This is a genomic window from Streptomyces sp. NPDC088157 (assembly GCF_044741545.1).
GTDB lineage: Bacteria > Actinomycetota > Actinomycetes > Streptomycetales > Streptomycetaceae > Streptomyces.
Genome location: NZ_JBIUSU010000001.1, coordinates 779151 through 894493, shown reverse-complemented (window position 1 = coordinate 894493; position 115343 = coordinate 779151). Strand labels below are relative to the sequence as shown.

General features: G+C 71.3%; 93 protein-coding genes (1 of these 93 only partly in view). 54 read left to right on the top strand and 39 right to left on the bottom strand.

Annotated features, from left to right (window positions below; all coding sequences use genetic code 11):
* Positions 1-350 carry the 5' portion of a MerR family transcriptional regulator gene (locus ACIPFH_RS03745; RefSeq protein ID WP_356247637.1) on the bottom strand. It extends 145 nt beyond the left edge of the window, so only the first 350 of its 495 coding nucleotides appear in the window; its start codon is at positions 348-350; the stop codon falls past the left edge of the window.
* Positions 351-447: 97 nt separating this feature from the next.
* Between ACIPFH_RS03745 and ACIPFH_RS03740 the strand changes: the two genes are divergently transcribed.
* Together ACIPFH_RS03740 and ACIPFH_RS03735 are read left to right on the top strand one after the other, a co-directional pair.
* Complete coding sequence (locus ACIPFH_RS03740) at positions 448-918, top strand: GNAT family N-acetyltransferase (RefSeq protein WP_401822723.1); 471 nt, start codon at positions 448-450, stop codon at positions 916-918.
* Positions 919-937: 19 nt separating this feature from the next.
* Entirely contained in the window at positions 938-1780 is an 843-nt protein-coding gene (locus tag ACIPFH_RS03735) for a serine hydrolase domain-containing protein (RefSeq protein WP_401822722.1), read from the top strand.
* On the opposite strand, the gene ACIPFH_RS03730 is transcribed toward ACIPFH_RS03735, so the two are convergent.
* Positions 1725-2423, bottom strand: a complete 699-nt coding sequence (locus ACIPFH_RS03730) for a pirin family protein (RefSeq protein WP_401823737.1) — start codon at positions 2421-2423, stop codon at positions 1725-1727. The two genes, ACIPFH_RS03735 and ACIPFH_RS03730, sit on opposite strands and share 56 nt — an antisense overlap.
* A 116-nt stretch (positions 2424-2539) precedes the next feature.
* Here ACIPFH_RS03730 and ACIPFH_RS03725 point away from each other — a divergent pair, with 116 nt between their 5' ends.
* The 5 genes from ACIPFH_RS03725 to ACIPFH_RS03705 all read left to right on the top strand — a co-directional run bounded on the left by ACIPFH_RS03725 (position 2540) and on the right by ACIPFH_RS03705 (position 7507).
* Positions 2540-3745 (top strand): PucR family transcriptional regulator, encoded by a 1206-nt coding sequence (locus tag ACIPFH_RS03725; protein WP_385272188.1) that lies wholly within the window; start codon positions 2540-2542, stop codon positions 3743-3745.
* 89 nt (positions 3746-3834) lie between these two features.
* Complete coding sequence (locus ACIPFH_RS03720) at positions 3835-4752, top strand: ACP S-malonyltransferase (RefSeq protein ID WP_401822720.1); 918 nt, start codon at positions 3835-3837, stop codon at positions 4750-4752.
* Between the two features lie 9 nt (positions 4753-4761).
* Positions 4762-5793, top strand: coding sequence for a ketoacyl-ACP synthase III (locus ACIPFH_RS03715; RefSeq protein WP_401822718.1), 1032 nt, complete (start codon positions 4762-4764; stop codon positions 5791-5793).
* Between the two features lie 81 nt (positions 5794-5874).
* Positions 5875-6123, top strand: coding sequence for an acyl carrier protein (locus tag ACIPFH_RS03710; protein WP_020126931.1), 249 nt, complete (start codon positions 5875-5877; stop codon positions 6121-6123).
* Positions 6124-6202: 79 nt separating this feature from the next.
* Positions 6203-7507 carry a beta-ketoacyl-[acyl-carrier-protein] synthase family protein gene (locus ACIPFH_RS03705; protein ID WP_401822716.1) on the top strand — a complete coding sequence of 435 codons (1305 nt, stop codon included), beginning with the start codon at positions 6203-6205 and terminating at the stop codon, positions 7505-7507.
* Between the two features lie 83 nt (positions 7508-7590).
* On the opposite strand, the gene ACIPFH_RS03700 is transcribed toward ACIPFH_RS03705, so the two are convergent.
* A complete protein-coding gene (locus ACIPFH_RS03700) occupies positions 7591-8085 on the bottom strand; it encodes a DUF3145 domain-containing protein (RefSeq protein WP_054238125.1) in 495 nt (164 codons plus the stop codon).
* 263 nt (positions 8086-8348) lie between these two features.
* On the opposite strand from ACIPFH_RS03700, the gene ACIPFH_RS03695 reads away from it, so the two are divergent.
* A complete protein-coding gene (locus ACIPFH_RS03695) occupies positions 8349-9251 on the top strand; it encodes an SGNH/GDSL hydrolase family protein (RefSeq protein ID WP_401822714.1) in 903 nt (300 codons plus the stop codon).
* Positions 9252-9266: 15 nt separating this feature from the next.
* Positions 9267-10244 (top strand): aldose epimerase family protein, encoded by a 978-nt coding sequence (locus ACIPFH_RS03690; protein ID WP_401822713.1) that lies wholly within the window; start codon positions 9267-9269, stop codon positions 10242-10244.
* 90 nt (positions 10245-10334) lie between these two features.
* Here the strand turns inward: ACIPFH_RS03690 and ACIPFH_RS03685 are convergent, their stop codons facing one another.
* On the bottom strand, positions 10335-12782 hold the full coding sequence (locus tag ACIPFH_RS03685; protein ID WP_401822711.1) for a beta-glucosidase H: 2448 nt from the start codon (positions 12780-12782) through the stop codon (positions 10335-10337).
* 103 nt (positions 12783-12885) lie between these two features.
* Between ACIPFH_RS03685 and ACIPFH_RS03680 the strand changes: the two genes are divergently transcribed.
* Positions 12886-13479, top strand: coding sequence for a TetR/AcrR family transcriptional regulator (locus tag ACIPFH_RS03680; protein WP_401822709.1), 594 nt, complete (start codon positions 12886-12888; stop codon positions 13477-13479).
* A gap of 136 nt (positions 13480-13615) precedes the next feature.
* A complete protein-coding gene (locus ACIPFH_RS03675; protein WP_401822707.1) occupies positions 13616-14878 on the top strand; it encodes a pyroglutamyl peptidase in 1263 nt (420 codons plus the stop codon).
* A 101-nt stretch (positions 14879-14979) separates the two neighbouring features.
* Here ACIPFH_RS03675 and ACIPFH_RS03670 read toward each other — a convergent pair whose 3' ends face one another.
* On the bottom strand, positions 14980-15822 hold the full coding sequence (locus ACIPFH_RS03670; protein WP_401822706.1) for an EI24 domain-containing protein: 843 nt from the start codon (positions 15820-15822) through the stop codon (positions 14980-14982).
* Positions 15823-16121: 299 nt separating this feature from the next.
* On the opposite strand from ACIPFH_RS03670, the gene ACIPFH_RS03665 reads away from it, so the two are divergent.
* Positions 16122-17279, top strand: coding sequence for a serine hydrolase domain-containing protein (locus ACIPFH_RS03665; RefSeq protein ID WP_401823735.1), 1158 nt, complete (start codon positions 16122-16124; stop codon positions 17277-17279).
* A gap of 111 nt (positions 17280-17390) precedes the next feature.
* Here the strand turns inward: ACIPFH_RS03665 and ACIPFH_RS03660 are convergent, their stop codons facing one another.
* Complete coding sequence (locus ACIPFH_RS03660) at positions 17391-18410, bottom strand: NADP-dependent oxidoreductase (RefSeq protein WP_401822704.1); 1020 nt, start codon at positions 18408-18410, stop codon at positions 17391-17393.
* 98 nt (positions 18411-18508) lie between these two features.
* Between ACIPFH_RS03660 and ACIPFH_RS03655 the strand changes: the two genes are divergently transcribed.
* On the top strand, positions 18509-18961 hold the full coding sequence (locus ACIPFH_RS03655) for a MarR family winged helix-turn-helix transcriptional regulator (RefSeq protein WP_401822702.1): 453 nt from the start codon (positions 18509-18511) through the stop codon (positions 18959-18961).
* A gap of 108 nt (positions 18962-19069) precedes the next feature.
* On the opposite strand, the gene ACIPFH_RS03650 is transcribed toward ACIPFH_RS03655, so the two are convergent.
* From ACIPFH_RS03650 to ACIPFH_RS03640, 3 genes are read right to left on the bottom strand one after another with little or no spacing between them, the layout of a single operon-like run.
* The gene (locus ACIPFH_RS03650) at positions 19070-19258 is read right to left on the bottom strand and encodes a hypothetical protein (RefSeq protein ID WP_401822701.1); all 189 of its coding nucleotides are present in this window, start codon (positions 19256-19258) and stop codon (positions 19070-19072) included.
* Positions 19255-20049, bottom strand: coding sequence for a GntR family transcriptional regulator (locus tag ACIPFH_RS03645; protein WP_401822700.1), 795 nt, complete (start codon positions 20047-20049; stop codon positions 19255-19257). Before ACIPFH_RS03645 ends, ACIPFH_RS03650 begins: the two co-directional genes overlap by 4 nt.
* Entirely contained in the window at positions 20046-20588 is a 543-nt protein-coding gene (locus ACIPFH_RS03640) for a UTRA domain-containing protein (RefSeq protein ID WP_401822697.1), read from the bottom strand. The genes ACIPFH_RS03645 and ACIPFH_RS03640 overlap by 4 nt, the downstream gene beginning before the upstream one ends.
* A 181-nt stretch (positions 20589-20769) precedes the next feature.
* On the opposite strand from ACIPFH_RS03640, the gene ACIPFH_RS03635 reads away from it, so the two are divergent.
* Positions 20770-21171 carry an ATP-binding protein gene (locus ACIPFH_RS03635; RefSeq protein ID WP_401822695.1) on the top strand — a complete coding sequence of 134 codons (402 nt, stop codon included), beginning with the start codon at positions 20770-20772 and terminating at the stop codon, positions 21169-21171.
* A 105-nt stretch (positions 21172-21276) separates the two neighbouring features.
* Here ACIPFH_RS03635 and yjfF read toward each other — a convergent pair whose 3' ends face one another.
* The 6 genes from yjfF to ACIPFH_RS03605 all read right to left on the bottom strand — a co-directional run bounded on the left by yjfF (position 21277) and on the right by ACIPFH_RS03605 (position 28203).
* Positions 21277-22299, bottom strand: coding sequence for a galactofuranose ABC transporter, permease protein YjfF (gene yjfF / locus ACIPFH_RS03630; protein WP_356247677.1), 1023 nt, complete (start codon positions 22297-22299; stop codon positions 21277-21279).
* Positions 22299-23408: an ABC transporter permease gene (locus ACIPFH_RS03625; protein ID WP_401822693.1), complete on the bottom strand. Its 1110-nt coding sequence runs from the start codon at positions 23406-23408 to the stop codon at positions 22299-22301. The genes yjfF and ACIPFH_RS03625 overlap by 1 nt, the downstream gene beginning before the upstream one ends.
* Complete coding sequence (locus tag ACIPFH_RS03620; protein WP_401822691.1) at positions 23405-24943, bottom strand: sugar ABC transporter ATP-binding protein; 1539 nt, start codon at positions 24941-24943, stop codon at positions 23405-23407. The genes ACIPFH_RS03625 and ACIPFH_RS03620 overlap by 4 nt, the downstream gene beginning before the upstream one ends.
* A 95-nt stretch (positions 24944-25038) precedes the next feature.
* Positions 25039-26046: an ABC transporter substrate-binding protein gene (locus tag ACIPFH_RS03615; RefSeq protein WP_356247683.1), complete on the bottom strand. Its 1008-nt coding sequence runs from the start codon at positions 26044-26046 to the stop codon at positions 25039-25041.
* 134 nt (positions 26047-26180) lie between these two features.
* On the bottom strand, positions 26181-27227 hold the full coding sequence (locus ACIPFH_RS03610) for a LacI family DNA-binding transcriptional regulator (RefSeq protein ID WP_401822689.1): 1047 nt from the start codon (positions 27225-27227) through the stop codon (positions 26181-26183).
* 523 nt (positions 27228-27750) lie between these two features.
* Positions 27751-28203: a hypothetical protein gene (locus ACIPFH_RS03605; protein WP_401822687.1), complete on the bottom strand. Its 453-nt coding sequence runs from the start codon at positions 28201-28203 to the stop codon at positions 27751-27753.
* A gap of 168 nt (positions 28204-28371) precedes the next feature.
* Here ACIPFH_RS03605 and ACIPFH_RS03600 point away from each other — a divergent pair, with 168 nt between their 5' ends.
* From ACIPFH_RS03600 to ACIPFH_RS03560, 9 genes are all read left to right on the top strand, one after another.
* Complete coding sequence (locus tag ACIPFH_RS03600; RefSeq protein ID WP_401822686.1) at positions 28372-28611, top strand: hypothetical protein; 240 nt, start codon at positions 28372-28374, stop codon at positions 28609-28611.
* A 334-nt stretch (positions 28612-28945) separates the two neighbouring features.
* Complete coding sequence (locus ACIPFH_RS03595) at positions 28946-30106, top strand: mandelate racemase/muconate lactonizing enzyme family protein (protein ID WP_401822685.1); 1161 nt, start codon at positions 28946-28948, stop codon at positions 30104-30106.
* A complete protein-coding gene (locus ACIPFH_RS03590; RefSeq protein WP_401822683.1) occupies positions 30103-31107 on the top strand; it encodes a zinc-binding dehydrogenase in 1005 nt (334 codons plus the stop codon). Before ACIPFH_RS03595 ends, ACIPFH_RS03590 begins: the two co-directional genes overlap by 4 nt.
* A gap of 183 nt (positions 31108-31290) precedes the next feature.
* The gene (locus ACIPFH_RS03585; protein ID WP_401822682.1) at positions 31291-32262 is read left to right on the top strand and encodes a hypothetical protein; all 972 of its coding nucleotides are present in this window, start codon (positions 31291-31293) and stop codon (positions 32260-32262) included.
* Between the two features lie 143 nt (positions 32263-32405).
* On the top strand, positions 32406-33512 hold the full coding sequence (gene chvE / locus ACIPFH_RS03580; RefSeq protein WP_401822680.1) for a multiple monosaccharide ABC transporter substrate-binding protein: 1107 nt from the start codon (positions 32406-32408) through the stop codon (positions 33510-33512).
* A gap of 32 nt (positions 33513-33544) precedes the next feature.
* Positions 33545-35098 carry a multiple monosaccharide ABC transporter ATP-binding protein gene (mmsA, locus tag ACIPFH_RS03575; protein WP_401822677.1) on the top strand — a complete coding sequence of 518 codons (1554 nt, stop codon included), beginning with the start codon at positions 33545-33547 and terminating at the stop codon, positions 35096-35098.
* Positions 35095-36342, top strand: a complete 1248-nt coding sequence (gene mmsB / locus ACIPFH_RS03570; protein WP_401822675.1) for a multiple monosaccharide ABC transporter permease — start codon at positions 35095-35097, stop codon at positions 36340-36342. Before mmsA ends, mmsB begins: the two co-directional genes overlap by 4 nt.
* A gap of 100 nt (positions 36343-36442) precedes the next feature.
* Complete coding sequence (locus ACIPFH_RS03565) at positions 36443-37489, top strand: aldose epimerase family protein (protein ID WP_401823733.1); 1047 nt, start codon at positions 36443-36445, stop codon at positions 37487-37489.
* Positions 37490-37672: 183 nt separating this feature from the next.
* Complete coding sequence (locus ACIPFH_RS03560; RefSeq protein ID WP_401822673.1) at positions 37673-39430, top strand: pyridoxal phosphate-dependent aminotransferase; 1758 nt, start codon at positions 37673-37675, stop codon at positions 39428-39430.
* A 60-nt stretch (positions 39431-39490) separates the two neighbouring features.
* Here ACIPFH_RS03560 and ACIPFH_RS03555 read toward each other — a convergent pair whose 3' ends face one another.
* The gene (locus ACIPFH_RS03555) at positions 39491-39907 is read right to left on the bottom strand and encodes a hypothetical protein (RefSeq protein WP_401822671.1); all 417 of its coding nucleotides are present in this window, start codon (positions 39905-39907) and stop codon (positions 39491-39493) included.
* A 306-nt stretch (positions 39908-40213) separates the two neighbouring features.
* Positions 40214-41122 carry an arabinan endo-1,5-alpha-L-arabinosidase gene (locus ACIPFH_RS03550; RefSeq protein ID WP_401823730.1) on the bottom strand — a complete coding sequence of 303 codons (909 nt, stop codon included), beginning with the start codon at positions 41120-41122 and terminating at the stop codon, positions 40214-40216.
* A 390-nt stretch (positions 41123-41512) separates the two neighbouring features.
* On the opposite strand from ACIPFH_RS03550, the gene ACIPFH_RS03545 reads away from it, so the two are divergent.
* Together ACIPFH_RS03545 and ACIPFH_RS03540 are read left to right on the top strand one after the other, a co-directional pair.
* A complete protein-coding gene (locus ACIPFH_RS03545; protein ID WP_401822669.1) occupies positions 41513-42271 on the top strand; it encodes an intradiol ring-cleavage dioxygenase in 759 nt (252 codons plus the stop codon).
* A gap of 218 nt (positions 42272-42489) precedes the next feature.
* Positions 42490-43257, top strand: coding sequence for an intradiol ring-cleavage dioxygenase (locus tag ACIPFH_RS03540; protein ID WP_401822667.1), 768 nt, complete (start codon positions 42490-42492; stop codon positions 43255-43257).
* A gap of 155 nt (positions 43258-43412) precedes the next feature.
* On the opposite strand, the gene ACIPFH_RS03535 is transcribed toward ACIPFH_RS03540, so the two are convergent.
* Entirely contained in the window at positions 43413-44063 is a 651-nt protein-coding gene (locus tag ACIPFH_RS03535; RefSeq protein WP_356258099.1) for a DUF4360 domain-containing protein, read from the bottom strand.
* A gap of 188 nt (positions 44064-44251) precedes the next feature.
* Positions 44252-45883, bottom strand: a complete 1632-nt coding sequence (locus ACIPFH_RS03530; protein ID WP_401822664.1) for an ADP-ribosyltransferase domain-containing protein — start codon at positions 45881-45883, stop codon at positions 44252-44254.
* 115 nt (positions 45884-45998) lie between these two features.
* Here ACIPFH_RS03530 and ACIPFH_RS03525 point away from each other — a divergent pair, with 115 nt between their 5' ends.
* Positions 45999-46676 (top strand): macro domain-containing protein, encoded by a 678-nt coding sequence (locus tag ACIPFH_RS03525; protein ID WP_401822661.1) that lies wholly within the window; start codon positions 45999-46001, stop codon positions 46674-46676.
* 137 nt (positions 46677-46813) lie between these two features.
* Here the strand turns inward: ACIPFH_RS03525 and ACIPFH_RS03520 are convergent, their stop codons facing one another.
* From ACIPFH_RS03520 to ACIPFH_RS03505, 4 genes are all read right to left on the bottom strand, one after another.
* Positions 46814-47272 carry an Rrf2 family transcriptional regulator gene (locus ACIPFH_RS03520; RefSeq protein ID WP_062649276.1) on the bottom strand — a complete coding sequence of 153 codons (459 nt, stop codon included), beginning with the start codon at positions 47270-47272 and terminating at the stop codon, positions 46814-46816.
* Positions 47273-47433: 161 nt separating this feature from the next.
* Positions 47434-48219: an ABC transporter permease gene (locus ACIPFH_RS03515; protein WP_356258089.1), complete on the bottom strand. Its 786-nt coding sequence runs from the start codon at positions 48217-48219 to the stop codon at positions 47434-47436.
* Entirely contained in the window at positions 48216-49190 is a 975-nt protein-coding gene (locus ACIPFH_RS03510; protein ID WP_401822658.1) for an ATP-binding cassette domain-containing protein, read from the bottom strand. Before ACIPFH_RS03510 ends, ACIPFH_RS03515 begins: the two co-directional genes overlap by 4 nt.
* A 34-nt stretch (positions 49191-49224) precedes the next feature.
* The gene (locus tag ACIPFH_RS03505; RefSeq protein ID WP_401822655.1) at positions 49225-49893 is read right to left on the bottom strand and encodes a DUF4097 family beta strand repeat-containing protein; all 669 of its coding nucleotides are present in this window, start codon (positions 49891-49893) and stop codon (positions 49225-49227) included.
* A gap of 220 nt (positions 49894-50113) precedes the next feature.
* Here ACIPFH_RS03505 and ACIPFH_RS03500 point away from each other — a divergent pair, with 220 nt between their 5' ends.
* On the top strand, positions 50114-50881 hold the full coding sequence (locus ACIPFH_RS03500) for a helix-turn-helix domain-containing protein (protein ID WP_401822652.1): 768 nt from the start codon (positions 50114-50116) through the stop codon (positions 50879-50881).
* A gap of 102 nt (positions 50882-50983) precedes the next feature.
* Here ACIPFH_RS03500 and ACIPFH_RS03495 read toward each other — a convergent pair whose 3' ends face one another.
* From ACIPFH_RS03495 to ACIPFH_RS03480, 4 genes are all read right to left on the bottom strand, one after another.
* Entirely contained in the window at positions 50984-52498 is a 1515-nt protein-coding gene (locus tag ACIPFH_RS03495) for an alpha-N-arabinofuranosidase (RefSeq protein WP_401822650.1), read from the bottom strand.
* Positions 52499-52611: 113 nt separating this feature from the next.
* On the bottom strand, positions 52612-53490 hold the full coding sequence (locus ACIPFH_RS03490; protein WP_401822648.1) for a carbohydrate ABC transporter permease: 879 nt from the start codon (positions 53488-53490) through the stop codon (positions 52612-52614).
* Positions 53487-54428 carry a carbohydrate ABC transporter permease gene (locus ACIPFH_RS03485; protein WP_401822646.1) on the bottom strand — a complete coding sequence of 314 codons (942 nt, stop codon included), beginning with the start codon at positions 54426-54428 and terminating at the stop codon, positions 53487-53489. Before ACIPFH_RS03485 ends, ACIPFH_RS03490 begins: the two co-directional genes overlap by 4 nt.
* A complete protein-coding gene (locus tag ACIPFH_RS03480) occupies positions 54425-55783 on the bottom strand; it encodes an extracellular solute-binding protein (protein ID WP_401822643.1) in 1359 nt (452 codons plus the stop codon). The genes ACIPFH_RS03485 and ACIPFH_RS03480 overlap by 4 nt, the downstream gene beginning before the upstream one ends.
* 217 nt (positions 55784-56000) lie before the next feature.
* On the opposite strand from ACIPFH_RS03480, the gene ACIPFH_RS03475 reads away from it, so the two are divergent.
* From ACIPFH_RS03475 to ACIPFH_RS03465, 3 genes are read left to right on the top strand one after another with little or no spacing between them, the layout of a single operon-like run.
* Entirely contained in the window at positions 56001-56633 is a 633-nt protein-coding gene (locus tag ACIPFH_RS03475; RefSeq protein ID WP_401822641.1) for a toxin-antitoxin system, toxin component family protein, read from the top strand.
* Entirely contained in the window at positions 56630-57910 is a 1281-nt protein-coding gene (locus ACIPFH_RS03470; protein ID WP_401822639.1) for an MAB_1171c family putative transporter, read from the top strand. Before ACIPFH_RS03475 ends, ACIPFH_RS03470 begins: the two co-directional genes overlap by 4 nt.
* Before the next feature lie 52 nt (positions 57911-57962).
* Positions 57963-59630, top strand: coding sequence for a pyridine nucleotide-disulfide oxidoreductase (locus ACIPFH_RS03465; RefSeq protein WP_401822637.1), 1668 nt, complete (start codon positions 57963-57965; stop codon positions 59628-59630).
* A 79-nt stretch (positions 59631-59709) separates the two neighbouring features.
* Here ACIPFH_RS03465 and ACIPFH_RS03460 read toward each other — a convergent pair whose 3' ends face one another.
* Positions 59710-60570: an SMP-30/gluconolactonase/LRE family protein gene (locus ACIPFH_RS03460; RefSeq protein ID WP_401822634.1), complete on the bottom strand. Its 861-nt coding sequence runs from the start codon at positions 60568-60570 to the stop codon at positions 59710-59712.
* The gene (locus ACIPFH_RS03455; RefSeq protein ID WP_401822632.1) at positions 60567-61340 is read right to left on the bottom strand and encodes an IclR family transcriptional regulator; all 774 of its coding nucleotides are present in this window, start codon (positions 61338-61340) and stop codon (positions 60567-60569) included. Before ACIPFH_RS03455 ends, ACIPFH_RS03460 begins: the two co-directional genes overlap by 4 nt.
* Positions 61341-61501: 161 nt before the next feature.
* Here ACIPFH_RS03455 and ACIPFH_RS03450 point away from each other — a divergent pair, with 161 nt between their 5' ends.
* Positions 61502-62092: a hypothetical protein gene (locus tag ACIPFH_RS03450; RefSeq protein ID WP_401822630.1), complete on the top strand. Its 591-nt coding sequence runs from the start codon at positions 61502-61504 to the stop codon at positions 62090-62092.
* A gap of 62 nt (positions 62093-62154) precedes the next feature.
* Here ACIPFH_RS03450 and ACIPFH_RS03445 read toward each other — a convergent pair whose 3' ends face one another.
* On the bottom strand, positions 62155-63039 hold the full coding sequence (locus tag ACIPFH_RS03445) for a RimK family alpha-L-glutamate ligase (RefSeq protein ID WP_401822628.1): 885 nt from the start codon (positions 63037-63039) through the stop codon (positions 62155-62157).
* Positions 63040-63307: 268 nt separating this feature from the next.
* Here ACIPFH_RS03445 and ACIPFH_RS03440 point away from each other — a divergent pair, with 268 nt between their 5' ends.
* The 9 genes from ACIPFH_RS03440 (at position 63308) to ACIPFH_RS03400 (ending at position 77867) form a co-directional block, all read left to right on the top strand.
* The gene (locus ACIPFH_RS03440) at positions 63308-64372 is read left to right on the top strand and encodes a MerR family transcriptional regulator (RefSeq protein WP_401823727.1); all 1065 of its coding nucleotides are present in this window, start codon (positions 63308-63310) and stop codon (positions 64370-64372) included.
* A 71-nt stretch (positions 64373-64443) separates the two neighbouring features.
* A complete protein-coding gene (locus tag ACIPFH_RS03435; protein WP_401822626.1) occupies positions 64444-65943 on the top strand; it encodes an acyl-CoA synthetase in 1500 nt (499 codons plus the stop codon).
* Entirely contained in the window at positions 65940-67718 is a 1779-nt protein-coding gene (locus tag ACIPFH_RS03430; RefSeq protein ID WP_401822623.1) for a carboxyl transferase domain-containing protein, read from the top strand. Before ACIPFH_RS03435 ends, ACIPFH_RS03430 begins: the two co-directional genes overlap by 4 nt.
* A 99-nt stretch (positions 67719-67817) precedes the next feature.
* Positions 67818-68144: a CU044_2847 family protein gene (locus ACIPFH_RS03425; RefSeq protein ID WP_356261752.1), complete on the top strand. Its 327-nt coding sequence runs from the start codon at positions 67818-67820 to the stop codon at positions 68142-68144.
* On the top strand, positions 68141-69856 hold the full coding sequence (locus ACIPFH_RS03420) for a trypsin-like peptidase domain-containing protein (RefSeq protein WP_401822620.1): 1716 nt from the start codon (positions 68141-68143) through the stop codon (positions 69854-69856). Before ACIPFH_RS03425 ends, ACIPFH_RS03420 begins: the two co-directional genes overlap by 4 nt.
* Before the next feature lie 84 nt (positions 69857-69940).
* Positions 69941-70969, top strand: a complete 1029-nt coding sequence (locus ACIPFH_RS03415) for an AAA family ATPase (protein ID WP_401822618.1) — start codon at positions 69941-69943, stop codon at positions 70967-70969.
* 43 nt (positions 70970-71012) lie between these two features.
* The gene (locus tag ACIPFH_RS03410) at positions 71013-74600 is read left to right on the top strand and encodes an SAV_2336 N-terminal domain-related protein (RefSeq protein WP_401822617.1); all 3588 of its coding nucleotides are present in this window, start codon (positions 71013-71015) and stop codon (positions 74598-74600) included.
* Positions 74601-75212: 612 nt separating this feature from the next.
* Positions 75213-76250 (top strand): rod shape-determining protein, encoded by a 1038-nt coding sequence (locus tag ACIPFH_RS03405; protein WP_356261764.1) that lies wholly within the window; start codon positions 75213-75215, stop codon positions 76248-76250.
* Positions 76251-76799: 549 nt separating this feature from the next.
* On the top strand, positions 76800-77867 hold the full coding sequence (locus ACIPFH_RS03400) for a glycoside hydrolase family 5 protein (RefSeq protein WP_401822614.1): 1068 nt from the start codon (positions 76800-76802) through the stop codon (positions 77865-77867).
* 387 nt (positions 77868-78254) lie between these two features.
* Here ACIPFH_RS03400 and ligA read toward each other — a convergent pair whose 3' ends face one another.
* Positions 78255-80378, bottom strand: coding sequence for an NAD-dependent DNA ligase LigA (gene ligA, locus ACIPFH_RS03395; RefSeq protein WP_401822612.1), 2124 nt, complete (start codon positions 80376-80378; stop codon positions 78255-78257).
* A 128-nt stretch (positions 80379-80506) separates the two neighbouring features.
* Between ligA and ACIPFH_RS03390 the strand changes: the two genes are divergently transcribed.
* Both ACIPFH_RS03390 and ACIPFH_RS03385 read left to right on the top strand, forming a co-directional pair.
* Complete coding sequence (locus tag ACIPFH_RS03390) at positions 80507-81388, top strand: LLM class flavin-dependent oxidoreductase (RefSeq protein WP_401822609.1); 882 nt, start codon at positions 80507-80509, stop codon at positions 81386-81388.
* 130 nt (positions 81389-81518) lie between these two features.
* Positions 81519-82679 (top strand): FAD-dependent oxidoreductase, encoded by a 1161-nt coding sequence (locus tag ACIPFH_RS03385; protein WP_401822607.1) that lies wholly within the window; start codon positions 81519-81521, stop codon positions 82677-82679.
* 5 nt (positions 82680-82684) lie between these two features.
* Here ACIPFH_RS03385 and ACIPFH_RS03380 read toward each other — a convergent pair whose 3' ends face one another.
* The 3 genes from ACIPFH_RS03380 to ACIPFH_RS03370 are packed head-to-tail and all read right to left on the bottom strand — an operon-like array spanning position 82685 to position 91900.
* Positions 82685-82888 (bottom strand): hypothetical protein, encoded by a 204-nt coding sequence (locus ACIPFH_RS03380; RefSeq protein ID WP_401822605.1) that lies wholly within the window; start codon positions 82886-82888, stop codon positions 82685-82687.
* A gap of 4 nt (positions 82889-82892) precedes the next feature.
* Positions 82893-83300 (bottom strand): hypothetical protein, encoded by a 408-nt coding sequence (locus ACIPFH_RS03375; RefSeq protein ID WP_401822603.1) that lies wholly within the window; start codon positions 83298-83300, stop codon positions 82893-82895.
* 5 nt (positions 83301-83305) lie between these two features.
* Positions 83306-91900: a polymorphic toxin-type HINT domain-containing protein gene (locus ACIPFH_RS03370; protein WP_401822600.1), complete on the bottom strand. Its 8595-nt coding sequence runs from the start codon at positions 91898-91900 to the stop codon at positions 83306-83308.
* A 339-nt stretch (positions 91901-92239) separates the two neighbouring features.
* Here ACIPFH_RS03370 and ACIPFH_RS03365 point away from each other — a divergent pair, with 339 nt between their 5' ends.
* The 5 genes from ACIPFH_RS03365 (at position 92240) to ACIPFH_RS03345 (ending at position 100629) form a co-directional block, all read left to right on the top strand.
* Positions 92240-96160 carry a LamG domain-containing protein gene (locus ACIPFH_RS03365; RefSeq protein ID WP_401822597.1) on the top strand — a complete coding sequence of 1307 codons (3921 nt, stop codon included), beginning with the start codon at positions 92240-92242 and terminating at the stop codon, positions 96158-96160.
* 142 nt (positions 96161-96302) lie between these two features.
* A complete protein-coding gene (locus tag ACIPFH_RS03360) occupies positions 96303-97076 on the top strand; it encodes a response regulator transcription factor (RefSeq protein ID WP_401823725.1) in 774 nt (257 codons plus the stop codon).
* 109 nt (positions 97077-97185) lie between these two features.
* Entirely contained in the window at positions 97186-99153 is a 1968-nt protein-coding gene (locus ACIPFH_RS03355) for an ATP-binding protein (RefSeq protein WP_401822594.1), read from the top strand.
* Between the two features lie 186 nt (positions 99154-99339).
* The gene (locus tag ACIPFH_RS03350; RefSeq protein ID WP_401823724.1) at positions 99340-99723 is read left to right on the top strand and encodes a sortase-dependent protein; all 384 of its coding nucleotides are present in this window, start codon (positions 99340-99342) and stop codon (positions 99721-99723) included.
* Positions 99724-99939: 216 nt separating this feature from the next.
* Positions 99940-100629, top strand: a complete 690-nt coding sequence (locus ACIPFH_RS03345) for a class F sortase (RefSeq protein WP_401822592.1) — start codon at positions 99940-99942, stop codon at positions 100627-100629.
* A gap of 138 nt (positions 100630-100767) precedes the next feature.
* Here the strand turns inward: ACIPFH_RS03345 and ACIPFH_RS03340 are convergent, their stop codons facing one another.
* On the bottom strand, positions 100768-101838 hold the full coding sequence (locus tag ACIPFH_RS03340; protein ID WP_401822589.1) for a LacI family DNA-binding transcriptional regulator: 1071 nt from the start codon (positions 101836-101838) through the stop codon (positions 100768-100770).
* A gap of 457 nt (positions 101839-102295) precedes the next feature.
* On the opposite strand from ACIPFH_RS03340, the gene ACIPFH_RS03335 reads away from it, so the two are divergent.
* Both ACIPFH_RS03335 and ACIPFH_RS03330 read left to right on the top strand, forming a co-directional pair.
* The gene (locus ACIPFH_RS03335; protein WP_401822587.1) at positions 102296-102829 is read left to right on the top strand and encodes a hypothetical protein; all 534 of its coding nucleotides are present in this window, start codon (positions 102296-102298) and stop codon (positions 102827-102829) included.
* Entirely contained in the window at positions 102826-104964 is a 2139-nt protein-coding gene (locus ACIPFH_RS03330) for a M48 family metalloprotease (protein WP_401822585.1), read from the top strand. Before ACIPFH_RS03335 ends, ACIPFH_RS03330 begins: the two co-directional genes overlap by 4 nt.
* A gap of 105 nt (positions 104965-105069) precedes the next feature.
* Here ACIPFH_RS03330 and ACIPFH_RS03325 read toward each other — a convergent pair whose 3' ends face one another.
* Positions 105070-106626 (bottom strand): alpha-L-arabinofuranosidase B, encoded by a 1557-nt coding sequence (locus ACIPFH_RS03325; protein WP_401822582.1) that lies wholly within the window; start codon positions 106624-106626, stop codon positions 105070-105072.
* A gap of 551 nt (positions 106627-107177) precedes the next feature.
* Here ACIPFH_RS03325 and ACIPFH_RS03320 point away from each other — a divergent pair.
* Complete coding sequence (locus ACIPFH_RS03320; RefSeq protein ID WP_401822580.1) at positions 107178-107552, top strand: GNAT family N-acetyltransferase; 375 nt, start codon at positions 107178-107180, stop codon at positions 107550-107552.
* Between the two features lie 6 nt (positions 107553-107558).
* On the opposite strand, the gene ACIPFH_RS03315 is transcribed toward ACIPFH_RS03320, so the two are convergent.
* From ACIPFH_RS03315 to ACIPFH_RS03305, 3 genes are all read right to left on the bottom strand, one after another.
* Entirely contained in the window at positions 107559-108683 is a 1125-nt protein-coding gene (locus ACIPFH_RS03315) for an IS630 family transposase (RefSeq protein WP_401822577.1), read from the bottom strand.
* Positions 108684-108834: 151 nt separating this feature from the next.
* Positions 108835-109137, bottom strand: coding sequence for a putative quinol monooxygenase (locus ACIPFH_RS03310; protein ID WP_401823722.1), 303 nt, complete (start codon positions 109135-109137; stop codon positions 108835-108837).
* Positions 109138-109606: 469 nt separating this feature from the next.
* Positions 109607-110569: a carbohydrate kinase gene (locus tag ACIPFH_RS03305; RefSeq protein WP_401822574.1), complete on the bottom strand. Its 963-nt coding sequence runs from the start codon at positions 110567-110569 to the stop codon at positions 109607-109609.
* A gap of 287 nt (positions 110570-110856) precedes the next feature.
* Here ACIPFH_RS03305 and ACIPFH_RS03300 point away from each other — a divergent pair, with 287 nt between their 5' ends.
* From ACIPFH_RS03300 to ACIPFH_RS03285, 4 genes are all read left to right on the top strand, one after another.
* The gene (locus ACIPFH_RS03300) at positions 110857-111873 is read left to right on the top strand and encodes a sugar ABC transporter substrate-binding protein (protein WP_401822572.1); all 1017 of its coding nucleotides are present in this window, start codon (positions 110857-110859) and stop codon (positions 111871-111873) included.
* A 208-nt stretch (positions 111874-112081) separates the two neighbouring features.
* On the top strand, positions 112082-113077 hold the full coding sequence (locus ACIPFH_RS03295; protein WP_401822569.1) for an ABC transporter permease: 996 nt from the start codon (positions 112082-112084) through the stop codon (positions 113075-113077).
* Positions 113074-113910, top strand: coding sequence for an ATP-binding cassette domain-containing protein (locus ACIPFH_RS03290; RefSeq protein ID WP_385275447.1), 837 nt, complete (start codon positions 113074-113076; stop codon positions 113908-113910). Before ACIPFH_RS03295 ends, ACIPFH_RS03290 begins: the two co-directional genes overlap by 4 nt.
* Before the next feature lie 76 nt (positions 113911-113986).
* Positions 113987-115018, top strand: a complete 1032-nt coding sequence (locus ACIPFH_RS03285; RefSeq protein WP_401822567.1) for a LacI family DNA-binding transcriptional regulator — start codon at positions 113987-113989, stop codon at positions 115016-115018.
* The last annotated feature ends 325 nt before the right edge of the window (positions 115019-115343 follow it).

The following is a 115343-nucleotide window of genomic DNA, read 5'->3' as shown; positions in this document are numbered from 1 at the left end:
TACCGCTCGCCGAACGTGTTCTCGCCCTCCCGCACCAGCTCGGCGTACCGCACCATGTCGGCGACCGGCATCCCGGTCAGCCGCAGCTTCCCGACGAGGTCGAGCCAGTCCAGGTCCCGGTTGTTGTAGCGGCGCTGGCCGGTGTGCGAGCGGTCGATGTGGGGCATCAGCCCGATCCGCTCGTACCAGCGCAGGGTGTGTGCCGTGAGGCCGGTGAAGGCGACGACCTCGCTGATCGTGTAACTGTCCTGCCCGTCCGGACGGGGGTGCCGCGGGGGTGGCGCGGCGCAGACTTGCGAGGGGTTCTGGGTTTGCTCGATGGTCACGGGCGTGGTCTGCAACACCGTCATGGCCTCCACGCTATGGCCTTGGAGTGCGCTCCAAGCAAGCGGAATCGGTAAGAAAACCGGGGGACGCGGCTTGATCACGCTGGTTAGCGTGCGGGGCATGAGTCCTGTACGCCGTGCCCTGCCCGAGGATGCCGCCGAAGTGCTGCGGCTGCGCCAAGTGATGATCGACTCGATGTCGTCGGTGGACTCCTCCACCGGCTGGCACGCCGAGTCGCTGCCCACGCTGCGGGAGCGGCTGTCCGGGCCCGACGGGGACTTCGCGGCCTTCGTGGTGGACCACCCGGAGCGGCCGGGCGCGCTGGCCGCGCTGGTCGTCGGGACGATCGAGTACCGGATCGGGCGGGCCGGCAACCCGCGGGGGACCATCGGTTTCGTCTTCAGCGTCGCCACCGACCCGGACGCGCGCCGACGCGGGTACGCGCGCGCGTGCATGGACGCGCTGCTGGACTGGTTCCGGGCCCGGGGCGCCGTACAGATACAGCTCACCGCGTCCGCCGACGCCGCACCGCTCTACGCCGCCCTGGGTTTCAGGCCCAAGCCGGACCCCTTGATGGAGCTGCTGCTCTGAGCGGCATAGTCTCGACCGCATGTCGCTCAAGAGCCTCGCGTCGATCGAGAACTGGCCGGTTCCCTCCGCCTCGGCGGGTGTCGTACGGGCCGACGGTACGGTCCTGGGAACCCATGGCCCCGTCGGCCGGCGTTTCCCGCTGGCCTCGGTCACCAAGCCGCTGGCCGCCTACGCCGCCCTCGTCGCGTACGAGGAGGGGGCGATCGAGCTGGACGAGCCGGCCGGGCCGCCCGGGGCCACGGTCCGCCATCTCCTCGCCCACACGTCCGGGCTGGCCTTCGACGAGCACCGGGTGACGGCGCCTCCTGGAGAGCGGCGGCTGTACTCCAACGCCGGGTTCGAGCAGCTCGGCGACCACCTGGCGAAGGCGACGGAGATCCCGTTCGCGGAGTATCTGCGGCAGGCGGTGCTGGAGCCGCTGGGGATGACCGGCACCTCCCTGGAGGGCTCCCCGGCTAAGGACGGCGTCTCGACGGTCGAGGACCTGCTGCGGTTCGCGGCGGAGGTGCAGGCGCCACGGCTGCTGGATCCGCGGACGGTGGCGGCGGCGATGAGCGTCCAGTACCCGGGGACGAAGGGCGTGCTGCCGGGGTACGGGCACCAGAACCCCAACGACTGGGGGCTCGGCTTCGAGATCCGCGACTCCAAGTCGCCGCACTGGACGGGGAGTTCCTCCTCCCCGCGCACCTTCGGTCACTTCGGGCAGTCCGGTACGTTCCTGTGGGTCGATCCCGGGGCGGGCGTCGCCGGAGTCGCCCTGACGGACCGGGCGTTCGGGCCGTGGGCGGTCGAGGCGTGGCCCGCTTTCACGGACGCGGTGCTGGCCGAGGTGCGGGGCCGAGTTCCTCGCCCCCCGGGCTGAAGGCCCACATCAGCAGTTCCGTGTCCGTCACGCCCACCGCCTCCACGTCCTCCGCGTCCGTGATGCGCGCCGCGTCCCCGGCCGCCAGCTTCTCGCCGTCCAGGCGGGCTTCGCCGCGTACGACGTGGACGTAGACGTGGGGCGCGTCCGGCACCGCCGTCCGCTCCCCCGCGCCCAGTCGCCGGACGTGCAGCAGCGCGCCCGCCTCCGGGACGGCGTACGGGGTCGAGTCGGCGATACCGCGGACCAGCTCGTAGGACGGATCGCCGCCGGGGGCGAACGGGGACAGCCACATCTGGACGAAGGCCAGCGGCACATCGGCGTCGTTGCGTTCCACGTGCCGTACGCCGCCCGCCGAGCCGAGCCGCTGTACGTCCCCGGGGCGCACCAGCGTCTCGTGACCGGCCGAGTCACGGTGGGTGAGCTCGCCCTCGATCACCCACGTCACGATCTCGGTGTGGCTGTGGGGGTGCTCGTCGAAGCCGGCGCCGGGCGCGAGGCGCTCCTCGTTGCAGGCGATCAGCGGACCGAAGCGGAGGTTGCCGGGGTCGTAGTGCGGGCCGAAGGAGAAGGCGTGCCAGGTGTCGATCCCGGCCGCCGGGTCCCCGCCTCGGTAGCGCTCAGCGGTGCGCCGTACGTCCATCACTCGTCCACGGTAGACCCGCCGCCCTCCGTGCGATGACCGAGTGACGACCGCGCGCCGCCGTCGCCCGCGACCCGGCGGCGCACGCCCGCGTCCCGATAAGGCAGTCTTGTCCCGTGCCCGAACCCGAAACCACTCACCCCGATCCCGCGGCGCACGCCGTCCACCCCCACCCCGCGACGCTGAAGCGGCTGGAGAAGTCCTCCGGAAGTCTCGCCGCCCAGGCCATCGCGCGGATGGACGAGACACTGTCGTGGTACCGGGCGATGCCCCCGGAGAACCGTTCCTGGATCGGGCTGGTCGCCCAGGCGGGCATCGCGGCCTTCACCGAGTGGTTCCGGCATCCGGACGCCCCGCAGGCCATCTCCACGGATGTGTTCGGGACCGCGCCGCGCGAGCTGACCCGGGCCATCACGCTGCGGCAGACCGTCGAGATGGTGCGGACCACCATCGAGGTCATGGAGTCCGCGATCGACGAGGTCGCGGCCCCCGGTGACGAGAACGTGCTGCGCGAGGCGCTCCTGGTGTACGCCCGGGAGATCGCCTTCGCCACCGCCCAGGTCTACGCCCAGGCCGCCGAGGCACGCGGCGCCTGGGACGCCCGGCTGGAGTCGCTCGTCGTGAACGCCGTGCTGAGCGGCGAGGCCGACGAGGGAGCGGTGAGCCGGGCCGCCGCCCTGGGGTGGAACGCGCCCGAGCATGTCTGCGTGGTCCTCGGGACCGCGCCCGACGGGGACTCCGAGCTGACGGTCGAGGCGATCCGGCGCGCCGCGCGGCACGCCAAGCTCCAGGTGCTCACCGGGGTGCTCGGTTCCCGGTTGGTCGTGATCGCAGGTGGCAGCGACAACCCGCTCGCCGTCGCCAGGTCGCTGATCGGGCCGTTCGCCGCGGGATCCGTGGTGGCCGGGCCCGTCGTGCCCGACCTGCTCGCCGCGACCCGGTCGGCACAGGCCGCCGCGGCCGGGCTCAAGGCAGGTTCCGCCTGGCAGGACGCACCGCGGCCGGTGCTGGCGGACGATCTGCTGCCGGAGCGCGCGATCGCCGGTGATCCCGGCGCGCGCGAGCAGTTGGTGGAGGAGATCTACAGACCGCTCGAGGAGGCCGGCTCCGCGCTCCTGGAGACGCTCGCCGTCTACCTCGAACAGGCGTCCAGTCTCGAAGGGGCCGCCCGGATGCTCTTCGTTCATCCGAACACCGTGCGCTACCGGCTTCGACGTGTGACTGACGTCACCGGTTGGTCGCCTTCGGATGTACGCTCCGCGTTCACGCTCCGGATCGCACTGATCCTGGGGCGTCTGGTCGACGGCGATCCCCAGACCTAGGCTTTTGTCGGGGCTCCACAAAACCCCCTGCCGTTCTTCGTCCCTGTCCCCACGGGCGGCTTCGGCCGTCCACAAGAGAGAGTGTGAGAGTGCTCGTACTCGTCGCTCCCGGCCAGGGCGCCCAGACGCCCGGCTTCCTGACCCCCTGGCTCGAACTCCCCGGTGCCGCAGCCCGCGTCGCCGCGTGGTCGGACGCCATCGGCCTGGACCTCGCCCACTACGGCACCCAGGCCGACGCGGACGAGATCCGTGACACCGCGGTGGCCCAGCCGCTGCTGGTGGCCGCCGGAATCCTGTCCGCGACGGCACTCGGCGAGGTGGCCCCCGCCGCCGTCGCCGGCCACAGCGTCGGCGAGATCACCGCCGCCACCTTCGCCGGCGTCCTCGACGACACCGCCGCGCTGACCCTCGTGCGCAGGCGCGGCCTGGCCATGGCCGAGGCCGCCGCGATCACCGAGACCGGTATGTCCGCGCTGCTCGGCGGTGACCCCGAGGTCTCCGTCGCGCACCTGGAGAAGCTGGGTCTGACCCCGGCCAACATCAACGGCGCGGGCCAGATCGTCGCCGCGGGCACGCTGGAGCAGCTCGCCGCGCTGAACGAGGACAAGCCCGAGGGCGTCCGCAAGGTCGTCCCGCTGAAGGTCGCCGGCGCCTTCCACACGCGCCACATGGCCCCCGCCGTCGAGGCGCTCGCCAAGGCCGCCGTGGAGCTCACGCCGGCCGACCCGAAGATCCGTTACGTCTCCAACCGCGACGGGCAGTCCGTCGCCACCGGCGCCGAGATCCTGGAGCGGCTGGTCGGCCAGGTCGCCAACCCGGTGCGCTGGGACCTGTGCATGGAGACCTTCAAGGAGCTCGGCGTGACCGCGCTCGTCGAGGTCTCCCCCGGCGGCACCCTGGTCGGCCTCGCCAAGCGTGCCCTGCCCGGTGTGAAGACGCTGGCGCTGAAGACCCCCGACGATCTCGACGCCGCTCGCGAGCTCATCGCCGAGCACGGCGTCGCCTGAGGAGCCCTGATGGCGAAGATCAAGCCCAGCAAGGGCTCCCCGTACGCGCGCATCCTGGGGGTCGGTGGCTACCGGCCCGTCCGGGTCGTCCCCAACGAGGTGATCCTCGAGACAATCGACTCGTCCGACGAGTGGATCCGCTCGCGTTCCGGCATCGAGACCCGGCACTGGGCGAACGACGAGGAGACCGTCGCCGCCATGTCGGTCGAGGCGTCCGGCAAGGCCATCGCCGACGCCGGGATCAGCGCCGGGCAGATCGGCGCGGTGGTCGTCTCGACCGTCTCGCACTTCAAGCAGACGCCGGCCGTCGCCACCGAGATCGCCGACAAGCTCGGCACGAACAAGGCCGCCGCCTTCGACATCTCGGCCGGCTGCGCGGGCTTCGGCTACGGCCTGACCCTCGCCAAGGGCATGGTGGTGGAAGGTTCCGCCGAGTACGTGCTCGTGATCGGCGTCGAGCGGCTGTCCGACCTGACCGACCTGGAGGACCGCGGGACGGCCTTCCTGTTCGGCGACGGCGCGGGCGCGGTCGTGGTCGGCCCCTCCGACGAGCCGCACATCGGCCCGACGGTGTGGGGCTCGGAGGGCGACAAGTCCGAGACGATCAAGCAGACCGTGTCGTGGCACGAATATCACATCGGCGACGTCACCAACCTCCCGCTCGACAGCGAGGGCAACGTCAAGTTCCCCGCGATCACGCAGCAGGGCCAGGCGGTCTTCCGCTGGGCCGTCTTCGAGATGGCGAAGGTCGCCAAGGAGGCGCTCGACGCCGCCGGCATCACCGCCGACGAACTCGACGTCTTCATCCCGCACCAGGCCAACGAGCGGATCATCGACTCGATGGTGAAGACTCTCAAGCTGCCGGAGTCCGTCACGGTCGCCCGTGACGTACGCACCACCGGCAACACCTCGGCCGCCTCGATCCCGCTCGCGATGGAGCGGCTCCTGGCGACCGGCGAGGCGAAGAGCGGCGACACCGCGCTCGTCATCGGATTCGGGGCGGGTCTCGTCTACGCCGCCACTGTCGTTACCCTCCCCTAGGCACTCCGTGCCGGATCATCCGGTCCGGTGCGGGAGAAACCCCATGCCACACCCTCTGGAATATCAAAGAAGGAGCGCCAAATGGCCGCCACTCAGGAAGAGATCGTCGCCGGTCTCGCCGACATCGTGAACGAGATCGCCGGCATCCCGGTTGAGGACGTCCAGCTGGACAAGTCCTTCACCGACGACCTGGACGTCGACTCGCTGTCCATGGTCGAGGTCGTCGTCGCCGCCGAAGAGCGCTTCGAGGTCAAGATCCCGGACGAGGACGTCAAGAACCTCAAGACCGTCGGCGACGCGACGAACTACATCCTCAAGAACCAGGCCTGATCAACCGGTCCCTGGGCTGAACTGCCCCGCCACCCGGCGGTGGCGCCGCTGAATCCTCGTAACGTTGGAGAAAGAATCCGTGAGCCCGACCAATCGCACCGTGGTCGTCACCGGTATCGGCGCAACCACACCGCTGGGTGGCGACGCAGCCTCTACCTGGGAGGGTCTGGTCGCCGGTAAGTCCGGTGTCAAGGTCCTGGACCAGGAGTGGGCGGCCGACCAGGCCGTCCGTATCGCGGCCCCGGTCGCGGTGGAACCCCTCGAGGTCATCCCGCGGCCGCAGGCCCGCAAGCTGGACCGCTCGGCGCAGTTCGCGCTGATCGCGGCCCAGGAAGCCTGGAAGGACGCCGGCTTCTCCGGCAAGGCCGGCACCACGCCGTCGGACGCCGGCGCGTCGGACGGCAGCCAGGGCCATGTCGACCCCGACCGGCTCGGCGCGGTCATCGCCTCCGGCATCGGCGGCGTGACCACCCTGCTCGACCAGTACGACGTGCTCAAGGAGAAGGGCGTCCGCCGCGTCTCCCCGCACACCGTGCCGATGCTGATGCCCAACAGCCCCTCCGCCAACGTGGGTCTGCTCGTGGGCGCCCGCGCGGGCGTGCACACGCCGGTCTCGGCGTGCGCGTCGGGCGCGGAGGCCATCGGCTACGCCATCGAGATGATCCGCACGGGCCGTGCCGACGTCGTCGTCGCCGGTGGTACGGAGGCGGCGATCCACCCGCTGCCCATCGCCGCGTTCGGCAACATGATGGCGATGTCCAAGAACAACGACGACCCGCAGGGCGCCTCGCGTCCCTACGACGTCGCCCGCGACGGTTTCGTCATGGGCGAGGGGGCCGGCGTGATCGTCCTGGAGTCCGCCGAGCACGCCGCCCGGCGCGGCGCCCGGGTGTACGCCGAGGCGGTCGGCCAGGGCATCTCCTCCGACGCCCACGACATCGTGCAGCCGGAGCCCGAGGGCCGCGGCATCGCGCACGCCCTGCAGAACCTGCTGGACAACACCGACCTGAACCCGGCCGAGATCGTGCACGTCAACGCGCACGCCACCTCGACGCCGGCCGGTGACGTGGCCGAACTGAAGGCGCTGCGCAAGGTCTTCGGCGACGACGCGGACCACTTCGCGGTCTCCGCGACCAAGTCGATGACCGGTCACCTGCTGGGCGGCGCGGGCGGCGTGGAGTCCGTCGCGACGATCCTGGCGCTGTACAACCGGGTCGCTCCGCCGACCATCAACGTCGAGAACCTCGACCCCGAGGCCGAGGCCAACGCGGACATCGTGCGGGGCGAGGCGCGCAAGCTGCCCGTCGAGGGCCGTATCGCCGCCCTGAACGACTCGTTCGGGTTCGGTGGGCACAACGTCGTCCTGGCGTTCCGGACGGTCTGAGAAGCACCCGTACTCAGCCGCCTGTAGAGCACGTGAAGGGCCCCACCTCGGGAGGTGGGGCCCTTCACGTCGTTCCGGTGATCTCACACCACCTGGTGCAGCCAGCGCACCGGAGCTCCCTCGCCCGCGTATCTGAACGGTTCCAGCTCGTCGTCCCACGGTTTCCCCAGGAGCTTGGAGAGTTCGGCCTCCAGGTCCGTCTCGCCGCGCTGGCTGCGCAGCAGGGCCGCGCGCAGCCGGTCCTCGGGGATGAGGATGTCGCCGTGGATGCCGGTGACGGCGTGGAAGATGCCGAGGTCGGGGGTGCAGCTGTAGCGCTCGCCCTCGGCGGTGGCGCAGGGCTCGGCGGTGACCTCGAAGCGCAGCAGGTGCCAGCCTCGCAGTGCGGAGGCCAGCTTGGACGCCGTGCCGGCCTCGCCCTTCCAGGAGAACTCCGAGCGCCAGGTGCCGGGCGCGGCGGGCTGCCGGATCCAGTCGAGGTTGACGCGCGTGCCGAGCACCCCGGCGACGGCCCACTCGACGTGCGGGCACAGCGCGCGCGGCGCGGAGTGCACGTACAGAACTCCACGTGTCGTCACCGGGACCTCCGGGCAGAGCGGGACAGTCTTGCAGGCTGGCATGGCGGCGGTGGCAGGCAGCCGTGTTGATGGCGAGGCTACCGTGCGGCGGCGCAAGGAGTGTGACGTACCGTCGGTCCCAGTGCCCTGAAACCTCCGCCATTCACCCGGCAGGACGCCTGTGCGGGCGTGCGGCGTTCCATCTTGTGGGTGTGCTTCGCCGGGAACTCCCGCGCGTTGTCATAGGGGGGCGTTGTTTCGAGGAGCGAGGGGAACACCAGCGGATGCGGAAACGGAACCGGCACGCGCGGGCCGTGCTCGCGGGCACGACGGCGGCCGTCCTGGGCCTGGCCGGCTGTGACTCGCTGGGGGGCGGCGACGGCGAGGGGTCCTCGGGCACACAGACCCGGCAGGCGAAGCCGTCGCCGTCGCCGGCCCCGTTGTGGGACTCCAGTCCCTCCTCGGTGGCGGCGGTGGGCGACTCGATCACGCGCGGCTTCGACGCGTGTACGGTGCTCGCGGACTGCCCGGAGGTGTCCTGGGCGACCGGCGGCAGTGCCGAGGTGAACAGCCTCGCCGTCCGGCTGCTGGGCCCGGCGAAGGCGGTGACGCACAGCTGGAACTACGCGGCGACCGGCGCGCGGATGGCGGACCTGCCGGCCCAGATGACCCAGGCGGCGGCCGAGAAACCGCAGTTGGTGACGGTGATGGCGGGCGCGAACGACGCCTGCCGGGACTCGACGGCGGCGATGACGTCGGTGGCCGACTTCCGCGCGGAGTTCCAGGACGCGCTGAGCACGCTGCGCCGGGCGCTGCCGAAGACGCAGGTGTATGTGACGAGCGTGCCGAACCTGAAGCGGCTGTGGTCGCAGGGGCGGACGAACGCGCTGGGCAAGCAGGTGTGGAAGCTGGGCCTGTGCCCGTCGATGCTGGGCGACGCGGACGCCCTGGACTCGGCGGCGACGCTGCGCCGGGACACCGTGCAGAAGCGGGTGGAGGCCTACAACTCGGTGCTGGCGGAAGTCTGCGCGAAGGACGTGCGGTGCCGGTTCGACGGCGGCGCGGTGTACGAGTTCAGGTTCGGCACCGACCAGTTGAGTCACTGGGACTGGTTCCACCCGAGCAAGGACGGACAGGCGCGGCTCGCGGAGATGGCCTATCGAGGAGTCACCGCGAAGACCTCGTGACTTAGGGTTTCGCTCATGAGCGAACACTTCGGAACACTTTCCGACGGCACCGCGGTGCACCGCTGGACCCTGGAGCGGGCGGGCACACGGGTGCGGGTCCTCTCGTACGGCGGGATCGTGCAGTCCGTCGAGGTGCCGGACAGTGACGGGCACGCGGCGAACGTGGTGTTGGGGTTCGCCGGTCTGGAGGGCTATGTCGCGCACCCGGAGCCCTATCTCGGTGCGCTGGTCGGGCGGTACGCCAACCGGATCGGGCACGCCCGCTTCCCGCTGGACGGGCTGACCTACGCGCTCGCGCCGAACGACGAGCCGGGCTCCCTGCACGGCGGCGAGCGCGGCTTCGACAAGCGGGTGTGGGACGCCGAGCCGGTCGAGCACGGGCTGCGGCTCAGCCGGGTCTCCCCGCACGGCGAGGAGGGCTTCCCGGGCCGCCTGGAGGTCACGGCGACGTACACGCTGGACGCGGCGGGGGCGCTGCGGTTCGTGTACGAGGCGGTCACGGACGCGCCGACGGTGGTGAACCTGACCAACCACAGCTACTTCAACCTGGGCGGGCCCGGGAGCGGCAGCGCCGTCGGCCACGAACTGCGGCTGGCCGCCTCCCGGTACACGCCGGTCGACGCGCACCGGATTCCGACGGGTGAGCTCGCGCAGGTGGCGGACAGCCGCTTCGACTTCCGTGCGGCCCGCAAGGTCGGCTCCGGCCTCGACCAGAACTTCGTGCTCGACAAGGGCGTCACGGACACGCCGGTCGAGGTGGCCGAGCTGCACGATCCGGCGTCCGGGCGGGTGCTGACGGTGGCCACCACCGAGCCGGGTCTCCAGCTGTACACCGCCGACCATCTGGGCGAGCCCTTCGAGCCCGGCGAGGGCGTCGCGCTGGAGACCCAGCACTTCCCGGACTCGCCGAACCGGCCGGAGTTCCCGAGCACGGTGCTGCGGCCGGGGGCCCGGTACCGGTCGGAGACGGTGTACGGCTTCTCGGTCCGGTAGGGCCCGCGGAACGGAGCCGGAGAAAGATGTTGCCCCGGTCCAGGGGTCAGGTCCCGGACCGGGGCTGTCAGCGGGGCGACGAACGCCGGTTCACACGTTAATCGTCGCGGTGATCCTGCGGTCCGCGATCGAACGGCCCACCTGGATTTCGTACGAACCCTTCACAAGGGACCACCGGTGCTCCGCCTCGTCCCAAACCTCGAAGGCGCGGGTGGGGATCTCCACGGTCACCTCGGCGCTCTCCCCCGGGCCCGCCTCGACGCCGGCGAAGCCGGCCAGCCAGCGGACCGGGCGCTCGGGTACCGGGCTTCCGGTCGCCGGGGCCGTCCCGGTGGGGGCGAGGTAGACCTGCACGACCTCGCGGCCCGGCCGCTCGCCGGTGTTGCGGATCCGCACGGTGATCGTGGAGCCCGTGATGTCGGCCGACTCGTACGTCCAGTCGGTGTAGCCGAGGCCGTGGCCGAAGGGGAAGGCCGGGGTGCGGCCCTCCTTCTCCCAGGCCCGGTAGCCGATGAGGACGCCCTCGGAGTAGCGGAGTTCGCCCTCGGTGGGGGTGACCTCGGTGACCGGGGCGTCGGTGAGGGAGCCCCAGGTGGTGGGGAGCCGGCCGCCGGGTTCGTGGGCGCCCGTCAGGACGTCCGCCAGCGCGGCCCCGCCCTCCTGGCCGGGGAACCAGCTGAGCAGGACGGCCGCGACGTCCTCGCGCCACGGCAGCTCCACCGGGGAGCCGGTGTTGACGACCACGACGGTGTTCGGGTTGGCGGCGGCGACGGCACGGACCAGGTCGTCCTGTCGGCCGGGCAGGCGCAGATCCTTGCGGTCGAAGCCCTCGGACTCGACGCGTTCGGTGGTGGCGACCACGACGACGGCCGTGTCGGCGGCCCGCGCCGCCTCGACCGCCTCGGCGATCAGGTCGTCGGGGTCGCGCTGCGGTTCCTGGTGGGCCAGGGCGAAGGCGATGGCCTTGAAGGGGATGTCCTCGGGGAGCGCGAAGACATGGGTGAGGGAGACCTCGACCGGCTCGCCGGCGGTCAGTTCGGCCTGCGCGCGAGGCTCCGGGGAGCCGAAGAACGCCTCGAAGGGGTCGCTGTCGTCGGCGGGGAGCTGGACGTCGTCGTAGTACGTCGTCCCGGCGACGGTGAGGGTGAAGGCGCCCGTGCCCTTGGTGCCGAAGGTGTGCGGGCCGCTCTCGCGCGGGGTGAAGGTGCCGGTCAGCTCGATCGTGTGGAGGGTGTCGTGGGTGACGCCCTCGGGGAGGTCCGAGCCCATCCACTGGATCTGGCCGTTCGGGGCGGAGCCGGTGCCGATGACGGTTCCGGCGGCGTCGCGGCAGACCGCCCGCAGCTCGAAGCCCTTGTCGGCGACGGCGAGTTCGGTGGTGGGGTCGGCGCCGACGGCGTAACCGAGGGCGCCCTCGGGGAGCGCGGCGGTGAGACCTTCGAGCGGGGAGACCGTGCGGAGCGGGAAGACGGTCGCGGAGCCGCCGCCGAGGACGCGGGCGTCACGGGCGGCCGCGCCGATGAGGGCGACGGTGCCGGGCCTGAGCGGCAGCGCGCCGTCCTCGTTGCGGACCAGGACGAACGAGCGGCGGGCCAGTTCACGGGCCAGGGCCTCGCCGTCGACCGGGGCGGGCGGCTCGGTGACGGCCGGTTCGACGTCCGCGAGGGCGCCGACACGGGCGGCCAGGCGCAGGACGCGGCGGACGGCCTCGTCGACCTCGGACTCGTCGAGCCGGCCGTCGCGTACCGCCTCGGCGAGGGCCTCGCCGTAGACGGTCTGCGGCCCCGGCATGGCGACGTCGAGGCCGCCCCTCAGGGCGCCCACGGTGTCGCGGGCGGCCATCCAGTCGGAGACGTTGAACCCGTCGAAGCCCCATTCGCCGCGCAGGATCTCGTTGACCAGGTGGTGGTGCTCGGTCATCGTGGCCCCGTTGACCGTGTTGTAGGCGGTCATGACGCCCCAGGGGTGGGCGTTCTCGACGATGGCCTCGAAGGGGGCCAGGTACAGCTCGCGCAGGGCGCGTTCGCCGACGAGGTTGTTCACGGTGAAGCGGTCGGTCTCGGCGTCGTTGGCGACGAAGTGCTTGACGGTGGTGCCGACGCCGCCGGACTGGACGCCGTTCACATAGCCCGCGCCGATCACGCCCGTCAGGTACGGGTCCTCGCTGTAGGCCTCGAAGTGGCGGCCGCCGAGCGGGGAGCGGTGCAGGTTGACCGTGGGGGCGAGCAGGACGTGGACGCCCTTGCGGCGGGCCTCCTGGGCGAGCAGGACGCCTGCGCGGTGGGCGAGTTCCGGGTCCCAGCCGGCCGCCAGGGCGGTCGGGGAGGGCAGGGCGACGGACGGGTCGTCGGCGGTCCAGCGCACCCCCCGGACACCCACGGGGCCGTCGGACATGACAAGGGACTTCAGTCCGATCTCGGGGAGTTCGGGCAGCGACCACATGTCCTGGCCCGCCAGGAGCCGGGTCTTGGCGTCCAGGTCGAGCTTGCCGAGGGCCGTCTCGACGGCCGCTTCCGTTCCCGCCTCGGTTCCCGCCATGGCGGTGCCTCCTCGTTGAGTGCCGGTGCAACGCCTCCATCGTGCACGGTTTACCTGTAGAGCGGTAGGTTTCGTTATGTGGCCGTTATATTCAAGCGTCCGAATGCCGTACCGTGACGGCATGAGCGCCAGAACCAGGAGCGAGGAGCGGCGGGCCGAGATCGTGCGGGCGGCGCTGGGGGTGATCGCCGAACGCGGTTACCGGGGCGCGAGTCTGGCCGCGGTCGCCGAGCGGGTCGGGCTGACCCAGCAGGGGCTGTTGCACCACTTCCCGACGAAGGAGGCGCTGCTGGTGGCGGTGCTCCAGGAGCGCGACCAGTGGGACGCCGTACCGGACACCCGGTGGCGGATGGATCTGTTGGCCTCGCTCGTCGAGTACAACGCGATGCGGCCGGGCATCATCCAGACCTTCTCGGCGTTGCTCGGCGAGAGCGTCACGGAGGGGCATCCGGCGCGGGCGTACTTCACCGAGCGGTACACCCAGGTGAGGGAGAGCATGACGGCGGTCCTGCGCACCGAGTACGGCGACCGCCTCCCGAACGGCCTCACCCCGGAGCGCGCGGCCCCGCTGCTGGTGGCGGTGATGGACGGGCTGCAGTACCAGTGGCTGCTGGACCCCGACTCGGTGGACATGCCCGGGGCGTTCCGCGACTTCCTGCGGCTGCTGGGCGAGGACGACCCCGGCCCGTCGGCCTGAAGCGCGGCCTCTCCGTCACGCGGCCCTGCGGGCGGGCCGTGGGCGGCGGCATGGCGTGGACCACTTCCGTCACGGGATACTTCCGCCGTCCCACCTCCACGCTCTCCCCCACAGCGACGGAAGGACCTCATCCCCCGTGCATCCCATACGAGTTCGCGTCGGCGTCCTTGGTCTGGCCCTGCTGGCCGGGCTCTCCTCCCCCACGGCCGCCACCGCCACCGCGGCCGGGACCGTGCCCACGCCCACGCTCACGCCGACCGTCGAGGAACAGCGGCTGACCCAGGCCGTTCCTCAGGAGATCCTCGGCCGGTCCGGGTTCGACGCGGTGGCTCCGCGGCTCGCCCGGCTGCTGGAGGCCTCGCACTCCTACGCGCAGGCCCGTCGGGTCGTCACCCGTGAGGGCGCGGCCCTGTGGCGGCGGGCGGTGGACCGGGCCCAGGGGCGCGGGCCCGCCGGCGGGGACCTCAGCCGGGACGACGACCGGCCGCTGTACTGGGCACGCCTCGGCTTGACGGCCGAAGTGCGCGCCTGGGAGCCCGCCTTCACGGTCACCGACAGTCAACGGGGAGCCCTGCTGGACGAGTTGGAGCGCACCTCACGCGGGCTGACCGACATTCGATACCCGCGGCACGACAAGGGGCTCAAGCGTGTTCTGGTCACCGGCTTCGACCCGTTCACCCTGGACCGGGACATCCGGATCTCCAACCCCTCCGGGGCGACCGCGCTCGCTCTCGACGGCACGGTGATCCGGACCGCGGACGGCCCGGCACGGGTGGAGACCGCCGTGTTCCCGGTGCGCTGGCGGGACTTCGCGGACGGGTCGGTGGAACGCGCCCTGCGGCCGTATCTGCCGCACGTCGACCTGTTCACCACCGTCAGCCAGGGCCGTGTCGGCCGCTTCGACGTGGAGCGCGTCAACGGGGCCTGGCGCGGCGGCTTCCCCGACAACGAGAACATCGGCCGGACGGAGACGGTCCCGGTCGCCGACCCCGCCTCGCAGCCGCAGTGGACGACCACGACCCTGCCGTACGCCGCGATCGTGGCGGCGGACACGGGCCGGTTCCCGGTCTACGACAACACGAGCGTCACCGAGATCCCGGCTGGAGGCACCGAACCCGTCGTACGGCCGGACGGGCCGACGGCCGGGTCGACCGCACGGGCCGGGGGCGGCGGGAACTACCTGTCCAACGAGATCGCCTACCGGGCCACCCTGCTGCGCGACCGGCTGGGTCTGCACGACAGCCTGCCGGGCGGGCATGTGCACACGCCGGTCCTCCAGTTCGGGACCGGCAACACCGATCCCGCCACCGGCACGGTCAGCGATCCGGAGTTCGTGCGCAACCGGCTGGACATCGTCGCCCAGGTCCGCGCGATCCTGGGTGTGGCGGCGGGGAAGTAGCCCCGCGCGGGCGGTGAAGAGGAGGAGCGGGGGCGAGGAGGAGCGGAGGCGGGCGCGGAGACGGGAGCCGGAGCGAGGAGGAGCGGGGGTGGGCAGCCCGGTCAGGGCGTGGCGTTCTGTCCCTCGGGCGCGCGGGCCCCGCCGGGGCCGTCTCCCTCGTCTCCGCCCTCGCCGTCGTCGCCCTCGTCGCCCTCGGAGATCTCCTCGCCGAGCAGGTCACGGGCGAGCATCGTGGCGCCCGCGACCGCGCCCGGCATCAGGAACACCGCGACGACGGGCACCAGGAAGGCCAGACCCAGGGGGGTGCCGAAACCCCAGATCAGGGTCTTGCGGGAGCGGAACAGGGCGAGGCGGGCACGCAGGTCGACGTCCCGGCGCTGGAGGGCGACGGCGGCGAGTTCCTCGGTGAGGAAGAAGCCGGTGACGAAGAACCCGATCACCGGGACCACCGTCTGCCCGACGACCGGGATGAACCCGAGGGCGAACAGCAGCACGGCCCACAGCAGCGCGCGGCAGAGGATACGGAGGCTGTCGCGGGCGGAGATCCACAGTTCGCGCCAGAGCGGCAGTCCGGACTCGGGTGCCGTGCCGTCGGGCGAGACGTCCCGGTCGACCTTCTCGGAGAGGCTCTCGTAGAAGGGCTGCCCGATGAGCAGGGTGACCGCGGTGAAGGTGAGGACGGCGAGCAGCAGGCCGAGGGCGAACAGCACGGCGACGAGGAAGCCCCGGAACAGACCGCGCCAGGTGCCCGACCAGTGGTCGGCGAACGGCGTCGACCATCCCACGAAGTCCTCGCCCCACACGGCGAGCGCCACCAGGGCCGCCGCGTAGAGGACGAGCGTGATCAGGCCGGGAACCAGCCCGAACCCGTACTGCTTGCCGTGCCGGGCCACCCACCGCTGGCCCTTCAGGAGGTACGTGAACCCCAGCCCAAGATCGCGCATGGCCGAACTCTATCGGTCGTGCACATTTCACGGCCCGGGGCCGCGGACCCCGCCGCGGAGCTCTTCCGACGACCCTCATAGGCCATCCGGGGTATCGGTGACACCAACACCTCCTCGCCGCAGTTGAGTCGAACGGGTACACCTCGCCGTACCGATCTACGGAAGCAACGATCCGGGCAGACCCGGGGGAGGCGCTTCGGCGTGAGGGCGTGGTACGGGGTGAGGCCGAGCGTGAGGGACTTGTCGGCACGCGCAAGCAGTGGGCTGGTTGAGGAGAGCGGATGACTCGATTGACTCGGATGACGAGGGAGATCCACGGCACCGTAGCCGACGGATACGAAGCGGTTCGTGAGGAGTTCGCCGCGTTCGTGGCGGAGGAAGAGTTCGACTACGAAGGCCAGTTGTGTGCGCATGTGCACGGCCGGCGGGTCGTCGACCTGTGGGTGTCCGGCGACGACGCCGGACCCGGCTCCCTCTACGGCGTCTACTCCTCGACCAAGGGCGCCGCCCACCTGGTGGTCGCCCTCCTCGTCCAGGAGGGCACCCTGGAACTGGACCGCAAGGTCACCTACTACTGGCCGGAGTTCGCGGCCGAGGGCAAGGGCGCGCTGACCCTGCGCGAACTGCTCGCGCACCGGGCCGGGGTGATCGGCACGGACAGCGGGTTCTCACCGCAGGAGCTGGCCGACGACCGGCAGATCGCCGAACGCCTCGCCGACCAGCGGCCGTTCTGGCGTCCCGGCACCGCCTTCGGCTACCACGCGCTCGTCATCGGGGCGCTCACCGGCGAGGTCGTGCGGCGGGCCACCGGCCGTACGCTGCAGGAGGTGTACGAGGAACGGGCGCGCGTCCCGTACGGGCTGGACTTCTTCCTGGGACTGCCGGCGGCGCACGAGCCGCGCTTCCGCACCGCGCAGCCGATGGCGCCGACCGCCGAGCAGCGGGCGCTGCTGGACTCCCTGCCCAGCGGGCCGCACACGCTCGCCGCCGTCGCCTTCAACCGGCACGCCACCGAGCCGACCGACCTGGAACTCCTGCCGAACGACCCGCTGATCCGCGCCAGGGGGCCGGCCTCGGTGGGCGGGGTGGCCTCGGCGCGCGGGCTGGCCGGTCTGTACGCGGCGGCGATCAGCGAGGTCGGCGGGAAGGCGCCGCTGCTGAAGGAGGACACGGCCGCGGAGTTCGGACAGCTGCAGTCCGTGGGGTACGACGTGGTGGCCCGCTCGCACAAGTCGTACGGACTGGGCTTCCAGGCGACCGCGGACACCTGGCACCCGTTCCTGGGCGCCGGGGCGTTCGGGCACAGCGGAGCAAGCGGCTGCCAGGCGTTCGCGGATCCGCGCAGCGGGCTCGCCTACGGCTACACCCGGCGCCGGTTCGCCTTCCCGGGCGGGTCCGCGCCGGAGAACGACCGGCTGGCGGGCGCGGTGCACCGCGCGGCACTGACTGCCGGCTGACGAGACCGCCGAAGAGCCGGCCGACGAGGCAGCGAAGGCCGCACCCCGCGTCCAGGGGTGCGGCCTCGTCGTGGACGGCGACCTGTTCAGGGCGGCGTCACGGACCGGATGTCAGAGCTTGACGATCATCTTTCCGGTGTTGTCGCCGCGCAGGACCCCGAGGAACGCCTCCAGGTTGTTCTCGATGCCCTCGACGACCGTCTCGCGGTACTTCAGCTCGCCGGAGCGGACCCAGGCGCCGACCTCCTGGACGAACTCCTGCTGGAGGTCGTAGTGGTCGCCGACCAGGAAGCCCTCGATGCGGCCGCGGGTCTGGATGAGGCGGGCGAGGTTCTTCGGGCCGGGGGCCGGCTCGGTGTTGTTGTAGACGGAGATCATGCCGCAGATCACGATGCGGCCCTTCTCGTTGAGCGAGCCGATGGCCGCCTCGAGGTGGTCGCCGCCGACGTTGTCGAAGTAGACGTCGACACCGTCGGGGGCGGCCTCGCGGAGCTGCGCGGCCACGGGCCCGTTCTTGTAGTTGAAGGCGGCGTCGAAGCCGTACTCCTCGACGAGGAGCTTGACCTTCTCGTCGGAGCCGGCCGAGCCGATGACCCGGGAGGCGCCCTTGAGCCGGGCGATCTGGCCCACCTGGCTGCCGACGGCGCCGGCCGCGCCGGACACGAAGACGGAGTCGCCCTCCTTGAAGGAGCCGGTGCGCAGCAGGCCGGCGTAGGCGGTCAGGCCGGTCATCCCGAGGACGCCGAGGTAGGTGGAGAGGGGCGCGGCCTCGGGGTCGACCTTGACGGCCTGCTTGGCGTCGAAGGTGGCGTACTCGCGCCAGCCGCCGAAGTGCAGGACGTGATCGCCGACGGAGATGCCCTCGGCGCCGGAGGCGACGACCTCGCCGACGGCCCCGCCCTGCATGGCCTTGCCCAGCTCGAAGGGGGCCACGTACGACTTGGCGGCGCTCATCCGGCCGCGCATGTAGGGGTCGACGGAGACATACGCGTTGCGCACCAGCACCTCACCCGGGCCGGGCTGCCGGATCTCCGCCTCGGCCAGCTCGAAGTCCTCGGGCTTCGGCCAGCCGACGGGACGGCTGAGCAGACGCCATTCGCGGCTGGTGGTGGGGAGGGCCGAGTCGGTCATGGGGAGACTGCCTTTCAACGCTCGCAAATGCTTCACTACCTGAAACAACCATGCTCCTGAATATTTCAGGATGTCAAGTAACGGGGTACCCTGCATCCATGCCCACCTCACATCCGGCTCCTCTCCCCGATGCCCTGACCCTGGAGGTCGTCGGTCTGATCGGCGAGGTCGTGGCCCGCTACTACGAGGACTACGAGGAAGCCGCCGCAGGTCACGCCCTCACCGGCGCGCAGGCCCGGCTGCTGAGCCTGCTCTCGCTGGAGCCGCTGCCGATGCGGAAGCTGGCACAGAAGCTGAAGTGCGAGCCGTCCAACGTGACCGGCATCGTCGACCGACTGGAGTCCCGCGGTCTGGTCGAGCGGCGTCCCGACCCGGCCGACCGACGGGTGAAGCTGGCGGCGGCCACGGTCGAGGGCCGGCGGATCGCCAAGGGGCTGCGCGAGTCGCTGCGGTTCGCGCGGGAGCCGCTGGCGGGGCTGGCGGAGGAGGAGCGGATGGTGCTGCGGGGGCTGCTGCAGCGGATGCTGGGCACGGGGGAACTCGGAACCTGACCCCGCCGGGCCCGACCACGCCCGCCTCCGCCCGACCACGCCTGCCCCCGCCCGGCACGAGTCCGACGCGCCCGGCCCCGCTCGGGGCTGCTCGTGCGCCCCTGCGGCTCAGTCGTCCGAACCGGACTTGCCGCCCGTGCGGTCCGTGCGGTTCGCCGCCCGGACCAGTTCGCCCGCCGCGAGGGTCACGACGGCCACGGCGCGTGCCCAGCGCGGGCCGCCTCGCGCCGCCCACCAGACACAGGCACAGCCGCCGAGGACGAGCACCAGGAGCCCCGTCAGGGCGAGCACGATCATGCTCCTCCCGCCTCTTCGCCCGCGAACTCGTACTGCAGCTCGTAGAGATGGCCCGCCTTCACCATCACGGTCACCTCGACGGGACGGCCGCCGTCGCCGTGGATCACGCGCAGGGTGCGCAGGACCGGCAGGCCGCTGGTGAGGTGCAGGGCCTGATACTGGGCCTGGGTGGGGACCCGGGCGGAGACCCGGTCCGTGCTGCGGCGCGGCGGGTGGCCCAGTTCGGTCAGCAGGGCGGCGGCCCCGCCCCTGATCCTGCGGCGCTCGGCCAGGGCCGTGCCCCGGGCGATGTCCAGCGGGTAGTAGGCCTCGACCAGTTCGGCGGGTTCGTCGTCGACGAGGAGGATCTGGGCGCGCAGCAGCGCAGTGCCGTCCGCCGGGAGACCCAGGACGGCACGGACGTCGGCGGGCGGCCGGCTCTCCGTCACGTCGAGCAGCCGGGTACGGGCGTGCGTGCCGTGTTTGGCCGCCTCGGTGAGCCACCGGTAGGGCGATCCGGGGCTGCCCGGCACCATCAGCGCGGCCGGCCGGACGGTGCGCTGGCGGTGCTCGCGGACCGTGACGGCGGCGCCTGCCCTGCCGACCACCAGACACTCGTCCTTGAGCAGCCGCAGGGCCTTCTGGACCGTGGCGCTCGACGCCTCGAAGCGGTCCTTGAGCTGGGCGGTGGTGGGCAGGTTGGCGCCGGGGGCGAGCTCTCCGCTCATGATGTCGTCGCGCAGATCGGCCGCGATGCGCTCATGGAGGGAGCGGCGGTCGACGGCTTCCGGGTCTGCCTTGGGCACGGTCATCCGATCCTGATCTGGTAGCGCAGCCTCTGCCGTAGGGCAGGCATCACCATACGGTCGACCTGGATCGGCCGGTCGTCGTGGTCCAGCGTGAGCCGGACGAGCCGCAGGACCGGTTCCTCGGGGGCGGTCCGCAGGGCCTGGCGCTCCTGCTCGTCGGGCATCCCGGCCGTCACGTCCTCGCGCACGAGGACGCCGACGTGGCCGAGTTCGGCGAGCAGGGTGAGGGCTCCGCCGGGGATCTTGGCGGTCCCGGCGAGACGGGTGCCCCCGGCTATGGCGGTCGGGTAGTACGTGTCGGTCAGCTCGCTGGGCTCGTCGTCGAGGAGGATCAGGCGCCGGCGCACGACGACCGGCTCGCCTTCGGGGACGCCGAGCAGCGCCGCCACGTCGGCGGGGGCGGGCACCTCACCGGCGTGCACGATGCGCTGGGTGCCGCGCCGCCCCTGTGCCGCGGCCTCGGCGGCCCAGGCGTCGCCCTGCCCGGTCCCCCGTGGCGTCAGATACGGCAACGATGTGCTGACCCATCCGCTCGCACCCACGACTCCTCCTGTACGGCCGACCGTTCCTTCGACCCTGCCGCCCTACACGGTAGGCGACTTGACCCATCGGCCAACCGCCACCCTCAGCCACCCTCAGCCACCCTTCCCTGCCTTGTTACCTTTCGCGAATAACAGTAAGGTTCCGCAGCAGGACGCCCCAGAACCACCGGAGGTGGCCCCCGTGCCCTTGTCACGGCAACGTCGTTTCCCCCGCTCGCGCGCCTCCGTACGGGCCGCCCGCGTCTTCGTCCGCCAGGTGCTGAACGACTGGGGCTGCGTGGACCGGCTGGACGACATAGCGCTGTGCGTGTCGGAACTCGCCACGAACGCCCTGCTGCACGGAGTGCCCCCCGGCAGGCAGTACTGCGTGAGCCTCACCCTGGACGGCCCCGTGCTCCGCCTCGCCGTGCGCGACACCGGTGACCGTCCGGTGCCAGCGGGCCCCTCGACCCCCGACGCCTGCTCGGGGCGGGGCCTCCATCTGGCGCGCCACGTGGCCGACGACTTCGGCATCACGGAACACGTCGTCGGCAAGACGGTCTGGACCGTCTTCAAGACGGACTGCCCGCCCGGGACGCCCTGACGACGGCGTCCCGGAACGGCCTCGGCGCATCCCGGAACGGCCTCGGCCCCGCCGGGAACGGCCTGCCGACGCCACCCGGCTCCGGCCGGGCGCGTCGCCTGCGGCTCAGGTCTTCTTGCGGGTCGTCATGAAGCGCTGGACCAGGATGAACGTGCACAGCAGCACACCCGTGGCGATCTTCGTCCACCAGGAGCTGAGCGTGCCCTCGAACTGGATGATGCTCTTGATCAGGCCCAGCACGAGCACGCCGAACAGCGTGCCCAGCACATACCCGGAGCCACCCGTCAGCAGCGTGCCGCCGATGACGACCGCGGCGATCGCGTCGAGTTCCATACCGGTCGCGTGAAGCGGGTCACCGGACTGGATGTACAGGGTGAAGAGCAGTCCGGCCAGCGCCGAGCAGAACCCGCTCACGGTGTACACGGCGATCTTCGTGCCGCCCTGCGGGAGACCCATCAGCATGGCCGACTGCTCGTTGCCGCCGATGGCGTACACCCGGCGTCCGAAGCGGGTGTAGTGCAGGACGTAGAACGCCACGGCGAGGACGACCAGCGAGACGATCGCGCCGATCGACAGGAAACCCGCCCCCAGCGACACCTGCGCCTGGGCCATGCTGCTCACCGAGGAGTCGCTGATGGAGATCGACTCCTTGCTGATGACCAGGCACAGACCGCGGAAGAGGAACAGGCCGGCGAGAGTCACGATGAAGGGCTGGATCTCGAAGTTGTGGATCACATAGCCCATCAGGAAGCCGCCGAAGGCGCCCACGGCCAGCGCCATCGGGATCACCACCAGGATCGGCAGCCCCTGGCGCTCCACCAGCCAGGCCGTGAACATCGTCGTGAAGCCGATCATCGAACCGACGGACAGGTCGATCCCGCCGGACAGGATGACGAAGGTGACACCGACGGCGGCGACCAGCAGATAGCCGTTGTCGATGAACAGGTTCAGGAAGACCTGCGGTTCGCCGAACCCGTAGTTCTGGTACCGGCTCAGACCCACGAGGTACATCACGAGGAAGAGCAGGGCCGTCACCACGACGGGCAGCCGCCGGTCGCCGAGCAGCCGCGCGGCCTTGGACGGGGTACGGCTTTTGGAGGCCGTGGGGCTCTGGGTGGTCGCGCTCATCACGACACCTCCATCTTGGGTGCGGCCTCGGTCGCCGCGGCGGGGTCGGCCGGGGTCGCGCCCGGCTTGGCGCTTCCCTTCGCGGCGAACCCGGCGGCGAATTTGGCACCGAACACCTTGGCGCGGAACTTCGGGGACTGGAGCAGGCAGACGACGATGACGACGGCGGCCTTGAAGACCAGGTTGGTCTGGGTCGGTACGCCGATGGTGTAGATCGTGGTGGTCAGGGTCTGGATGACGAGGGCGCCGACCACCGTGCCGCCGACGGAGAACCGTCCGCCCAGGAGCGAGGTGCCGCCGATCACCACGGCGAGGATCGCGTCGAGTTCGATCCACAGGCCCGCGTTGTTGCCGTCCGCGGCCGAGGTGTTGGAGCTGATCATCAGGCCGGCGATGCCCGCGCACAGCGCGCAGAACGCGTAGACCATGATCTTGATGCGCCGGGACCTGATGCCCACCAGGCGGCTGGCCTCCGCGTTGCCGCCGACCGCCTCGACCAGCAGGCCGAGAGCCGTGCGGCGGGTCAGCACCACCGTGACGGCCACGACCGCGGCCACCACGAAGATGGAGAACGGCAGGGTCAGCCAGTAGCCGCCGCCGATCAGCTTGTACGGCTCGCTGTTGATGGTGATGATCTGGCCGTCGGTGATCAGCTGGGCGACACCGCGTCCGGCGACCATGATGATCAGGGTGGCGATGATCGGCTGGATGCCCATCCTGGCGACCAGGAAGCCGTTCCACAGGCCGCAGACGACCGCGGCGACCAGGCCCAGGCCCATGGCGAGCAGCACCCCGGACAGGGCGCCCTGGTCGGCCTGGTCACTGATGTACGAGCAGGCCAGCGCCCCGGTGATGGCGACCACGGCGCCGACGGAGAGGTCGATGCCGCCGGTCGCGATGACCAGGGTCATGCCGACCGCCACCAGGATGAGGGGCGATCCGAACAGCACGATCGAGACGAGGCTGCCGTAGAGGTGGCCGTCCGCCATCCGGATGGAGAAGAAGTCGGGGGTGAAGGGAACGTTGACGAGCAGCAGGAGGACCAGGACCGCTACCGGCCAGAACAGGTGGTGGTGGGTCAGCGCTCGCCATCGGGAAGAGGTGGTCACTGGTGCTCTCCGCTCGCGATGGTCTCCAGGATCCGGGTCGTGGTGATCTCGGGTCCGTTGGTGATCTGCGCCACCAGCCGGCGGTCGCGCAGTACTCCGATGGTGTGGCTGAGCCGGAGTACCTCCTCCAGCTCGGCCGCGATGTACAGCACGGACATGCCGTCCTCGGAGAGTGAGACGACGAGTTTCTGGATCTCCGCCTTCGCGCCGATGTCGATGCCGCGCGTCGGCTCGTCCAGGATCAGCAGCTTCGGCTGGGTGATCAGCCAGCGGGCCAGCAGCACCTTCTGCTGGTTGCCGCCGCTGAGCTGGCCCACCCTGGCCTCGGGGTTCGCGGGGCGGATGTCCAGCGCCTTGATGTACTTGGCGACGAGTTCGTCGCGCTGGGCGGCCGGAATGGGCCGGGTCCAGCCGCGCGAGGCCTGCAGGGCAAGGATGATGTTCTCGCGCACCGTCAGATCGGGCACCAGGCCCTCGCTCTTGCGGTTCTCGGAGCAGAAGGCGACACCGGCGCCGATCGCGTCGTTCGGGGCGCTCATCGAGACCTGCCTGCCGCCGATGGACACCTTGCCGGTGTCCGGCTGGTCGGCGCCGAAGAGCAGCCGGGCGAGTTCGGTGCGGCCCGATCCGAGCAGGCCGGCGAGCCCGATCACCTCGCCCTTCTTGATCTTGAGGTCGAACGGGGCGATGCCGCCGGTCCTGCCGAGGCCGTCCGCCTCGAGCAGCGTCTCGCCCGCGTCGGAGTGCAGCTGGTGCTCGTGGAGCTCGTCCAGCTGGCCCATGGCCTTGCCGAGCATGAGCTGGACGAGGCCGACCTGGTCGAGGTCGCTCACCATGTGCTCACCGACGAGGGCGCCGTTGCGCAGTACGGTCATCCGGTCGCAGACCTCGTAGATCTGGTCCAGGAAGTGCGAGACGAACAAGATCGCGACGCCCTCGTCCTTCAACCGCCGCATCAGGGCGAAGAGTTGGAGGACCTCGTCCCGGTCGAGGCTGGAGGTCGGCTCGTCGAGGATCAGCACCTTGGCGGCCGGTCCTTCGCCCTCGCTGCCGCCGGTGCCCAACGACCGCACGATCGCGACCAGTTGCTGCACGGCCAGTGGGTACGAGGACAGGGGGGCGGTGACGTCGATGTCGAGTCCGAGCCGGTCCACCAGCTCCGCCGCCTCCCGCCGCAGCTGCTTCCACTGGATGCGGCCCATGCGGGTCGGTTCACGCCCGATGAAGATGTTCTCCGCCACCGACAGGTTGGGGCAGAGGTTGACCTCCTGGTAGACGGTGCTGATGCCGGCCTGCTGTGCCTGCAACGGGCTGGCGATGCGCACGGATTCGCCGTCCAGCGTGACCGTGCCGCCGTCCAGGGTGTGCACCCCCGTGAGCACCTTGATGAGGGTGGACTTGCCCGCGCCGTTCTCGCCCATCAGGGCGTGGATCTCCCCGGGGAAGAGCCGGAAGTCGACATCCGACAGAGCCCGTACCCCCGGAAACTCCTTGACTATGCCCGTCATTTCCAGGACGGGCCGTGGCTCTGCCATGGCAGCGCTCCTCATTGAGATTCGTTCAGGCCCGCAGGGAGCCCCGGGACCGATGGCTCGGTCGGCCGGAGGCTCCCTGCCGGTGGGTGCGTCGGTCAGTACTTGCGGCTCGGGAGCGCGGCCGCGGCCTGGTCCTGCATGAAGTCGCCCTCCTTGGTCTTGATCCAGCGCTCGACCGTCTCGCCGTTCTTGACCTTCTTCACGACGTCCATCAGCTGGGGGCCGAGCAGCGGGTTGCACTCGACGATGGCGTTGATCTTGCCCTCGGACATGGCCACGAAGCCGTCCTTCACGCCGTCGATCGAGACGATCAGGATGTCCTTGCCGGGCTTCTTGCCCGCCGCCTCGATGGACTGGATGGCGCCGATGGCCATGTCGTCGTTGTGCGCGAAGAGGACGTTGATGTCCGGGTTGGACTGCAGGAAGGCCGCCATGACCTGCTTGCCTCCGGCGCGGGTGAAGTCACCGGTCTGGCTGACGACGACCTTCCAGTCGGCCGCGTGCTTGGCGTCCATGACCTCCTTGAAGCCCTTGGCGCGCTCGATCGCCGGGGCGGCGCCGGTGGTGCCCTCCAGCTGGGCGATCTTCACCGCGCCCTTGTGGCCGGCCTTCGCCAGGACCTTCTCGAGGATGGCGGCCGCGCGGCGGCCCTCGTCGGTGAAGTCGGAGCCGACCAGCGTGACGTACAGGGACTCGTCGGAGGTCTCGACGGAGCGGTCGGTGAGGACCACCGGGATCTTCTTGGCCTTGGCCTCCTTCAGCACCGCGTCCCAGCCGGTGACGACCACCGGGGAGAAGGCGATGACGTCCACTCCCTGGGTGATGTAGCTGCGGATCGCGGAGATCTGGTTCTCCTGCTTCTGCTGGGCGTCGGAGAACTTGAGGGTGTAGCCCGCCTCCTTGGCGGCCGCCTTCACCGAGTCCGTGTTGGCGCTGCGCCAGCCGCTCTCCGAGCCGACCTGGGAGAAGCCGAGCGTGAGCGCCTTGCCGCCGTCCCCGGAGGAGCTGCCGGCCGCGTTGTCGTCCTCCTTGGCGCAGGCCGCCAGGCCGCCCGCCGCCGCCACGCCGACCGCCGCGGTGAGGAAGTTTCTTCTGCTGAGCATGTTCTTCTCCTTTGAAGAGCCGGCCCGGGGATGGACCTGCTGGTACTCGATGGGACCGGCCGCGCTGCGTCCAGCCTGTCGATCACTGTTCGGCATTTCGGCCACACTGCCGGTCAAGGCGTCCGACCGGTCCGTCAGAGGGGCACGCCCTCCGGTTGAGCGGCGGAGGGGAAAGTACTTGCGCGTACGACGAGTTGGGGTTCGACGGCGATCCGGGGCGGGGCGGCGGGTGGCCGGCCCTCGATCATTTCCAGGAGCAGAGCGATGCCCCGCTTGCCCACCGTCGCGAAGTCCTGCCGCACGGTGGTGAGCGGCGGGGCGAAGAACTCCGACTCGGGGATGTCGTCGAAGCCGACCACCGCCACGTCCTGGGGAGTCCGGACGCCCGCCTCGCGCAGGGCCCGCAACACCCCCAGCGCCATCTGGTCGTTGGCGACGAAGACGGCGGTCAGCCCCCGGCCCACCCAGCCGGCCAGTTCCTGGCCCGCACGGTAGCCCGACAGCGGACTCCAGTCCCCGCGCAGCAGCATGGGCGGCTCGACGCCCGCCGCCTCGAGGGTCGCCCGCCAGCCGGCGGCCCGGTCGGCCGCCTCCTGCCAGTCCTCGGGCCCGGCGAGGTGCCAGACGTTGCGGTGGCCGGCGGCCAGCAGGTGACCGGTCGCGAGCCGCGCCCCCAGGTGCTGGTCCACACCGACACCGGGGATGTCCATGCCCGACCCGCCGCCGGCGACCACCACCGGGAACGGATGGCGGAGTTCGGCGAGAGCGTCCACCGCCGAGCGCTGCGGGGCGATGGCGACCACTCCCTCCACCCCGCCCTCACTGAGGTGGTCCAGGGCCTCGGAGAGCTTGTCCATGGTCAGTTCGCGCAGGCTGACCGTCGAGACGAGATAGCCCTCGGCACGCGCCGCCTCCTCCAGCGCGAACAGCGTGCTGGCCGGTCCGTAGAGGGTCGTGTCGGAGGCGACGACACCCAGTGTCCGGGTGCGCCGGGTCGCCAGGGCCCGTGCGGAGAAGTTGCGGCGATAACCCATCTCCTCGATCGCACGCAGGACCCTGGCCCGGGTCGCGTCCCGCACGTTGGGGTGATCCCCCAGCACGCGGGACACGGTCTGGTGCGAGACGCCGGCCAGGCGGGCCACGTCGGCCATGGTGGGCGGCCGGAGCTGAGTGTGTGTCACGTCCGCACCTCCCTGGCGCTGGTCTGCGGATAAGTCGTGTGATGTGGGCGGTCGGCTTCTCGCCGCCGGCTTCACTCCGGAATCCCGGCAGGCTCAACGGCACTGACGGAAAGGGCTAATTGGGACACAACGGGCACGACGCTCGAATCTCCCCCGTGCTGACGTCGGTCACTGACTGGTGAATGCGGAGGTCATTGTGAGCGCTAACAATTCATGGCGGTCAAGAGGGTTGCACGGGAAGCTCGTCACGATTGCATTACGCGCTTGGTCACGGTGACGCATCGCCCCTGGTCAGGGGCTTGAAGGCGGGCCCGGGGCACCTCACCGCGCGGCGGCCCGTCGACGGCCTCCGCGGCGGGGGCACGCCGAATCCGGGCCGGCGCCGGGCGGCATGCGCGATCGCGGGACGTTCGACACATCTCCCTGGACGGACCGTCCAGCCGGGCCGGCGCCCTTCCGACGGCTCACCCGGTGTCCGCGCGCCCGGCCTCTCGGACGGTGCGTGCGGGCCCTCCCCGGAGCGCTACGAGCACCACCACAGGAAGCGCTCGCACGTCTCCGACGGAGACGGGGCCGGGGATGCCCCCGTCGGCGTCGGGTCGGCGGTCGGCGTGGAGCCCGAGCCCGACGGGGTCGATCCGGAGGCAGGCCCCGAGGAGCCGGGGAGGGGGGCCGACTGGGCTTCCTTGTCCGGGGCGGGCGTGGCCGTCCCGTCCGTCGGGGACTCCGACGGCGACGCCGACGGAGAGGCCGAGGGGCTCGGGGAGGACGAGGCCTTGTCCCCACCCGTGCCCGTCCGGTCGTCCAGCGGCTGCGCGGACGCGCTCGGCTCCGCTGCCGACCCGTCGACCTCGGACGACTCTCCCCCGGCCGCCGCCGGGTTGCGCGGGGAGCCGAACCCCGGCGCGTCCACGCCGAGTTCGGCCAGGCTCAGGCCGGCCGCCGCCAGGGCGAAGCCGACGGAGATCAGCACCACACGCTTGCGGCGCCTGCGGTGGACGGAGGCCTTGCGGTCGCGACGGCTCGCGTCCGGTGCGGAGGCCGCGCCCTTGGGACCCCGCCGATCGCCCCGGCCCTGCTCTCGGCGGCGTGCGGCCCGCCCCTGCGGCTCGACGCTCCCGCCTTCGCGATCATCGTGGCCCTCATGATCATCGTCATCGCCGTGATCATCGTGAGCGCCGCGGCCGCCCTGATCGCCGTGAGCGCCGCGGTCGCCGTAATCACCGTAATGGGCGTAATCGTCGCGATCGTCGCGCTCATCGCCACCGCCGTGGCCCGCGTTGTCGGGCGTCTCGTGCGCCGACGCGTACGGCTCCGGCTCCGGCTCGTACGGCTCCGGCGGGTACGCCTCCGGCTCGTACGTCGCGGGCGGATACGCGCGTAGCTGCGGGGCAGGCGCGCCGCACCCCGGGCAGGCGAGGGCGCCGTTGAGGTGCCGTCGGCACGGGTGGCAGTAGTCCATGACGCGGGAAGACTAAGTTCCAGGACGGTCACACACCCGGGTTCACCTGTGAAAGTTGTGTGGGAAACCGGCCATACCGGCGCGGTAACTTAAGTGACCTGGCCCACACCGCCGCTGCCCAAGTTTCGAAAGGAGCATCGAAACCGTCGAAACCGTTACCTGTTCGACCCATTGACACTCCCCTCGCCCGGTCTTTACTGTCTGCCCAGCATTTCGAACATGTGACGAAATCTCGAACAGCCGAAGGGTAACTTCCGTGCGCATCACCGGAATCAGCACACACGTGGTCGGGACGCCGTGGCGCAACCTGACCTACGTCCTGGTGCACACCGACGAGGGCATCACGGGTGTCGGAGAGACCCGCATGCTGGGGCACACCGACGCGCTGATCGGCTACCTGAAGGAGGCCGAGGCCAACCACATTCTCGGCTCCGACCCGTTCGCTGTCGAGGACCTCGTGCGCCGCATGAAGTACGGCGACTACGGGCGGGCCGGCGAGATCGTGATGTCGGGCATCGCCGTGGTCGAGATGGCCTGCTGGGACATCAAGGGCAAGGCTCTGGGCGTGCCCGTCTGGCAGCTCCTCGGCGGCAAGGTCACCGACAAGGTCAAGGCCTACGCAAACGGCTGGTACACCACCGAGCGGACCCCGGAGGCCTACCACAAGGCCGCCAAGGGAGTCATGGAGCGCGGCTACAAGGCGCTCAAGATCGACCCCTTCGGCACCGGGCACTTCGAGCTGGACCACCAGCAGACCCTGTACGCCGTCTCCCTCATCGAGGCCGTGCGCGACGCCATCGGGCCGGACTCCGAGCTGATGCTGGAGATGCACGGCCGCTTCTCCCCCGCCACGGCCATCCGGCTCGCGAACGAGCTCGCGCCCTTCAAGCCCGCGTGGCTGGAGGAGCCGTGCCCGCCGGAAAACCTGAAGGCCCTGGAGAAGGTCGCCGCCAAGGTCGACATCCCGGTCGCCACCGGTGAGCGCATCCACGACCGCATCGAGTTCCGCGAGCTCTTCGAGAGCCAGGCCGTGGACATCATCCAGCCGGACGTCGGCCACATCGGCGGCATCTGGGAGACCCGGAAGCTGGCCGCCACCGCCGAGGCGCACTACGTGCTCGTCGCCCCGCACAACGTCGGTGGCCCGGTCCTCACCGCCGCCTCCCTCCAGGTCGGGTTCACCTCCCCGAACTTCAAGATCCTCGAGCACTTCAACGACTTCGCGGACGCGGATATCAAGAAGGTCGTCAAGGGCGCGCCGGAGGTGATCGACGGCTACTTCCACCTCTCCGACAAGCCCGGTCTCGGTGTCGAGCTCGACGTCGACGCCGCCGCCGAGTTCCCGCAGCAGCAGGCCCGCTTCGACCTCTGGGCCGAGGGCTGGGAGCAGCGCAAGCCGAAGGGCAGCGACAAGTGAGCACGGCGGTCGTCGTCGAGGCGCCGGGCGAGCACCGGCTCGTCCCGCACGAGCCGCGGCGGCCGGAACCCGGCGAGGCGCTGGTCCGGGTGCACGCCACCGGCATCTGCGGCAGCGACCGCGAGGTGTACCAGGGCAACCGGCCCGAGGGCTACGTCCGCTACCCCCTGACCCCCGGCCACGAGTGGTCCGGGACGGTCGAGGCGGTCGGCGCCGGGGTCCCCTCGTCGCTCGTCGGCCGCAAGGTCGTCGGTGAGGGCTTCCGCAACTGCCAGGTCTGCGACCGCTGCCACGCGGGCGAGACCACGCTGTGCACGGACGGGTACGAGGAGACCGGCTTCACCCAGCCGGGGGCCATGGCCGCCACCCTCACCCTCCCGGCCCGGCTGCTGCACGTCCTGGCCGACGACGCCGACCTCACGGCGGCGGCCCTGCTCGAACCGGCCGCCTGCATCGCGGCCGCCGCGATCAAGGCGCGGGCGCTGCCCGGTGAGAAGGTGGCCGTCGTCGGCACCGGCACCCTGGGCATGTTCGCAGTCCAGTTCCTCAAGGCGGGCTCCCCGGCCGAGCTGCTGGTCGTGGGCACGCGCCGCGACCGGGAGGGGCTCTCCAGGCAGTTCGGCGCCTCCGACTTCCGGACCCGGGACGAAGAGCTGCCGGACGACTTCGACGTCGTCATCGAGACCGCGGGATCGGCGTCCGCCGCACGTACCGCCGCCTCGCTGCTCAGGCGCGGTGGACGGCTGGTGCTGACGGGGATCCCGGCGGCCGGCGCCGAGGGGCTCGACCCGACGGACCTCGTCGTACGGCAGCTGGAGGTGCACACCGTCTTCGGCGCGCCGCCGGACGCCTGGTCGCACACCGTCCGGGTGTTCGGCGCCGGGCTGCTGGATCCGCTGCCGCTGGTGACGCACGAGCTGCCGCTCGCCGAGTTCTCCGAGGCGATCGAGCTGGTCGGATCCGGCGACCCGAAGGTGGGCAAGGTGCTGCTCAAGCCATAGGCCGTGTCCGAGAAGCACCGCCCGGCCTCCGGGCAGGCGGCGCTGCCTCGCGGACACGGCACGGCCCCGACAAGCCGTACGCCGGTGCGGAGCGACCTGACCGCCCCGCACCGGCGTACACCCAAACCCCGCACGACCTGAGCCGCGAACCTTGACCGACATATCGAACACGAAGGACGAGATGTGACCACCGACGCTTCCGCCACGGCGGCCCGCCGACCCGGTGAGCAGGCGCTCACCGCGCTCGGTCTGGGCGCGCCCGCCCTCGACCCCGCCGACGCCTCCTCCCACTCCTTCCCGGGCGGCGGCCGCTGGCGCACCGAGGTCCCTTCGTGCGAGGGTCCCGAAGCGCTGGCCGTCATCCTCAAGGAGGCCTCGCGCCTCGACGTGCCGATCCACCGGATCAGCCAGGGCAGCGGCGTGTGGATGCTGACGGACGCCGAGATCACCGAGATGGTCGACGCCACCGGCGAGCGTGACATCGAGCTCTGCCTGTTCACCGGGCCGCGCGGCACCTGGGACATCGGCGCCTCGACCCGTACCGACTCCAGAGGCGGCGGGCTGCGCGCCCGCGGTCACGACGCCGTGGCCGGATGCGTCGAAGACGCCGTCCGGGCAACGGAGTTGGGCGTCAAGTGCCTGCTCGTCGCCGACGAGGGCGTGCTGTGGACGCTGCACCGGGCGCGGCTGGCCGGCCTCATCCCGGCCGACACGACACTGAAGGTGTCGGCGCTCATCGGCCCCGTCAACCCGGCGGCGTACGCGGTGTACGAGCGGCTCGGCGCGGACTCCGTCAACGTGCCCAGCGATCTGACGCTGGATCATCTCACCGAGATCCGCCGGGTGTCGGGCGCTCCCATGGACATGTACATCGAGGCTCCCGACGATCTCGGCGGCTACATCCGGATGTACGAGGTCGCCGAACTGATCCGGCGCGGCGCGCCGCTCTACCTCAAATTCGGCCTGTCGAAGACCCCGGGGATCTACCCCTACGGCCACCATCTGCGGGATCTGACCCTCTCCACGGCACGGGAGCGGGTGCGCCGCGGACGGCTCGCCCTCGACCTCCTCGCGCGCCACGGAGCCGACGGCGACATGGCTCCTCTGGGCTCGCGCCTGCCGGGTGATCTGAACCGGTTCGACATTCAGTCATAACGTTCCGGAAACCCTGCTTCACAGAAGACGACACAGGCGCGCAGAATCCCACACATCTCCTCTCGGTCTTCACGGCGTCACTTCCGGGAGCGCCCCTCGCACCGCGAGACCGATCCCTGCCACACACATCAAGGATGATGAACATGCGTAACCGCAGAGCCGCCCTCGCCGCCATAGCCGGAGCCGCCTCCCTCGCCCTGACCCTGAGCGCCTGCGGGCAGTCCGGTGACGGCGGCAGCAAGGCAGACTCGGGCGACTCCAAGGGCGGGACGATCGGCATCGCGATGCCGACCAAGTCCTCCGAGCGTTGGATCACCGACGGCGCCAACGTCGAGAAGGACCTCAAGGCCAAGGGCTACAAGACCAAGCTGGTCTTCGGCGAGGACGACCCCGACCAGCAGGTCTCGCAGATCGAGAACCTGATCACCCAGGGTGTCAAGGCGCTGATCGTGGCCGCCATCGACAACAAGTCCCTGAACAACGTCCTCCAGCAGGCCGCCGACGCCAAGATCCCGGTCATCTCCTACGACCGCCTGATCCTCGGCACGAAGAACGTCGACTACTACGCGTCCTTCGACAACGAGAAGGTCGGCAAGCTCCAGGCCGGCTACATCGTCGACAAGCTGGGCCTGGCGAGCGGCAAGGGTCCGTTCAACATCGAACTGTTCGCCGGTTCCAACGACGACAACAACACCAAGTACTTCTTCAACGGTGCGATGAGCGTGCTCCAGCCGTACATCGACAGCAAGAAGCTGGTGGTCAAGTCCGGCCAGACCAAGATCACCCAGGTCACCACCCTGCGCTGGGACGGCGCCACCGCCCAGAAGCGCATGGAGGACATCCTCACCTCGTCGTACAAGTCCGGCAAGGTCGACGCGGTGCTGTCGCCCTACGACGGCATCTCCATCGGCATCATCGCCGCGCTGAAGTCGGACGGCTACGGCGCCGCCAACAAGCCCCTGCCGGTCATCAGCGGCCAGGACGCCGAGCTGGCCTCCGTGAAGTCGATCATCGCCGGTCAGCAGTCGATGACCGTCTACAAGGACCTCCGCAAGCTCGCCCAGGTCGCCACGGACATGGTCGACGCCTCCCTCAACGGCAAGAAGCCCGAGATCAACGACACCAAGTCGTACGACAACGGCACCAAGGTCGTCCCGGCCTACCTGCTCCAGCCGGTGAGCGTCGACAAGACGAACTACGAGAAGGAGCTCGTCCAGGGCGGCTACTACACGGCGGACCAGCTCAAGTAAGCGTCGAACCTTACGGATTGGAAGGCACGACCATGGCGGGACCCGTCCTGGAAATGCGCTCGATCGTCAAGACCTTTCCCGGCGTCAAGGCACTGTCGGACGTCACACTGACTGTCCGTCAGGGCGAGGTCCATGCCATCTGCGGTGAGAACGGCGCCGGAAAGTCGACCTTGATGAAGGTGCTCTCCGGCGTCCATCCACACGGTACCTACGAGGGCGACATCCTCTTCGAGGGAGAGGTCGTCCAGTTCAAGGACATCCGGGCGAGCGAGCAGCACGGCATCGTCATCATCCACCAGGAGCTGGCGCTGTCGCCGTACCTCTCCCTGGCGGAGAACATCTTCCTCGGCAACGAACACGCCAAGGGCGGGTTCATCGACTGGCGGGAAACCCTGCGGCACGCCTCGGAGCTGCTGCGCCGGGTCGGTCTCGACGACCATCCGGAGACCCGCGTCGCCGACATCGGCGTGGGCAAGCAGCAGCTCGTGGAGATCGCGAAGGCGCTGTCGAAGAAGGTGAAGCTGCTCATCCTGGATGAGCCGACGGCGGCGCTGAACGACGAGGACAGCGGCAAACTCCTGGATCTCATGCTGGAGTTGAAGAAGCAGGGCATCACCTCGATCATCATCTCCCACAAGCTCAACGAGATCCGCAAGGTCGCGGACTCGGTGACGATCATCCGCGACGGGCACTCCATCGAGACGCTCGACGTGAAGTCGGCGGAGACGACCGAGGACCGGATCATCAGCGGCATGGTCGGCCGCGACCTCGACCACCGCTTCCCCGAGCGCACCCCGCACGAGGCGGCGGAGAAGAACGCGGCGCCGGCCCTGGAGATCCGCGACTGGACCGTGCACCACCCGATCGACCAGCAGCGCAAGGTGGTCGACGACGTGTCGATCCAGGTGCGCCGCGGGGAGATCGTCGGCATCGCCGGTCTCATGGGCGCCGGCCGCACCGAGCTCGCGATGAGCGTCTTCGGGCGCAGCTACGGCCGGCACGCGGGCGGCACGGTCCTCAAGGACGGCAAGGAGATCCGCACGAAGACGGTCGCCGAGGCGATCGGCCACGGGATCGCCTACGTCACCGAGGACCGCAAGCACTACGGCCTCAACCTCATCGACACGATCAACCGCAACATCTCGCTGACGGCCCTGAGCAAGGTCGCCAAGCGGGGTGTGGTCGACGAGCAGGAGGAGCGGCAGGTCTCCGAGGGCTACCGCAAGTCCATGAACATCAAGGCGCCGACCGTCTTCGAGCCGGTGGGCAAGCTGTCCGGCGGCAACCAGCAGAAGGTCGTCCTCAGCAAGTGGATCTTCGCGGGTCCCGACGTGCTGATTCTGGACGAGCCCACGCGCGGTATCGACGTCGGCGCCAAGTTCGAGATCTACACGGTCATCGACCAGCTGGCCGCCCAGGGCAAGGCGGTCGTCTTCATCTCCTCCGAGCTGCCGGAACTGCTCGGCATGTGCGACCGCATCTACACGATGGCCGCCGGACGGCTCACGGGCGAGTTCCCGCGGGCCGAGGCCACGCAGGAAGTGCTGATGCGTCAGATGACGAAGGACAAAGAGGTAACGCGATGAGCACGGACGTGACCGACAAGAGCCCGGCGGCCGCGCCGCCCGGGAAGAGCGGGGGCTCCGCCTCCGGCGGCGGGCTGCTGCAACTGGTGGTGGACGGCCTGCGGCGCAACATGCGGCAGTACGGCATGCTGATCGCGCTCGGCCTGCTCGTGGTCCTGTTCCAGGTGTGGACCGGCGGCGACCTGCTGCTGCCGCGCAACGTCTCCAACCTGGTCCTGCAGAACAGCTACATCCTGATCCTCGCGATCGGCATGATGCTGGTGATCATCGCGGGTCACATCGACCTTTCGGTCGGTTCGGTGACAGCGTTCGTGGGCTCCTTCGCGGCCGTCCTCACGGTGCAGCACGACGTGGCGTGGCCCGTCGCGCTGGTGCTGTGCCTGATCGTGGGCGCGGTGGCCGGCTCGGTGCAGGGCTTCCTGATCGCCTATCTCGGCATACCCTCCTTCATCGTCACCCTCGCGGGCATGCTGCTCTTCCGCGGTCTGACAGAGATCCTCCTGGAGGGCCAGACCCTCGGCCCGTTCCCCGACGGTCTGCAGAAGATGGGCAACGGCTTCCTGCCGGAGGTCGGCCCGAACACCAACTACCACAACCTCACGCTGCTGCTGGGCTTCGCCCTGCTGGCCTTCGTGGTCCTCCAGGAGATCCGCGACCGCAAGCGCCAGCAGGAGTTCTCGCTGGAGGTCGTGCCCAGGAACCTCTTCCTGCTCAAGCTCGTCGCCATCGCCGCCGCGGTCCTCACCGTCACCATGCTGCTCGCCAGCTACAAGGGCGCGCCGATCATCCTGATCATCCTCGGCGCGCTGGTCGTCGGGTACGGCTACGTCATGCGCAACGCCGTGTTCGGCCGTCACATCTACGCCATCGGCGGCAACCTGCCCGCGGCGAAGCTGTCCGGCGTCAGGGACAAGAAGGTCACCTTCCTGGTCTTCCTGAACATGGGCGTGCTCGCGGCCCTGGCGGGTCTGGTGGTCGCCGCCCGTCTGAACGCGGCCTCGCCGAAGGCGGGTCTGAGCTTCGAACTCGAGGCGATCGCCTCGTCGTTCATCGGCGGCGCCTCCATGAGCGGCGGTGTCGGCACCGTCCTCGGCGCCATCATCGGTGGTCTCGTCCTCGGTGTGCTGAACAACGGAATGAACCTCCTCAGCGTCGGCAGCGACTGGCAGCAGGTCATCAAGGGCCTCGCCCTGCTGATCGCGGTCGGGTTCGACGTCTGGAACAAGCGCAAGTCGGGTTCCTGAACCTGAACGGGCCCCGCCGGAAGGCGGGGCCCGTTCTGTTTCCGGAGCGGCAGCAGGCCGAAGACGGGCAGTCGTAGGCGGGAAGGGAAGGCAAGACGTGGTGAAGACGCTCTTCGGCAAGCTCGCCGACGGCACCGAGATCCACAGCTGGGCGCTGGAGAACGGCGGCACCCGGCTGAAGGTCCTCTCCTGGGGCGGCATCGTCCAGTCCCTGGAGATCCCCGACCGACACGGCCGGCACGCCAACGTCTGTCTCGGCTTCGACGACATCGAGGACTACGTCGCCAGGACGCCGTACTTCGGCGCGTTGATCGGCCGCTACGGCAACCGCATCGGCGACGGGCGGTTCACCCTGGACGGCGAGGCCCACCAGGTCGACGTCAACGACGGCGTGAACAGCCTGCACGGCGGCGCCACCGGCTTCGACAGGCAGGTGTGGGACGTCGAGCCGTTCACCGAGGGCTCCGACGTCGGCCTGCGTCTGCGCCGCACGAGCGCCGACGGGGAGATGGGCTACCCGGGCACGCTCGCCGTGCAGGTCACGTACACCCTCACCGAGCGCGGTGACTGGCGCGTCGACTACGAGGCCACCACCGACCGGGCCACCGTCGTCAACCTCACCAGCCACGTCTATTGGAACCTCGCCGGCGAGAGCGGCGGCACCGTCGAGGACCACGAACTCACGATCGCCGCCGCCCGCTACACCCCCACCGACGCGGGCCTGATCCCCACCGGCGAACTCGCCGAGGTCTCCGGCACGCCCTTCGACTTCCGCGAGACCAGGACGATCGGACGTGACCTGCGGGCCGGCCACGTCCAGCAGGTCCAGGCCCAGGGCTACGACCACAACTGGGTCCTCGACAAGGGCGTCACCGCCGAGCCGGTGCACGTGGCCACGCTGCGCGATCCGGGCTCCGGCCGCACCCTGGAGATCGCCACCGACCAGCCGGGGCTCCAGTTCTACTCCGGGAACTTCCTCGACGGCACCCTCGTCGGCACCGGCGGCCGCGCCTACCGCCAGGGCGACGCCCTCTGCCTGGAGACCCAGCACTTCCCGGATTCGCCGAACCAGCCGACGTTCCCCTCGACGGTACTGCGACCTGGGCAGACCTACCGGACGACGACGGTCCACTCGTTCGGCTCCTGACCCGCTTTCAGCGGCCGGTGACCTCCCTTCACAGCTAAACCACAATTTCTTACCGATTCCTCAGCGGTTGAACAGCGTCACCCGAACCTCCGTATGTAAGAGCGGTCCGCGCTCCCCCGCGCGGGCCACCCAATGACGACGGGCCCGGTCGTCCCCGCCGGGCCCGCCCCATACGGAGGTTCCATGGCCGACAACGTCTCCTCGTTGTTCCGCAACACCGCGGCGCACAGCCCGTCGATGGCGGCGCTGACACGGGAGGGCGGCGAGGGGGTCGGCCCGGTGGACTTCTGCATACCCTGCAACCCCTACTTCCCCACCCCGGCCATGATGGACACCATGGCCGCCCGGCTGCGGGACATCATCACGTTCTACCCGAGCGGCGCCGACACGATCACGGCCGAACTGTGCAACCTGCTTCAACTCCCGCCACAGGCCGTGGCGATGGGCAACGGTTCGACCGAGCTGATCACCTGGATCGACCATCTGCTGGTCCGTGAGTCCCTCGCCGTCCCCGTCCCCACCTTCGGCCGCTGGACCGACCAGCCCATGGAGACCGGCAAGCGGGTCGACATGTTCCCGCTCCAGGAGTCCAGCGGCTTCGCCCTGGACCTCGCGCAGTACGCCGAGTTCATCAGGACCCGCGGCACCAAGGTCGCCGTCATCTGCAACCCGAACAACCCCGACGGCGGCTTCCTGCACAAGCACGCGCTCGTGCAGTTCATGGACGCGATGGCCGACCTGGACCTGATCATCATCGACGAGTCGTTCCTGGAGTTCGCGGACGCGGAGCAGGAGCCGAGCGTCGTGCAGGAGGCGATGATCCGGCCGAACGTCATCGTGCTGCGCAGCCTCGGCAAGAACTTCGGTCTGCACGGCATCCGCTTCGGCTACATGGTCGCCAACCCGTCGCTCGCCGGCCGGGTCCGCTCGATGCTCCCGAAGTGGAACCTCAACGCCTTCGCCGAGTACGTGGTGTTCATGCTGAAGGAGCACGGCCCCGAGTACGCGCAGAGCCTGATGCAGGTGCGCCGGGACCGTCTCGACATGGCGAGCCAGCTCAGCGCGCTGCCCGGGCTGACCGTCTACCCCTCCCAGGGGAACTTCCTCTTCGTGCGCCTTCCCGTCGGCGCCGAGGGCACCGTGGTCCGCGACCGGCTGCTCGCCGAGCATCGCATCCTGGTCCGCGAGTGCGGCAACAAGATCGGTTCGTCGAGCCGCTTCCTGAGGCTCGTGGTACGCCCCCAGGTGGACGTCCGTCGCCTGGTGTCCGGCATGGAACAGGTGCTCTACGGGACCAGGAGGGGAGCCGCCGTGCCCGAGCTGAGCGCCGGCGCCGGCTACAGCTCGGGCACGGCGGCGGTGGACCGGCTGGTCACCAACGGGGCAGGCATGCCGGGCCTTGCCGCTCAGGCCATGGGCATGGCGATGCCGGGGCTGGTCTCGGCCGCCCCGGCAGCCGCCCCGATGGCGATGCAGCAGGCCCCCGCGATGGCCCCGGCGATGGCACAGGCCACGCCGTCCGACGGCGCCGGGATGCCGCTGCCGGCCGCGGCCCAGGTCTTCCCCCAGTCGGTGCCCGTGCCGACCCCGCCGCCCGCCCAGGTCTTCCCCCAGTCGGTGCCCGCCCCCGTCCCGGCCGCGGCTCCGCCGATGGCCCCGGCGGCGGCGATGGCCCCGGCAATGGCCCCGGCGGCCATGGCTCCGGCGATGGCTCCGGCGGCCATGGCACCGCCCATGGCACCCGCGGCGATGGCGCCCGCCATGGCACCGGCCCCCGCCCCCGCCCCGCCGATGGGCCCGACCCCGCCCGGCGTCCCGGCCCGCGGTGGCCTCACGGCCGCCCAGGTCCGGGGCACCAACGGCCTCACCCCCGCCGCGGCGACGGGCTGGCCGAACGCCCAGAGCTGGCCGAACGCGGCGGGGATGGGTCAGGCGGGGTAAGTAAGGAACCCGCTCAGGCGGACGCCCCGTCGGGCCGTTGGCCGGACGGGGCGTTCGCGCCTACTTGATGTTCAGCTTGACGTCCTGGTCCTCGACGAGGTCGGTCAGCGGGATCGTGCGGGTGAAGGTCACCGCCGCCTTCCCCGGCGCCTTGCACGTCACCGTGACCTCGAGGTTGAACTTCGAGTCCAGCGGGGATTCGAGTTCCGGGATCTTGTAGCTGCCCCTGCGGCCTTCCTTGGCGGTGACCGTGGCCGTCGCGTCGTCCTCGTCGGTGTCCAGCTTCACCTTCTGGGGGACGGACGTGCTGGGAGCGGGGAACTTCTTGGCGCAGGTCACGGTGCCGAAGTAGTTCACCGGCCCGGTATCTACCGCCGCGGCCGGAGTGGCCGTCAACAGGCCTCCGACCAGTACCGCGGTCGCGACCGGGATCATGGTTGCGATGGTGCGGGAGCCTCGGAACGTACGTGTGGACATGGGGACCACCTGCTCTTGGGCGTAGGGGGAGTTTCTGTTCGGATCGACCCGGACGCCGCAAGAGGGGGCGTGTGGCTCGGAGAGCGCTCGATATGACGGGATCGTCCGTGACCGGGGCCCGGTGTCGCTGCCACGCTTTCCACAGCCTGTTCGCAGCCCCAGCCCTCTTTTCCCACCCTGCTACAGCGCTTCCCGGCCTGCAACCGGACCCCCGTGCCTCCACGGATCGGCTGGAGGCACGGGGGTCGGGGAGGGCCGACCGACCGCCACGGCGAGAAGCGGCGCGGTCGGCGGAGCACGGCAGGGTCAGTAGGCGACCGGCCAACCGCTGTTCCAGTTCAGGAGGTTGATGCCCAGCTTGGGTGTGCCGTTGTCGTTGCCGTCGTAGTAGTGGTAGACGATCAGGTCGCCGTCGGTGTCGTGCAGGATCGACTGGCCGCCGGGGCCGATGACTCTGCCGTGGGACTCCAGGACCGGTGTGCCGCCGTTGTTCGTCATCGCGACACCGCTCCTGTCGTAGTACGGCCCGGTGACGGCGGTGGCGCGGCCGACCTTGACCTTGTAGGTGGAGCCGGTGCCGGCGCAGCAGGTGTCGTAGGAGGCGAAGAGGTAGTAGTAGCCGCCGCGCTTGACGACGTAGGGCGCCTCGACGGCCTTGGTCCCGGTGGGACGGGAGGCGATCGAACGCCGGGCGGTGTCGGACGCGAGCTGCTTGCCGGTCGACGGGTCGAGCCGGATCATCTTGAGGCCCGTCCACCAACTCCCGAACGACAGCCACCACTTGCCGTCGTCGTCCACGAAGAGGTTCGGGTCGATGGCGTTGTAGTCGCTTGCGGTGGTCGAGGTGTAGACGGTGCCGTAGTCGGTCCAGGAACCGGGGAGTCCGGTGCTGGAACCGGCCAGTCCGATCGCGGACTTGTTGGATCCGAAGGTGGAGACGGCGTAGTACATCAGGTACTTGCCGCCCTGGTACGAGATGTCGGGAGCCCAGGCCTCGGTGGTGCCGTACGACGACCACCAGCCCGGCCGGGTGGAGAAGGCGTTCCCGCCCGCACTGAACGCGACGCGGTCGGTGGAGGTGCGGTAGGAGAGGCCGCCGCCGGTGGCGTAGAGGAGATAGCGGCCGGCGGAGGTCCGGATCATCGTGGGGTCGTGCACGACCGTGGAGCCGGTGACCGTTCCGGGATCGGGGTACGCGGAGGCGGCCGACGGCATCAGTGCGAGCAGGATCGCCGCCGGGACGGAGAGCAGAGCGGCCCTGCGGGGCGTGCGGGCACCGCCCGAGCGGGAGGCACGCGGGGTGCGGGAGGTGCGCGGTACAGAGGAGGTGCGGCTCATGCGGACGCTCCTTCAGTGGGGGTTTCGCCGTTCGTGATACCGAACGGCGGTCGCGTCGTCGGGCGGGACCGTAGAATCGAACCCCTTGCGCGTCAACGGTCCGCGCGCTCACCCGAAAGTCTTCGAGAAACGGGCGCGCCGACCGCGGGGCCCCGCACCCCCTCCAGGCCCCGCATACCGACACTTGCCTTGCAAGCAACTTGACGGCGCCTCACTTTGCCGAACTGACAGCCTGTCGACAGGGACCGTTTCTACGGTGTTGTGCTCATGACAGACACCTCAGACGCACGCACCCCCCTCGCGCGCCGCACCGTACTCGTCGCCTCGGGCGCGACCGCAGCGGCCCTGGCCGTAGGCGCCGCCACCACGCCCGAGGCCCCCACCGCCGACACCGCTCCCGTCGCCGCCGCGGCCGTCTGCACCCTCACGAAGGAGATGACCGAGGGCCCCTACTACCTCGACGGACAGTACGTCCGCGCCGACGTGACCGAGGGCAAGGCCGGCATTCCGCTGAAGCTGACCCTCACGGTCGTCGACGACGACACCTGCGTGCCCCTCTCCAACGCCCTCGTGGAGATCTGGCACTCCGACGCCCTCGGCGAGTACTCCGGCTTCGTCGGCAACAACGGCCACAGCGAACCGGACGACGGCACCTTCCTGCGCGGCGGAGTCCTCACCAACTCCAGCGGCGTCGCGTCGATCACCACGATCTACCCCGGCTGGTACCGGGGCCGCTGCGTCCACATCCACGTCAAGGTCCACACGAACGTCACCCTGACCTCGGACGGCTCCTTCACCGGCGGCCAGGAGCTCCACACCGGCCAGCTCTTCTTCAACGAGACGATCACGACGGCCGTCGCGAAGGTCTCCCCGTACTCGACCAACACGGTCACCCGCACCACCCTCGCCCAGGACTCCATCTACGACGAGGGAGGCGCCGCGTCCGGCCTCCTGACCCTGACGGCCCTGGGCGGCTCCACGTCCTCCGGTTACGCGGGATCACTGACCCTCGGGGTCGAGCGCTGACCTCGGCACGCGCGGTCCTACCGCACCGCACGATCCGCACCGCATGACCGCCATCGCATGACCCGCACCGTCTGCCCCCTGTCCGGCCGGGTGCCACCGGAACACTGGTGGCGCCCGGTCGGCAGGCCCGACTCCCTTGTCCTGCAAGGCACTTGACGCGTGATAAATTTCCTGACCCGTCAGATACTCACGGGAAACTCCACTATGGTGTCGTGTCCATGACAGACACCTCAGACGCACGCACCCCCCTCGCGCGCCGCACCGTGCTCGCGGCCACCGGCGCCACCGCCGCGGCCCTGGCCGTGGGCTCCGCGGCCACGAACGAGGCCCCCACAACCGAGACGGCCGACACCGCCCCCGTCGCCGCCGCGGCCGTCTGCACCCTCACCCGGGAGATGACCGAAGGCCCCTACTACCTCGACGGACAGTACGTCCGCGCCGACATCACCGAGGGCAAGCCGGGCATTCCGCTGAAGCTGACCCTCACGGTCGTCGACGACGACACCTGCGCACCGCTCTCCAACGCCCTCGTGGAGATCTGGCACGCCGACCACCTCGGCGAGTACTCCGGCTTCGTCGGCAACAACGGCCACACCGAGCCGGACGACGGCACCTTCCTGCGCGGCGGAGTCCTCACCAACTCCAGCGGCGTCGCGTCGATCACCACGATCTACCCCGGCTGGTACGTGGGGCGCTGCATCCACGTCCACATCAAGGTGCACACGAACGTCACCCTGACCCCCGACGGCTCCTTCACCGGCGGTCAGGAACTCCACACCGGCCAGCTCTACTTCAGCGAGACGATCACGACGCGCGTCAGCAGGCTCTCCCCGTACTCGGCGAACAGGGTCACCCGGACCACCCTCGCCCGGGACTCCATCTACGACGGCGGAGGCGCCGCGTCCGGCCTGCTGACCCTGACGGCCCTGGGCGACTCGGCCTCGTCCGGTTACGCGGGAACGCTGACCCTCGGGGTCGAGCGCTGACCCGCCCCACCTGACCCCTCCCCCGGCCGGGCGTCACCGGATGTGCGGTGGCGCCCAGTCGGCATGGCGCGGACGGGCCCGCGCTCGCCCTCTCCCCCGCCGCGTGGGCCGAGTTCGTGGCCCACGCGGCGAGGTGACCCCGAGGTCGGGGCACCCTACTTGGCCGGGCACTCCTTCCAGGCCATGTGGTAGACGGTGCTGATGTCGCCGTCCGTCGAGTCCATCGTCATGAAGCTGACCTTGGACGGGGACGAGGTGCCCGCGTTGACCCGGAGCTCGGTGTTGATGTTGAAGTTGCGCTGGACGCCGCAGGGCGCGTAGACCAGGTTGGCCCAGTCGGTGGTGTCGGTCGCCTGCCAGTTGTCGTTGAACGAGCCGCTGAAGTTGTGGTTCTTGAACACCGTCTGCGACGAGCCCTGGAAGTAGTACGAGGCCCGCTGCACGGCGTTCGCACCGGACTGGAGCGAGGCGTAACCGCGGTAGTCCGCCTGCGCGATGGCGTAAGTGAAGCCCGAAGGGACGTGGACGACCAGGTTGAGCTGGCAGTTCTTGCGGAACGCCGTGGGGTTGGAGCCTCCGCCGACCTGGGCGAGGTAGTCGCTGTAGGTCACGGTGAAGGCGGTGTTGTCCTCGGAGACGGCGACCGCCGCCGTGCCCGCGGGGCAGCCGGAGCCGTTCACCGTGGCCACGTTGATGACGATCTTGTCCGGGGGCGGGTCGACGAACCCGGAGGACGGGTTGTGCGCGGGTACCGCGGCGGTGACGAGAGCGGCGACAGCGCCGCCCAGGAGCAGCCCACTTGCCATGGTCTCTCCCCTTCATTCGGATCGGTGGGGGGTGGACGCGCGTCCGGCTCGGCACGAGCAACTCTGTGAGGAATCCATGGAGTTGCTGTGAAGAACCGGGGCGATCGCATCGTAGGGAGAGTGGTGGGGCGCGCCCAGGCCGAACTCCGGCCATTCACCACGGCCCGTTCACACCCGGTCGCTCCGCGTCAGGAAACGAGGGGCTGCTCCTCGGATTCGGCCAGCTTCACCGTGCACAGCCCACCGCGCTCGGTCTTCACGTCGACCACCTCGAGCTGCGTGCCCGGCAGCAGGATGAACTCCTCCTCGTCGGTGAACGCGGAGAAACTGCGGATGCCCACGGCGCGCACGGGCTGCACCTCGAAGAGGGTCCGCTTCCCGCGGCTGCCGAGGAACGCACGGGCCACGCTGAACTTGGACGTGCACGACGACACGCCCCACCAGGTCACGGTCCGGCCGAGTGGGTACTGGGCGCGCAGGTCCAGTGAGACACCGCGCCACAGCGACTCGGTGCGGGCGGGCAGCTTCGACACGGCCGAGAACAGCAGCCGCAGGTAGGGGAGATAGGGGATGACCTTGGTGCGGTCCGGGGAGCGCAGGATGGCGTTGATCTCCCGGTAGAACGCGGACTCACAGGTGTAGAGGTAGAGCGCGGCGATCGCGTCGGCGTCCGGACCGGCGGACGGGTCGACGGCCGTTTCGTCCGCCCGCCGCTTGCCGAACTCGTGCGACCGCTGGACGTGCCGGTCGAGTCCCGACAGCAGCGCGGCGACCGGGGAGACCGCGTCGCGGAAGTCCATGAGCGGGGTGGCGAACACCCCGTCGATCGCGGGGAGGACGAGCCCCTCGTCCTTGACGCTGGAGAGCCGCTCCAGATACAGCTGGTGCAGTTCCATGGTGGACGCGATGAACGCGCCCATGCGCTCGGCGGTGCCGCCGTCCGTCCCGCCGGTGTCCACCGCGTGCTTGTCCCAGCCCTTGCTGGGGAGCCAGTCGATCTCGTCGACGCCCAGCGACGCGAGGGCCGCGTTCACTGTCCCGAAATGCTCGTCGTCGCAGAAGATGTCGCCCTGCGCCGCGGGGTTGGGGTGGTCGAGGTGCCGGACCTCGACGTCCGGGTACTTCTTCTGGAGCTGGAGGACGACCTTCTTCAGACTGCGGGCGTGCGCGCCCCACCAGGCGAAGACGACGGCACGGTCCTCGTCGTCCTCGGCGTTCTGCTTCGCCTTGAGTATCTCCTCGACGATCCGCTCGGCGACCGGACGCCAGAAAGCGGTGTGCGGGTCGGCGCCCCTCGGCCCGTCGCTGCTGGCGGTGAGGGCCGCGTTCAGCAGCAGCACGCCCTGGGTGAGCATCGCCTGGAACCATTCCGGCGGCTGGACGGTGTCCTGCTTCTTCAGAAGCGCGCGGATGTCGGCGATCGGCGTCTTCTTGGGAATGCCGTACTTCCACATCGCCGCCGCCTTGATGATGCAGCGGATGCTGACGACCCTGCCGAACTGACTGTCCTTCCAGTCGTGGAAGGTGTTGTCGAACATGGCGATGCCGGTGGCGCTCTCCGGCCGCGGGTAGGGATTCTGGCCGAAGACGACGACCTTCCACTTGTGCGGCGGGTTGGGCTTGAGGGCCTGGAAGGTCAGTTCACGGACCGGGACGACGTCCTGGCCGCGGCCCGGACCGATGAACGCGGCCGCGTCGGGCTGCGCCTCGATGACCGGCTTCAGCAACGGAAGCCACGGCTCACCGCCGCCCTTGAACAGTTCGGCGAGAGCCAGCGGATCGTTCGGGTCGGGCTGGCCGGAGGTGGTGGCATCGATCATGGCCGGGAGGCTAGCAGCGGGGTACGACAACGCGGTTCGCTCCCAACTGCGTTGTCAGTGGGGCACGGTAGCGTCGTGAGCAGTGGAAAGACCGTTTCTCACGTGGGAGTGCACTATGGCCGTGGACCGCGAACAGGCTCCGCTCAGGGTCGTGCTGACCGACATCAACGCGCGTGTGGTGGAGGCCTGGCGGGCGGCGTTCGCCGACACCCCCGGGATCGAGATCCGCAAGGGCTCCATCCTCGACGAGGAGGTCGACGCCTGGGTGAGCCCGACCAACTCGCGTGGCCTGATGAACGGCGGTGTGGACGCGGTCGTCAAGCGGCACCTCGGAGCCGGGATCCAGCTGCGGGTGCAGCGGGCGATCCGCGACCGGTTCGAGGGCAGGCTCCCGGTGGGCAGCGCGGTGTGCGTTCCGTCCGGGGCGGTCAACCCGAGGTTCCTGATCTCGACGCCGACGATGGAAGAGTCCTCGCAGAACGTGAGCGAGACCCTGAACGTGGCGCTGGCCTGCGCCGCCGCGTTCCAGGCGATCCACCGGCAGAACCAGGAGGCGGCCGGCAGCATCGGGTCGGTGGCGCTGGTCGGCATGGGCGCCCATACGGGCCGGGTGCCGGCCCGGGTGTGCGCCAACCTGATGTGGACGGGCTACACGCTGTTCAACGACCACAGCTTCGACGACTACGACGACCTGCGCGACACGATAGTCGCGCAGCTCGACGACCTCGAGAACGCGCCCGCCGAGAAGCGGGTGCGGATCGCGCCGCCCAGCCGCCCGGCCGCCCGCCGTTGAGGCCTGATCACCGAACTCGATTGGCAACAGCGGTCGTTGGCCGTCGCACTCCCAGGTCCCGCACGGCCCGGCACGTCACGCGGTGACGGGCCGCCGCTCCTCTGCGGGGGAACGGCGGCCCGTCACCGCGTGGAGCACTACGGGTTCTCCCAGGCCGCGGGTTCCGCCGCCAGTGCCTGCACCGGATCCGGCAGGGCGTCCGCCGCGATGTCCGCTATCGTGACGCCCTCCAGGATCCGCCGCACGTTCGCCCGCAGGGCGATCCAGAGCGGGAGCAGCGGCTGGGCCGAGCCCGTGTAGGTCAGGCCGGTCGGGCGTTCGCCGCGCACGGAGACGATCGGGCCGTCCACGGCCCTGATGACGTCCGCGACCGTGATCGCCGCCGGGTCGCGGGCCAGCCGGTAGCCGCCGCCCCCGCCGCGCCGGCTGTCGACGATCCCGCCGCGCCGCAGGTCGCCGAGGATCCCCTCCAGGAACTTGTGCGGGATGTCCTGAACGGCGGCGATCGACTCGGCCTTCACCGGGTCGCCGCCCTGCCGCACGGCGAGCTCCAGTACCGCCCGTACCGCGTAGTCCGCGCGTGCCGAGATCCTCATGAGCCCCATTGTGCCGTCAGGCGTGGAGTGTGACGTCCGGGGACAGGCGGCCGAGGACGCGGCCGGGCACGCGAAAGGGGCGGCGCACTCCGACGCGGTGTCGGGGTACGCCGCCCGGTGCGGCGACGGGTTGCGGGTCGCGGCCCGCGCGGTCATGGCGCCTACTTCGGGTCGCCGTTGAACTTCGAGACCGACCAGCGGTAGCCGAGCACCGCGAGACCGAGGCACCAGGCGAGCGCGATCCACCCGTTGTCGCCGATCTCGGTGCCGAGCAGCAGGCCGCGCAGGGTCTCGATGGCCGGGGTGAAGGGCTGGTACTCGGCGATGGGGCGGAACCAGCCGGGCATCGTGTCGGCGGGGATGAAGGCGCTGGAGATGAGCGGGAGGAGGATCAGCGGCTGTGCGCTGTTGGCGGCCGCCTCGGCGTTGGGGCTGGCCAGGCCCATGCCGACCGCGATCCAGGTGAGGGCCAGGCCGAAGAGGACGAGCAGCCCGAACGCGGCCAGCCACTCCAGGGGCGTCGCGCCGACGGACCGGAAGCCGATGGCCACGGCGACGGCGCCGACGAGGACCACGCTGGCGACGCACTGCAGCACGCTGCCGACGACGTGCCCGACGAGCACCGAGCCGCGGTGGATCGCCATGGTGCGGAAGCGGGCGATGATCCCCTCGTTCATGTCGGTGGAGACGGACACCGCGGTCCCGATGACGGTGCCGCCGATGGTCATCATCAGGATGCCCGGGACGATGTAGGCGATGTAGTCGGAGCGGTCGGCGCCGCCGATGCCCGCGCTCATCACGTCGCCGAAGATGTAGACGAAGAGCAGCAGAAGCATGACCGGGGTGAGCAGCAGGTTCAGGGTGAGGGACGGGTAGCGCCGGGCGTGCAGGAGGTTGCGGCGCAGCATCGTGGACGAGTCGCGCACGGCGAGGGCGAGAGTGCTCATCGGACGTTCTCCTTGGTCTGGTCGGGCTCGCTCGACCGGTGGGGAACCTCGGCGTTGCCGGTCAGGGCGAAGAAGACGTCGTCGAGGTCGGGGGTGTGCACGGTGAGCTCGTCGGCCTCGATGCCGACGGAGTCCAGTCGGTCGAGGATGGAGCGCAGCTCGCGCTGGCTGCCGTCGCCGGGGATGCGCAGCGCGAGTGCCTCGTCGTCGCAGGTGGCCTGAGGCAGGGCGGAGGCGGCGGACCGGTAGGCGGCCGGGTCGGTGAAGCGGAGCCGGACGTGGCCGCCGGGGATGAGGCGCTTGAGTTCCTCGGCGGTGCCTTCGGCGGCGATCCTGCCGTCGTCCAGTACCGCGATGCGGTCGGCGAGTTCGTCGGCCTCTTCCAGGTACTGGGTGGTGAGGAAGACGGTGACGCCGTCGGAGACGAGCTCGCGGATGATCTGCCACATGTTGTGGCGGGAGCGGGGGTCGAGTCCGGTGGTGGGCTCGTCGAGGAAGATGATTCGCGGGCTGCCGACCAGGGTCATGGCGATGTCCAGGCGGCGTTTCATGCCGCCGGAGTACGTGGAGGCGGGTTTCCTCGCGGCCTCCACCAGGTCGAAGCGCTCCAGGAGTTCGGCGGCGACCCGTCGTCCCTCGCTGCGGGAGAGGTGGTGGAGGTCGGCCATGAGGAGCATGTTCTCCTCGCCGGTGATCAGGCCGTCGACGGCGGAGAACTGGCCGGTGACGCCGATCGCGGCGCGCACCGCCTGCGGATCGGCGGTCAGGTCGTGGCCGCCGACGTGCAGGTCACCGGCGTCGGCGGTGATGAGGGTGGAGAGGATCTTGACCGCGGTGGTCTTGCCGGCGCCGTTCGGGCCGAGCAGGGAGAAGACGGTGCCGGCCGGCACCGCCAGGTCGATGCCGTCGAGCACGACCTGGTCGCCGTAGGACTTGCGCAGCCCGTTCGCCGCGATGGCCAAGCTGGTCATGAGAGGGGCTCCTTCAGAGGCTGCGAGCGGTGGACTAGAGGCTGCGGGCGGTGATGTCGCCCTGGGTGGTGGTCGCGCGGATCGCGAGGCCGGGGGCGCCGTCGGCGTTCTTCAGCGAGTTGTCGATCCGGCCGTGGCCGGTGCCGGCGTCCAAGGAGGCCGAGACGCCCCGGGCCGCGCCGACGGTGATGTCGCCCATCCGGGTGCTCAGCGCGAGCGTGCCGCGCACGGCCTCGGTGATGTTCAGGTCGCCCTTCTGGGTGCTGATCTCGCCGGGACCGTTCAGGCGGCCGACCGTGATGTCGGCGTCGAGGCCGGTGAGACGGGCGCTGTCGGCCTCGTCGACCTTGACCGAGCCGGAGCCGCCCTCGAAGGCGACCTCGCCGAGCCGTCCGACGGCCCGGAACTCGGCGGCGGCCGCCTTCGCCTCGACCCGGGAGCCGGCGGGCAGCTGGACGGTCACCTCGACGGACCCGGAGGTGCCGAGGATCCGGTTCTTCGCCGGTGCCGCCTCGACCCGCAGGACGCCGTCGCCGTATGCGACCGTCACCTGCTCGGCCGCCTTCACGTCGCGGCCCTTCGAGGCGTCCGCGGGCAGGACCTCGACGGTGGTGTCGGCCCGCTCGGCGGCGATGATCCGGATGCGTCCGGCGGGGATGTCGAGGACGGCGGAGACCGTGGCGGGGGTGTCGAACTTCTGCATCGTGCGCTCCTTCGGTTCGTTGTTTCTGATGAGGAAAACGCTACGTTGCATTCATGGATACGGCAACATATTCGTTGCGTTGCGATGCCATACATGCAGGTCAAGTCAATGAAATCGTTGCAACGGCTCAAAATTTAACGCAACAACAGCCATCGGTTCGTTGCAATGGTTCGGAAGTGAACGCTATGCTGGGGCACCCAGGACCACGAAGGAGATCGCGATGCCGGGAGGCAGGCTCACCCAGCAGGAACGCCAGCAGATCGCGTCGGGGCTGGCCGACGGCCTCGCCTACGCGGAGATCGCCCGAGGACTCGACCGTCCCACCTCGACGGTCACACGCGAGGTGATGCGCAACGGCGGCCCCACCGCCTACCGCGCCGACCTGGCCCACCGCGCCACCGAGCGCCGCACGCACCAACGCAGGCAGGCGGCGCCCCGGGGGACGAAAGCGCCCCCGCTCGCCCACGGACGCGACGCCGAGGCGGTGCGCGAGTACGAGGAGACGCTCACCACCGTCTTCATACAGTCGGGCCTGCCCAAGATGATGGCCCGGGTACTGGTCTGCCTCTACACCACCGACACGGGCAGCCTCACCGCGTCCGAACTCGTCCAGCGCCTCCAGGTCAGCCCGGCGTCCATCTCCAAAGCCATCACGTTCCTGGAGAGCCAGGGCCTCGCCCGCCGGGAACGCGACGACCGCCGCCGCGAGCGCTACGTCATCGACGACGACGTCTGGTACCAGGCGACGGTCGCCAGCGCCCGGTCCCTCGCCCAGGTCGTCGAGACCTCACGGCAGGGCGTCCGCATCCTCGGCCCCGACACCCCGGCCGGTACCCGCCTCGAGAACATCGCCCGCTTCGTCGACTTCGTCAGCGAGAGCACCCTGCGCGCCGCGGAGCAGGCCCGCGAGGTCCTCCACACGAGAGCGGAAACGGCCTCGGAAGGCACCGGCGGGCCGGACACCGATCCCGAGCAACCCGCGAGGTGATCGGAAAAGATCGCCGGCCGGTCGCGCCCGACCGGCCGGCGATCATCCTCGTACGCCCTTCATACGCCCTTCACCCGCCCGGTCGCGGCCGGGCGCATCCGCTTACGCCAGCCTGATCACGTTCCACGACAGCGGCTCCAGAGTCGCCGTCAGCCCGCCGTCCGTCAGCGTCGTGCCCTCGGCCGCGTGCGGGGCGACCCGCTCGGGGTCGGCGAGGGTGTTGCGGGCGTCCGGGTCGGCGTCCGCGAGCACACTGTGTTCGACGACCGAGGTCACATCGAGGCCGGTCAGGGCGATGTGGAGCGGCAGCGCCTCGGTACGGCCGCGGTTGACGGCGAACACGGTGATCGTGCCGTCGTCGGCGCGGACGGCGGTGGCGTGCAGGAGGTCCGCCTCGCCGTACCTGGCCGTCTCGTACGTCGGTGAGTCCACGCGCACGTCGAGGACCGTGCCCCGGCCGTGCTTCGACGCCTGCGCGAACGGGAAGAACGTGGTCTGCCGCCAGGCCGGGCCGCCCGGCTCGGTGAGGATCGGCGCGATGACGTTGACGAGCTGGGCGAGACAGGCGACCGTCACCCGGTCCGCGTGCCTCAGCAGCGCGATGAGGAGCGAGCCGAAGACGACCGCGTCCATGACGCTGTAGTTGTCCTCCAGCAGGCGGGGTGCCTCCGGCCAGTCGCCGGGGTCGGCGGTGCGGGCGTGCTCCTCCCACCTGGAGAGGTACCAGACGTTCCACTCGTCGAAGGAGAGGTTGATCTTCTTCTTCGACTTGAGCTTCGCGCCCACGTGGTCGCAGGTGGCGACGACGTTCTCGATGAACGACTCCATGTCCACCGCCGAGGCGAGGAAGGAGTCGAGGTCGCCGTCGTGCGGCTCGTAGTAGGCGTGCAGGGAGATGTGGTCGACCAGGTCGTAGGTCTCCGTCAGGACCTTCGCCTCCCAGTCGGCGAACGTCGGCATCGACTGGCTGGAACTGCCGCAGGCGACGAGTTCGACCGCCGGGTCGATCTGGCGCATCGCGCGGGCCGTCTCGGCGGCGAGGCGGCCGTACTCCTCGGCCGTCTTGTGGCCGGTCTGCCAGGGGCCGTCCATCTCGTTTCCCAGGCACCAGAGCCGGATGCCGAAGGGGGCCTTGTCGCCGTGCGCGATGCGCCGGTCCGCGAGGGCCGTGCCGGACGGGTGGTTGGCGTACTCCTGGAGTTCCAGGGCCTCGGCCACGCCCCGGGTGCCGAGGTTGACCGCCATCATCGGCTCGGCCTGCGGGCCGATCTTCCGCAGGAAGGCGATGTACTCGGAGAGACCGAAGCGGTTCGTCTCCGTCGAGCGCCAGGCCAGGTCGAGACGGCGCGGGCGGTCCTCGGCCGGGCCGACCGAGTCCTCCCACTTGTAGCCCGAGACGAAGTTGCCGCCGGGGTAGCGGACGGCGGTGACGCCGAGTTCGCGGACCAGGTCCAGGACGTCGGTCCGCAGACCCGCCTCGTCCGCGCTCGGGTGGCCGGGCTCGAAGACGCCGGTGTAGACGCAGCGGCCGAGGTGTTCCACGAAGCTGCCGAAGAGACGGGGGTTGACTTCGCCGATGGTGAAGGCGGGGTCGAGGGTGAGTCGTGCGGTGTGCATGTACGCCTTTCGAGGAGGGGGTGCCGGTCCGTTGGCGGCTGGGGGTCTGTCCCGGAATCACCGGCCCGGAATCACCGGCCCGGGGTCAGTGGCTCGGAGTCACTGGCTCGGAGTCACTGGCCCGCCAGACCCGTGTGGGCCACGCCCCGCACGATCCGGCTCTGGAAGAAGACGAACACGACGATCAGCGGGAGGCCCGCCAGCAGACCGCCGGCCATGAGCTGGGGCCAGACGATGCCGAACGCGTTCTGGACGGTGGCGATGCCGTTCGGCATGGTCATCAGGTCGGGGTTGTTGGTCACCATGTACGGCCAGAGGAAGTTGTTCCAGGAGGCGATGAAGGTGAAGATGCCGACCGCTGAGAGGGAGGGCTTCGACAGCGGCAGGACGATCGTGAAGAAGATCCGCCAGCGGCCCGCGCCGTCGATGAAGGCCGCCTCCTCCAGCTCCTTCGGCAGTGACTGGAAGAACTTGTAGAGGATGTAGACCATCGCCGCCGGCGCGCACTGCGGAAGGATCATGCCCCAGTACGTGTCCACCATGCCGAGCGACTGGACCGTGGTGAAGAGCGGAACGCCGAGGATCGCCGGGGAGAACATCAGGCCGGCCATCGTCAGCGCCATCAGCGCCGACCTGCCGCGGAACTCCGTGCGCGCGAAGCCGTATCCGGCGAGGGAGGCGACCGCCAGGACGACGAAGGTGACACAGACGGACACGACCACCGAGTTCACGAACCAGTTGGGGATGTTGCCGGCCTCGATCACCGCCTTCCAGGACTCCAGGGTGAAGTCCTCCGGGATCCAGTGCGGGGACGTCACCGACTCGGTGGGGGTCTTGAGGGACGTCGACAGCGCCCAGGCGAGCGGGGCCAGCCAGACGAGGGAGAGGGCCGCCGCCACGAGGGTGAGGGCGATCTGGGCCGGGGTCCAGGTGCCGCGCGACCTGCGGAGCGAGGCGGTGGTGGGCGTGGTGGGCGTCGGCTGCGTGGTCATCGGGTCGTGGCCTCCTCGCGGTTGCGCAGCAGCCACATCCGCCCGAGGGCGACGGCCGCGACGATGATGAAGAGGATGAAGGAGATCGCGGAGGCGTATCCCACGCGGTAGCTGGTGAAGCCCTGTTCCAGGGTGTACTGCACGAACGTGCGGGTCGATTCCTCCGGTCCCGGTCCGAACTGGTACATCACCACCGCCTGGTCGAAGACCTGGAGCGAGGCGAGGATCTGCAGGGCGAGGACCAGGCCGGTGATGTCGCGCAGATTGGGCACCGTGATGTGCAGCATCCGCTGGAAGGCGTTCGCACCGTCCAACTCGGCTGCCTCGTAGAGGTGTTGCGGGATGTTCTGGAGGGCCGCCAGGTAGAGGAGGAAGGAGAAGCCGACCGTCCACCACAGGGTCGCGACGACGACCGCGAGCATCGCCGTGGACTTCTGGGTGAGCCACGGAGTGTCCCAGCCCAGGACGTGGTTGACCATGCCGTTGGTGGGCTGGAACAGCCACCACCACAGGTTGCCGATGACCGCGGAGGGGAGCAGGAAGGGGGCGAAGAAGCAGAGCCGCCACAACCACCTGAAGTGCGCGGTGTGGTGGGCGATCAGCGCCATCAGCAGGGCCACGACGACGATCACCGGGACCACGTAGAGCGTGAACTGCACACTGTGCCACAGGGAGTTCCAGACCAGGTCGTCCTTGAGGGCCTCGCGGTAGTTGTCGAGGCCGACGAAGCCGGTGTGGTCGCCGGAGATGTTGGCGTCGGTGAAGCTGAGGTAGAGGCCGCGGACGACCGGCAGTATGACGAACAGGCCGTAGAGGACGAAGAACGGGGCCACGAACCAGCCGCCGTGCTGGAAGCGGCGGCCCCAGCGGGCGCGGGCGGACTCGGACGCGACCGCGGTGCGCGGTGTCAGCGTCCCGGCGTGCGCGACCGCGCTCATGCGCTCGCTCCCTTCAGCTCCTGGGCTGCCGTGCGGCCGTCCATCGGGTTCCTCATCGCCAGCAGCTGCGCCAGCGCGGACCTCATCCGGCGGGCCGCCGCGTCCGGTGCGGCGGAGCCCAGGTTGGAGGCGGCCACGATCGGGCCGACGCGCTGGGCGAGGACGCCGGTGGAGCCGGCGAACCAGATGTGGGGTTCGTTGGCCTGGTGGTCCATGGCGGGGCGCGAGTACTCGCTCTGCGGCGCGAGCTTCAGGTAGGCCGGGTCCTTGAAGGTGGGCAGGTAGGCGGGGACGTGACCGCCGTTGGCCCAGGTGGTGGCGTGGGTGACCATGTAGGCGGCGAGCTGGTAGGCGCCCTCGTTCGCGGCTCCGCCGCGGTCGGCCTGGTGGGGCAGGACGAAGGAGTGCGACTCGGCGTGGGTGGCCGGGGTGCCGAAGACCGGGGGCAACGGCTGAGCGCCGTACTCGACCTTCTCGCCGTTGAAGTACGGCACCGACCAGTTGCCCTCCCAGGTGAACGGCGAACCGGCGAGGAACGCCTCGCCGTCCGCCTCGCCGACGGTGACGTAACCCTCGGTGACGTGTCTGCGGAGGAACTCCAGGACCTGGGTGGCCTTGTCGGTGTCGAAGGTGACGGTCGTGCGGTCGTCGTCGAAGTAGGTGCCGCCGAGCTGCTGGTAGAAGGCGACGAAGAACCACCAGCAGAAGTTCTGCTCGTTGGCGTGCAGGCCGAGCGTCTGCTGCCCCTTCTTCAGCTGCCCCCTGGCCGCCTTCAGGATGTCGAACCACTCGTCGGCGGAGCCGGCGGCGGGGAGGCGGCCGTCGGCGTCGAGGAGGCCCGCCTTCTCGCAGACGTCCCTGCGGTAGAAGTTCAGCTGGACGTGGATGTCCAGCGGCAGCGCGTACAACTCGCCGTCCACGACACCGCGTTGCCAGAGCACCGGATTGAAGTCGGACTGGCGTACGCCGTACTTGGCGAGGAGGCCCACGTCCCAGGGGTCCAGGAGCCTGCCGGGCGCGAAGCCGGGGATGCGGCCCTGGTGCATGACACCGAGGTCGGGGGCGCGGTTGCCGGCGGCGGCCATGGCGAGCTTGGTGTAGTAGGGGCCGCCCCAGGCGAGGGTGGAGTCCTTGACGGCGACGTCCGGGTGTCCGTCGCGGAAGGCGTCCACCATGGCGACCTGGTTGGCGCCGTCGCCGCCCTGGAAGAGGTTCCAGTAGCGGACCCGGGTGTGCGTCCCGGCGGCGAGTGCGTCGGCTCCGGTGCCGAGGGCGGCGAAGCCGAGGCTGCCCGCCACCGTCAACCCGCCTGCGGCGGCGAGAAGTTGCCTGCGATTCAGGCCAGGTTGTCCCATACCTTGCCCCTGTCGTTCGTTTGGTTCGACATTTCGAATTGCGCTCGTAACTTCGAACGGGACCGTAAAATCGATGTGCGCGCCCGTCAATGGTTTTGACGCGATCTCTGACAGCGCTTTCTATCGGCGCCCCCGTCGAAACTTCCCCGTGACGTGAGCACAACCGGCCGCGTAGGCTCGAACAGGCTGCCGCGGGGCGGTTGAGAAGGGGGAGTCGATGGACATCGCGGGCGCGCTCGGGCGGGCGGCCCGGATCGGCTCGGCGCTGCGGCGGGCGAGGACCGGACCGGCCATGCGCGAGCTGACCGGCGATCTCTCCGCCGCGCTGCGGGCCCGCCCCGGCCGTCCGTGCGGTGTGCGGGACGTGTGCCGGGCGCTGTGCGAGGAGATGTCCGCACGGCGCGGCGGACGGCCCGTCGAGGTGCGGTTCGAGCGGTTCCCCGACGAGATCGAGGTGACCGGGCTGTGGGTGGAGTTCCAGGACTTCGACCTGGTCATCGTCGAGGAGCGGGCCGAGGCCGTACAGCAACTGGTCATCCTCGGACATGAGTTGTGGCATCTGCACGCCGGTCACCGGCACCACCACCACGGCGTCGGCACGGTGGCGGCGGGCGTCCTGGCCGACCGGGCCGGCTGGGCCAGTTGGGACTCCCTCGCACTGACCGTCGCCGCCCGCAACGGCTCCCGGGAGGACGACGAGGCCGAGGCCGACGACTTCGGCCACCGGCTCGCGGCCCGCTTCCGGCGCTACCTCTCCGACTCCGGGCCGGCCGCCCCGGGCCCGGGCGGGGAGACGGCCGCCGTGCAGCGGACCCTCGGCTATCGCGGGCGCAGGGGCACGGCGCGGTGAGCCATGGGCTGTACGTCTCCTTCTGGCTGCCCACCGTGGTCCTCGGCGCGGCCCTCGCCATCAAACTGCCCAGCATCCTCAAGCTCTGGCGCGATCCGCTGCTGCGCGCCGTCGGCGGTCTGCTGGTCTTCGCCTGCGCGGTGTTCGTCTTCGCGGCCCCGAAGACCATCGCCTGGACCAACCGGGTCACCGGCGTGCCGAACATCGCGGCGCCCTGGGTGTACTCCCTGCTCACCGCGCTCTCCGCGTCCTGGCTGCTGCTGATCATCGCCTGGCGCAACGGCCGTAGCGAGCGTTCGGCGCAGACCCGGCGCGCGACCCGCTGGGTGGTCTCCGTCTACGCGGGGGTGGTCGTCGCGCTGTGGGTGCTCTTCGCACTCGCCGACGTACCCGTGGAGCAGATCCAGGACCTGGACACGTACTACGCCAACACGCCCTTCATGCGCGAGGAGATCCTGCTCTACCTGCTCGCACACACGGTGGCCTGTTCGGTCACGGCCCGGCTCGTCTGGAACTGGAGCCGCACCGAGGGCCTCGACGCCTGGCTGCGCTGGGGACTTCGGTTCCTGGGGGCCGGCTATGTCACGAACCTGCTGTTCAGCGCGGCCAAGCTGACAGCCGTCGGGGCCCGTTGGACCGGGCACGACCTGGACTGGCTGAACACCAACATCGCCCCGTCGGCCGCCTGTATCGCCGCCACCCTGGTCGCGATCGGCTTCATCGTCCCGCACGCCGGCCAGTACCTCCAGGAGCGGTGGCGGGTCCGCCGCCGGCACCGGAGCCTGAAGCCCCTGTCCCGGTTGATGCGCAGCGTCACCGGCACCCGCGAGCCCTTCGACCTGCGGGCCACGCCGGAACTGCGCCTGATCCGCCGCGAGACGTTCATCCGCGACGCGCTGCTCCAGCTGGCCCGGCACCTCGACGACGACCTGCGCGCACGGTCCTACGAGTCCGGCGTCGCCCTCGGCTTCGAGCGCGGCCGCGCACAGGCGCTCGCCGCCGCCGTGACGCTCCTGGACGCGGTCGAGGCCCGCCAACGGGCCCTGCGGCATCCGGAGCCCGCCGGGTCCGCGGAGCCCGAGCGCCCCACCTCCCCCACCATCCCCTCCCCCGTCCTCGCCTCCCCGTCCGGCCCGGCCGGCTCCTCCCGCCCGGACACCACCTACCTCCTGCGGGAGATCCAGGCCGTGTCCCGCGTCCTTCGCCACCCCGTCGACATCCAGGCGGTCCGCGCCCACGCGGCCGCCCCGGCAGAGAGCATGTCCACGCATGAGTGAACCCTCCAATCCCGCCAGAACCGCCGTAGTCCTGGGGGGATCCCATGCGGGCATGCTCGCGGCACGCGCCCTGGCCGGCCTCGCCGACCGGGTCGTCGTCATCGAACGGGACGTCCTGCCCGACGGCCCCGCCCCCCGCAAGGGCCTGCCCCAGGCCCGGCACGCGCACATGCTGTGGTCGGGCGGGGTACGGGCGGTGGAGGAACTGCTGCCGGGCGTCACCGACGCCCTCCGCGCCGCCGGGGCCCGCCGGACGCCGGTCACGACGGACATGGTCGTCATGGGCGCACGCGGCTGGTTCCGCCGTTGGCCCGAGTCCCACCACGTGATCCTGGCCGGCCGCGACCTCCTGGACGCGACGATCCGCGCGCAGGTCCTCGCGGACGACCGGATCGAACTGCTCTCCGGCGTCGAGGTACTGGGCCTGGAGGGCGACGCGGGAGCGGTCACGGGGGTCCGGGTGAGGGCCCGGGAGGCGCTGACGCCGACGGCAGCGGCGGCTCTGAACGCCGGGCCGAGCGGGGGCTCCCGAACGGCGACGAACTCGACCGCAGGCCCGGTGCCGGGCCCAGGCCCGGGCCCGGCACCGGAATCCGACTCGGCCACGGGCGCGAATGCGGGCGCGGCTTCGGGCGCGGCTTCGGGCGCGCGGACAGGTACGGGCACGCGGACAAGTGCGGGCACGGGGACGGGTGCTGCCACGGGGGCGAGCGCGGGCACCGGGACAGGTGCGGGCGCGGCCCCCGGCGTTGACGCGGGCGTCGGGCCGAGCCCGGACTCAGGCGCGGGCGCGGCATCCGGCGCGGAGTGGGTGGTTTCCGGTGGGTTGGTGGTCGACGCGACCGGGCGGGGGTCGCGGGCCGGGCGGTGGCTGAAGGAGTTCGGGCTGCCCGCGGTGGAGCGGCGGGAGGTGGACGCCGGGCTGGCGTACGCCAGCCGTCTCTACCGCGCGCCGGAGCAGGCCCGCTCCGGGTATCCCGTCGTCAACGTGCAGCCCGACCCGCGCGAGAACGTGCCGGGACGGGCGGGGTTTCTGCTGCCCATCGAGGACGGTCACTGGATCGTCACCCTCAACGGCACCCGGGGCGGCGAGCCCTCCACCGCCGCCGACGACTTCGTCCGCTTCGCCCGAGAGGAACTGCGCCACCCGGTCATCGGGGAGCTCCTCGAACAGGCCGAGCCGGTGTCCGATGTGTCGTACACCCGGGCCACCGTCAACCGTCGCCACTTCTACGAGCGGATGCCCGCCTGGCCGGAGAACTTCGTCGTCGTCGGTGACGCCCTCGCCGCGTACAACCCGCTCTACGGCCACGGCCTCGCCGTCGCCGCCCAGAGCGCGGTGATCCTGCGGGACGTGGTGCGCCGGCAGGGGTGGGCCGCCGCGGGGCTGTCCCGGCGGGCCCAGAAGGCGGTGGCCCGGCCCGTGAGCACCGCGTGGGACCTCGCCGTCGGCCAGGACGTGTTCTGCGAGGGCGCGACGGAGCACGGGCCCACGCTCCGTGACCGGATGGTGGCCGCGTATGTGGGCCGCCTGATGCTCACGGCCACCGGCAACGGGCGGATCGCCCGCCGGGTGACGGACGTGACGTCGCTGGAGCGGGGCCCCGCGGTGCTGCTGACTCCGTCGGTGCTGCTGGCAGCCGCGGTGGGGCCGTTGCGACCGGCGTTGGCCGGACCGCCGCTGACGGGGGACGAGCTGAAGCGGGCGGGGTTGGAGTAGCCGGGGCGCCGAGCGGTCCGCCCCTGCTCGGCGGCGGGTCCGCTCGGCCCTGCGGGTCCGCTCGGCGGCGGGTCCGCGGTCAGCCCGCGAACGCCGGCTGTGCCAGGCCCTTGCCCACTCCCGGGACCACCAGCAGCGAGCCCGCCAGTGGGTGGGGTGCGGCCAGGCCCACCCGGGCGGTGGTGATGTAGAGGTCGGTCAGATCGGCGCCGCCGAACGCGCAGGCCGTGACCCTGGGGGTCGGAAGGACGATCACCTGGTCCAGTTCGCCCGCCGGGGTGTAGCGGCGTACCGCTCCCCCGTCCCACAGTGCCACCCACACACAGCCGTCGGCGTCGACGGTGAGGCCGTCGGGGAAGCCCGCGCCGTCCTCGATCGTGACGAAGGGGCGGCGGCCGCTCACCCGCCCGTCCGCCGAGTACTCGAAGACGTCGACCCGGCGCGTCGGCGAGTCTATGTAGTACATCCGCGTGCCGTCCGGGCTCCAGCCCGTCCCGTTGCTGACCGCCACGTCGTCGAGGATCACCGCGGTCGAGCCGTCGCCGGTGAGCCGGGAGAGGGTCCCGCCGCCCGGGGCCTCGTCGTAGCGCATGGTGCCGGCCCAGAGCGAGCCGTCCGGGGCGACGGCGGCGTCGTTGGCGCGGCGGCCGGGGACGGGCTCGTGGTGCAGCCAGCGGAAACTGCCGTCCGGGTCGAGCAGGCCCACGCCGTCCCGCAGGTTGAGGACCAGCCCGCCCCCGGCGCGGGGTTTGGCCGCGCCCACGTGCTGGTCGGTCACCCGGACCGTGCGGCGGCCGGTCGAGGGGTCATAGCCGTGCAGGCGGGAGCCCAGGATGTCGAGCCAGAGGAGGCGGCCGTCTGCCGGGTCCCAGGTCGGGCCCTCGCCGAGGGCGGCCTCGGCCCGGACCGCCACCTCGTAGGCCGCGCCGGTCGCCGTCATGCCACGTTCCGGTAGCCCAGGAGCTCGGACAGCTCGGCGGCGCCCTTCGCGGCGAGCTGCTCCAGTTCGCCGCGGCGCTCGTCGCTCCAGCGGATCATCGGCACGGAGATGGACAGGGCGGCGACGACCTGGCCCGTGCGGTCGCGCACCGGAGCCGCCACGCAGCTGACGTCCGGGTTGGACTCGCGCCTCTCGACCGCGACCCCCCGCTCCCGGATCTCCGCCAGGGCCTCGCGCAGGGCGCCGGGCTCGGTGATGCTGTTCGGGGTCATCCGGATCAGGTCGGCGTCGTCGGGGATGCGCGCGCTGAGCTCCGGCTCGGAGAGCGAGGCCAGCAGCATCTTGCCGACGGAGGTGCAGTGGGCGGGAAGCCGACGGCCGGCGGCCGAGACCATCCGCACCGCGTGCGTGGAGTCGACCTTGGCGATGTAGATGACATCGGTGCCCTCGAGGATCGCCACGTGGACCGTCTCGTCACACGTCTCAGCGACGGAGCGCGCGACCTGCTGACCCTCCGCGGCGAGGTCGAGCTGCTCGGCATAGCGGCTGCCGAGCTGGTACGGGCGTACACCGAGGCGGTACCGTCCGGGTTGTCCCGGAACGCCGACGATGTACGACCGCGCCGAGAGCGTGGTCACCAATTCGTGCACGGTGGTGCGCGGAAGCTGGAGCTTGCGCACTATGTCGGGGGCGGAGAGCGAACCGTCCCCGTCGAGGAAGAGCTCGAGGATGTCGAGCGCTCGGGTCACAGCAGGTACGAGGCGTCCCACAACCGGCCCCTCCCTTAGTTGATCGTCTCAGTGCCTGCGTTCGAGATTTCAACAGGCGATCGGCATGACGAACACAGGCTGTCATACGGCGTTGCGCCGGGCAATGGTCGGGAATCGCACAGTGGCCCAGGACGGTACGCCCGGTGCGCCAGGATGGAGAGATGCCGACCCAGAAACGCCTCGCCGGCTCCTTCACGGCGCTCGATTTCCAACAGGTCCTGCTGCGCCGCATGGCCGACCACAACCCGGATCTGGTGGAGGACGCCCGCCATGGACTGGGCATCTCCCTCGCACAGATGCGGGAGGCCAACAAGCGCTGGCAGGCGATGCTCCACTCCCCGCACGCACGCGGCTCGCTGGCCCGTTACCGCTCCGTCCTCGGCGAGCCGGAGTCCCGGACGCCCCGCCGCGTCGGAGATCTCGACTGCGAGGCCTGGCTCTGGCCGCTGCCCCTCTGGCCCGACCTGCGCTTCGAGGCGCTGGTCGCCCCGAACGGCGGCGTCTGGAACGAGTGGCTGGTCCGCGCCCCGGGAGTCCCGCCCCCGCGCCTGACGACCCTCGACGACCTCGTCCCCTGGTCCTGCACGGTCGACGAGGTCGCCCACGCCTTCGCCCCCGCCCGCCCCCTGGAGGGCACCGCCCCCACCCGCTGGGGACTGGCCTTCACCGCACCCGACGGCCTGGGCATGAGACGGGAGGTCGTCGCCGAGTTCACCTGGGGGCTGCTGCAACGGACGACGGTCCGGGAGTAGGGGCGGCCGGCGGTGAAGCCGGAGCGGACCGGGAGGCGGCGGAAGGAAGGGGGCGGCGGTCGTCAGAGGCTGACTGCCGCCGCCAGGATCGCCGCCACCACGGCCGGCACCGACCCCGGGTGCAGGAACAGGAAGAGGTTGGGCTCGACCAGTTCCAGTTCCATCACGCGCGGCTCCCCGTCGTCGCCGTCCACGAGGTCGACCCGGGCGTAGAGCAGCTCCGGCGCGTCCGGTACGGCGGCCAGGGCCCGTTCGGCGACGGCGAGCTCGGCCGGGCTCGGGGTCCACGGCTCCAGACCGGGGTGGGCGACCTTGTCCGCGTCGAAGGCGGTGCCGGGGGCCAGTACCGCCCGCTTGCGGCTGGCGTGCAGCAGGCGCCCGCCGAAGAACTGGAGGGCCCGCTCGCCGCCGGTGTCGATGCTCCGCATGTACGGCTGCACCATCGCCGTCAGCCCCTCGGCGTGCATCCGCGCGAGGTGCTGCACGGCCGCCTCGCGCCGGTCCGGCGTATAGCGGGCGGCATAGCGGGCACCGGCGCCGGAGGTGGGCTTGACGACGTACTCGTGGTCGGCCGGCAGATCGGCGGGGCCGACGGAATCGCCCGGGGCGAGGTAGTGCGTGGGGACCGTGGGCACCCCGGCCGCCGCGAGTTCCCCGATGTACCGCTTGTCGGTGTTCCAGCGCACGACGGCGGCCGGGTTCGCCAGTCGCGTCAGCTTGCCGCACTGCTCCGCCCAGGCCGTGAACTCGGCCGCGCGCCAGCTGTAGTCCCAGGTCGAGCGGATGACGGCGAGGTCGTAGGAGGCCCAGTCGGCGTCGGCGTCGTCCCAGCACACCGCGTCCGCCTCGGCCCCGGCCGCCTCCAGCGCCGCCCGCAGCACGGGAAGGTCACGGTCCTTGCTCGGCTCCGGCCGGGGGTCGTAGGTGACGAGAGCGACTCGGGGCACGGCGGGACTCCGTTCTCGTACGACTGTCGTCCGTCCGGACGTCTGTCGTCCGTCCGGGCGCTCGTCGGCCATCGGCCATCGGCCGTCGGTCATCGGCCGCCCGAGCGTCCGGACGTCTGTACGTCGTACGTCTGTTGTATGCCTGTCCTGGACCTCGGCAGGTTATCCGCCGCCCCCATGGTCGGGACAACCCGTTTGACCTTCACCTTCGGTGAAGCCCCAGCATCGGTGGCGGGAACGAGGAAGCGACCTGGAGACCGGGATGGGCATGCGGATGCTGACGATCGGGGCCTTCGCGCGGGCCTGCCGGCTCTCGCCGAAGGCGCTGCGCCTGTACGACGAACTGGACCTGCTGCGGCCTGCCCGGGTCGACCCCGACACCGGCTACCGCCACTACGCGGTGGAGCAACTGGAGCAGGCCCGGCTGGTGGCGTGGCTGCGGCGGCTCGGCATGCCGCTGGCCCGGATCCGTGAGATCCGCGCCCTCGACGACCCGGCGGCCGCCGCCCGGGAGATCCGCGCGTACTGGGCGCGGGTCGAGGCGGAGACGGCCGTACGCCGGGATCTCGCCGCGTTCCTCGTGGACCACCTCTCGGACACCTCGCGAAGGGACACCACCATGCTGGAACTCCGTTACTCCGCCCACTCGGACCAGGGCCTGATCCGGCCCGCCAACCAGGACACCGCCTACGCGGGCGGCCGCCTCCTCGCCGTCGCCGACGGGTACGGGACGGCCGGCGGGCCCGCGAGCAGCGCCGCCGTCGAGGCGCTGAAGTTCCTCGACACCGAGGTGGCGCCGGCGGGCGGTGTGCTCAACCTCCTGGAGGACGCGGTGCGGGGCGCGAGCGACGCCGTGCGGGACGTGGCCGACGGCTCGGACGAGACCGGCACCACGCTGACCGCGCTGCTGTGGACGGGATCGCGCCTGGCCCTCGTCCACATCGGCGACTCCCGCGCCTACCTGCTGCGCGACGGCGGCCTGTTCCGCATCACCCACGACCACACGGTGGTCCAGTCGCTGCTGGACGAGGGGCGTCTGACCCCCGAGGAGGCCACCAGCCATCCCCAGCCGGCCCTGCTTCTGAAGGCGCTGTCCGGCGGCAGCCCGGGCACCCCCGATCTCCGTCTGCACGAAGCGCGCCCCGGCGACCGTTACCTCCTGTGCTCCGACGGGCTCTCGGCCGTCGTCCCCGACGACGCCATCCGCGACCTCCTCACCACGTTCCCGGCCCCGGACGCCGCCGTGCACTCGCTGGTGGGCGCCGCGAACGCCGCCGGCGGCCCGGACAACGTCAGCTGCGTCGTCGCGGACGTGGTGGAGGCGGCGGGCTGAGAGGTGACGGCCGGACGAGTGGGGTAGGAACGGGTTTGTTGTGTTCCGCAGCCACTCAAGGAGCCCGTCCCGTGTCCTCTCTCCTCCCGGCCCTGACGGACGACCCGTCGGGGCGCCCCGCTCTGCGATTCGGTGAGCGCTCCCTGACCTACGCGGAGCTCGCCTCGGCGGCCGGTGCCGTCGGTGAGCGGGTACGGGGGGCGCTGGGGGTCCCCCCGCTCGAGCGAAGCCGGGACCGGGGCCGGGTCGCCGTGTGGGCGACTCCGTCGCTGGAGACCGCCGTCGGGGTCGTGGGCGTGCTGCTCGCCGGGGTGGCCGCCGTGCCGCTGAACCCGAAGTCGGGCGACAAGGAGCTCGGGCACATCCTGGGTGACAGCGCGCCGGGCGTCGTGCTGGCGGCACCGGGCGACGAACTGCCCTCCGCGCTGGACCGGTTGACACGGATCGACGTCGAGGTCGAGGTCGGCGGTGGCGGGCGTGGCGCCGGGGTGCCGGTCGTCGGTGTTCCCGTGGGCGACGAGGACCCCGCCCTCGTCGTCTACACCTCCGGCACCACCGGGCCGCCCAAGGGCGCGGTCATCCCGCGTCGCGCGATCGCCACCACCCTGGACGCGCTCGCCGACGCCTGGCAGTGGACCGGGGAGGACGTCCTCGTGCACGGGCTGCCCCTGTTCCACGTGCACGGGCTGGTGCTGGGAATCCTCGGACCGTTGCGGCGGGGCGGGTCCGTACGGCATCTCGGGCGGTTCGACACCGAGGGCGTGACGCGGGAGCTGACCGGTGGCGCGAGCATGCTCTTCGGGGTGCCGACGATGTACCACCGCATCGCCGAGGCGCTGCCCGCCGACCCCGGGCTGGCCAAGGCGCTCGCCGGGGCGCGGCTGCTGGTGTCCGGTTCGGCGGCGCTGCCCGTGCACGATCACGAGCGGATCGCGGCCGCGACCGGACGCCGGGTGATCGAGCGGTACGGGATGACGGAGACGCTGATGAACACCAGCGTCCGTGCGGACGGGGAGGCCCGGGCGGGGACCGTCGGGGTGCCCCTGCCGGGCGTGGAGCTGCGGCTCGTGGACGAGGACGGGTCGGCCGTCGAGGCGTACGACGGGGAGAGTGTCGGCGAGATCCAGGTGCGCGGGCCGAACCTGTTCACGGAGTACCTCAACCGGCCCGAGGCGACAGCCGCCGCCTTCACCTCCGACGGCTGGTTCCGGACGGGGGACGTGGCCGTGCGCGATCCCGACGGCTATGTCCGGATCGTCGGGCGCAAGGCGACCGATCTGATCAAGAGCGGCGGGTACAAGATCGGGGCCGGTGAGATCGAGAACGCGCTGCTGGAGCACCCGGGGGTGCGCGAGGCGGCGGTGACCGGGGAGCCGGACGCGGACCTCGGGGAGCGGGTCGTCGCGTGGGTCGTTCCGGCGGACCCCGGATCTCCGCCGGGCGAGGGCGAGTTGGCCGACCATGTCGCCCGTAGGCTCGCGCCGCACAAGCGGCCCCGCGTGGTGCGCTACCTCGACGCGCTGCCCCGCAACGACATGGGGAAGATCATGAAGCGGGCGCTGCCGTCATGACGACGGGGCGCGCGAGCGCGCGGGAGGCCATCGCCCTCGTCACCGACGACTTCACCCAACTCCCCGACCCGCCGGGCGTCGGGGTCGGCGTCGGCGGGAACGGGCCGTCCGCTCCCGACGGGCCCCTGGGCTGGCCCGGTTACGACGCCTCGCGCGAGCGCGCCGCCCGGCGCACCGGCGAGTCGGAGTCCGTCGTCTGCGGCACCGCGAGCGTCGGGGGCACCCGGGCCGTGCTGATCGCCTTCGAGTTCGGATTCCTGGGCGGTTCGCTGGGCGAGCGCACCGGCGACCGCCTGGAGGCGGCGTACACGTACGCCCGCGAACACCGGCTCCCGGTCGTGCCGTTGATCGCCACGGGCGGCAGCCGGATGCAGGAGGGCATGCTCGCCCTCACCCAACTCCAGCGGGTGGCGAGGCAGTCGGCGCTCACCAGGCAGGCAGGGCTGCCGCAGGTCGCGGTTCTGCGGGACCCGACGACCGGCGGCGGCTGGGCCACCCTGGGCGCGGGCGCCGACGTCGTACTGGCGCTGCCGGACGCCCAGGTCGGCTTCGCGGGCTCCCGGGTCCGCCCACCGGACGCCGACCCGACCGCCTACACGGCCCTGGCCCAGTTCGCGGCGGGAGCGGCGGACGCGGTGGTGCCTCCGGCGGAGCTACGGGAGGTACTGGGCCTGTGGCTGCGCCTACTGACCGACGGCACACCGGAAGCACATCATCCGGCGGAGATACGCGGCACCCCCGGCGAGCCGGGCGCCACCGGGCCGGACACGGCCCGGCCCCCGACGCCCCCCGGGCCCGAGACCGGTACGGCACCGGACGAGACGGACCCCAGGACCGAGGCCCGGCCGAAATCGCTTCGCGAGGCCGCAGCCCTGCCGGCCGAAACTCACGGACCCACCGCCGAGGCCGGTGTGGTGCCGGGCACGACGGACCCCACCGCCGAGGCCGGTGCGGTGCCGGGCACGACGGACCCCACCACCGAGGCCGGTGCGGTGCCGGGCACGACGGACCCCACCACCGAGGCCGGTACGGTGCCGGGCACGACGGACCCCACCGCCGAGGCCGGTACGGTGCCGGGCGCGGAGGGGCCCGGGGCCGAGGCACGGCCGGAGTCGCTTCGCGGGCCCGCGCCCGTCCCCGCCGCCCTCGGCGTCACGGATCTGCCTCGTACCGGGTGGGAGGCGGTCCGGCGGGCTCGGGCGGTGGAACGGCCGCGTGCCCGGGCCTACTTGGACGCCTACTTCACTCAGCGGCTCGCGATCTCCGGAGACCGGTGCGGCGGGGTGGACCCCGACGGGATGCTGTGCGGGTTCGGCGTCCACCAGGGCCGCACCGTCGCCTACGCGGCCCAGACCGGCGCGGCGACCCGGCCTGCCGGGTACCGCACGGCCGCCCGGCTGATCCGCCTCGCGGACCGGCTGGGCATCCCGGTGCTGACCCTGGTGGACACCCCGGGCGCGGCCAACGACGCCGAGGCGGAACGGCAGGGGGCGGGCGCGGCGATCGCGGAGTTGTTCGGCGTGGTCGCCACCGCCGGTACACCGCTCACCACACTGGTCATCGGCGAGGGAGGTTCCGGCGGCGCGCTGGCGCTGGCCGCGCCCGGCCGCACCTGGGCCACCCCGGACAGCTACTTCTCGGTCATCGCGCCGGAGTCGGCGGCGGCGATCCTCAAGCGGCCGGCACGGGAGGTGGAGGCGACGGCGGACCAACTGCGCATTCGGCCCCAGGACTTGGTGGAGCTGGGGGTGATCCGGATCACGGAGGCACGCTGAACGCAGGACAATCTCCAGTACCGTCCGTGACAATGGATGCGCGCAGAGCCGCAGGAGTGCGGAGGCGCGGGAGTATCGGGAAGGGGTTACGGGGGCGCGGTGGACGGACTGGTGGAGTTCAGGACCGACGACGGTGCCGTGGTCGCCGTCGAGGCGGTCACGGAGGGGCGGCCGGGTTCCCGTCTGGTGGCCCGGGGTGACGGGACGGTCCAGGCGGCCCGCACCTTCGAGGGCGCCCTGGAGGGCGTGCGCGCGGCCGCCGAGTCCGCGCTGCGGGTGTTCCGGGACGGGACGTTACGACCCGACGGGGTGGAGATCGAGTTCGGGGTGAAGCTGTCGGCGGAGACCGGCGCGATCATCGCCAAGGGCACGGCCGAGGGCCACCTCGTCGTGCGACTGACCTGGTCGCCATCCCCCACCTCATGAACAGCGCCGAATGGCACGCCCGGATCGAGAGCGCGGGCCAGGTGGCGGGCGCGGGCTTCCTCGTCACCCCGCGCAGGGTGCTGACCTGCGCCCACGTCGTGCACGGGGCCGACCCGGACGCCCTGACGGTGACCTTCACCGAGCGCCCGGGCTCCCCCGCCGTACCGGCGCGGGTGGTCGCCGACGGCGGCTGGGGCGGTGGCGCCGCCGACCTCGGCGACCTGGCCGTGCTGGAGCTGGCGCACGAGGTCCCGATCGCCCCGGCCGCGCTGGCCCCGGTGGACTCCGCCCACGACCGGCGGCCCGACCGGCCCCGCAAGCTGGTCGTCTACGGCTTCCCGGTCGGCTTCGACGAGGGCACTCTCGCCGAATACCGCATCACCGCCACGCAGTTGCTCAACCGCGAGTGGATCCAGCTGGAGGCCTGGCAGCCCGGCGGTCAGCCGCTCGCCCCCGGGTTCAGCGGGGCGGCGGTCACTCTCGTCGACACCGGTGAGGTCGTCGGCATGGTCACCGCGGCCGCCGGCGACCGGGGCGTGCACAACGGGCGGATGATGCCCACCGAGGTCATGGCCCGCTACTGGCCCGATCTGGAGGGCCTGGTCCCCACCTCCGACCACCGCACCGCCGACCGCGCCCGGTTGCGCGAACTCGTCGAGCGAGCCGTCCGCGCGGGTCTGGACGGCGATCCGGGGCGGCGCGTACGGCTCTACGAGTCCGCCAGGGGCCCGCTGGACCCGGACGCGCCCGAGGAGGGCTTCGACTCGCTGTGGTCGGCGGCCCTGTTCGTGCTGTGCGAGGTAGACGGCCCCGACGCGGCGGCCACCGTCGCCCGCTTCACCGCCCATGTGGAGGCCCTGTTCCAGGCCCCCGTCGAGACGGCCGCCGCACCGGACTGGTCACCCATCCTCGTCGACCTCCAGCACAGTGGCGCGGGCGACGGACACGTCCGCGTCGAGGTGTCGGCGTACAGCGGGGGCCGTCGGCACCCGGTCGGTTCGGACACCGTCCCGCAGGCCGGGCTGCGCGCCTATGTGCAGGACCGGATCGAGGCCGCCTTCCGCTATCTGACGCCCGGCTGCGACGAGTTGCTCGCGTTCGCGCTGCCCCGCGACTGGATCGACCTGCCCGTCGACCGATGGGCGAGCACACCCGACGACGACACCCCGCTGGGCTGCGTGTACCCGCTCGTCGTCACCGACCAGGCGCGCCGCAGGGCGGGTGTCCGGCACCAGCTGACCCGGGTGTGGAACCGGCTCGACGCGGCGCCCGGCGCACGGGTGCACCGGGTGGAGTGCGGCAGCCCCGAGGAACCCCGCCGGCTCCGGATGCGGCTGCGCCAGGACGACGCCTGCCTCGCCGGCTTCGCGACGGCTCCGGCCGCGACCCACACCCGCCCGCACTTCGACACCTCGCTCAACGCGCCGGCCCCGATGGTCGTGTGGTCCCGCGAGGGCTGTCACACCGGGCCGGACGAATCCTGCGCCGGCGGGGACGGCTGTGCGGGCAAGACGTTCCTGGACGAGCTCGACACCTGCGTATCCGGCGTACCGCCCGCCGAACTCCCGCGCCGGGTACTGGCGTTGCGCGAGGAGGCCGATGCGGAGGACGGCCACTGGGCGCACGACATCCAGCTGCTGTGGGACGACCCGCGCCTCTTCGCCGACCCGCAGGACGGCACGTCCACCCACCCCCACTCACCCGTGACCTGACCCTCCGCCTCCACCCCCACCACTCACAACCGAGTCACCTCAGCCGCATCAGCCACACCGAGTCACCCCGAGTTTCGGAGAACCATGCCGCACTGGTCCGTCTACACCGGGAACAGCGAGCCGCACGACGGCATCGCCCGGCTCCCCGCGCCGCCGCCCTGGCGGGCGTTCGACGGTGAACCCGTCGTGCCGCCGCCCCGGGACGCCGACGACGAGGCGGCCGTGTCCCCCGACCGGGTCCACCGCGCCCGCTCGTACGTCGCCACCCCGGAGAGCGTCGAACTCGTCAACGCGGCCCTCGTGCTGCGTCGCCCCCTGCTGGTCACCGGGCCGCCCGGCACCGGCAAGTCCTCCCTGGCGTACGCGGTGGCCCGCGAGCTGGGCCTCGGTCCGGTGCTGCGCTGGAACATCACCAGCCGCTCGACCCTGGCCGACGGCCTCTACCAGTACGACCCGCTGTCCCGGCTGTACGCGGCCCGGCAGGCGGCCTGGCGCGAGCGGGACGGGGACTCCGCGGGCGGGGTCGAGGACCATCTGCGCCTCGGCCCCCTCGGCACCGCCCTGCTGCCCTACGAACGCCCCCGCGCGCTCCTCGTCGACGAGATCGACAAGAGCGACCTCGATCTGCCCAACGACCTGCTGAACGTCCTGGAGGAGGGTCAGTACGAGGTCCCCGAACTCATGCGCGCGGCCCGGCACTCCGCCGAGGACGTCACCGCCGAGGTGCTGGCCGACGGCTCGGACACGCCCGTCGACGTCACCCGTGGCCGGATCCGCTGCCGCGCCTTCCCGTTCGTCGTCCTGACCAGCAACGGCGAGCGTGAGTTCCCGCCCGCCTTCCTGCGCCGCTGCGTCCGGCTGAAGCTGCGCCGCCCCGGCCGCGAACAGCTCACCGAGATCGTCCGGGCCCACCTCGACACCCCGCCCGGCGAGGCGGAACACCTCATCGACCGTTTCCTGACCCGCGCCGCCGACGGCGAACTCGCCACCGACCAGTTGCTGAACGCCCTCTACCTGACCGGAGTCGCCGGCCTGGACGCCGACTCCCGCGACGGGCTGGCGGAGCGACTGATGCCGTACCTCAGCGCCACGGCGGACGGCGATGGGTTCTGAGGAGAGGCCGAGAGCGGGACAGAGGCGCGGACCGACGGGTGTCATGTCCGCCCTGGAGCGGCTGACCGCACTGCTGACGGCCGCGGCCGACACCCCGCCCACACCCCGCGAGCTGGCCGAACTGCTCTGGCTGGCGAAACTGTCGAGCGGCCCGGAGGAGCCGAACGCGGTGACCGCGGCGGCCGAACAGGCGCAGCACACCGCACAGGACGCCGGCGGTACGTCCGACGGCACGGACGGCACGGACGGCAGCGCGCCTGACAGTTCGGCCGACGGCAGGGCCGGCCGCACGACCGGGAGTGCCGGGCCCGGATCGGCGCTCGCCGCCGAGCGGGTCCCCCTCCGCCTGCCCACGCCCGCGCCCGCGTCCGCTTCCGGTGGCGGCACCGCCGGGAGCAGTCCCGTCCTCGCGCCCGCGCCACCGATGCTCCCCCACCCCCTCGCCCTCCAGCGGACCCTGCGCCCGCTGAAGCGCACAGTGCCCTCGGCGCGCGCCCGCCTCCTCGACGAGCGGGCGACGGCCGACCGCATCGCCCGGCTGGGCGCCCACCCGGACGTCTGGCTGCCCGTGCTGCGCCCCGCGCGCGACCGCTGGCTACGGCTCAACCTCGTCCACGACACCGGCCCGACGATGCCGGTCTGGCGCCCCCTCGTCCGTGAACTGCACACCGTGCTGGCCCAGTCGGGCGTCTTCCGCACGGTCGCCCTGCACCCCGCCACGCCCGACGGCGAGGCCCGGCAGGTCCCCGACCCTGCCGACGGCCGGACGGTCACCCTGATCGTGAGCGACTGCATGGGCCCCCAGTGGCGCCCCGGCCGCGCGGGCGACCGCTGGTACCGGATCCTGCGGCACTGGGCGACCCGGATGCCGCTGGCCGTCGTACAGCCGCTCCCCGAGCATCTGTGGCCCACGACGGCTCTCCCCGCCGAGCCGGGTCTGCTCTCGTCCGTCACCCGGGCGGCCCCGCTCTCCGCACTCACCTTCACCCCGTACGAGCCCGAAGCCTCGCCCCGGCCCGCAGAGGCCGTCCCGCTCCCCGTCCTGGAACCGGGCGCCCCCTGGCTGGCCAACTGGGCGACGCTGGTGGCGGATCCGGGCGGCGCCCGCACCCCGGGGGCGGTGGCCTGGCTGCCACCGGCGCCCGCACCACCCTCGTCCGCCGGATCCGAGGCCCCCGACCTGGCGGCCCTGCCCGCGCAGGATCTGGTGCTGCGCTTTCGCGCCACCGCCTCCCGGGAGGCCTTCCGGCTGGCCGGCCATCTGGCCCTGGCCGTCCCCTCGGTCCCGGTGATGCGCCTCGTCCAGCGTGCCGTGAACCACGACCCACGCCCCCAGCACCTGGCGGAGGTGATCCTCAGCGGCCTGCTGACCACCGCCCCCGGCCCGCCCGGCTCGTACGACTTCCGCCCCGGCGTACGCGACCTGCTGCTGCGCACCCTGCCGCGCTCGACACGCGGCCGTGCCCGCGAACTCCTCGACCGTATCGGCGGGCTGATCGACGAGCGGGCGGGCCTCACGACGGGCGAGTTCCGCGCGGAGACAGCCGGGCCGGGCGGGACCGACGGCACGACCCCGGCGTTCGCGACGGTGAGCGAGGAAACGGTACGAAGGCTCGGCGGGGACATCGAGGAACCTCCGCGACAGCCCCGCGAGACGCCCGACACCCCCCTGAGCGACCGGCCGGAAGCCGAAGGACCAGAGACCGACCGGCCGGGGGCCGACCGGCCGGGGGCCGGGCAGCCGGAGACCGAAGGGCCAGGAACCGAACAGCCGAGGGCCGAAGGACCGAAGACCGAACAGCCGAGGGCCGGACAGCCGGAGACCGAAGGACCCGGGACCGAAGGACCCGGGACCGAAGGACCCGGGACCGAAGGACCCGGGACCGAACGGCCGGGGGCCGTCTTGGGTGTGCGTCCCACTCTGCTCTTCGAGACCGCCACCGACCTCGGCGCCCGCCCCGAAACCCGCATCACCCTCGAGTACGCCGTCCACGAAGTCCTGGCGCGGGGCGATCTGACGCCCCAGCAGTACGAGGTCCGGGTCCGCGGGAACGGCTACGTCGTGCGGATCCACCCCGACGCGTACCTTCTCCCGGTGCTCGCCGCCGCCCTGCGAGGGCTCCCCGGTCCGCTCGCCGAGCTGGCCGAACGGCCTCGCCTACGGGTGACGTTCCAGGACGGCACCGAGGCTCCCACGCCCCCGTGGAGCGCCGCCCCCGTCCTCCTCACCGTCCCCCCGGCCCTCTACGCGTCCTTCGCCGACAGCTCCGCCGCCGCCGGCCCGCACCGCTTCCGGCCCCTGTTCGGCGACGCCCCGGACGCCCCGCCGCTCGCCTGGTACTGCCCGTTGCCGCGGTCCGACGAGGCCGGAGCGGGCGGAGCCGGCGGGGCGGACGACCGCGACGACGCCCGGGACCTGGTACGCGGTCCCTTCCTCACCCGGGACCTCCGCCAGCTGGGCATACCCGCCCCAGGCCGTACCGCGATCGTGCACACCCGCCCCGACAGCCCCCTCACCCTCCTCGACCCCGTCCTGCCCTACGACGGCCGCCCGCCACGCCCGGCGACGTACTACGAGGTCGACCTCACCCCCCAGCACGCCGTCGACCGGATCTTCCTGCCGAGTTCCGGCAAGGGCGTCTTCACCGCCGCCGCCGAGCTGACCTGGCGGGTCGACGACCCGGTGGCGTTCGTGCGCGCGGAGGCCACCGGCGTGTCCGAGCGGCTGCTGGCGCATCTGCGCGAGGCAGGGTCCCGTGTCACCCGCCACCACTCCGTCCGCCGGGCGGCCGGCGCGCAGCGGGCCGTCAACACCCAGCTCGGCAGGTGGCCGGTGCCCGGCCTCGCGGTGACCTGCGCGGTCACGCTCGCGCCCGACTACGCCCCGCCCCCCGAGGTGCGCCAACCGGCCGGTCCCTCCGCCCGGCCGCTCCAGGACCTGCTCGCCGACGCCGAGACCGTCCTGTTCGGCTTCGACGGCCCGATGATCCGTCTGTTCACGGCGACGACCGCCCGCGAGGCCGCCCTCGACCTGCTCCGGGTCGTCGCCGAACACCGCGACCCCGAGGACGCCCTCGCCGGCCGTCCGCTGGGCGACCCGGGCGCCGCGGGCGCGGGCCGAGAGCTGTTCGTACACCCGCTGGACGTGCTGCGGGCCTTCGCCCAGGACCGGCTGGCACCGCTCCTGCGGGACCGTCTCGACCACCTGGAGCTGAGCGCCGTACCCGACGCGCCCAGGACGCACCACGCGGTCGTACTCGTCCGCACCCTGCACGACACCGGTCGCCGGGTCGGGGTGGCCACGGACGTCTGCGCAGCCGCCGTCCACCGCTGTCTGGAGTCGTACCGGCTTCCGCTTCCGGCCGGTGTCCACGGCCGCGAGGACGACCTCGGCACGCTCACGCCTAGCCCGCACCGGCTGCTGCGGGCTCTGGAGCCGCTGGGCGCGCCCGCCGCCACCGCCGTCCTGATCGGCTCCACGCTCGCCGAGCTCGCCGCGGCCCGGGCCGCGGGCCTGCGCTTCATCGGCCTCGCGCGCAATCCCACCGTCAAGCAGGCCCTGCTGGGGGCGGGCTGTGACGCGGTGGTCCCCTCCCTCACGCCGGTGCTGGAGGCGGCACGCGCACTGTAGGGACGGCCGGCCGGGCCGGGCAGGCGCGCACGCGCGCTGCAGTGCCGGCCGAGGCGGGCGGCGGACCGGCACGGACGACGGACCGGTTGGGACGACGGACCGGTTGGGACGACGGACCCGATGGTGCGACGGACCGGCACGGACGACGAACCGGCACGGACGACGGACCGGCAGGCCGACGAACCGGCACGGACGACGGACCGGATGGGGCGACGAACCGGATGGGACGACGAACCGGATGGGGCGACGAACCGGCACAGACGGACGGGATCGGCCGACGGACCGGATCGGACGGCAGCGGCGCAGCGGCGGCAGCAGCAGCGGCAGCGGCAGCGGCGGCAGCGGCAGCGGCAGCGGCAGCGGCGTATTCCGTGCCGAGCGGGGTGAACCGGTCCACGCGAGCGGACCGGCGCACGCACCCACGTCTGTTGCTCACTTCAGCCCTGTGGGATGAAACCCCCATTCGGCGGCGCCCCGCCCGGCCCCCCTGAGAAGGCGGCCTTCTTCCCGCCCCCGCACGATGCGAAGGAGGCCGACCGCCCGGCGGCCCACACACGAGAGGCCCGCCGACCCGGCGAGCCTCCACGGTCTGTGCTCTCGGGAGGACCTGCCATGACCGCCAGTCTGGAGCAGCTGCGCCGCTGCCACTTCGCCGTCGACCTGGGAGCGGCGCGGACGCGGGTGTACGTGAAGGGTGCCGGGCTCGTCGTCGACCAGCCGTCCGCCGCCGCCGTGAACACCCGCACCGGCGCGCTGATCGCGGTCGGCGAGTTCGCCGAGAAGATGACCGGGCGCACGCCGCACTACATCCGCGTCGTGCGCCCGGTCTCCGGCGGCACGGTCGTCGACATCGAGATGGCCCAGCGCATGCTGCGCCATCTGCTCGGCGACAAGATCCGCCGCCAACTGCGCCGCAAGCCGTTCCTGCGGGCCGCCGCCTGCACCCCGCACGACGCCGACCCGCTCGCCCAGCGCGCCGCGATCGAGACGCTGGTGGGTCTCGGCGCCAGCCGGGTGGAACTCGTCGACACCCTGATCGCCGCCGCCGTCGGCTGCGGACTGCCCGTCGAACAACCCGAGGCCACCATGATCATGGTGTGCGGGGCGGCCGCCACCCAGGTAGCCGTCCTCTCCCTGGGCTCGATCGTGACGGCCGAGCGCATTCCCGTGGGCGGTGAGGCCGTGGACCACGCGATCGTCCAGCACCTGCGCCACGAGCACGAGTTGATGCTGCCGAGCCAGTCCGTCCGACCCCTTCAGGTCGCCCTCTCCGGCAACGGCCTCACCTCGCAGGGACCGGCGTCCACCGAGATCCACGGACGTGACGTCGCGACCGGCCTCGCCCGCTCCGTACAGGTCGACACCGCGGCCGTACGGGACGCCATCGAGACCCCGCTGACCGCCGTGCTCGACGGCATCGGCAGGGTGCTGCGCGAATGCCCGCCCGACCTGGTCGCCGACCTCGCCGACCGCGGGATCATGATGGTGGGCGGCTCCGCGCTGCTGCCGGGCTTCGACCAGATGCTGCGTCAGGCCACCGGCATGCCGGTGCACATCGCCGAACGACCCGACATCTGCGCCGCCCAGGGCCTGGGCGCCATGCTGGAGGGCAAGATCGAACCGCTGACCCTGGACCCGCTGGGCGCCTGAAGTCCCCGACCGACCGCCTCGACCGGCCTCCCGCCCCTCCTGCGCAGCACCGCGGCGGCCGGCTCCACTCCGGGCTGTCTGCCGGTCGGTCGGCCGGTCGGCTTGCCGGGACGTCCGCCAGTGGCTCCGCCTGTCGGTCGGTCACCGGTCAGTTGGCCGGCCGGCCGTCCAGTCAGCCGGTCGGTCGGTCGGCTTGCCGGGACGTCCACCGGTGGCTCCGCCTGTCGGTCGGTCACCGGTCAGTTGGCCGGCCGGCCGTCCAGTCAGCCGGCCGGTCGGCCGTCCAGTCAGCCCGGCGGGGCAGACTCCGCCCGCGGAAACAGGCCTCCCCCGCTCCAGCACATACTTCGCCGACCACTCGCACATCGGACGTTACGCGCCCGAAACCTTGACGATCAGGATGCCGGGTGCCACGATTCCGGCGCCGCCATGTTTACGTAAACATCAAGCCACCCCGGGACTTCATGTTTACGCAAACATCGCGTGGCGGTCGCCGCCCAGCCCGCGCGTCCCCCTGCGCCGAGCCGCCTCTCCTGAAAGGGCACGTCCATGCGCAAGACCCCCACCAGAGCCTCTCGCACCCCCCACCTGCGTGCCGCCCTCGTCGCGGTCGCCCTCGCCGCCGTCACCGGCGCGACCCTGGCCGGCAGCCCGGCCTCCGCTTCCTCCGGCGCCGCGCCGGCCACCGACACGACCCAGTTCAAGGGCGTCAACTGGGCCGACCCGCGCGACAACTTCGCCGACGACCTGCTCCAGCTCTCCGGACTGTCGACGACGGACAGCTACCGGCAGACCTACGCGAAGGCGAGCCGGATCATCGCGGCGTTCCGCGCGAACCTCGGCGCCAACACCGTGCGGCTGCCCATCAACCCGTACACGGTCAACGGCGCCTACTGGAAGTCCTACCGCGGGGTCATCGACGCGGCCTCGGACCAGGGCTTCAAGGTCATCGTCTCCTACTGGGAGGGCACGGGCGCCCAGAAGGACGGCTACATCGACGACACGGCCACCTACTGGCCGATGTGGAACACCGTCGTCAAGGCGTACAAGAACGACAAGCACGTCTACTTCGAGCCGATGAACGAGCCGCACGGCTACACCGACACCGAGTGGGCCGACATCGCGGCGAAGTGGCTGTCGACGTACTCGAAGGTCCCGCGCAACCGGGTGTTCGTCAGCGGCGCCGGCTACAACGACCACGTCACCACGGTCTGCGCCGACCCGCGCCTGAAGGGCACGTACCTCTCCCTGCACCACTACGGGTTCTGGAAGGACTACGCGACCTACGACCAGTGGGTGGCCGACCTGAAGGTGCGCATCGGCGACTGCGCCAACCGGACCGTCGCGGACGAGTTCGGCGCCCCGATGACCACCGGCCTGAACTACGACGTGAAGACGCCGGACAACAACTTCGTCAACTACGTCCAGGCCGTCACCGACACCTTCCGCGAGCTGAAGATGGGCTCCGTGTACTGGCCGGGTCTGCGCACCGACGACACGTACTCGGTGCAGACCCTCACCGGCACCACCGCACGTCCCTGGCTGGCCACCACCAACCAGTCCGGCGCCGACCGCCTCGCCTGGGCGTGGGGCCGCGGCAAGCCCGTCAAGGGCTGAACCGGTCGGAAGTCGGTCCGAGGCTGAGCCGGTCCGAGGCTGAGCCGGTCCGAGGCTGAAGCAGTCGACGGCTGAAGCAGTCGACGGCCGGCTGGTGACGGCCACGGCAGTCAAGACCGGAGTGGTCAAGCACCCGGGCGTGACCCTCCTCCCGTGATCGGCACCGAGGCAGCGGCCCCCATCGCGCCTCGCCCCGACCGATCACCGCCACGGGCCCGCCGGCCTCAGGGTCGGCGGGCCCGCACGCGTTCCACGCCACTCGTGACGGGTACCGGCTCGCGTGCAGTGCCGTCCTGCACAACGACCGTTGGCGGTCCGACCGTCGCCCGGTGACGGTCACGACGGCGGTGACGGCGCAGGCGATGACGATGGCGATGGCGACCTCGTCTACATCGTCGGCTCCCTGCCCGGACCCGCGTCGACGTAGTCGGCGACGAGCGCGGCGAACTCGTCGGGCGCGGCGAGACGCACGCCCAGGGTCTCGGCCTTGGTCCGCTTGGATCCGGCGCCCTCTCCGGCGACGACCATGCTGGTCTTCTTGGAGACGCTGGAGGAGGAGCGGCCGCCGGCGCGTTCGATGAGTTCGTTCATCTGGTTGCGGCTGAGCTTCTCCAGTGCTCCGGTCATCGCACCGGTGACGACCACGGTCATCCCGGCCAGCGGCCCGGCATCCGCGGCCTGCGCGCCCTCGCCGTCGGACGCGTCGGTCCCGTCGGGTGTCGTCGGGGCGGGCGGGGTGGCGCCGGGCTCGGTCATGTTCACCCCGGCGGCGACGAGTCTGTCGATGAGCGGGGCGAGTTCCGCGAGTTCGGCGACGATGGACGGGGCCTTCTCGGTGCCGATGCCCTCGACCTGCTGGATCGCTTCGGCGTCGGCGGCGCGAAGAAGGTCCATGGTCGCGAAGTGGCGTGCGATACGGCGGGACATGGACCGGCCGGTGCCACGGACGCCGAGGGCGCACAGGACGCGGGACAGCGGTTGGTCCTTGGCCGTGGTGAGCGCGGCGAGGAGGTTGTCGGTGCTGGTCTCTCCCATCCGGTCCAGGCCGAGGAGCTGTTCACGGGTGAGGGCGAACAGGTCGGCGAGGTCGGCGACCAGGCCCGCTTCGACGAGTTGGACGACCCGGGTGTGGCCGAGGCCCTCGATGTCGAGCTGATCGCGTCCGGCGGCGTAGGAGAGTGAGGCGACGAGGTGGCAGTTGCGGCCGTTGACGCAGCGCCAGCGCTGCTCGCCGGTGTCGATGTCCGATCCGCAGCGCGGGCACGCCTCGGGGAAGACGATGGGCTGTTCGTCACCGGTGCGCAGGTGGGCCACGGGCGCTTCGATGCGGGGGATGACGTCTCCGGCCCGGTGGACCATGACGTGATCGCCCAGACGCAGGTCGCGGCGGGTGATGTCGGACGGGTTGTGGAGGGTGGCGTAGGTGATGGTGGAGCCGTCGATCCGCACCGGTTCCAGGACCGCGCGGGGGGCGATGATGCCGGTGCGGCCCACGTTCCACTCCACCTCCAGCAGGCGGGTGATCTTCTCGACGGCGGGCAGTTTGTAGGCGGTCGCCCAGCGCGGGGCCCGCGAACCCGATCCGGCGGCCCGCTGGTCGTCGGCGAGGTCGGCCTTGACGACGATCCCGTCGATCCCGAACGGCAGCGAGGCGCGCAGCGCGGCGATCTCGGCCACGCGGGCCAGGACCTCCTCGACCGTGCTCGCGGTGATGCCGGGCACGGCCGTGGCCGCCGTGGTGTGCACGCCGTAGGCGCCGGTCCGGATCATGAGGTCGCTGTGCGCGCTCTCCTCCAGCAGCGCGGCCGTCGCCGGCTCGGTGTCGTCCAGGGGCAGCAGGCCGTAGGCGAAGAAGGTCATGGGCACGGTGTAGGCGCGTTCCCTGGCGCGCAGGGTGCCCGCCGCGGCGTTGCGCGGATTGGCGAACGGCGCACCGCCGTGCGCGGTGCGTACCTCGTTGGCGTGCTCGAACTGGGCGGTCGTCATGAGGACTTCGCCGCGCACCTCCACCGTGACCGGCTCCGTCAGCTCGGCGGGCAGGCCCTCGACGGTGCCGACAGCGTGCGAGACGTCCTCCCCGGCCGTCCCGTCGCCCCGCGTGATCAGGCGCGTCAGGCGGCCGCGGTAGTAGCGGGCCGCGATCGCCAGGCCGTCCAGCTTGGGCTCGACACTGAACCGGGTGACGTCGTGGCCGACGCGCCGGGCGAGCGAGGTGGTCCACGCGGTGAACTCCTCCGGGGAGAACACGTTGTCCAGGCTCAGCATCGCCCTCGTGTGCGGGACGTCGCCCTCCACCGCTCCGCCGGCCACCTTCCCGGTCGGCGAGTCGGACAGCACCTGCTCCGGGTGCTCGTCCTCCCACGCCGCGATGGAGCGCACCAGCCGGTCGTAGTCGTCGTCGTCCAGCACCGATGTGCCGCCCGCGTAGTAGGCGGCCGAGGCCCGCACCGCGTCCTCGATCGCCTGCGCGTAGGCGACGGCGTCCACAATCACTGCACCGGGGGTTGTCATGCCTCACATCCTGCCTGCCACCACTGACAATGCCCCGGACGAAGGAGGCGTCCCGACTCTGCGGGGCGACCGCCCCGGCCTCGATACGCCGTTGATCCACTCGCCGTCCACCCCATAGATTCCGGGGCATGACGAACACGACGAACGTACGGGTCGGTGTCATGTACGACCGCGACTGGGCTCCCGAGGAGTTGCCCGGGTTCGCGCGCCGGGCCGAGGCGCTCGGGGTGGACGACCTGTGGGTGGTCGAGGACCTCGGCTGGAACGGTGGGGTGTCGGCGGCCGCCGTGGCGCTGGGGGCGACCGAGCGGCTGCGGGTGGGCATCGGGATCACGCCGGCCCCGTTGCGCAGTCCGGCGCTGCTGGCGATGGAACTGGCCACGCTGGCCCGGGTGTTCCCCGGGCGGCTGGTGGCCGGGATCGGGCACGGGGTGCGGGAGTGGATGGAGTCGGTCGGCGTCGCCCCCCGGTCGCCGCTGGCCCTCCTGGAGGAGACGATCACCTCGGTGCGCGCGCTGCTGCGCGGTGAGCGGGTCGAACTGGAGGGCCGCGAAGTGCGCCTGGACGGCGTGAAGCTGGTGCATCCGCCGGTCGAGGTGCCGCCGGTGGTGGCGGGCGTCGTCCGTCCCCGCTCCCTCGAACTGTCCGGCCGGGTCGCGGACGGCACCCTGATCGCCGAGGGCCACGGTCCGCGGGACCTGGAGAACACCCGGGCCCTCACCGCCAAGGGCGGAGCCGGGCCCGACCACACGCTGACCGTGCTGTCCTTCGCGTGCGTGGGTGACGACCCGGAGGAGGTCGCGCGGATCCTGCATCCGCACACCGAGGGCCACGGAGCCTGGCTCGGTCGTCCCCAGGAGGAGGTCTTCACCGTCTCGGGCACTCCCGCGCAGGCCGTCGGCGACATCCGGGCCCTGAGGGCCTCCGGCGCCGACACCGTCGTCCTGCGCATCGTCGGCCCCGAGCCGCTGCGCCAGCTCGAAGCGGTGCTGACGGCTTTCGGCCGCTGAACGGGTGAACGGGGGGCCCGGACCGGCCATGTGGTGCCGGGCCGGAACTCCGGGCCACCGCCCGGGCGTTCCACAAGGGGCGTACGACGACGGGGTCCGTGCGTCCGTGGACGGAAGAGCGGGGTGAGGCATGGCGCGCCTACTGGTCATCGGTGGCGGGATCGCCGGCACGGCGGCGGCTCTGGCGCTGGACAAGGCGGGCCAGGAGGTCGCCGTGTTCGAGGCGCATCCCGACTCCGCCGAGGACATCGGCGCGTTCCTCACCCTCGCGAGCAACGGCCTGCGGGCCCTCGCGCAGCTCGACGCGACGCCCGCGGTCACGTCGATCGGTTTCCCGCTCACCGTCATGCGGCTGCTCGACGCCGAGGGCGGTGAGGTGGCCCGCGCCCCGCTCGGTGAGGCGGACGATCCCGCGCTGCGATACCGGTGCCTGCGCCGCGGCGAACTCAACGCGGCCCTGCAGTCGGAGGCGGCCCGCCGTGGCATCGACATCGTCCACGGCGCCCGGCTCGCCTCCGTCGAGAACGGGTCGGACGGCGTGACCGCGCACTTCACCGACGGCAGCACCGCGTCGGGCGACCTGCTGCTCGGCGCCGACGGCCTGAACTCCGCGGTCCGCCGGGCCACCGCCCCCACCGCACAACCCCGTTACGCGGGACAGCGCGTCTTCTACGGCTGCACCACCTCGGCGCCGACGGCCGGCGAGGACGAGGCCGCGTGCATCACGATGATCCGGGGCAGCGCGGCCGCCTTCGGCCATACGACGTCACCGGACGGGGAGACGTACTGGTTCGCCCGGGTCACCGCCGACACCCCGCTGACCGCCGACGAGATCGCGCTCGCGACCCCCACCCAATGGCGTGACCTGCTCGTTCCGTTGTTGCGTAAGGACGCCACGCCCGCCGCGGACATCGTCGCGGCCACCCCGGCCCCCGTCCTGGTCACCAACGCGACCGAGATGCCAAACGGCACGCCCTGGCGCTCCGGCCGGACCCTGCTCGTCGGGGACGCGGCGCACGCGGCCTCCCCCGCGACCGGGCAGGGCGCCTCCATGGCCCTGGAGGACGCGGTGATCCTCGCCAAGTGCCTGCGCGACGCCCCGGACACCGAGTCCGCGCTCTCCCGCTACGAGGCGCTCCGCCGCCCTCGGGTGGAACACAACACCACCGTCAGCGGCAACATCTCCCGAGGCGTCCACGCACCCCCGCCCCGGCCCGGCGCGAACCAGGCCCCGCCCCGGCGCGAGGACGAGATCGTCCGCCAGCTGGAGTGGGCCGCCACCCTCCGGTGAGCGGCTCAGCCCTGCACCAGGACGAGGATCCCGCCCGCCAGCAGGAAGACGCCGCCCGCGAAGGCGATCCCGGCGAGGACGGCGAGGACGGCCGGCCGGAGGATCAGCTGAGGAGCCGGCCCGGCGGCCGCGCTCAGCTGCCTGCGGCGCAGCGCCAGCGCCCGCACTCCGGCGAACAGACCGACAATCCCCAGGATCAGATACGGCATGGTGTCAGGCCTCCACATGTCCCCACTGTGCTTCGAAACCCGGAGGCCATTCCTGCGAGAAGTCGAAGAGCGTGGGATCGTTCCTGCGTCGCACGGCTTCCCGCCAGGAAGGCCGCCCGGAAACCACGAAGCTCATTCCCTCTGGATCGATCAGGTACGTCGACTCCATGTCCGCCTCCGGGACTCCGGCGAATTCCGAAATCCTGCGGAATTCGGAAGGAAGGGCTCGGCGAACACGGAGAGAGTGATACGTCGGCTGAACGAGCATGAACTCGACGTGCCCGAAATACACTTCGACACGCGTCGTCGTACCGTCCAGCCGAGACGGATCACTTCTGATGATCAATTGCCGATGCGAAGGGTCGTAGTCCCAAACCTGGAACGCTCGGCCCGAGCGCACGAAATCAGCCACGCCTCTCAGTCCTCTCCCTCTCCCCAGCCCGGGTCCCGCAGCTCAGCAGGCTGCCCGCCCCAGTACCACTCGATCGTCCCCCATTCGCGGCGGCCCAGGATGACCGATCGGGCCACCACTCCGAGTTCCCAGGCCGTCTGATTCCCACCCTTCTGTGCCTTCTGCCACGCACCGCCTGCGAGACCCCGGCCGCGGGGCACGGTCGCGTCGAACGCCTCCTGCGCGGACCCGAACTCATTGCCCTCCTCGTCGAGCAGCCCGTCCAGGGCGAACGTGATGCGCACCCTCGGATTGTTCGCGGCCTCGGGGACCGCGTTCATCCAGTTCGGCCTCTGGTTGACGTCACTCACATCTCCCCACGGCTTCTTGCCGTTGAGGGTGAATCGGTTCCCGCCGTCCTGCTCGTTGAGAGACTTGGCGAGGTTGTCCCCGATCTTGTGCGGACCGTTCACGCCCAGCACGAGATGGTCTCCGTCCTCGATCTTGGAACCGCAGACATTGTGAACGAGGATCGTCACTCCGGCCGCCACCACGTAGTACGTGTGCAGCTCGCGGACCGTCAGGTTGTAGCGCTGGGCCGCGCCCGACGTCGCCCGCACCGCGGCGACGAGGACGTGGTGGCCGTCCTCCGTGGTGAGCGCGTGGTCCGGGGTGAGCTTGCCCGCGGGCACCCAGGTGTGGAGGGTCGCGTCCCAGAAGGGGTGCTTCGAGGTCGTGTGCAGGGTCGCCGTGTGGCCTTGGCCGAGGCGCACCGTGACGTCGACGAGGTCCTTGTCGTGGTTGACCAGCGTCGCGACGACCTCGCGGGGACCGACGTGCTTGCCGGTCCTGGCGTCGGCGGACTCGACCTTGTCACCGGTTTTGATCTTGCCGATCGCCTTGGCCCCGCCGTCGGCCATGAGGACGGGTGTGTCCGGCGAGAAGCTGCACTGGCCGCCCTCCTCCGTGCCCGAGTTTCCGGCACCGGGATCGTCCGAGGACGCCCCCGCCTTCCGCGAGGCCGCCGCGTCGTGCTGGACGTCGGACTTCTTGGGCTTGGCCGCGTTCTCACCGGCCGCGTCCTTCGCGGACTCCTTGCCCGCGCTCGCGTCGGCGGCCGCGTCGCCGGAGCCGCCCGAGCTGCCGGAGCCGTCGTGTGGGGCCGGTTCCGCCGCGGCCTTGGGCGCGGCGTCGGAGCCGCCTCCCGCGGGAGGTGACTCCCCTTCCTCCGCGGTGAATCCGCCGCCACCGGCGCAGCCCATCGCCGCGCAGTCGCCGCCGAACATGCCACCGACCATTCCGGCGCCCTCGGCCGCGCCGAGGACACAGGCGGGGGCGGCGATCACGGTTCCGGCGCAGGCGGAGACGACCACCGCGACGGCGACCACCACGACGACGACGGTGACGACGGTCGCGACGACGGGCAGGGCCTTCTTGAAGTAGTGCCCGGCGCAGCCGAAGAACCCGTGGCAGCCGCCGTGATGTTCCTTCTTCTTGCCGCTGGAGGTGCTGGTGTCGGGCTTGCTGGAAGCGGCCACGCACGAGGAGGAGCAGCCACCGCCGCCGTCCATCATGGCCAGCATCAGCCCGCTCGGGTCCGCCGAGCTCGCCGGGTTGTCGCCCGCGTAGGTGTAGCCGCCCATCTGGTCGGGGTCGCCGGGTTCGAAGACGGGGTCGGGGGTGAGGAAGCGGCCGGTGACGGGGTCGTAGTCACGGGCGCCCAGGAGGTTGAGGCCGGTCACGGCGTCGGCGGGTCGGCCGAGGAAGCCGGCGTTCTCGTCCGGCGCCACCCAGGAGCTCGGCCTGGTGCCTCGCGGGTTGCCCCAGGGGTCGTAGGAGCGACGGGTGACGGTCAGGCCGGCGGCGTCGATGGCCGTGACGGCGGTGGCCTGGCCGTTGGCGATCTGGTAGGTCACCGACCCGCTGCTGGAACGGGTGACGGTGGTGCCGTCCGGGCCGGTGATCTCGCGCAGGCCGCTCCAGGTCTTCGCGGAGACGTTGAGGGTGATCTGCTCGGCGCCGCCGAAGAGGTAGAGGACGCGGGTCTTGTCCGTGCCGTCGACGGCCGCGGTCTGCTCGAGCAGATCGCCCTCGGCGTCGTACAGGTACTTGCTCGTGTTGGTGTGGGTGCCGGAGGTCGTGGCGACGGTGGCGGTGCGGCCCTCGGCGTCGTAGGTGAAGGTCTGGCTCTGCCCGGCCGGTATCGCGCCGGTGGCGGCGCCGGTCCAGGTCTGGCCGCTGCCGCCGCAGGTGGCGATGGTCAGCTGGGTGGCGTTGGTGGCGGAGGCGCCGGGGTCGGTCAGGCAGACCGCGCTGTTGGCGTTGTTGACCAGGGTGCCGGTGGTGGTGACCTTCCACTTCTGGGTGGTGTCGGTCTTGCAGGTGTCGATCACCACGAGGGTGCCCGAGGTGGTCGCGTTGCCGGTGGTGTCCAGACACAGGCCGAGGACCTTCACCGTGCCGTCGGTGCCGATCGTCCACTTCTGGCTCGTGGCCCCGCTGCACGTGTTGATCTGCACCTTGGCGCCCGCGGTCGTGGAGCCGCCCGCGTCCTCGACGCACCTCTTGCCGCCGCCGGAGATCGTGAAGCCGGTGGACAGCGGACCGGTCGTGGTGACCTTCCGGCTCATGGTGTCGCCGGCGTTCACGTTGCTGTAGGAGGGGTCGGTGTACGTGGACGCGATGCTCGCGGTGCCGGTGCCGGGGTTGCTGAGGGTGGCCGTGCCCGCCTGGTCGGGGAGCGTGGCGGCCGCCGTACCGTCCGTGCCGGCGTAGGCGATGGCCTGCGTGGTGTCGTTGAGGGCGCTGCCGGTGGTGTCGTGGTTGACCATGCCGGTGCGGTCGCCGAGCTGGTCGTAGCTGTAGGTCTGCCAGTAGGGGGCGGGCCCCCCGACGGTCGTGGTCCTGACCGGGGACGTGGTGGTGGTCTGCACCCTGGCCGTCGTGCAGCCGCCGACCGCGCCGACCGTGGCGGCGCCCGGGTCGGTGATGCCGGCGGTGTCCGTCCAGGCCGCGGTCAGCCGCTGGAAGGAGTCGTAGGTGAAGCACTGGGTGTCGTGCGTGGTGTTGTTCTGCAGGTCGTCGATCGCGGTGAGCTCGCCGGCCTGGTTGTACCGCAGGCTGACGACGTCCAGGGCGGTCGTGGAGGTCTGCAGCATGCTGCTGGCCTGGGTGACGCGCCCGGTGGTGGCGTCGTACTGGGCGAAGGTCGCCAGTTCCTTGCCGGTGGGCCCGTAGTTGGTCTGCAGCACGCGTCCGAACGCGTCGTGGACGGTGGCGTCGACGTAGGCGGGCGTGTTGGCGGAGCTGATGAAGCCGCCGATGCCGTCGAGGTTGCCCTGCTGGGTGTAGCCGTAGTCGATGTCCTCGGCCGGCAGGTTGCCGTCGGCCTGGTAGTGCTGGGTGGACAGCAGGCCGACGTTCGGGGTGTAGCGGGAGGTGGAGGTGTAGGTGACGGTGCCGGAGGCGGGCGCGCTGGACTGCCCGGCGGCGGCGAAGCCCTCGGCGGCCGGGATCGTCAGTGTGGAGCCGAGCGGCTCGTAGGCGGTGTTGTAGCCGGTGACCGCCTGCGTGTACGCCTTGCCCGCCGCGCCCCCGACATAGCGGGTCGCGGAGGTCTGGTAGCCCTTCTCCAGGGTGTCGTAGACGCGGGACGCGAGCAGCTTGGTCGAGTCGGGGGTGGCGGACCAGGCGCCGGAGTACTCGGCCGTGGGGCGGTTGTCCCAGTCGTAGGTGAAGGAGAGCGCCTGGCCGCGTGAGTCGGTGGTCTGCAGGAGGTTGCCGGCCAGGTCGTACTTGTCGTACGTGGTGGTGCCGGTGTTCGGGTCGGTCTGGGACTTCTTCTGGCCGAGCGGGTTGTACGTGTAGGACCAGGCGTTGCCCGCGCTGTCCTTGATCGAGTCGATCTGGCCGGCGGCGGTGTAGGTGTAGCGGGTGGTGGCGTCGGCGGCCGGGACGGCGTTCGCGGTGCCCTGCTTCCACAGCACGGAACCGGCGGAGGAGACGACGGCCGCTGTGGAGTCGTTGCGCACCTGGAAGGTGGCGCCGGTGACGGACGTCAGGCCGGTGGTCCACAGCTGGGCGACGGCGGTGCTGTAGACCACCAGATTGCCGTCGGTGCCGAACTTCGCCCAGGCGCCCGGGTTGCCGCTGGTGCCGGAGGACCAGACGGTCTTGCCGGTGGCCAGCGCGGAGAGCACCAGGTTGCCGTCGGCCTGCATGGTCAGGCGGACGCTGTCCGAGGTCAGCGAGGTGCCCGAGGGAATCACCGAGCCGCCCGTCAGGGTGACCGTGGAGCCGCTGTTCCTCACCACCGTGCTGGTGGTCTGGCCGACGGCGTTGCTGAAGGTGGCGGTGGAACGGCCGCCGGCCGGTGCCGTGGCGTCGACCTCCTCAGCGCCCGGGTAACTGGTGGAGCTGTGCCACTGTTCGACGGCCTGGTGCCAGAGGGTTTCCCTCAGCGGCCGGCCCTGGCCGTCGTACGTGGTGGTGGTCTCCGAGGGGATCTGGTTCTCGTTCGCCGCGTACAGCGTGGTCGACGGGAGGTTGTTCGGCTCGGAGTAGGCGGCGTAGGAGGTGGTCTGCCAGCCGTGCGAGTCGTAGAACGTGTCCGAGATGACGCGGCCCGCGTCGGAGTCGCCCATCGCGGTGGACTGGGTCTGTCTCGGCTGGAGCATGCCGTCGTAGAGGGTGATCGAGGTGGCGTACGTGCCGTCCTCGCGCAGCGTCTTCGAGGTGACGGTGGTCGGCGCGCCCGGCTGGGTGACGGTGCCGCCGGGGGCGGGCACCGCGCCGGGGTCGATCGCGTAGGCGAAGGTCTCGTCGGCGCTCTGCCCGGCCGACTTGTCCCGGCCGGGCAGCCAGACCGCGGTGCGCCGGCCGAGCGCGTCGTACGTCATGTCCGTCTTGCGGCCGTTGGCGTCGACGCTCTCGAGCGGCAGTCCGCGCAGCGCGTCGAGGGTGGAACCGACCTGCCAGTTCCGGCTGTTGACGGAGGACTTGGCGGTGGCGTTGGTGTTGTTGCCGGAACCGCTCCACGCCGGGGTGAAGTCGGTGTGGGTCTTCTGCCCGGTGGCGTCGTAGGCGTCGGTGACGCGGCCGGCGCCGTCGTAGGACACGGCGGACGTCGTCTGCCAGTTCTCCGTGGTGCCGGTGAAGCCGATGGCGGTCTGGGTGCCGGTGACCTGCCCTGCGGCGGTGACCGGGCCGAAGGCGCCGAGGCCGGACAGGGTGCCGTCACCGGCGTAGTAGATCTTCTGGTCCGTCAGCAGGCTGCTCGCGCCGAGCGCGGTGCCGCAGGCGCCGAGGACGCTGGTGACCCGGTCCGCGTAGGACAGCATCATCGTGTTGGACGCGGGCGGGGTCGCGTAGGTCGTGGTGGCGCACTTCTCCTGGTTCGGGTCGGTGCCGTCTCCGTGCCCGTTGACGGTGGAGACGCGGCCCTGGCTGTCGTACGCGGTGTCGGTGGTGGTGTGGCGCCAACTCCCGCCTGCGAGCAGCTCGTACTCGCGGGAGCTGCTGGACTTGATCCGGTGCGCGGCGAGGTCGGGCAGGGTGGACAGGGCGGGCTCGGTGTCGCCGGGGTTGTCCTCCTGCGTCCAGGCGGTCCAGGGGCTCTGGCCCGCGGAGGCGGTGGTGGTGAAGGTGAACGGGCCGTTGACGCTGACGGCGTCGACCGTGCCGCCGGCCCCGGTGTAGGTGTCGTCCTGGAGGGTGGTGCCGGCCAGTTGGTCGGCGTCGGTGACGCTCAGCACGGTGCTGCCGCCGACCTTGGCGTCGACGGTGACGGAACGGCGGGTGCCGTCCGCCTTGTAGTCGCCGTCCATGCCCTGCAGGTAGGTGGTGGTCTGCTGGGTGACGGGCTCGGGGGCCTGCCCGGTCTGCACGGTGACGGTGCGGAAGCCGCGGAACTGGTCCCAGGTGCGGTACTGGTCGTCGGTCTGGGCCGAGTCGTCGCGGTGCCAGGCCGGGCCCGCGTAGCTGTAGCGGGAGATCTGGGTCTCCGAGCCCGCCGGGGCGTGCTGGGTGTCCGGCTGGTACTGGCCTGCGATGGTCAAGTCGGACACGGCCACGCTGTTGACGGTGACCTTGTTGAACCAGTCCGCGATCGGCTTGGAGGCGCCTGGCACGGTCCAGTAGACGGGGTAGCAGGAGTTGGTGTTGCTGTCCGCCTGGGCGATGGTGAGCGTTCTGCCCGCGCAGGGCGCCGCGTTGTACTCGACGGCGATCGACTCGCCGGTCTCGGTCTGGATACTCGATATGCGCGGCCGGTACAGCGGCGGGGCGGACGGTGAATCGTCGTCCACCCGGTTGTCGATCTCGGTACCGGTGAACGACACCTGGTTGAGAGCGATGTCGCTGTTGCCGTTGCCGTAGGTGTCCTCGCCCGTGTGTCTGACGGACTGCAGCCACATCACGGCCTGCAGCGAGCCCGCGTCCTCGGGGTCGACGGTGGTGCCGGTGACCGGGTCGACGGTGCCGCCCGCGTCGGAGTAGACCTGGCCCAGCTGGTAGGAGTCGACCGCGGTGAGCTGGTCGGTGGCCTTCACGTGGACCTTGGTGGTGATGGAGTCCAGCCGGGTGGTGGTCCAGAAGCTGGGGCCCGAGGTGACGCACACGTCGTCGGGGACGCTGGTGGAGCCGTCCGGCAGCTTGGTCTTGTCCGTGGAGTCGCAGTGCAGGTCCCACGGCACGTCCGGCCAGTGGGTGGCGGTGGAGTCCTTGAGGTTCGAGGCCGAGCAGTCGGTGAACGTGGAGGTGGTCTGGCAGCGCTGGGCCAGTCCGAAGTCCACCTCGGCGGCCGGAGTGCGCCCGGCCTGCTCGTCGGCGAGCTGGTAGCCGTACGAGATCAGCGTCAGCGCGCCGCCTCGGGTGTACGCGGTCAGGGTGCCGGTGTCGTCGGGGTCGTCGCTCTGACCGGCCTGGCCGCCGCCGAGGTCGTAGTGGTCGGACTCGGTGGTGTAGTCGTAGCGCTGCACGAAACCGGTCGGCGACACCACGAAGTCGAGGTTCCAGCGCCAGCCCTCCGGCTTGTCGCACTGGGAGGCCTTGCCCTTGGAGCTGTCGTAGCAGGGGTCGGAGGAGCGCGGGTGCAGCACCGGCACGCCCCAGGCGGAGTGGGTGGAGTCGTCACCGGGGTCGGCGGGCATGGTGGCGTCGGTGCCGGCGCCGTTCGGGGAGTGGTCGGCGCCGAAGTAGGCCGCGGTGCCGTCGCTGGTCAGGACCCGGTAGTAGACACCGTCGTGGAGGCCGTTCGCGGCGCCGGACAGCTCCTGGACGAGGGTGCCGTCGTCGCCCTGGAGGCGCCACTGCCTGATCTCGCCTGCCACACCGGAGTCGACCCCGTCGGGCACCAGCACTCCGGAGTGCGAACCGAAGGACAGGGTGGCGTTGTCCCCGCCCCAGCACTCGTCGCCCGAGCCCTTGAGGATCTTCTTGCCGTCGGAGTCGAGGAGCGAGCCGCAGCCGCGGTAGCCCCGCTCCACGAAGCCGACCTGGTAGCTCCAGCCGTCCCCGGCCCAGGACGCCTGGGAGTTGCGGGCGGTGGTCTCGCCGTCCACCGACTGGGAGTCGTAACTCAGTCCGACCGAAGGGGCGTTGCCGCCGATCGCGGCGGGCACGGAGACCGGGTAGGCGTAGGTGAAGGAGCCGGTGGCGGAGGCCTGCCAGGTGCCGGCGGCGGAGAGGGTGGTGGCGCCGTAGTCGCCCTGGGAGCCGGAGCTTCCGGAGGTGACGGCCAGCGCGGTGGTGCCCGCGGTGGTGGTCGCCGCCAGGGGCTCGGTGCGGACCGACATGGTCGTGGGCCCGCCCGCGTCTCCCGCGTCTCCCGTGCCGTCCTTCGGCTCCGGCGCGGGGGCGGAGGCGGGCGCGGAGCCCACGGTGACGGTCGCCGTCAGCTGGTCGGCGGAGGGGCGGTTGGTGAACTTCAGCGGGGTGCGCTTCTGGCACTCGGCCCGTTCCGGGGTGGTCAGCGCACAGCCCGGCAGCTGGACCAGCTGGAGCCGTGAACCGTAGCCGCCGCCGTACGCCTTCGCTATCGCGGCGTAGTCGACGACCACTTTCACCCGGCCGCCCGCGGCGGTCGCCCCGGACGGGGTGATGCCGAGCAGCATGCCGTTGGCGCCGCTCCGCAGCGTCTTGGCGTGGGAGGCGGCTTGGACGCGGACCTGGCCGACCGCGCCGCTGCCGTCGGCGGAGGCCACCCAGACCGGAAGCCCGCCCGCCTTCACGGGCTTGGTCGCGCCGGCCGTCGTGAGGTCGACGGTGGCCGTGCCGGCCTTCGGCCACTGAGGGGTGTCCGCCCGGTAGGTGCCCAGCGGCTGGTACCCCTTGGGGTGTGTGGAGGTCTTCTGCCGCAGGGCGTGCGCTCCTACGGCCCGGGTGGTGTCGAGGTCCTCGGGGTTCTTCGGGTCCCAGACCGTGCCGGTGAACCTGAAGCCGCCGTGGTGCCCGAAGTCCGGATCGTCGGAGTGGCCCGCGAGGAAGCCGGGGGCGCCGATGCCGGTGGCGACGGCCACCGGCAGGAGCAGTGCGAACAGAGCGACCGGAATGGCCCAGAGGCCGATTCCGCCAAGAAATCTTCGGTGCCACACGCCCGCGAACCAGCGCCGTCCGCCACTCACACGTACCCCCAGGAATACGACCCTGAGGGGCCGTCATTTCGTCAGACCACGCATGTGAGTGATCGACGGGAGGCTAAATACGGTCATGATCGCGACTCAATACCCTTTGCCATTTCCGTGAAAAGACCGTGCTTCAACTTGGCAGAGCGTGTGTAGTTTCTGTACCGAGTTGATCATTGTCCCGTGACTACCGGGCTTCCCCCACCCCGATGCCCGCAATCAGAGGAAGTCCGCCGCGTGTTGAGAGAACCCCGTTCCCCCAGACCACCGATACGAACCGGCCAAAGACGCGTCGCCGCGGGGCACCGTCTCGGCCTGTTCGCCGTCACCCTGGGCCTGTTGACGGCCCTGCCGGTCCTGCCGGCCGTCGCCGACGACTTCTCGCCCACCCCGGCCGATCCGCTGCTGGCCGCGCAGGCGCAGGCCCTGTCCACCGGCAGGTCCGTCCCGGTGGACGCGCTGACCACGGAGGTCTCCACCACCGAAGCGCTGCCGGACGGCACCTTCAGCAACACCACCAGTGTGCTGCCGGCCCGGGTCATCAAGGACGGCGACTGGACCCCGGTGGACGCCGACCTGGTCTCCGACGGCCACGGCGGTTACACACCCACGGCCACCCCGAACGGGGTCACGCTCTCCGGCGGCGGCAACGGTCCCCTGGTCACCCTCACCCACGCGGACGGGCCGAGCATGGCCCTGACCCTGCCGTTCGCCCTGCCCGCGCCGAGCGTCGACGGCGACACCGCGCTGTACTCCTCAGTGCTGCCCGGCGTCGACCTGTCGGTGTCCGTCACCGACCAGGGCGGCTTCAGCGACGTCCTGATCGTCCACGACGCCGAGGCCGCCGCCGACCCGGAGCTGAAGAAGCTCACCCTGGCCACGGCCACCCGCGGCCTCACTCTGGCCACCACCGATTCCGACAGCATGAGCGCCACCGCGACCGACGGTGATCTGGCCTACACCAGCCCCCAGCCGCTGATGTGGGACTCCGGCACCGCACCCGCGGCACCCGAGCCCGGCCCGGCCGCCGGACCGGCCTCCTCCGTGGACGGCCCCGGCCCGGGAGCCGACACCGAACCGGTCGCCATGAGCGCGACCGGCAAGGCCCTGACACTGACTCCGGACGCCGGCATGCTCACCGACCCGGACACCACGTACCCGGTGTACATCGACCCCTACACCAACCCGGTCTCCTCCACCGCCGGCCACTACACCGAGGTCTACTCCAGCTCGGCCTGCGACAACTCCCCGCAGTACGACAAGGCGCAGACCAACGGCCAGGGCGTGGGCTACCAGCAGTGGGGCGGCTCCTGCGGGGTCGGCCTGGAGCGGTCGTACTGGGCCATCAACACCGGCGGGCTGCACTCGGCGTTCGTCGTCTACGACGCCTTCGTGAAGATCTCCACCACCTACGCGGCCAGCTACGACTGCAGCCACGACCAGCCGTTGACGCTGCACACCGTGAACGCGATCTCCTCCAGCACCGACTGGCTGTCGAGGCCCGGGACCCATGACAGCGCCTTCCCGCCGGCCACCGACACGGTGCCCAGCGGCGCCAACTCCGGGAGTTCGTGCAGCAACAGCACCGCCACCTTCCACGTCACCGACCAGGCCCAGAAGATCGCCGACGCGGACGGCGACGGCTACGACGCCGACGGCACCTTCGGCGACGGCTCCAACACCTGGACCATCGGCCTGTACGGCAACGAGTCGCAGACCTCCGGCAACGACGACTACCTGCGGATGTCGACGACCCTGACCCTCACCACCCGGTTCGACATCCCGCCCGCCGTGCCGACCGGCCTGCACATCACTCCGGCCGCCACCGGCGCCTCGGCCGCCTGCACCACCAGCGGCGTGGGCTGGATCGGCGCCACCACCTACTCGGACGCCGGCAGCAACATCACCCTGCACTCCACCGTCACCACCCAGATGTCCGGCGAGAACGTCAAGGCGCACTACCACGTCTGGGACCGCACGGTCGATCCGGACGGCGACGGCAGCGGAGCCAACGTCTCGACCCCGGCCAGCGCCTTCCTCGACTCCGGCACCGACGCGGCGGTGAAGATCGGCGCGACCCTGAAGGACGGCCACCAGTACGGCTGGGACGTCTACGCCGAGGACGACTCGTCCTCCGACCTGACCTCCGCGATCTCCGACCACTGCTGGTTCTCCACCGACTTCACCGCGCCGCCGACGCCGGAGGTGACCGGCAACGCCTTCTTCCCGTCGGTGGGATCCGGGCCCGCCGCCACCCCGCCGGTCTACGCCGGCCCGGGCAGGACCACCGACTTCACCGTGGCCGGCGCCGACAGCCCGGCCGCCGACACCAGTTGCGACCCCGGCCCCTGCAAGTCCAGCGGCATGGACTCCTTCCTGTGGCAGCTCGACTCACCGCCCACCGCCGCCGACGGTCAGAGCGCCGCGCTCACCGGCACCGACAGCCAGGGCAGGTCCACCGCGACCATCCCGGTCCCGATCAGCGACTGGGGCGTGCACACCCTGTACGTGGCCGGCGTCGACAAGGCCGGCAACATCTCCACCGCCCCCTCCGGCTACACCTTCACCGTCCCCTGGGACCCCGCCGCCCCCGTCAAGCCCGGTGACATCTCCGGCGACGGCGTGCCCGACCTGCTCGCCACCACCAAGACCGGCGACCTCGACCTGATCCCGGGCAACCTCGACCCCGCCCAGGACACCGACCCGGTGCAGAGCGGCCCGGTCACCGGCGCCCCGCCGGCGGTCACCGGCCCGGTCACCGTCGCCACGAAGGCCGACTCGCCCGACGGCGCCGGCTGGGACGGCTACCTCATCGCCCACCGGGGCAACCTGCACGGCATCGGCGTCGACGACCTCTTCGCGTACAAGAGCGGCAGGCTCTACGTGATCAAGAACGATCAGGACCCGGTCGACGACGCGTCCTTCCCGCGCTCCCCGTACTCCACGTACGGCGGCTTCATCGGCAGACGGTTCGACGTCATCTCCAAGGACGCCTGCGCGCCGGCCGACCTCGTGGCGGACGCGACGCGCTGCCGCGGCACCGACTACAACGACCAGACCTGGAACATCAGCCAGCTCATCACGCCCGGCAACGTCTTCGGCAACACCAACGGCTACCCGGCGGTCGTCACCGTCGAGAACAAAGAGCTGTGGATCTACCAGTCCGACGGCGGCCAGCACCTGAAGAACCCGCTCCTGCTGGGCGACGGCGACTGGACCGGCCAGACCCTGATCGCCGCGGGCACCTTCAACGGCAACCCGGTCCTGTGGTCCCGTGACAACGCGACGGGCGCCCTGTACAGCTACCCGATCACGGTCGACGCCACGACCCTCGTCCCCGCCCTCCTGCACCCCGCCACGCACACCGCCCTGGGGCTCACCCTGCCCCCGGCCGCCTACCCGCGCATCGCCTCACCCGGCGACCTCAACAGCCCGGTCCAGCCGGGCGCGACCAACCCCGGCGGCCCCGACGGCCTGCCCGACCTCTACACGGTGGACGCCTTCGGCCAACTCGTCGAGTACAACTACCGCAAGAGTCTGGTGCTGACCTCCCCGCCCACGTACGGCTTCGCCGCCCCGGTCTCCCTGGGCTCGGTCTCGGACACCGCCACGCACTGGTGGAAGCTCGCCGAAGGCGTCGGCGCCACCACCGCCGACAGTACGGGCTCACTCACCGCCGGCCTGTCCGGCGGCTACACGTGGACCACGGACTCCGTTCGGGGCAACTCCGTCACCCTGAACGGCACTACGGGGTACGGCGCCACCACCGCGTCCGCCGTCGACACGTCCAAGAGCTTCACCGTCTCCGCCTGGGTGAAGCTCAACTCCCTCACCGCCAACAGCACCTTCCTGTCCCAGAACGGCGCCGTGAACAACGGCTTCCAGCTGTACTACTCCTCCGGCGCCGGGGTCTGGGCCTTCGGCAGGCACAGCACCGACGCGACGACCGGCGCCGTCTGGCGGGCCGCCTACGGCAACAAGGCCATCGCCGGCCGGTGGACCCACCTGGTGGGCGTCTACGACGCCACGGCCAAGGAACTCCGCCTGTACGTCGACGGCAAGCTCACCGGCACCAGGGACTGGACCTACACTCCCTGGAACGCCACCGGGCCCGTCCAGATCGGCCGCAAACTCTCCTCCGGCGCCTATGGCGAGTTCTCCAACGCGGCCATCAGTGACGTCCGTCTCTATCCCAACGCCCTGCCCCCGGCCGACGCGGCGGCCATGGGCGACGTCCCGAAGGTCACCCAACTCGGCTGACCCCCGCTCCGGCGGCTGCGGCCATGACATGAGCCACAGCCGCCGGACCGGACGCCGACACCGAACTCCGGTCCGCACCAGGCCACTTGACGCCGTCCCAGATTCCGCGCTCGCTACGATCCTCGGCGTGTGCGCAAACATCATGGTCGCCGAAGACGACGCGAAGCAGGCAGAACTGGTGCGTCGCTACCTCGAGCACGAGGGACACGCGGTCACGGTCGTCGAGGACGGCCGTGCGGCTCTCGAGGAGGTCCGGCACCGGGAACCCGACCTGCTCGTCCTGGATGTGATGATGCCCCGGGCCGACGGCCTCGACGTGGTGCGGATCCTGCGCGCCGAGGACCGGGAGATACCGGTACTGATGCTGACGGCCCGCAGCACCGAGGACGATCTCCTGCTCGGGCTGGATCTCGGCGCCGACGACTACATGACCAAGCCGTTCAGCCCCCGGGAGCTGGTGGCCCGGGTACGCACGCTGCTGCGCCGCAACCGGCGCGCCAGAGCCGCCACCGCAACCGCCACCGACCTCGCCCCCACACCCACGCCCACGCCCACGCCTGGCCCCGCGCCCGCACCCGTCCAGGCCGACGAGGTGCTGACGGTCGGCGCGCTCAGGGTCGATCCCGCGCGGCACGAGGTGTCGGTCGGCGGTACACCGGTCGTGTGCACGCCCGGTGAGTTCCGCATCCTCGCGGCGATGGCGGCGGAACCCGACCGGGTGTTCACCAGGCAGCGGCTCCTGGCTGAACTGCACGGCTTCGACAAGTACATCAGCGGCCGCACCGTCGACGTACACGTCATGCATCTGCGCAAGAAGATCGAGCGGGCCCCGCGACGGCCGGTCCGGCTGATCACCGTGTTCGGCGTCGGCTACAAGCTGACCGACCCCGCGAAGGGGACACGCCGTGCGTCGTAGTGACGAGCGGGCTGAGCGGGCTGAGCGGGCTGAGCGGGCTGAGCGGGCAAGAAAGCCTGAGTCGACGCGGCCGCCGCTCCGCAGGAGCCTGCTCGGCCGGCTGTTGACCGTGTCGGCGCTGGTGGCGTCGTGCTCGGTCGCGGCCACCGCCTGGCTGGCCGTGCAGACGACCTCCGTCGCGATCCGCCAGGAGCAGGGACGCAACCTCAGTGCCGACGCGAGGATCTACGACACCCTGCTGGGTTACGCGGCCGGCCATCCCGACTGGGCGGGCGTCGACGGCACCGTACGGACCCTGGCCCGGGAGTCCGGGCGCCGGATCGTGCTGACCACCGAGGACCGGCAGCCGCTCCTCGACTCCGCCGCCGGCACCTCGCCCGGCGCCTCGCTGCCACGGCAGGCATCGGCGGTCGTCGACCCTCTGTCGGTCGACACGGTGCTGGTGCCCGACGCCGTTCGGGTCGGCACGGACCGCGTCGATCCCCGGGCCGTGGGGCCGTTCCTGCTGCCCGCGAAGGAGCGTGCGGTCCTGCGCAGGGCCACGTCCCGGAGCACGGAGTGCCTCGCGCGGATGGGCATCGCCGCGGACGTCGTCGACAGCCCCAGCGGGCGGCCCTGGGTCCGGTTCGTGGGCGACGGCGCCGACCGCGACCAGGAGCTCAAGTGCCTGGCCGTCGGCGGAGCCGATACCACCGCGACCGAGAAGAAGGCGCTGCGTGCGCTCGAGCAGCTCGCCGACGCCTGTCTGAAGCGGCAGGGCCGGACGGGCGTGAAGCTGAACCTGGACCTGTCCTGGGACCGGGGATACGGACAGGGAGGCGCGGATGCCGGCTCGGCGGCGCCGGTTCCCGTGCCCGAGACCGGCCTCACCGAGGAAGAGGCGATCAAACGGCGGATGGACGAGGAGAAGGCGGCCGCGGCCGGCGTTCCGGGCGACGGCGCGCCGCGGGCCCGCGGCAGCGGGTACGACCGGGCCGTGGCCGCCTGCGTCGGCAGCGCCCGACGGGAGCAGCTCACGGCCTATGTCGCCGCGCCCGCCCTGCTGTTCATCGACGGCCCCGGCGCCGTCAGCGTGCCGGGCTTCGACCTCTCGCCGGCCAACACCGCACGCATCGCCGGTGTCACGGCCCTCGTCCTCGCTCTCACCGTCGGCGCCTCGGTGATCGCCGGGACCCGGCTCGTACGCCCGTTGCACGCGCTCACCGGCGCCGCTCAGCGGATGCGGGACGGCCTGGACTCGGCGCCCGTGCCGGTCGGCCCGGACAACGAGATCGGACGGCTGACGGCGGCCTTCAACGACATGGCCGCACACCGGGCCCGGCTCGAGGAGCAGCGCAAGGTGATGGTCAGCGACGTCGCTCATGAGCTGCGTGCCCCGCTGAGCAACATCCGCGGCTGGCTGGAGGCCGCGCACGACGGTCTGGCCGTGCCGGACCCGGCGTTCGTCTCCTCGCTGCTCGAGGAGGCGGTGCAGCTCCAGCACCTCATCAACGACCTCCAGGACCTGGGGGCGGCCGACGCGGGCGCGCTGCGGCTGCACCTGGAGCCGGTGTCGGTCGGCGACCTGCTCGGCCAGGTCGCCGCGGCGCACCAGGGGCCGGCCGAGACCGCGGGCGTGAGCCTGGAGGTCTCCACGAAGCCCGGCGTCCCACTCCCGCCGCCGATCGAGGCCGACCCGGTCCGCCTGCGCCAGGCCGTCAGCAACCTGCTGTCCAACGCGGTACGTCACACCCCGCCGGGCGGCAGGGTGACGTTGCGTTCGTACCTCACGGAGGCCGGCGACGAGGTGGCCGTCGAGGTGTCCGACACCGGCAGCGGCATCCCGGCGGACGACCTGCCGCACGTGTTCGACCGTTTCTGGCGGGCGGAGAAGTCCCGCAACCGCAGCACCGGCGGCAGCGGGCTCGGGCTGGCGATCGTGCTCAGGCTCGCCGAGGCCCACGGGGGCACGGCGAGCGTGACGAGCACCGAGGGAAAGGGCTCGGTCTTCACCCTGCGGCTGCCGGCCATGCCCGGCGTGCCCGGCGGAGACGTCGGGCGGCGGACGGGCGGCGAGGAAACCACCGCCCAACCCTGATGCGACATCCCGACGAGCGGACGACCCGACCACCCGACCACCCGACGACCTGACAAGCCGATGACCCGATGACCTGACAAGCCGATGACCCGATGACCATGACGCTCTGACAGCTTCTTCACAACTGGCGGCAAGTCTTCGGTCAAGCCCGTGGCCACCGAGGCCCGGCTGGAACTGGAGTCATACATGTCCCGCCGTCTCACCCTGCGTCTCGCCGTACTGTCCGCCCTCGCGGGCGGTGCACTGCTCGCCCCGGCCACCGCGGCCGTCGCCGACGACCCCACCCCGGCGGCGAGCGCGACGACGGCCGAGGACTCGGCCGTGGCCAAGAGGAAGGCCGAGGCCGACAAGGCCGCCAAGGCGAAGGAAGCGAAGGAGGCGGCCAGGAAGGCCGGGGCCGACAACCAGCTGCCGCGGGGCGGCGTCGCCGCGGGCGAGGCCGTGACCGAGGCCGGAAACAGCGGCACCGGCACCGCCGCTCTCGCCGGCTCGGCCGCCGGCGCCCTGCTCCTCGCGGGCGCGGGCACCTTCGTGGTACGCCGCCGCACCACCGCCCGACGCAACGGCTGATCCCGCCCAGCAGCCGACCGGCACAACCTGGCGCCGCCCCTCACCGGGCGGCGCCATCGCGTATCACCGCGCTTCGCCTCCCGCCGCGACCGCGGCCACCGCCGCACCTGACCACCGCACCCGACCACCGCGCCTCACCGCCGCGCCTCACCGCCGCGCACCCGCCTGCGGCACGCGTATCGCCGCGCAAGCGCCCATCCCTGCTTGGAGTCCCTCGTGTCCCCTGCACACCGTCCGGTCCGGCGCCCCGTCACCCCACCGGCCGCCACCCCGCCGGATGCCACCCGCCTCCTCCGCGCCGCCCGCCTCGCCCTCGTCGTACCCGTGGCGCTGGCCGTGCTCACCGGCTGCTCGTCCACCCCCGGGAAGACCGCGGCCGCGGCGGCCACCCAGGTCTCCCCCACCGCCCCGGCCTCCGCCGCAGGCGCCCCGGGATCCGGCGGCGCCCCGCCGGCCGAGCGGCTCCCGGCCCCCGCCGAGGTGTCCATCCCCTCGATCGGCGTCACCAGTTCCCTGATGGAACTGGGTCTCCACACGGACGGCACCGTCGAGGTCCCGCCGGCCGACAAGGGCATGACCGCCGGCTGGTACACCGGCGGTGCCGTCCCCGGTGAGCCCGGGGCCGCGGTCATCATCGGCCACAACGACACCCGGTTCGGCAAGGCCGTCTTCCACGACCTCCACAAGGTCGCCAAGGGTGCGGACATCACCGTCACCGACCGACGGGGAAACGCGGCGCACTTCTCCGTCACGCGTACCGAGAGCGTCCGAAAGAGCTCCTTCCCCACCGAGAAGGTCTACGGCCCGACGGGGGACCGCGCCCTGCGGCTGATCACCTGCGACGGCGACTTCGACGCCGAGGGGCACCCGGTGAACAACCTCATCGTCTACGCGACGCTGGACTGAGACCGACGGGCGCCCCGCCCAGCCGCCCCCAGGGTCGGGCCACCGCGACGCGGTCGCGCGGTACCGCCGGCCGGGACGGCGCCGAAGGGGCATTGCGGAGCGCGCCGGTCGGAGCGGTCTCGGGACGCCCGCCCGGTGTCATGCCTTCGGGGTGCCCGAGCTTTCGCGGATGATCAGGTCGGTGCCGGCGAACGTCGGGGCGGGGGGCCGGTGGTCGTTCTCCAGTTGGCCCCGCAGCAGTTCGAAGGCGTCGCGGCCCAGTCCCTGGAAGTCCATCCGGACGGTGGTGAGGGAGGGGGTGACGAACCCCGAGTGCGGGGCGTCGTCGAAGCCGATGACGCTGACGTCTCCCGGGACCGACCGCCCGGCGTGGTGCAGGGCGCGCAGTACGCCCAGCGCCAGGTCGTCGTTGCCGCACAGGATCGCCGTGACGTCCGGGTCGCGGGCGAGTTCCCGTCCCTGGTCATAGCCGGCCTGCCCGTCCCAGCCCTTGCCGCCGTGAGGCTCGGGCGGGGTGACGCCGGCCGCCTCCAGGGCACCTCGCCAGCCCTGCGCACGCGGCCCTTCCGAGCGCCGGGCGCCCACGGATGTCGGGATCGCGACGTAGTGAACGGTGCGGTGGCCGAGGTCCAGCAGGTGCGCGGTGGCGGCACGGGCCGCTGCACGGTCGTCCGCCCACACGGCCGGACGGGGAGGAGTCCGGCCGTGGGACGGCGCTTCGACGACCGCGGCGCACGGCACGTTCTCCGGAACCCGGTCCAGAGCCGAAGCGGCGAGCCGGTCGAAGCCGATGACCATCAGTCCGCCCCCCTCGGCCGCGGCCGAGGAGATGGTGCGGTCGAGGTCGTCCTCGGGCGTCAGCAGCTTCACGCCCAGCGAGTAGCCGGCGGCGCGGGCCGCTTCCTCCAGGCCCTGGAGGGTGGCCGCATAGCCGTAGAGAGTCGTGTTCGAGGTCAGTACGGTGACCGCCCGGGTCACGCCACTGGCCAGCGCGAACGCGGTGGCGTTGCGCCGGAATCCGAGTGCCTCGATCGCCCCTTCGACCCGCTTGCGAGTCTCCTCGCGGACGTTCGGATGGCTGTTGATGACCCTCGAAACGGTCTGGTACGAGACGCCCGCGGCCTTGGCGACGTCCCGGATACTGGCGGCCTTGCGGGGTCCCTGTCCGGAATCCGAGTCGCCGCCGCTTGAGTGACCGGTCACATGCATACGTCGATGGTGAGAGGTCATCACGTCGGCGGTCAACAGGAAAGGCGATTTCGTCCGGCGATCTTATCAAGACCGATCCGCCGATCCGCCGATCCGCCGATCCGCCGATCCGCCGATCCGCCGACTTCGACTGTGGGCCGTCGGCCAACAGCCATCGACCGTCCGCCGTCGGCTGTCCGCTGTCCGCTGTCCGCCGTCGGCCGTCGGCCGTCGGATCGAACTGTCGGCAGCCGAGCGCGAATTCGAAATCGCGACCTCGCAAGGGGACCCATGAGCGTCACATTCAGAGCTCTTCCGTCACGTCACGCCGCCGTTCCGATCACTTCTGAAGCACCTCCTACGAACGGCGGATCGGTCACTAGGGTTTGGATGCTTGCCCCGCATTCGGGACAAATAGTGCGTTATGCCTCATGGGGGATCTATGTTCCTGTCGCGCAGGGCGAGGAGTCCGCGACCCGTGGTGCCGCTTCCGGATCCGGTCGCAGCCCAGGGGCCGGACGGCGTTGACGGCTGGGCCGTCCTGGAATCGCTCGGCCACGAGGTCTTCACCGCGATGCGCGGCGATGCGCGCGCCGACTACGCGGAACTCTTCGAGGAGTTCCGCGAGGATCCGCAAAGTGTGGCGCGGCCCGCGCTCACACCTGCCGTGGCCTCAGGCATCACCGTGTCCTCGGCCCTCCCCTACCTCCTTCCGGTGACGGCATGGCTGCTGAAGGTGGCGGCCGAACGCGTCGCGGTCCAGGCCATGGACGCCCTGAGCGAAGCCACCCGCGAGAAGATCGCCCGTCTCCTCGGGCGACGCCGCCCCGCACCCGCGCGCGAAGAAGCGCAGGGGGTGGCAGAGCCGGTCCCCCTGGACCCGGACGAGGAGCAGGCGACCCTGACAGCACTGGCGTCCTGGGCCGAGAGCATCGGCGCGGACACCGCGCAGGCCCGCGAGGTGGCCGAGGCGATCATCGAGGTCCTGCGCGGCGGCGGGCGGGACCGGTGACTCTCAGCGAGACGCGGGAGCCCGGCGGCCCTTCGGGAGCCATACCCGCCACCGCGGCGTCCGGGCACCGGCCCGGGCGTCCCCTGTCGCCCACCGGCGCACGCTATGTGCTGCTGATCGTCAGCTTGGTGCTGGCCGGCGCCTTCGCCGGCCAGGTCGTCCACGGCCTGGTGCTCGGACCGTCGTGGGCCACCGCCGCGCAGCGGTGCTGGGAGGAGGGCCAGCGCCTGTTCCCCGACTCCACCCAGACGCAGGCCGCATACTGGATCCGTTGCAGCGGGCCGCTGCAACGCCGTCAGGCCGCGGTCTCGTTGGCAGGGTCGGCGGCCGTGCTGCTCCTCGGGACGGCGGGTCTGTGGATCCTGCCGCGACGCCTGCTGCGCGATGCCGGGCCGTTGAAGCCCGCACCGGCGGTGTGGCAGGAGCACGCCGCGAGGGTCGCCGTGGAGATGGGCGTCAGACGCCCGCCGCGCGTGCTGTGGGGCGGGGGTCACGTACGGCAGGCGTTCGTGGTCGGCAGGGGCCGCACATGCCGGATCGTCCTGCCGCGGGAGATCCGCCTGCTCCGTGACGAGGAGGCGGACGCGATCCTGCGCCACGAGATCGGCCACATCGCCGCCGGCGACGTCACCCTGGTGTGGCTCACCCGCGGTGTGTGGTGGGCGTTGCCGCCCGTTCTGCTCACCGCGCCCTTCGTGGCAGCCGTGCAGGGATGGCGCTCGCACGACACGACGGTCTGGCGCATGCTGTCCAAGGCGTTCTGGGCCGAGTACGGCGTACGGGCCCTGGTACTGGTGGTGATCGCCGCACTCGTCGCGCAGATGATCATGCGGTCGCGTGAGCACGAAGCGGACCTGACCGCCGCGCACGGACAGTCGGTCGCCCCCTGGGAGTCCCTGCTCGTCGCGTCGCGGCCGGCCACCCGCACCTGGCTCGGCAACCTGCGCGCCAACCATCCCACCCACCAACGCCGCATGGCCGTGCTGCGCGACCCGCGCCGGCAACTGCGCCCGACGGTCGTGGACACCCTGGTCGTCGGACTGCTCGCCGCCGTCCTCCTGGACTCCGTGAACGGCCTGGCCGGTCTGCTGCTCACCGGTACCTCGTGGAGTGCGGCGCCCGTCAGCGCACTGGCCGCCGGGCTGCTGCTGGCCGTCGGCTGGGGCGTTTCGGTGTGGCATCCCATCCGCGCCCGGCAGGACAGGACCGCCGCCCCGGCGCGTCGGCTCCATCTCGCCCTGGGGGTCAGCACGGCCGCCGGGCTGCTGGTACGGCTGCAGGGCACGGGCACCACCGCGGAAGGGCCGATGCTCGGATGGCCGCTGCTGATCGTTCTTCCCGTGGCCGTCGTGGGAGCCGCCGCACTGAGTACCGCGTTCGCCCAGTTGTGGAGCCGTCGGCGCGGGGCCGACCGCATCAGACGCCGGGACCGACTGACGGTGATCGCGGTCAGCACGCTGCTCTTCGGCGGCGGGTTGTGGCTCGCCATGGACTTCAGCGTCTTCCTGACCGTGTTCCCCGCGGATCCGGTGCTCAACGCCGCCCTGCTCGACGGTCCCCACTCGCCATCGAGCGCCTACAAGACCGTCGCACTGCTGGCGATCGGGGTGCCGGCCCTGTGGGCCGCCGCACGCGACACGCACCGGCGCGGGCGTCGGCTCCCGGCGCTGACGGCCGCCGCCGCCGTCGTCGCCTCGGCCGCGACCCGGCTGGCCCACCGGCCGGCCGCGGCAGCGGGCGACTGGACCGGCACATGGCGGCTCGACGTGCTGACCGCGCTGTGTGCCGGGACCGTCTGCGCCGTCACGCTCGTCGCCGCGCGAGGGTCCGGCGGCCTCGGCCATGCCCTGTACGCCGCACCCGTGTCCACCGTGCTGACGTCGACCATCCTGTGGGCAGCCCGCTTCGGCGACTGGCGGAATCCCTTCGGGGCGCTGGTCACCGTGCTCGTCGAAAGCTCCCTCGGCGGGCTCGCGCTCGTCCTCTGCGCGTCGGCCGTCCCCGCGGGACTCCTGCCCTCATGGACCGGCAGACACCGGGCGGTGGCCATCGCCGCGCCGGCCCTCGCGGTGATCGCGGCGGCCGCCCTCGTCGTGGCGCTCCAGCGCTTCGGGGACACGCTGGTGCTGCGCTAGTGCCCTGACCGGGAGGGTTCACCGGTCCGGGAGCCCCCCACGACCGTGGGCGGCTCCCGGACCCGTGAGCCGCCCGGCCGGACGCGCCCACGGTTGGGCAGGTCGTCAGTTCCAGGGGGATGCGGTGAGCCAACTGGTGTCCTGGGCCCACGACGTCGTGGAGTCCCAGGCGTTGGCGCCGCCGTTGCTGGCGATGTAGGCCGTGTAGTTGTAGTGGCGGAGGTACTTCGTCGGGAAGTTGGCGGACTGGAAGGAGGTGCCGACGCCGCTGTTGCCCGCGGTGGGGCAGAAGGTGGCGTCCTTAGCGAACGCGCTGCCGCCGTCGTCGAAGTTCAGGTTGAGCTGGTAGTTGAAGTGGCGCAGGAACTGGCCGGGCTTGTCGACGGACTCGAAGGCCAGGCAGGAGGGGTTGGCCAGGCCGGCGCGGACGATCCAGGTGGCGTCGGCCTTGTCGGTGGCCGAGCTGGCGGAGGTGATGCTGGAGATGACGACCTTGGTGTCGGCGTCGTTGTGGCGCAGGTAGTGCGAGGTGCAGCAGGGCGAGGTGGTGGCCTTCAGGGAGATCCGGGAGCCCGGGGTCAGTGAGCCGGTGCTGGTCGAGCCGCTGTCGTAGCCGGCGGCGGTGATGTTGGCCTGGACGGCGTCCTCGGTGGCGTCCGAGGGGTAGCCCGAGGTCATGACGCCTTCGTAGAAGGTGCCCTGGGCCCACTTGCTGTTGTCACCTCCGATGCCGAGGATGATCGCGCCTTCCTTGCTCATCGGGTTGTAGCCGCTGGCGGTGGGACGTATTCCGTTGTAGTAGGTGGACAGGCCGCCCGACTGGGCGTTGCCGCCGCGCAGGGCCCACTGGTTCGCGCCGCCCTTGAGCATGGCGGTCAGGAACCGGTTGTCGACGCTCGGGTCACCCGCGTTGAAGCCGCGGTTGACACCGGAGAACAGGCCGTTCTCCAGGTCGGCCATGACCCAGGGGCCGTTGCCGCTGCCCCAGCCCCAGCCCTTGCTGTTGCCGAAGTACAGGGCCTCCATGTGGCCGTTGCCGGTGTCCAGGCTGTTGGTCTCGGCGTTGCCGTAGTCGAAGCAGCATTCGCCGTTGAAGTGCTTGCCGTTGAAGATGGCGTACATGCCCTCGGGCTGGTCACCGGTGGCGATGCCGTTCGTGTTGTTGTTGCGGTAACCGGTGCCGGGGGCGATGTACACGCCGTACGCCTTGCGTCCACCGACGGTGACCGGCGCCTCGATGGCGTTGGCCAGGTTGTCCGGCCCGGGGGCGGCTCCGCCCGCGGGTGCCTGGGTGAGGTTGTTGCCCTTGGGGGACTGGTCGTAGATGACGGTGATGACGCAGGTGGTGTTCGCGCAGAAGGAGTCCTGCGCGGCGGCGTCGGCGACGCCTCCGGCGGTCAGCGGGACGATGTCCTTGGTCGTGTTGTCGGAGGCGCGCCTGACCTGGTACAGCCGGCCGGTGTACGTCCCGTACAGGGCGCGGGTGGTGCTGTGCGCGGCCACGCAGGGGGTGCCGCCCGCGGCGTAGATGTCACACGGCCCCTGGGTGGCGGCCTGCGAGGGGGCGGCCGTGGCGGTGAGCAGGCCGGCGGCGAGCGCAGCCGTGGCACCGGCCGCGAGCAGCGCGCGTCTGACGCCTCGTATCCACGGTGGCTTGATCATGAAGAACTCCTTCAGGGATGGGTTGAGGGTGGGCGTCGACGAACCCCTGGTGTCCGGCTGTGCGGACGGTGCGGGTTGCGTTGACGCCTCCGTGCCGGTGAGGTTCCGGTCGTTTCCGGCACCGGGTCAGGGGTGGTGGCGGATGTACTCGGCCGGGTGGTTGAAGGACTGGAGGAAGTAACCGGTGCCGCTGTTTTCTGGCTGCTCGCAGCTAAGTCCGAGATGTCGAACAGTGTGCGGAATTGCGAACTGCGAACCGCGCTCGAAGATAGGATCCGGCCAACGACTCGTCAATAAAACTGACCAGTTAAGTTCCGATTGGTTCCCGCCCGCCACCCCCGCCACCCGGCCGACGCCCTCAACACCCGGCCTGCGCCGGGCGCGTGCGGCCCGCCCATCGATGTGCCGGCCGACCGCAATCCGCCCCTGGCACCCGGGTGAGCCTGCGCCGAGCCGTTCCCGCCGAAGCGCTGACGCCGCACGCCGCACGCCGTGCGTCGTGCGTCGTGCGGCGGGCGGCGGGCGGCGGGCGGCGGGCGTCGGACGGGTAGGTGCGAGGCAGGGGGGTCCTGGCTCACTGGCCCCGGCCTGATCTGCTGCGTTGTCGCGGCTGCGCTGCGGCACTGCGGCACTGCTCGGAGCGCACAGCTACGTCGGGTCGCTCAGGCTGCCGCGGCGAGGGGTTTGTGGCGGAGGACGTTCCGGAACTCTCTGTAGGCGTACTCCCGCCGTGGCGGGGCCAAGGAGTGGGACGTGCCCTATTGACCGAGCTGGCTCGGAGGGCGGTGGAACACGGCTTCGCCCGAGTCTCTCTGAGCGTCGAGCGAGCGAACCACGCACGTCGTCTCTACGTCACCGAAGGATTCACGACCGTCGAATCGGGACCGGACTCCGACACCATGGTCATGGTCCTCTCCGAGCGGTGACGTTGGTCAGGCCGCGACAGGGAGTGCCGGCCGACCACCCCAGCGGACGCCCTTCTCGCTGCGGATGCGGGCGCGTTCCTTGCGCTGGGCGGCGAGTACGTCGGGATGGCGGGCATTGGCGTTGCGCCAGCGCAGGTAGCGGTGCAGGGCCCGCGTCTGCGCGGGGTGGCTGCGATTGTGGGAGTTGGCCAGCGTGAACTGCCGCAGTGGGCCGAAGTGCGCCTCGATGGGGTTGGCCCAGGAGGCGTAGGTCGGGGTGAAGCACAGCTCGACCTTGTTCTTTTTCGCCCAGCGGCGGATATCCGCGCCGGTGTGGGTGGAGAGGTTGTCCAGAATGATGTAGATCGGGGCGCCGTCGGGTCGGGCGGCGCGGATCGACTTCAGAGCGGCCAGGCTGTTGGCGGTGCCTTTGCGGCGGCGGTTGACGCCCCATAGCGTGTCGTCGCCGACGGAGTAGCAGCCGTGGAAGTAGGTGACGCCGTGGGTACGGCGGTAGGTCAACGGCAGGCGGTTGGGCTTGCCTTGTTGGGCCCAGCAGGAGCCTGCGGTGGGGCGGATCCCCAGGGGCCCGAACTCGTCGAAGGCGAAGACCCGGTCCGGGAAGCTGTCCAGTACCTGTTCGATGCGGTCGAGCTTGGCATCGCGGTCAGGGTCGGGTGATTCCTTCCACGTCTTGGTGCGCTGGAAGGTGATGCCGCGGCGCAGGAGCAGGCACCGTAAGGCTTCACGGCCGATGCGTATGACGTGTCCGTGCACGCGGCGCAGGTAGGCGGCGAGTTTGCGGATCGACCAGCGGGTGAAGGGCTGGCCGAGCTTGGTGGGGCGGGTGGTGGCCGTCTGGATGACGAAGTCCTCGTCATCAGGGGCGAGCAGGCGGGGACGGCCTCCCGCCCATTGAGGGTCCAGACAGGCCAGGCCGATCTCGTTGAACCGGTGGATCACCTCCCGCACGGTGTCCTCGTCGGCCTGGACCAGCTGGGCAATCACCGGGACGCGGTTTCCGCCGGCGGACGCCAGCAGCATCATCGCCCGCCGGTAGCGCACCGAGCTGGTACTGCCCCGGCGCACGATTTGCTGCAGCTTCTGCCCTTCCTGATCGGTCAGTCTGCGCACCCGCACAGGCTCGGCCACCACACCTCCAGCGATCGCCACGGACGTCACCGCCATCCAACCGCCCCAGCTGCCAACCCGGCGAACCTTCGCGGTCAGAGCACTAGCGGGCCGCCGATGACGGCACATCAGATCGCGAGCCGGTCATCCGGTCATCCCGGATTCCGGCCCGTCACAGAGCCGTGGCCAGCGGGTCCAGGAACGTCAGCACGGAGGCGTCCTCCTCGATCAGCGGGACGAGGGCGGCGTTGAACGGCCCGCCGTACGGGGCGCTCAGGTGTGCCTGGAAGGCGTCCTCGTCCCGGTACACCTCGAAGATCCAGAAGGCGCGCGGGTCGGCCGCCTTGGTGTAGACGTCGAAGGCGATGCTGCCTTCCTCCTCGCGCACCTTCAGGGCGTAGTCACCGATCAGGCGGGCGACCTCGTCCTCAGCCCCCTCACGGGCGGTGAACTCGGCGAGCAGGGTCTTCTTCACGGTCACGCGTCCTAGTGGGTTGTGGGCGTCGGCTACGGATGTCAGTCGCGGGCGCAGGTTCGTGCGTCGGTCGCGGATGTCAGTCGCGGGCGCAGGTTCGTGCGTCGGTCGCAGGTGTCAGTCGCGGGCGTAGATTCAGGCGTTCGGTCGCAATGTCAGTCGCGGGCACAGGTTCAGGCGTTCGGTCGCAGTGTCAGTCGCGGGCACAGGTTCGGGCTCGGTGGCGGGCGCAGGTCAGGGCGTTGCGGGTGTCACTCGTGCGGGCGGAGTCCAGCCTGCCGAACGACGGCCTGTCCACCTGCCTCGAGAGGTCGGCGCCCTGCCCCGGCCCGGGAGCGGTCGGCGCACCGCCACCGTGCCCCGGAGCGCACTTATGTCATCGATGACATCGAGTGGCCCGATGATGGGCGCAGTCCGCCCGGCACGTCAACGGCTCGACCGGATTCGCCGGCGCGGCCCGGGCGGGCCGTCAGGCGCCACCGGTGGCCGAAAGCTGTGTCAGCCGGTCCTGCCACGGCGGATTGGGACCGGCGACCGAGCAGGTCAGGGCCGCGACCCGAGCACCGAACCGGCAGGCCTCCGCGACCTCGTCGAGGCCGAGCCCGGCCAGCCGTCCACCGAGGAGTCCGCGGGCGCCGAGGTGGTGCAGCAGGCCGGCGGTGAAGGAGTCCCCCGCGCCGACCGTGTCGACGACCCGGGTGGCCACCGCGGGAACCCGCAGCCGTTCGCCGTCGAGCGAGGCCAGGGCGCCTTCGGCGCCGAGCGTGATCACGACGAGCCGCGCCCCGGCCGCGTGCCAGATGTCGCACGCCTGCTCGGGCGGGGTGCCCGGCAGGAGGAGTTCCAGGTCGTCCTCGCTCAGGCGCAGGATGTCGGCGAGACCGCACCAGTGCGCCAGCCGGGCGCGGTAGACCTCGGGGCGCACCAGCAGCGGCCGGACGTTGGGATCGATGCTGATCGTGGCCCGCGGGGCCGCCGCCGCCAGGAACTCCTCCACCGCCGCCGCACCGGGCTCCTGGACCAACGCCAGCGACCCCGTGTGTACACAGGCCGTTCCGAAGAGATCCACTCCGGCCAGTTCGCCGGAAGTCCACTGCCAGTCGGCCGTGTTCTGCGCGTGGAACGAGAACGCGGCCTGCCCGGTGGCGTCCAGTTCCGCCACGGCCAGCGTGCTGGGCTCGGCGGCGGCGACGGCGTACGACAGGTCCACTCCGGACGCCTCCAGGTGGGCCCGGAACAGGCGGCCGAACACGTCGCCGGACAGGCGGGCGAGGAAGCGGGCCGGCGTACCGAGCCGGGCCAGGGCCACCGCCGTATTCGCGGGTCCGCCGCCGGGCAGCACTCGCAGCGCGAGTTCGTTCGAGGCGTTCGCCGGTTCCGCGAAGGCGTCCGCGACGCACTCTCCCAGAACGGTGATCTGACGCGTGCTCATGGGCTGCTCTCTCTCGGAAGGGCTCGGAAGGGCTCGGAAGGACCGGAAAGGACCGGAAAGGACCGGGTCAGGGGTGGCGCGGAGGCTCGGCCTCCGACCGGCCGCTCGGAGGCGACGGCTGCGGACGTTGCCGATTTGTGACGGGTGGAAGGCATTGACGTTGCCGGGATCCGGAGTCCATCATCCTGGCCAGGCAGTGTCAACGATGACATAAGTCAACGATGACACCCCGAGCGGCACGCTCCGATCCCAACCCCGTGCCGCCCGCTATCCCTCAGGAGTCGATCATGTCTCGCACCACTCGCCTGTCCTCCTCCCTCCTCAGAGCCGCCGCGGTCACGGGCGTCGCGGCCCTCACCCTGACGGCCTGCGGTTCCGGCTCCGGTTCGGGATCGTCGAGTTCCGGCTCGGGCGAGGTCAAGGTCGGTCTGATCACCAAGACCGACACCAACCCGTTCTTCGTGAAGATGAAGGAGGGCGCGGAGAAGGCCGCCAAGGAGAACGGTGCCCAACTGTCCACCGCGGCCGGCAAGTTCGACGGGGACAACGCCGGGCAGGTCACCGCCATCGAGAACATGGTCGCCGCCGGGGTGAAGGGCATCCTGATCACCCCGAGCGACTCCAAGGCGATCGTGCCCGCGATCGAGAAGGCCCGTGCCAAGGGCGTCCTGGTCATCGCGCTGGACACCCCGACCGAGCCGGAGAGCGCGGTCGACGCCCTCTTCGCCACCGACAACCTCAAGGCCGGCCAGCTGATCGGCGAGTACGCCAAGGCGGCGATGAAGGGCAAGACGGCGAAGATAGCCGCCCTCGACCTGGCGCCGGGCGTCTCCGTGGGCGTCCAGCGCCACGACGGTTTCCTGAAGGGCTTCGGCGCCACCGACAAGGACGTCGTGTGTGCCCAGGACACCGGTGGTGACCAGGCCAAGGGCCAGACCGCGATGGAGAACTGCCTGCAGAAGTCGCCCGACATCAACGTCGTCTACACCATCAACGAACCGGCGGCCCTGGGCGCGTACACCGCGCTGAAGGCCAAGGGCCGCGAGAAGGACGTCCTGATCGTCTCCGTCGACGGCGGCTGCACCGGCACCCAGGCGGTCAAGGACGGCAAGATCGCCGCGACGTCGCAGCAGTACCCGCTGAAGATGGCCGCCGAGGGCGTGAAGGCCGTCGTGACGTACGCCAAGGACGGCAAGAAGGCGTCCGGTTACACCGACACCGGCGTCACGCTGATCACCGACAAGGCGCAGGACGGGGTCACGTCGAAGGACACCGCCTACGGCCTGGAGAACTGCTGGGGCTGAGCCCCCAGGACCTCACGACACCGTCACTCCCCTCGGCTGGGCGGTCGGCCCACCTCCCCGACCAGGGACGACCGCCCTCCCCTTGTCCCGGCGGCGGGGCTCGCGCCCTCGTCCTCCGACGGCGGGGTCTTGAGCCCTCGTCCTCCGACGGCGAAGGTTCGGCCCTCGCCCTGCGACAAGGACATCTGTCTTCCGACAAGGACTTCGCATGACAGCCACGACAACGCCGTACTCGGAACTCAAGGCGCCGACCACGGCCCGCAGACTGCTGACGGCGCCGACCACCGGCCCCCTGGCCGCCCTCCTCCTGGCCTGCGCCTTCTTCTCCTTCTCGACCGACCAGTTCCTGACCGGCGGGAACTTCTCGCTGATCGTGCAGCAGGTCATGGTCGTGGGCACCCTCGCCATCGGGCAGACCCTGATCATCCTCACGGCGGGGATCGACCTGTCGTGCGGGGCGGTGATGGCGTTCGGCAGCATCGTGATCGCCAAGATGGCGGCCGAGGGCTCCGTCCCCCCGCTCGTCGCGATCGCGCTGGGCCTGGCCGTCTGCGGCGGCTTCGGGCTGCTCAACGGGCTGTTGGTGCAGAAGATCCCGCTGCCGCCGTTCATCGTGACCCTCGGCATGCTCAACGTGGCGTTCGCGCTGACCCACATCTACTCCGAGGAGCAGACGGTCACCAGCCTGCCCGGCCCGCTGACGGCCCTCGGGGAGACCTTCCCGCTGGGCCACACGGACATCACCTACGGCTCCCTGGTCACCATCGCCCTGTTCCTCCTCCTCGCCTACGCGCTGAGCAGCACCGGCTGGGGCCGGCACGTCTACGCCCTGGGCAACAGCGCCGAGGCCGCCCGGCTGAACGGCATCCGCACCTCCCGCCTCACCATCGGCATCTACACCGTGGCCGGCCTGCTGTACGGCATCGCCGCCCTGCTGCTCATCTCCCGCACCGGGGTCGGCGATCCGCAGGCCGGGCAGACCGACAACCTCGACAGCATCACCGCCGTGGTCCTGGGCGGCACCAGCCTCTTCGGCGGCCGCGGTTCGGTTCTGGGCACCTTCATCGGCGTCCTCATCGTCGGTGTGTTCCGCAACGGCCTCCAGCTGATGGGCGTCGCCTCCATCTACCAGACCCTGATCACCGGCGTCCTGGTGATCCTCGCGGTGACCGTCGACCAGATCTCCCGGAGGAAGGCCCGATGACCGCCACCACCGCCCTCACGCCCGTTCTGCAGGCCCGCGGCCTGGTCAAGCGGTACGGCCAGGTCACCGCCATCGACGGCGCCGACTTCGACCTGCTCCCCGGCGAGGTCCTCGCCGTCATCGGCGACAACGGAGCCGGCAAGACCAGCCTCATCAAGGCCCTCACCGGCGCGGTGGTCCCCGACGCGGGCGAGATACGGCTCAACGGCGAGCCCATCACCTTCTCCGGTCCCCAGAGCGCCCGCGCCCACGGCATCGAGACGGTCTATCAGGACCTCGCCGTGGCCGCTTCGATGGACATCGCCTCGAACATGTTCCTCGGGCGGGAGCTGCGGCGCCCGGGTGTCCTCGGCAGCGTCTTCCGCATGCTGGACAAGAAGCGCATGCGTCAGGAGGCGGCCGAGCACATGGCCGACCTGAAGATCGGCCTGCGTTCGCTGACGCAGTCGGTGGAGACGCTCTCCGGCGGACAGCGGCAGGCCGTCGCGGTCGCCCGTTCCGTCGCCTGGGCCAGCAGCGTCGTCGTCATGGACGAACCCACCGCCGCCCTGGGAGTCAAGGAGTCGGGCCAGGTTCTCGACCTCATCCGCCGAGTCCGGGACAAGGGCATGCCGGTCGTTCTGATCAGCCACAACATGCCCCACGTCTTCGAGATCGCCGACCGGATCCACGTCCACCGCCTCGGCAGGCGCGCCGCCGTGATCAAGCCCTCCGACTACTCCATGGCCGAGGTCGTCGCCATCATGACCGGCGCTCTCACCGTCGACGAGGCCGGAGATACTGTCGTAGCGGATTCGGAGGCCGCGAAGGCCGCCGGAGTCCAGGCCACCTGACAGCACAACCACGCTCTCGCAGTTCCCGGCCGAGGCCGCGGCCGGAACCGAGAGCCCTCAGGAGACGGTTTCCTCCATGGCAGCGAACCGCCGCCCCACCCTGGCCGACGTCGCCCGAGAAGTCGGCGTCAGCGCCAAGACGGTCTCCCGGGTCCTCAACGAGGACGGACCCGCCTCCGCGCAGACCAGGGAACAGGTTCTGGCCGCAGTGGCCAAGCTCGGCTTCCAGCCGAACCTGATGGCCCGCAACATCCGCGTCGGCGGGCCGGACACCACCATCGGCCTGGTCACCCCCGACCTCGCCAACCCCTTCTTCGGAGCCGTGGCCCGTGCCATCGAGGACACCGTCCGCGAACGCGGACTGACCCTGCTCATGGGCTCCTCCGCGGACGACCCCGAGCGCGAACGCGCCCTGACGGACAAGTTCCTCGCCCGCCGTGTCAGCATCCTGATCGTCGTCCCGTCCGTCGGCGCCGACCACTCCCACCTCAAGTCCCACCGTACGGCGGGACTGCCGGTGATCTTCCTGGACCGACCCGGAGCCGGCCTCGCCACGGACAGCATCGTCAGCTCCAACCGTGCCGGAGCCCACGACGGCGTCGCCCACCTCGTCGCCCACGGGCACCGGCGCATCGGCTTCGTCGGCGACCTGCCCCCCAAGCTGTACACCCGGCGCGAGCGTCTGGCGGGCTACCGCTCGGCGCTGGAGGAAGCCGGCATCCCCCACGACCGCTCGCTCGTGACCAACGCCCATGACCAGCGGGGCGCCGAGGCCGCGACCGCCCAACTCCTCGGCCTGGCCGATCCGCCCACGGCTCTGTTCGCCGGAAACAACATCATGGCGCTGGGCATAGTCGCCGAACTGGCCCGCAGCGGGCGCAAGCACGTGTCCGTCGTCGCCTTCGACGACGTGTCACTCGCCGAGGCGCTCGAACCGGCCCTGACCGTCGTGGCCCAGGACCCGGAGGAACTCGGCAGGGCAGCCGCGACCACCGCCCTGGCCCGGCTCGACGGCGACCGCTCCCGCGCCCGGACCATCACCGTCCCCACCCACCTGGTCGTCCGGGGTTCGGGCGAACTCCCCGTCCCCGCGCTGCAGAAGGCGTGACCCGGCCGGGGGCCACCGGGTGTTCCTCCCCGGCCTCGGGACGAGCCGGGCGCTCCCTGCCGTGATCAGTGCTCGGGGATCGGGCGGGCGGGCGGTGAGGATCTGCTGTGCGCTTCCGACCGAGGGAGACGGCTTCGGCCGGGGTAGTTCTGCCGGCGCGACGCGTGCCATCGGTCGGTCCTGCCTTTCCTGACGGCCCGCCGGTTTCGCCGGCGGGCCGTCACGCGTGTCCTGACGGCCGTTGACAAAGCGGTTGCCCGGCTGCCGAGTCCGGTGGGGCGGGCGCGTCCCACGTCGACATCCTCGTCACCGACGGCGGACTTCT

Excerpts from the sequence above, each read along its gene's own strand:
- ACIPFH_RS03740 (WP_401822723.1), top strand. The coding sequence starts at position 448 with ATGAGTCCTGTACGCCGTGCCCTGCCCGAGGATGCCGCCGAAGTGCTG.
- ACIPFH_RS03735 (WP_401822722.1), top strand. The coding sequence starts at position 938 with ATGTCGCTCAAGAGCCTCGCGTCGATCGAGAACTGGCCGGTTCCCTCC.
- ACIPFH_RS03730 (WP_401823737.1), bottom strand. The coding sequence starts at position 2,423 with ATGGACGTACGGCGCACCGCTGAGCGCTACCGAGGCGGGGACCCGGCG.
- ACIPFH_RS03715 (WP_401822718.1), top strand. The coding sequence starts at position 4,762 with ATGGCGAAGATCAAGCCCAGCAAGGGCTCCCCGTACGCGCGCATCCTG.
- ACIPFH_RS03710 (WP_020126931.1), top strand. The coding sequence starts at position 5,875 with ATGGCCGCCACTCAGGAAGAGATCGTCGCCGGTCTCGCCGACATCGTG.
- ACIPFH_RS03695 (WP_401822714.1), top strand. The coding sequence starts at position 8,349 with ATGCGGAAACGGAACCGGCACGCGCGGGCCGTGCTCGCGGGCACGACG.
- ACIPFH_RS03690 (WP_401822713.1), top strand. The coding sequence starts at position 9,267 with ATGAGCGAACACTTCGGAACACTTTCCGACGGCACCGCGGTGCACCGC.
- ACIPFH_RS03685 (WP_401822711.1), bottom strand. The coding sequence starts at position 12,782 with ATGGCGGGAACCGAGGCGGGAACGGAAGCGGCCGTCGAGACGGCCCTC.
- ACIPFH_RS03680 (WP_401822709.1), top strand. The coding sequence starts at position 12,886 with ATGCCGTACCGTGACGGCATGAGCGCCAGAACCAGGAGCGAGGAGCGG.
- ACIPFH_RS03670 (WP_401822706.1), bottom strand. The coding sequence starts at position 15,822 with ATGCGCGATCTTGGGCTGGGGTTCACGTACCTCCTGAAGGGCCAGCGG.
- ACIPFH_RS03665 (WP_401823735.1), top strand. The coding sequence starts at position 16,122 with ATGACGAGGGAGATCCACGGCACCGTAGCCGACGGATACGAAGCGGTT.
- ACIPFH_RS03660 (WP_401822704.1), bottom strand. The coding sequence starts at position 18,410 with ATGACCGACTCGGCCCTCCCCACCACCAGCCGCGAATGGCGTCTGCTC.
- ACIPFH_RS03655 (WP_401822702.1), top strand. The coding sequence starts at position 18,509 with ATGCCCACCTCACATCCGGCTCCTCTCCCCGATGCCCTGACCCTGGAG.
- ACIPFH_RS03650 (WP_401822701.1), bottom strand. The coding sequence starts at position 19,258 with ATGATCGTGCTCGCCCTGACGGGGCTCCTGGTGCTCGTCCTCGGCGGC.
- ACIPFH_RS03645 (WP_401822700.1), bottom strand. The coding sequence starts at position 20,049 with ATGACCGTGCCCAAGGCAGACCCGGAAGCCGTCGACCGCCGCTCCCTC.
- yjfF (WP_356247677.1), bottom strand. The coding sequence starts at position 22,299 with ATGAGCGCGACCACCCAGAGCCCCACGGCCTCCAAAAGCCGTACCCCG.
- ACIPFH_RS03620 (WP_401822691.1), bottom strand. The coding sequence starts at position 24,943 with ATGGCAGAGCCACGGCCCGTCCTGGAAATGACGGGCATAGTCAAGGAG.
- ACIPFH_RS03615 (WP_356247683.1), bottom strand. The coding sequence starts at position 26,046 with ATGCTCAGCAGAAGAAACTTCCTCACCGCGGCGGTCGGCGTGGCGGCG.
- ACIPFH_RS03600 (WP_401822686.1), top strand. The coding sequence starts at position 28,372 with ATGATCATCGTCATCGCCGTGATCATCGTGAGCGCCGCGGCCGCCCTG.
- chvE (WP_401822680.1), top strand. The coding sequence starts at position 32,406 with ATGCGTAACCGCAGAGCCGCCCTCGCCGCCATAGCCGGAGCCGCCTCC.
- mmsA (WP_401822677.1), top strand. The coding sequence starts at position 33,545 with ATGGCGGGACCCGTCCTGGAAATGCGCTCGATCGTCAAGACCTTTCCC.
- mmsB (WP_401822675.1), top strand. The coding sequence starts at position 35,095 with ATGAGCACGGACGTGACCGACAAGAGCCCGGCGGCCGCGCCGCCCGGG.
- ACIPFH_RS03560 (WP_401822673.1), top strand. The coding sequence starts at position 37,673 with ATGGCCGACAACGTCTCCTCGTTGTTCCGCAACACCGCGGCGCACAGC.
- ACIPFH_RS03555 (WP_401822671.1), bottom strand. The coding sequence starts at position 39,907 with ATGTCCACACGTACGTTCCGAGGCTCCCGCACCATCGCAACCATGATC.
- ACIPFH_RS03550 (WP_401823730.1), bottom strand. The coding sequence starts at position 41,122 with ATGCCGTCGGCCGCCTCCGCGTACCCCGATCCCGGAACGGTCACCGGC.
- ACIPFH_RS03545 (WP_401822669.1), top strand. The coding sequence starts at position 41,513 with ATGACAGACACCTCAGACGCACGCACCCCCCTCGCGCGCCGCACCGTA.
- ACIPFH_RS03540 (WP_401822667.1), top strand. The coding sequence starts at position 42,490 with ATGACAGACACCTCAGACGCACGCACCCCCCTCGCGCGCCGCACCGTG.
- ACIPFH_RS03535 (WP_356258099.1), bottom strand. The coding sequence starts at position 44,063 with ATGGCAAGTGGGCTGCTCCTGGGCGGCGCTGTCGCCGCTCTCGTCACC.
- ACIPFH_RS03530 (WP_401822664.1), bottom strand. The coding sequence starts at position 45,883 with ATGATCGATGCCACCACCTCCGGCCAGCCCGACCCGAACGATCCGCTG.
- ACIPFH_RS03525 (WP_401822661.1), top strand. The coding sequence starts at position 45,999 with ATGGCCGTGGACCGCGAACAGGCTCCGCTCAGGGTCGTGCTGACCGAC.
- ACIPFH_RS03520 (WP_062649276.1), bottom strand. The coding sequence starts at position 47,272 with ATGAGGATCTCGGCACGCGCGGACTACGCGGTACGGGCGGTACTGGAG.
- ACIPFH_RS03515 (WP_356258089.1), bottom strand. The coding sequence starts at position 48,219 with ATGAGCACTCTCGCCCTCGCCGTGCGCGACTCGTCCACGATGCTGCGC.
- ACIPFH_RS03510 (WP_401822658.1), bottom strand. The coding sequence starts at position 49,190 with ATGACCAGCTTGGCCATCGCGGCGAACGGGCTGCGCAAGTCCTACGGC.
- ACIPFH_RS03505 (WP_401822655.1), bottom strand. The coding sequence starts at position 49,893 with ATGCAGAAGTTCGACACCCCCGCCACGGTCTCCGCCGTCCTCGACATC.
- ACIPFH_RS03500 (WP_401822652.1), top strand. The coding sequence starts at position 50,114 with ATGCCGGGAGGCAGGCTCACCCAGCAGGAACGCCAGCAGATCGCGTCG.
- ACIPFH_RS03495 (WP_401822650.1), bottom strand. The coding sequence starts at position 52,498 with ATGCACACCGCACGACTCACCCTCGACCCCGCCTTCACCATCGGCGAA.
- ACIPFH_RS03490 (WP_401822648.1), bottom strand. The coding sequence starts at position 53,490 with ATGACCACGCAGCCGACGCCCACCACGCCCACCACCGCCTCGCTCCGC.
- ACIPFH_RS03485 (WP_401822646.1), bottom strand. The coding sequence starts at position 54,428 with ATGAGCGCGGTCGCGCACGCCGGGACGCTGACACCGCGCACCGCGGTC.
- ACIPFH_RS03480 (WP_401822643.1), bottom strand. The coding sequence starts at position 55,783 with ATGGGACAACCTGGCCTGAATCGCAGGCAACTTCTCGCCGCCGCAGGC.
- ACIPFH_RS03475 (WP_401822641.1), top strand. The coding sequence starts at position 56,001 with ATGGACATCGCGGGCGCGCTCGGGCGGGCGGCCCGGATCGGCTCGGCG.
- ACIPFH_RS03465 (WP_401822637.1), top strand. The coding sequence starts at position 57,963 with ATGCTCGCGGCACGCGCCCTGGCCGGCCTCGCCGACCGGGTCGTCGTC.
- ACIPFH_RS03460 (WP_401822634.1), bottom strand. The coding sequence starts at position 60,570 with ATGACGGCGACCGGCGCGGCCTACGAGGTGGCGGTCCGGGCCGAGGCC.
- ACIPFH_RS03450 (WP_401822630.1), top strand. The coding sequence starts at position 61,502 with ATGCCGACCCAGAAACGCCTCGCCGGCTCCTTCACGGCGCTCGATTTC.
- ACIPFH_RS03440 (WP_401823727.1), top strand. The coding sequence starts at position 63,308 with ATGCGGATGCTGACGATCGGGGCCTTCGCGCGGGCCTGCCGGCTCTCG.
- ACIPFH_RS03430 (WP_401822623.1), top strand. The coding sequence starts at position 65,940 with ATGACGACGGGGCGCGCGAGCGCGCGGGAGGCCATCGCCCTCGTCACC.
- ACIPFH_RS03420 (WP_401822620.1), top strand. The coding sequence starts at position 68,141 with ATGAACAGCGCCGAATGGCACGCCCGGATCGAGAGCGCGGGCCAGGTG.
- ACIPFH_RS03415 (WP_401822618.1), top strand. The coding sequence starts at position 69,941 with ATGCCGCACTGGTCCGTCTACACCGGGAACAGCGAGCCGCACGACGGC.
- ACIPFH_RS03410 (WP_401822617.1), top strand. The coding sequence starts at position 71,013 with ATGTCCGCCCTGGAGCGGCTGACCGCACTGCTGACGGCCGCGGCCGAC.
- ACIPFH_RS03405 (WP_356261764.1), top strand. The coding sequence starts at position 75,213 with ATGACCGCCAGTCTGGAGCAGCTGCGCCGCTGCCACTTCGCCGTCGAC.
- ACIPFH_RS03400 (WP_401822614.1), top strand. The coding sequence starts at position 76,800 with ATGCGCAAGACCCCCACCAGAGCCTCTCGCACCCCCCACCTGCGTGCC.
- ligA (WP_401822612.1), bottom strand. The coding sequence starts at position 80,378 with ATGACAACCCCCGGTGCAGTGATTGTGGACGCCGTCGCCTACGCGCAG.
- ACIPFH_RS03390 (WP_401822609.1), top strand. The coding sequence starts at position 80,507 with ATGACGAACACGACGAACGTACGGGTCGGTGTCATGTACGACCGCGAC.
- ACIPFH_RS03385 (WP_401822607.1), top strand. The coding sequence starts at position 81,519 with ATGGCGCGCCTACTGGTCATCGGTGGCGGGATCGCCGGCACGGCGGCG.
- ACIPFH_RS03380 (WP_401822605.1), bottom strand. The coding sequence starts at position 82,888 with ATGCCGTATCTGATCCTGGGGATTGTCGGTCTGTTCGCCGGAGTGCGG.
- ACIPFH_RS03360 (WP_401823725.1), top strand. The coding sequence starts at position 96,303 with ATGGTCGCCGAAGACGACGCGAAGCAGGCAGAACTGGTGCGTCGCTAC.
- ACIPFH_RS03350 (WP_401823724.1), top strand. The coding sequence starts at position 99,340 with ATGTCCCGCCGTCTCACCCTGCGTCTCGCCGTACTGTCCGCCCTCGCG.
- ACIPFH_RS03340 (WP_401822589.1), bottom strand. The coding sequence starts at position 101,838 with ATGCATGTGACCGGTCACTCAAGCGGCGGCGACTCGGATTCCGGACAG.
- ACIPFH_RS03325 (WP_401822582.1), bottom strand. The coding sequence starts at position 106,626 with ATGATCAAGCCACCGTGGATACGAGGCGTCAGACGCGCGCTGCTCGCG.
- ACIPFH_RS03305 (WP_401822574.1), bottom strand. The coding sequence starts at position 110,569 with ATGAGCACGCGTCAGATCACCGTTCTGGGAGAGTGCGTCGCGGACGCC.
- ACIPFH_RS03300 (WP_401822572.1), top strand. The coding sequence starts at position 110,857 with ATGTCTCGCACCACTCGCCTGTCCTCCTCCCTCCTCAGAGCCGCCGCG.
- ACIPFH_RS03295 (WP_401822569.1), top strand. The coding sequence starts at position 112,082 with ATGACAGCCACGACAACGCCGTACTCGGAACTCAAGGCGCCGACCACG.
- ACIPFH_RS03290 (WP_385275447.1), top strand. The coding sequence starts at position 113,074 with ATGACCGCCACCACCGCCCTCACGCCCGTTCTGCAGGCCCGCGGCCTG.
- ACIPFH_RS03285 (WP_401822567.1), top strand. The coding sequence starts at position 113,987 with ATGGCAGCGAACCGCCGCCCCACCCTGGCCGACGTCGCCCGAGAAGTC.